A 110,094-nucleotide genomic window follows, 5' to 3' on the forward strand; every position below is an offset into this window, starting at 1 on the left:
AGCCGAAGCGGCCGAAGAAAATGTAATCGGGCCTGGCTTCGCCGAGCTCCAGCGCGTCGTCGCGGGTCTTGGCACCGCCGGTGCCGACCATCATTTTCGCCTGGAAATGCTCGATCGTCTCGGCGAGTTCGGCCTTGGAGACCTCGACATGGATGCCGTCGGCCTGGACCCGGCCGGCGATGCGGGTGTCGCCAGCAATGATGACCGCCACGCCCGCGGCCTGCGCGGCCGGCACGACCTGTTCGGCAAAGGCCTGGAAGGAGGCCTCGTCCATGCCGTTCTCGGGCAGGATCAGCGAGGCGATGTCGCCGCCGTCGAACGCGGCCGCGATGCGGGCGGCCGGCACGCCGGGTGGCGCGATCAGTACGATGCGGCAGCGGTTGGGAGGCGTGGCGTCATTCATGGTTCTTCGATCCCGGGTTTCGCCTATGCCGGGCGAAGATGGTTGGATTGCGGCATAGAGCAAACTGCCCGCTTTGAACAGGCGGACAGCCAGGATCGGATTTTTTGACCGCCGGGTAGCCGGCGTGCCGCCTTACTTGATCGGCTGCGGGCTCGCGGCGGACGGTCTCGATTTCCACAATGTCCAGCCGAGGTTCATGCCGGCGGCTGCGATCAGGATGGCGGCGGCGCCGACGACCTGGCTAAGATGCAGCCGATGGCCGAAAGCGATGACATCGACCAGGATGGCAACGACCGGATAGATGAAGGACAGCGACCCCTGCAGATGCGTCGGCAGCTTCTGGATGGCGCCGTACATCAGGATGTACATCAGGCCGGTGTGGACGATGCCGAGCGTTGCCAGCATGGCCCAGCTCCATGGGTCGGCGGGAAGATGCGAGAGATTGGCGAAGGGCGCCAGCATGACGACGCCGACGCAGACCTGGATGAGCGCGATGAGATGCGGCGGCGTGCCCTTGAGCTTCTTGGTGACGATGGCCGCGACAGCCCAGAAAAAGGCGGCGGCCAGGGCCATCAGGATGCCGGCGAAATAGTTCGTGCCGACATCGCCGGCGTCTGGGGCGGCCCCGACGATCAGCACCATGCCGGCGAAGGCGATTGCCAGCCAGGTCAGCTTGGTCAATGTCAGCCGCTCGGCGAAGAACAGCGCGCCGAAGCCGACCAGCATGAAGGGTTGCGTGTTGTAGACCGCGGTGGCGATCGAGATGGAGGCGCGTGAGAATGCGCTAAACAGGAGCAGCCAGTTGATGACGATCGCCGCGCCCCCAAGTGCTGCGAGGCAGACGATGCGCAACGACAGCCTGTTGCGCAACAATCCAAGCGAAGCGCAGATGATGAGCAGCGTCAGCGCGCCGAACGCGCAGCGCCAGAACACTACATCCATGATCGGCTGGCCGGACATGATGACGAACCATCCGATCGTTCCCAGGATCGCCATTGCGGCCGACATTTCGACCGTGCCACGTACAGTATCGTTCATGATAAGCCTCTGAACCCGTTGAGCCAGCATAATCTCATGCGACGCCGAGGCTTTCCATCTCCTCAGGAAGGCTATATGAGGAGGTGGCCTAATTATATTAGGCAGCCGCTCGAATCTGCGAGAAAAAGAAATGCTGGACGATCTCGACCGAAATCTCCTCGAAATCCTGGTCAGGGATGCGCGGACCTCGCTGAAGGATCTGGCGGCCCAGGTCGGGCTTTCGTCGCCGAGCGTTTCGGAGCGGCTGCGGCGGCTCGAGGAACGCGGCGTCATCCGGGCGTTCACCGTCGAGATCGATCCGCTGGCGCTCGGCTATACGCTGCAGGCGATCGTGCGGATCAAACCTTTGCCGGGCAAGCTGCACATCGTCCAGAAACTGATCGAGGAGATTGAAGAGTTTGGCGAATGCGACAAGGTGACGGGAGATGACTGTTTCGTCGCCCGGCTGTTCGTGCGCTCGATCGGCGACCTCGACGGCATTCTCGACCGGATCGCCGACAAGGCCGAGACCAGCACCGCCATCATCAAGGCACAGCCGATCCGGCGGCGGCCGCCGCCACTGGGGTTGCCGTTGGGCTCATAAGCTTGACATCCCGAGGCCATGGTGGAAAGGCGCGGCCAGTCCACCAAATGTCAGTCTTCCGCCAGATGGCTGTCTGAAGAGCGAGAAAAACATGGCGCAGAACATCTACGATCAACCGGAATTCTTCGCGGGCTACAGCCAGCTCGGCCGCTCGGTCGAGGGCCTGGACGGCGCCGCCGAGTGGCCGGCGCTGCGCGCGATGCTGCCTGATGTCACGGGCCTGAGGATCGTCGACCTCGGCTGCGGCTTTGGCTGGTTTTGCCGCTGGGCGCACGGGCAAGGGGCGAGCAATGTCCTTGGGCTCGACCTGTCGGAGAAGATGCTTGCCCGGGCCAGAGCTGCCGGCCCGGACACGGGCATCACCTATGAAAGAGCCGACCTCGACCAGCTCAGCCTGCCGCGGGCCAGCTTCGACCTCGCCTACAGTTCGCTCGCCTTGCACTATGTCGCGGATGTCGAGCGCCTGTTCGGAACCGTGCATCAGGCCCTGTCGCCAGGCGGCCATTTTGTCTTCTCGACGGAGCATCCGATCTACATGGCGCCGACCAATCCCGGTTGGTCGATCGATGGCGAGGGGAAAAAGACCTGGCCTGTCGACCGGTATCTGGTGGAAGGGCCGCGCACGACCGACTGGTTGGCCAAGGGCGTGGTAAAACATCACCGCACCATCGGCACCACGCTCAACACGCTGATCGGGACGGGTTTCACGATCGAGCATGTCGAGGAATTCCGTCCGACGGACGCGCAGATCGCGGCCATGCCGGGTCTTGCGGAAGAACTCGAGCGGCCGATGTTCCTGCTGGTTTCGGCGCGCCGATAGCTATTCGAAGCCCGCCGGCAAGGCTCGTCGCGGCCAGCCCATATTTGCGGTCGCCGGGCACGCGATTCTGGGCTATTCAGGCGTTGATCCGCTTTCCCTCCAGACCAGTCCCTCCCCATGTCAGGCCTGCTTCTCGATCCGTGGTTCTACGCGGCCGCCGTCCCGGCGGTCATCCTGGTCGGCCTGTCCAAGGGCGGCTTTGGCGGCGCCGTCGGTTTCGTCGGCGTGCCGCTGATGGCGCTGACCATGCCGCCGGTGCAGGCGGCCGCCATCCTGCTGCCGATCCTGTGCCTGATGGACATCGTCTCGGTGTGGACGTGGTGGGGCGTATACGATCGCAAGATGCTGGTCGATATGATGCCGGGCGCCGTCATCGGCATCGGGCTTGGCTGGCTGACGGCGGCACTCGTCACCGAGGAAGCGGTGCGGCTGATCGTCGGCGCCGTCGCCATCGTCTTCGTGCTGCGCTGGCTTTACCTGCAGTTTCGTCACGGCTCCGACCATGCCGCCGCGCCCAATCGCGTGGCGGCGGCCATATGGGGCACGGTTGCCGGGTTTACCAGCTTCGTTGCCCATGTCGGCGGACCGCCCTTCCAGGTCTATGCCTTGCCGATCAGGCTCGACCCCAAGGTGCTGTCGGGCACGGCGGCGATCTTCTTTGCCGCCACCAATGCGCTGAAGCTCATCCCCTATTTCGCGCTCGGCCAGTTCGATACCGCCAATCTGACGGCATCGGCGGTGCTGATGCCGCTGGCGCCGCTGTCGACCATCGCCGGCGCGTGGCTGGTGCGGCGCATGCGGCCGGAGATTTTTTATCCCTTCACCTATGCGACCGTGGCGGTCGTGGCCGTGAAGCTTCTGTGGGACGGGATCGCCGGCATCATGTAGCGCTCCAGCCCGCGTCAGGCGGCGCTGGGCACCATGCGTCTTGGCCGGCTGAGCGCCATGGCGGCGCCGGCGGCAAGAACCATCACCATGCCCGCGAGAATGACGACGTCGTGCAGGGTCGGCTTCAGCACCATGTCGGTGATGATGACGAGCATGACCGCATAGTCGAAGCGCGCCGCCCGCAGGATGCGCTGGCCATAGGCCAGGGCCGCGGGCGTCACGCCGTCCCTGGCGATCATCGCGCCCATGCGGTCGGCAGTCGGCTTGAAAACGAACATTCCGATGCAGAAGGTCGTGGCGTAGCCGGCAAGGCCGATCAGGACCCAGAGATCGGAGAAGCCGACCCAGAACGAGCACATGATCAATCCGAAGGCCAATGTCAGCATCGACATCGGCGCGAAGAAGCGGTTGCCCAGCTCGCCGGTGGCGCGCATCGCCTGCAGCGTTCCCTGGATGTTGCCGGCTCGATCCGCCAGCGTCGCCAGCACCATCAGCGTGAAGCCGCCGCCGACCCAAAGCGTTGCCGAAAGGATGTGCAGCAATTTGACGATGGAATACCAATCCATGGCTTTCTCCCCGATGCCCAATGGTTGCTGGCGAGGGCGGGCCATTGCCCGTCCGCTTCGCCGCCGCCGCGTTTAGCGCCGCGGTTGTTTCGGGACGATGTCGTGGAAAAACCGGCTGTGTTTCAGGCCGCCGGCTAACGAAAGGCGTCGCTAATATGATGAAGGCGCCGCCCGGCTTTCTGCTATTGTCGGCATTGTCGGGGGGGCGTGACATCGTCCGGAAACAATGCCGATGCTAGTGCCGACGGCGGAGGTCCGGCGGCGGCAGCGCTTGCCTGACGATCAACTCATTCCCAACTTGGGAAAAGGCAATTCGGGGGACTAATATATGCAAGGGGTAGCACGGAATTTCTTCACGCTGGCGATCATCTACGCGCTGTGCGGAATGGCACTCGGCATCCACATGGCGATCAGCGAGGATCATGGCCAGATGCCGACCCACGCCCACACGATGGTGGCTGGCTGGCTCATGTCGGCCGTCTTCGCGTTCTTTTACCACCTGTTTCCGGCTGCCGGGCAAAAGACGCTGGCCCTCGTCCATTTCTGGCTGACGGCAATCAGCGGCATCGGGCTCATGATCGGCCTTTATATACTGCTTGCCGGAAATCCGGGGATCGAGCCGTTGCTGGGGATATCTTCGATCGGCTTCTACGCAGGCATGCTGCTGTTCGCCTTCATCGCCCTGCCGGTGGTGTGGAAAAAGGCCTGAGTGAGGCCGAAACCTTGCCTGTGCGGCTGTGCTGTTACGGCACAGGAGTAGTGTGTAGGGTCAAAAAATATCAGGGATGTTAAGGGTCCATTAAGCTTTACAGGCGTTTACTATGTGCATCCAGTGATCTGGATTCTTACCAAGTGGTTGGAGCCACTTTGTTTGACGCCTCCCTGTTAAACTCCTGAGAGCCGCCTTATCCGCGGCTCTTTTTTTGTCCGCATTCCGGTGGCATCCCGCGACGCCGGTCGCTGTTAACCTTCTGTTAAACATGTGCTTGCCTTCACCCCGGACGAAGCGCATTTTCAAGCTTCAGTTTTATAGGGTCACGGGTGTATCGGCAGAGAGCCGAATCGGCCGGTTGCAAGTGCAGGGGCGTTATCAATGAACGAGCCGTCGAAAGGCGTTGTGAAAACCGTCAAGCTGGCGGAACGCCGGGTGTTTTCGCACTCCTTCAAACCGCTTTACCAGGAAGGCATGGGCCTGGTCGAACAGGCGGCGGAGTATCTCGACGGCAAGGGCCGGGCCGAGGCCAAGAAACTGTCGCGGCTGGCAGCCACGCTCTACGCGGCCGAGTCGATGCGGCTGACCACCAGGCTGATGCAGGTTGCCTCGTGGCTGCTTTTGCAGCGCGCGGCGAATTCCGGCGAGATGACCCGCGACCAGGTCGCTTCGGAAAAGTCCAAAGTGCGCCTCGACACCGCTTCCGCCCATGACGAGGCGGCCGGCTGGGCCGAACTGCCGAGCGATTTTCTCGACCTCGTCAACCGGTCGCTGCGCCTTCAGGCATTGGTGCGCCGCATGGACGAAGAGATCTACGGCGCCGGCGGGATGGTCGACATGCAGCCCGTGGCTCGCCGGCCCAATCCGGTCTCCGACCAGATCAGCCTGCTCAACACCGCCTTCGCCCGCAACTGAGAAACTTCGAAGCCTTCCCCAGTTGGCGGGGTGGGCGTTTCCGGTTTGTTCACTTTTCGCTGGCATCGCTGTCCGCCGGAGGTACACTCACGGCATGGGGGACGCGATTCGCATCATCGGTATCGATCCGGGGCTCAGGCGCACCGGCTGGGGCATCGTCGAGAGCCTCGGCAATTCCTTGCGCTTCGTCGCTTCGGGCACCGTGCGCTCCGAGGACAAGGCGGCGCTGGCGACGCGGCTCTGCCAACTGCATGACGGGCTCGCCGAAATCCTGCATCAGGCCATGCCGCATGAGGCCGCGGTCGAACAGACCTTCGTCAACAAGGATGCCGTTGCGACGCTGAAGCTCGGGCAGGCACGCGGCATCGCCATGCTGGTGCCGGCGCGCGCCGGCCTCGTTGTCGCCGAATATGCGCCAAACGCGGTGAAGAAGGCGGTGATCGGCGTCGGCCACGGCGACAAGAAGCAGATCCACATGATGGTGAAGGTGTTATTGCCGAAGGCCGTCTTCGACACCGAACACGCCGCTGACGCGCTGGCCATTGCGATTTGCCACGCGCATCACCGGCAAAGTGCCGCCTATAGGCTGGCGCTCGCCGGTTAGTGATGTTCTTGACTTGTTCACGGCTATGGGGTAGGTAATACCTTTGAGGTATTACCATGCGCGTCACCGTCAAGGGGCAGGTCACGATCCCCAAACCTATAAGGGACCATCTGGGCATAGGCCCAGGCTCCGAGGTGGAGTTCGTGGCCACCAATGGGGACGTTCGGCTGGTTGCCGTCGACGGGGACCTCTCCGAGGAGGAGAAATTGCGCAGGTTCAGCGATGTTCTCGACCAAATGGAGGGGACATTGGATCTGGGAGGCATGACCAGCGACCAGTACATGGAGTGGTTGAGAGGCCCACGTGAAGATCTCGACGTTGATTGACACGAATGTCCTGATCGATGTTTGGGGGCCAACTGGGCCTCTGAAAAAATGGTCAGCGTCTAAAATCACCTTGTGCCGAGGCGACGGCGCATTGGTCGTCAATGCCATCGTCTGGTCCGAGTTGGCGCCGCTGATCGCGACGGAGACGGCGCTTCGAAAAGCAGTCGACATGCTCGAGATGGATCGCGAACTTGTACCTTGGGACGCGGCATTCCTTGCGGGCGTCACGCATTCCCGCTATCGCCGGGCCGGCGGTGTTCGGGAGCGCACTCTGCCTGATTTCTTTATTGGCGCTCATGCGACCGTTGCCGGACATCGTCTTTTGACCCGAGACGCAGCACGGTATCGCAGTTACTTCCCCGATCTCGATATCATCTCTCCGGAAACGCACCCATGAGGGCCTATCTTCCATGAAAGATCTGGCATGATCGGCAAGCTCAAGGGCACGCTCGATGAGATCGACGAAGACCATTGTCTCGTCGATATCCATGGCGTCGGCTATGTCGCTTACTGCTCGACCCGCACGCTTGCCGCGCTGCCTTCGCCCGGCGAAGCGGTGGTGCTGTTCATCGAGACCTATGTGCGCGAGGACATGATCCGGCTCTATGGTTTCCAGTCGCAGCTCGAGCGCGAATGGTTTCGGCTGCTGATGAACAATGTGCCGGGTGTCGGCGCCAAGGTGGCGCTGGCCATACTGTCGACGCTGGCGCCGGCCGACCTCGCCAATGCGATCGCGCTGCGCGACATCGCCATGGTTTCCCGCGCGCCCGGCGTCGGCAAGAAGGTGGCCGAGCGCATCGTCACCGAATTGAAGGCCAAGGCACCGGCCTATGCCGGCGCTGCCTCCGGTACGATCGGGCTGAAGCAGGAGCTCGGCGAAGGCGTGGCGCCGGCGCCGATCACCGACGCCGTCTCGGCCCTGGTCAATCTCGGCTATTCCCGCGACACCGCCGCCAATGCGGTATCGGCGGCGCTGAAGACGGCAGGAGAGGGAGCCGATGCCTCCAAGCTGATCCGTTTCGGGCTGAAGGAACTGGCGCGGTGAGCCTTCGCTTGTCCGGGGCGCTACCCTGTGCGAGGAAGGCCCCATGAGCCTTTCCCCCCGTCTCATTGCTCCGGAAAAACGCGGCGAGGATGCCGAGCAGACCTTGCGGCCGCAGACGCTCGACGATTTCGTCGGCCAGGCGGCGGTTCGGGCAAACCTCAAAGTCTTCATCGAGGCCGCCAAGGGCCGCAAGGAGGCGCTCGACCACGTGCTGTTCGTCGGACCGCCGGGGCTGGGCAAGACGACGCTGGCGCAGATCATGGCGCGCGAACTCGGCGTCAATTTCCGCTCGACCTCCGGGCCGGTCATCGCCAAGGCCGGCGATCTCGCGGCACTGCTGACCAATCTCGAAGAAGGCGATGTGCTGTTCATCGACGAGATCCACAGGCTCAACCCGGCGGTGGAGGAAATCCTCTATCCGGCGATGGAGGATTTCCAGCTCGACCTGATCATCGGCGAGGGACCGGCGGCGCGTTCGGTCAAGATCGACCTTGCCCGTTTCACGCTGGTGGCAGCCACCACGCGGCTCGGCCTGCTCACCAATCCGCTGCGCGACCGGTTCGGCATCCCGGTGCGGCTCAATTTCTACACGGTCGAGGAGTTGGAGCAGATCGTGCGGCGCGGCGCCCGCATCCTGCAGATGCCGCTCGGCGACGACGGTGCACTCGAGATCGCCCGGCGCGCGCGCGGTACGCCGCGCATTGCCGGGCGGCTGTTGCGGCGCGTGCGCGATTTCGCCTCGGTCGCCGGCGACGGCCATGTCGACCGCCTGATCGCCGACGAAGCGTTGACCCGGCTCGAAGTCGATGCGCTCGGCCTCGACGCGCTCGACCGCCGCTATCTCAGCATGATCGCCCGCAATTTCGGCGGCGGGCCGGTGGGAATCGAGACGATCGCGGCGGGCTTGTCCGAGCCGCGCGACGCCATCGAGGACATTATCGAGCCCTATCTGATCCAGCAGGGCTTCATCCAGCGCACGCCGCGTGGCCGCGTGCTGACCGCCAATGCCTGGCGCCATCTCGGCCTTGATGCGCCGAAGGACCTGGCGCAGCAGCAGATCAGCCTGTTCCAGGAAGAATAGCGGGGCAATCGATCAGTCACGGGTTCCCGGACCAGTGATCAAGCATCAGTGAACGGGCCTGCGCAAATTCTCCTCATCTTTGCCGGCTTACCGGCGTATTCCTGGATTGTATCGGGTTCGCTGCCTCCATGCATGTCGTCCGCCCAAATCAGGATCGACACGCACCAGCGCATGCCGAAATGAGGTGCCGGAGCCACTCAATGATAACCAGACGCGGGTTCATGCGCTTTATCGGCGGGTCGCTGCTGTCGGTCGCCTCGTTCAGCGCCTACGCCGTCGGCATCGAGCCGATGCTGCTGACGCATGTGAAGCGCTATGCGCTGACGCCACCGCATTGGCCTGATGGATTGAAGCTGCGCGTCGTCGCCCTTGCCGACATCCACGCCTGCCGGCCTTGGATGACGCCGGAGCGGATTGCCTCGCTTGCCGAAGAGGCGAATGCGTTGCAGCCGGACCTGATCGTTCTGCTCGGCGACTACATCGCCGGCATGCGCCTGGCGTCACGTAGGGTCACGCCGCCGGAATGGGCTGGCGCCCTGTCGGGCCTCAAGGCACCGCTCGGCGTGCTGTCGATCCTCGGCAATCACGACTGGTGGGCCGATGGCTTCGCGCAGCGTGCCGGAGTTGGTCCGACGATCGCGCGCAAGGCATTGGAGAAGGTCGGCATCCCGGTTCTGGAGAACGACGCCGTGCGTCTGGAAAAGGACGGACATGGCGTATGGATCGCCGGCCTCGCCGATCAGTTGGCGCTATTACGGAAAAAGAACACCGAGCGTCCCAGGGGATTGGACGATCTCGACGGCACGCTGGCCAAAATCAGCGACGCCGCGCCTGTCATCCTGCTGGCGCACGAACCGGACATTTTTCCAAAAGTGCCGTCGCGTGTGTCGCTGACGCTAGCGGGACACACCCATGGCGGGCAGGTGCGGCTGTTCGGCTATTCGCCTATCGTGCCGTCGCAGTTCGGCAATCGCTACGCCTATGGCCATGTCATCGAGAACGACCGCAACCTGATCGTCTCGGGCGGGCTCGGCTTCAGCAATTTGCCCATCCGTTTCGGCATGCGTCCGGAAATCCTGCAGATCGACCTCGGCTGACCGGCACTTCAGGGGAGGTTTCGGATTGCGTCCATCACGTCTGGCTCGGCCTTGTCGCCATTGAACGCATCGACGACGCCGAAAGCGCCGCCATAGCTCCACAGCGACCATGAGAAGCCGTGCGCTTCGGCCCGCGCGATCATATCCTTGAGATAGGCGGCCCGATACTCCGCCGGCATCACATAGGCATTGCCATATTCCTGGCGGATCATGCCGAACTCGCCCAGGGTGATGTCTTGCGGCTTGATGCCGTTGGCCTTCGCCCACGCCTCGACGGTCTTGAACGGCGCATCCATCAGGCCAAGCAGCTTGTCGGGGCTGTCCATGCTGGCGACCTGCTCGTCGAGATAGGCAAGCAGGCCGCTCTGCCGTGTCCACGGCGCCTCGGCCTTAATCCGGGCGCGGATGGTGTCGAGCGTGACGTCGAGCTGCGCCTTGGGAACCGCGGTCAACGGATAGGGCAGGCCGGTCACGTAGGGGATAAAGTCGCCGGCCCAGGTCGCGCCCTGATGGGTGAGCAGGAATGGATCGTAGGAGTGGAAGGTCCAGATGATGTTGTCGTCGGGGATGGTCCTCGGGTCGATCCTCCCCAGCGACGAGGCGGCGGAATAGCAGGCTCCGGTCAGGACTAGCGTCAGCTTCGTCGCCGAGGCGCGCGCCGCGGCGAACAGTTCGCGCTGGCGGTCGGGCCACAGGCTGGTGCCGTCGCTGTCGCAATCGACGATCGGCTCGTTCATCGGTTCGAAAGCGACCTTTTCGGGATCTTCGCCCGCCAGCGTGCGCGCCATGCCGCGAACCATCTCGACGTAGCGGTCGAAGGTCGCGGGATCGTCCATCACCTCACCCATGCCGATCTTGCGGCTGCCGCCGGCCGGGATCAGGTGCATGTCGACGATGACCTTCAGCCCGGCTCGGTTGATCATGCGCGCCGAGTCCAGCACGCTGGCATAGAGTTGGTCACGCAGGTCCGTTGTATTGTCCGAGAGGAAAGGCGACGGATCGACCGGCATGCGCAGGAAATCGAAGCCGGCATCCTTCAACGCCTTGAGGTCGTCTTCCCCAAGGAATTTTCGCCATTCCGGGTAGGGCAGGATGGCCTTGGCATCACCCCACCGATCCTCGCCGGGCCAGGTGACCCACTGGTCGAGATTGAGACCGCGCTTCATCGAGAAGGTGGCCGCTTCAGCCGAAAGTGTAGAAGCCGCCAGCGCTAGCACGACTGCCATCAAGGTCTTGATCATCGTCGTCAACAGTGCCATCGGGTTCATGCGCCAAAAATACCTGCCGCGTCGGCATCCAAAAGGGAAGCGCAATGGGCGATCATGGTGAATCCGCGGCATTGCTGGCTGGGCTTTCCGGCGCGCTGACCGAGTTCGGCCACCGGCTGATGGCGCGGGTCTATTACGCCGACACCGATTTTTCGGGCGTCGTCTACCACGCGCGCTATCTCGAATTCCTCGAGCGCGGCCGCTCCGACTATCTCCGGCTCACCGGCGTGCACCACACCGAACTCGCCGAAGGCAAGCATGGCGAGAAGATCGCATGGGTGGTACGCCGCATGGAGATCGACTTCCGCATTCCCGCTCGCATCGACGACATCCTGACCGTCGACACCCGCACCGATGCCATTTCCGGTGCGCGAATCTTCATGGCACAGCAGCTCAAGCGGGGCGACGAGGTGCTGGTCGAGGCCAAGGTCGAGGCGGCGATCATCGGCGAGAACGGCCGGCCGAGGCGCTTTCCCAGGGAATGGGTGGCGGCGTTCATGCCACGGGTCGGCTGATATTCAGGTGATGCCGGCCTGCGATACCCAGGCGCGGCAATGCGCCGCGCCTTATACACTAACCCATCCTTAACCATAACGGTTCATGAAGAGACTGGTGAAGATTGGCGTTATCCAGCGCCTTCCTTTCACCAATATTTGCCCCGAAAAGGCCGCTAACGGCACGGTTTGGGGTGTCCGGTAGCTTCGTGCGAACCGACCACAAGGGATGCCATGGGCCAGCCGCCAGCTTCGCCCGGAAAATCTTAAGGACGTAACGATGGAAAATATCGCACTCGCCGAACCGGGCGCGCAATTGTCGATTTGGGCCTTGTTCATGCAGGCCAGCTGGGTGGTCAAGCTGGTCATGATCGGGCTGCTCTGCGCTTCGGTGTGGACCTGGGCGATCATCGTCGACAAGCTGGTCGCCTATGGCCGCATGCGGCTGGCGCTGAACCGCTTCGAGCAGGTTTTCTGGTCCGGGCAGTCGCTGGAGGAGCTCTACCGCACGCTCGCCGACCGCAAGACGACAGGCATGGGCGCCATTTTCGTCGCCGCCATGCGCGAATGGAAGAAGAGTTTCGAAAAAGGCGCCAAGTCGCCGCTCGGCCTGCAGACCCGCATCGACAAGGCCATGGACCTGGCGCTGACCCGCGAGATGGAGAAGCTGGAGGGGCGCCTCGGCTTCCTCGCCACCACCGGATCCGCGGCACCTTTCATCGGCCTGTTCGGCACCGTCATCGGCATCATGACCTCGTTCCAGGCCATCGCCGGCTCCAAGAACACCAGCCTCGCGGTGGTCGCGCCCGGCATCGCCGAGGCGCTGCTGGCGACGGCCATCGGCCTGCTCGCCGCGATTCCGGCGGTCATCGCCTATAACAAGCTGTCATCGGATGCGAGCAAGATCGCCGTGCGCATGGAGGGGTTCTCGGATGAGTTCTCCGCCATACTCTCGCGCCAAATCGATGAAAAAGTCGCGCCTAAGGCCTGAGGAGTAACGAGATGGGTATGTCCGTAGGCATGGGAGGGCGCGGCGGGCGCGGCCACCGGCGGCGCGGCCGTCACCATGCGCTGATGTCGGAGATCAACGTCACGCCGATGGTCGACGTGATGCTGGTGCTCTTGATCATCTTCATGGTCGCGGCACCGATGCTGACGGTCGGCGTGCCGATCGACCTGCCGGACACCCAGGCCAAGGCGATGAATGCCGACACCCAGCCGATCACCGTCTCGATCGATGCGACCGGGAAGATTTTCCTGCAGGAAACCGAGATTCCGATCGAGGAGCTGGTGGCCAAACTGCAGGCTATCTCGAAGACCGGTTATGAAGAGCGCATCTTCATCCGTGGCGACAAGTCGACCGACTATGGCACGGCCATGAAGGTCATGGCTCGCATCTCGGCCGCTGGCTACAAGAACATCGGCCTGGTTTCACTGCAGGAACAGGATCAATAGACTCACGATGAGGACCGGCCTCACCACATCGGTGATCTTGCATACGGCGGTGCTGGCCTTCGGCCTGTTCACCCTGTCGGCGCCGGCCGCGCTTCCGTCCGCCGACGTGGAGTCGGTCGCGGTCGACATCGTGCCGATGGAAGCCATCGCGCAGACGCTGCAGGGCGACAAGAAGGCCGTGATGCATGAAAAGCCGGCGCCGCTGCCGACGCAGCGTCCCGATATCGTACCCAACGCGCAGAAGGTCGGCGAAAACAGCGTCGACACCGACAAGCCGATAACGCCGGAAGCCAAACCAAAACCCGTCGACACGACCTCGGCGCCGCCACCCGCGCCGACCCCGAAGGAAATCCCGAAGACCGAGGACGTTCCGAAGCCGCAGGAAAAGCCCAAGCCCACTCCGGCGACGGAAGTGGCGCCAGCGCCGACGCCCAAGGAAGAGGTGAAGCCCGAGCCGGTCAAGCAGACCGAGCCCAAGCCGACGCCGGCCAAGCCGGCGCCGACCCCGCCGCCGCAGGACAAGACAGCCGCTATCGATCCGACGCCCGAGGTCAAGCCCGACGCCGTCGCCGAGGCCATAGCGAAGGACCCGCCAACCGAAGAGACGCAATTGCCGAATTCGGCGCCCGCGCCGGAAGCGCGGCCAAAGCCGCAGCCGGCACAGGCCGAAAGCGCCAAGGCGCCGGAACGCAAGGATGCCGACAAGCCGGTCAAGGAAGCCTCGTCCAAGCCGAAGTCCGACGACAAGCAGTTCAACGCCAATGAGATTTCGGCCTTGCTCGACAAGCAGAAGCCGTCCGGCGGTGGTGCCAAGCGCTCGACCCAGCAGGCGTCGCTCGGTGGCGACAAGGATCAGGGCCAGAAGCTGTCGAAGTCGGAGCAGGGCGCCCTGGAAAGCCAGTTGGGCGGTTGCTGGACATTGCCGGCCGGGCTTGAAGGTTCGGAGAATTTCGTCGTCGTGGTCCGCTTCAACCTGGACAATTCGGGCAAGCTCGACGGCCGCCCGTCCGTCGAAAAGTCGAGCGGCAACCGGCAATTTGACGAAAGCGCGGTGCGCGCGGTTCAGAAATGCGACGTGGCCGGCCTGCAGGTTCCCGCCGGCAAACAGGACATCTGGAACGACATCCGGGTCACCTTCGATCCAAGGGAAATGCTTGGCCTCTAGGCCGGGCGTCCACCCAATCAAAGAAGAGAAGCGAGAAGATATGCGATCTTTCCTCAAGCCGCTCCTGACGATTGCAGCGATGGCGCTGGGCATGACGGCCGTCGTTCCGATGCCTGCGTGGGCGCTGGTCGAACTCAACGTCAACAAGGGCAATGTCGAGCCGCTGCCGATCGCCATCACGGATTTCCAGGGTGGCGATGCGCTTGGCGCTCAGATATCACAGATCGTCACCGCCGATTTGAAGCGCTCCGGCCTGTTCGCGCCGATCGACAAGAGCGCCTTCATCGAGAAGATCGCCAATCCGGACGCAACCCCCCGCTTCGACGACTGGAAGGTGATCAACGCGCAAGCGCTGGTCACCGGAAGCGTCAGCAAGGAAGCAGACGGCCGCATCCGCGCCCAGTACCGGCTGTGGGATACATTCGCGGGCCAGCAGATGGCCGGCGAGCAGTTCTTCGCCAACGACGCCAATCAGCGCCGCGTCGCTCATATCATCGCCGATGCCATCTATGAGCGGCTGACCGGCGAGAAGGGCTATTTCGACACGCGCGTCGTCTTCATTGACGAGTCCGGCGCCAAGAACGCGCGCAAGAAGCGTCTCGCCATCATGGACCAGGACGGCGCCAACATCCGCTACCTCTCGGATGGGCGGTCGATCGTGCTGACGCCGCGCTTCTCGCCGAACCGGCAGGAAATCACCTACATGTCCTATGAGAGCGGCCAGCCGCGGGTCTATCTCTTGCAGATCGAGACCGGGCAGCGCGAACTGGTCGGAAATTTTCCCGGCATGACGTTCGCGCCGCGCTTCTCGCCCGACGGCCAGAAGGTGATCATGAGCCTGCTGCGCGACGACGGCAATTCCAACATCTTCGCGATGGACCTGCGCAGCCGCTCGACGACGCGACTGACCAACTCGACCGCCATCGACACTTCGCCCTCCTATTCGCCCGACGGCAGCAAGGTGGTGTTCACCTCCGACCGTGGCGGCCGCGCGCAGATCTACGTCATGGGCGCCGACGGCTCGGGCCAGACCCGCATCTCCTTCGGCGACGGCGTCTATTCGACGCCGGTGTGGTCGCCGCGCGGCGACCTCATCGCCTTCACCAAGCAGAGCGGCGGCGAGTTTCAGATCGGCGTCATGAAGACCGACGGCTCTGGCGAGCGCATCCTGTCGTCCGGCTTCCAGCAGGAAGGCCCGACCTGGGCGCCGAACGGCCGCGTGCTGATGTTCTTCCGCGACTCCAATGGCGGCCCGAAACTGGTTTCCGTCGATCTCACCGGCCGCAACGAGCAGCCGATCCCGACCGCGAATTTTGCTTCTGATCCGGCCTGGTCACCGCTGCTGGAATAATACGGGAATTGGCGAATTGAAGAATTGAAGAGATGGAGAAAGCAGAAGGCTACGTAAAGCGAGCAAAGGATCTGGAGGTCTACAAGCGCGCTTACATGGTCTCTCTTACGGTTCACAAGGCCACGCTCGCTTTCCCCAAAATAGAGCAATACGCGCTGGCCGATCAGCTGCGGCGTTCCAGCAAAGGGATTTGCGCCAATCTGGCCGAGGGGTTTGCCAAACAGACCCACTCCAAAGCCGAATTCGCCCGGTTCGTTTCGATGGCCATGGGATCGTGCAGTGAAGTCGAGACGTGGATTTCATACGCATTCGACCTCGAATACATCTCACAGGCGCAACGGGACGAGTGGCTACAATCGTATGCCCATGTGTACGGAATGCTGGTGAACCTCAGAGAGAAGTTAAGGTGAACATCCTTCTTCAATTCTCCAGTTCTCCAACTCTTCAATTCCCCTTACATTCCCCCTTTTCCATGTCTTCGTCGCGTTTTGGCCGCATTTCCGCCTAGGGTCCGCGCCAACTGTGGCTTACGACAAACGGCTGCGGACGGGCGGCCTAAACCAAATTTTAACCGTGTTTCTTGAATGCCGGTTAACCCAAACGTGGTTACTGGGTGATCAACGAAATCACTCGAAACACGATCACTCGAATACGAAGGAGAGGCGGCATGGGCCGTATCGCAGCACTTACCAGAAACCCGGTCATGATCGCGCTGGTGGCGATGCTCGCCGTCGCCGGTTGCGCCTCGAAGAAGACGCCGAACAACGCGGCCGATCTTGGTCTCAACGGCGCAGGTGCCGCAACGCCCGGCTCGGCGCAGGACTTCACCGTCAACATCGGCGACCGCATCTTCTTCGATACGGACTCGACCTCGATCCGGGCCGACGCGCAGACGACGCTTTCGCGCCAGGCGCAGTGGCTGAACCAGTACAAGCAGTATGCCATCGTCGTCGAAGGCCATGCCGACGAGCGCGGCACGCGCGAATACAATCTGGCGCTCGGTGCCCGCCGTGCCGCCGCCACCCGCGACTTCCTGGTTTCCAAGGGTGTTTCGGCCAGCCGCCTCAAGACGATTTCCTACGGCAAGGAACGTCCGGTCGCCGTGTGCGATGACATCTCCTGCTGGTCGCAGAATCGCCGGGCCGTCACCACGCTCAGCGGCGCTGGTTCCTGATCGGCAAAAATACAACACACTTCTGCGAAAGGCGGCCTCCCGGCCGCCTTTTTCATATCCTGGGGCCCGAAACAAAATTTGGCCGAAGTCTCGCGCCCTGCTATGAGCCGAGGGCGCTTGGCTGGTCTCACATCGATTGGAAGGCGCGAACAAGCTAACGATTGGACGGCGAGAGGCACATGCATTTGAGATCGGTTCTGAGCGGCACGCTTGCGCTGCTGCTCCTATCAGGCGTAACCGCTTTGGCGAGCGGTTCGGGGCAATCAACCGAGAGCGGGTTTTCGTTCCATCTGCCGACACTTGAGTTGCCCAGCCTTTTCGGTGAGAAGAAAAAGCAGGATCAAGTCCAGCTCGCGCAGTCGAGCGGCGCCGGCGTGACCGGGCTCGAGGACCAACTGCGGCAGCTGACCGGCAAGGTCGAGGAACTCAATTTCCAGATCTTGCAGATGCAGGAGCAGATCCGCAAACAGCAGGAAGACAACGAGTTCCGCTTCCAGCAGCTGGAAGGCGGCTCGCAAGGCGGACAACCGCCGGCGCAGAAGAAATCAGATGCCACCACCGGAACCAACACCGACGTGGCCTCGGCCCCGGCAACCCAGGCGCCGGCTGATGCCGGCGCCGCGCCCGGCGGCGATCAATCCACAGGCGGCAAGACGGTCGAGGACGTCATCGTCGAATCGCCCGACGGTGACCCCGGCAAGCTGATCCCCGGCAAGGGAGCGCCCGAAAAGACTTTTGGGTCCATCACCGTCGACAAGAACGGCAATGTGATCGATGCCGGCGGCAGCACGCAGGCAACCGCGCCGGCACAGGACACCGCACCTGCCGCCAGCGCACCTGCCAAGGCTGGCAAGTCCGGCGGCACGCAGGTCGCGGCGCTGCCCGCCACCAACAATCCCGAAGAGCTCTACCGCAACTCCTACCAGTTCATCCTGTCGGGCGACTACGGCACCGCCGAACAGGGTTTCCGCGACCATATCTCCCGCTTCCCCAAAGACGCCAAGACGGCGGACGCGCATTACTGGCTGGGGGAATCGCTGCTTGGCCAGCAGAAATACCGCGATGCGGCGGAAGTCTTCCTCGCTGCCAGCAAGGACTATCCCAAGGCCAAGAAGGCACCCGACATGCTGTTGAAGCTCGGTGTGTCGCTGGTCGGCCTCAAGCAGCATGATGTCGCCTGCGCCACCTTCAGCGAGGTCGGCAAGCGCTATCCCGATATTTCCAGCACACTCAAGGAACGCGTCAAGCAGGAGAAGGCCCTGGCTGCGTGCTGATCTTTCCCGGGGATGTCGCAGTCCCAAACCGGGGACTTTTGGACGAATGCATTGATGCTCGACACCGGGCCTGAGTTTTCGACGAGACTTTTTTCGCATATCGATTTTACCAACGGCGCCGTTGCGGCCGTATCAGGCGGCAGCGACTCGATCGCGCTCCTTCTTCTTCTCAAACAGCATCTCGACAAAACCGCGCCGTCCACGAGGCTGCTCGCGATCACGGTCGATCACGGCTTGCGGCAGGGTTCGGCTGGTGAGGCGCAGGCCGTGGCGCAGCTTTGCGCGGAGCGCGGCATCGCCCACCGCATCCTGGCCTGGTCGGGAGAAAAACCATCGACCGGCCTGCCTGCGGCAGCGCGCGAGGCGCGCTACCGGCTGCTCGCCAGCGCCGCCCGGGCGGAGGGCATCGGCCTGATCGTGACCGGACATACATCGGACGACCAGGCCGAGACGGTGCTGATGCGGCGCGATCGCAACGATGCGGGCCGCGATGAAGGACGGGGCCTTGCCGGCATGGCGCCCGCCACCTTGCATGACTGGCGCGACTGGATCGTGCGACCGCTTCTTGGCGTCCGGCGCTCTGTGCTGCGCGATTTCCTGCACCGCCAACAGGTCGGCTGGGCCGAGGACCCGACCAATGCCGATGAAGCCTTCGAGCGGCCGCGCATGCGCGCGGCCCTTGCCGGGGAGGCCGGCGCACAGCGCATGAACGACGCGCTGGCGTTGGCGGCACAGGCGGCCGGCGCCCGCATGCGGCTTGGCGCCAAGGCCGCCTCTCTGGTCGAGCGCTTTGCCAGCCGGCCGGCGACGGGTCTCGTCCGGCTCGACCCGGCCCTGCTCAGCGCCGGCGACGACCAGGCGGCCGTCTACGCGCTGCGCATTCTCCTGGCGACGACAGGCGGGATTGCCTTCCTGCCGGACCAGGCTCGCAGCGAGGCGTTGTTCGCCAGGCTGAAGGCGGGGTTTCTTTGCGCCACATTGTCGCGGACGGTGATCGACTTCCGGCGCGCCGGCATCTTCCTGCGCCGGGAAATGCGGGGCTTGCCGGCGGCAGCGGCAACGGTCGACGCCACCATCTGGGATGGCCGCCGCCAAATCACATTGCACGACGCCAGCGGCGCATTGTTGATCGCCCCATTCGGGGCGTTGGCGGCGAAGCGGCTCGCTGTAGGCCGGGGCGAAACCCCGCCAAGCCTGATGCGCGCGGCATTGGCGGCTGAACCAGGCCTGCTGCAAGCCGTCGAAAAGGCCGGTTCGGCGCCTGATTGGCCGACATCGCAAGGGTTTGCGGCCTCGCCAGTCGTTGCTCCCTTCGCCCGCTTCCTGCCGTCCTTCGATCTGGTCCCGGCGCGCGCCGTCGCCGGGTTGATCGGCGCGGCGCCGTTTCCCCCCATGCCATTCGCCGGCCACAGTGCCGGTTGATGCTGCGCGAAAGCTTAACCCAGACATGCTGTTCTGCTTGGCAAGGGGGGACGCTCTCCCTATGTTAGGCCCAAGTTTCCTCTCATGATGCTGTCCGCTCGCGGACACCAACGGGACAATTGATGAATCCGAACTATCGCAACCTCGCGCTCTGGGCGATCATAGCGGTCCTGCTCATCGCCCTCTTCAATCTGTTCCAGACGCCGCAGACGCGCGGGGCTTCGAGCGATGTGCCTTATTCGCAGTTCCTGCAGGATGTCGCGGCCGGCCGGGTCAAGACGGTGACCATCGCGGGTGCCCGCATCACCGGCACCTACACCGACAATTCCAGCGGCTTCCAGACCTATTCGCCCGGCGATCCCCAACTGGTCTCGCGGCTGCAGGACAAGAACGTCACCATCAATGCGCGGCCCGAGACCGACGGTTCCAATTCGCTGTTCGGCTACCTGATCTCGTGGCTGCCGATGATCCTCATCCTCGGCGTGTGGATATTCTTCATGCGCCAGATGCAGTCCGGCTCCGGGCGCGCCATGGGCTTCGGCAAGTCGAAGGCCAAGCTCCTGACCGAGGCGCATGGCCGCGTCACCTTCCAGGACGTCGCCGGCGTCGACGAAGCCAAGGAAGATCTTGAAGAGATCGTCGAGTTCCTGCGCGATCCGCAGAAGTTCCAGCGCCTCGGCGGCAAGATTCCGCGCGGCGTGCTGCTGGTCGGTCCTCCCGGCACCGGCAAGACGCTGCTTGCCCGCTCGGTCGCCGGCGAAGCCAACGTGCCGTTCTTCACCATTTCAGGTTCGGATTTCGTCGAGATGTTCGTCGGCGTCGGCGCCAGCCGCGTCCGTGACATGTTCGACCAGGCCAAGAAGAATGCGCCCTGCATCATCTTCATCGACGAAATCGACGCCGTCGGCCGCCATCGCGGTGCCGGTCTCGGCGGCGGCAATGACGAGCGCGAGCAGACGCTGAACCAGTTGCTGGTCGAGATGGACGGCTTCGAATCCAACGAAAGCATCATCCTGATCGCCGCCACGAACCGGCCCGACGTGCTCGATCCGGCGTTGCTGCGTCCCGGCCGTTTCGACCGCCAGGTGGTGGTGCCCAACCCCGACATCGTCGGCCGCGAGAAGATCCTCAAGGTGCATGTGCGCAACGTGCCGCTGGCGCCCAATGTCGATCTCAAGGTCGTCGCTCGTGGTACGCCCGGCTTCTCCGGCGCCGACCTGATGAACCTTGTCAACGAATCCGCGCTGATGGCCGCGCGGCGCAACAAGCGCCTCGTCACCATGGCCGAGTTCGAGGACGCCAAGGACAAGATCATGATGGGCGCCGAGCGCCGCTCGTCGGCCATGACCCAGGCCGAGAAGGAGCTGACCGCCTATCACGAGGCCGGCCACGCCATCCTGGCGCTCAACGTGCCGTCGGCCGATCCGCTGCACAAGGCGACCATCATCCCGCGCGGCCGCGCGCTTGGCATGGTCATGCAGTTGCCGGAAGGCGACCGCTACTCCATGAGCTACAAATACATGGTCTCGCGCCTCGCCATCATGATGGGCGGCCGCGTCGCAGAGGAGTTCAAGTTCGGCAAGGAGAACATCACGTCGGGTGCCTCCTCCGACATCGAGCAGGCGACCAAGCTGGCGCGCGCCATGGTCACGCGCTGGGGCTTCTCCGACAAGCTCGGCCATGTCGCCTATGGCGACAACCAGGAAGAGGTCTTCCTTGGCCATTCGGTGGCGCGCACGCAAAACATCTCGGAAGAGACGGCGCAGATCATCGATGCGGAAGTGCGCCGGCTGATCGACGACGCCTATTCGACGGCGAAGTCGGTGCTGACCAAGAAGAAGAAGGAATGGATCGCGCTGGCGCAAGGCCTGCTCGAATACGAGACACTGTCCGGCGAGGAGATCAAGCAGTTGATCGCAGGGCAGAAGCCCTCGCGCGACCTTGGCGACGACACACCGCCGAGCCGTGGCTCGGCCGTTCCGAAGTCCGGAGGCCGCCGCAAGAAGGGTCCCGAGCCCGAAGGCGGCATGGAGCCGCAGCCGCAGGGCTAGACCGGTTCAGCGTTTGATAGAATCGCTAACCCGCTCTAACTCTTTGTTTTCACGCAATTCCGGACGGAAAACCGCTACGCACTTTTCCTGGAAATTGCTCCAGAACTCAAGGGGCGCGCCGGACGTACGTTGGAGCGTCACCCCTCGGGCTTGTCCCGATGACCTGCAAACGCAGTTGGCGGTTTCCAACTCATACCCGGCGCCCAGATGTCGCCCGACAGCAGATCCTCGGGACAAGCCCGAGGATCACGGCTCAACGTCTGCGTGAAAAACTGTGAACCGCTTTATCCGCCGTATTCGACTTTTATGATTCAGCTTTCAGCCGCGCATTGCAAAGGCTGTAATAACCGCCGCCCTTCTGGATCCAGCGAAGGCCGTTCAACGTACCCGCCTCCTTGTTGCCGTGGTAACCCTGCAGGCAGGTCTTCATCCGCGCCTTCGCGGGCTTTTCGGTCTTGAACTCGGCGGCGAGGGTGGTCGGGAATGTCACGCCCACCGGCGCTACAGTTGGGGCGACCGCCGCGCTGGTTTCCTTTTTCGGCTGCGGCGTGGTTTCGACCGTATCCGCGCTGACACTCTCGGCGGCGGACGTCGCGCATTTCTCTTTGCGGAAAGCGGCCCAGTCCATGCCGTTCAGAGTGCCGCCTTCCTTGGCTGTCCGGTAATTCTCGCCGCATTCCTTCATCGTCAGTGCGCTTGCAGGGGCGACGTTCCAAGCAACAAATGCGGTCGCAGCCAATACCGCCAATTTCAAACTGTGCATAAGACCCTCCTGGTTGACAATAAGCTTGACGTCCTTTTGTATACGTTTTGTTCTTTATATGTTCAACCAGAATCTTTGCGGATTATCGATGAGCCTGGCGGGGGCAGTGTAGGCGAATTGATGATGCCGGCAGCCCCCGCGACATGCGTGCAAAGCCGCAGGCGTCTTCGCTCGCAACAAAAAGGCCCGCGCATCTTGCGATGCGCGGGCCTTTGTTTGGAGACTATGGCTACGCGATCAGCCCTTCAGCTTGGCATTGCAGAGGCTGTAGAAGCCGCCGCCCTTCTGGATCCACTTCAGGCCGCCGAGCGCGTTGGCGTCCTTGAGGACATAGTACTGGTCGAGGCAGGTATGCATGCGACCCTTTCCGGGAGTTTCGCTGGCATACTTCGCCGAGATCGCGGACGGGAAGGTGACGCCCTTGGGCGCAGCCGTCGTCGGCTTTGCCGGCTCCTTGGTGTAACTGGCCTCGCTCGGGGCGGGCACGGTGTCGTCGTCGGACGCGCTGGCGCCGCATTCAGCCTTGCGGAAGTCGTTCCACTTCATGCCCTTCAGGGTGTTCGCCGTCTTGGCGGCCTGGTACTTGGTGCTGCATTCTGCCATGCTCAGACCCTTGCCAGAAGCAGCGGCCGGAGCTGCCGCCGCCTTGGTGGTCGCCGGTTTGGTGTCGGCGGCAGCGGATGCACCAGCGGCACATTCAGCCTTGCGGAAGTCGTTCCACTTCATGCCGTTCAGCGTGCCGGCGGCCTTGGCCGCCTGGTACTTGGTGCTGCATTCCTTGGCGGTCAGGCCCTTGGCCGTGCTGTCGGCAGCCGCGGCCGCAGCCTTGGTGGTCTTGGCCGGCTTGGTTTCAGTCGCCTTGGTGGTGGCAGCCTTGGTATCGGTGGTGGCCGCGGCGTCGGTACCGCATTGCGCCTTGCGGAACTGGTTCCAGGTCGCCCCCGCAAGCGTCCCCGCGTCCTTGGCGGCGTTATACTTCGTGCTGCACTCGGCCATCGTCAGCGCGTTGGCTGGCGCGGCCAGGAACAACGTCGCGACCGCGAGGCCGGTGAGAGTGGCAATTCGGTGGATGAGCATAGCGTTTCTCCGTGGCTGAAGCCCATTATACGTCCCAGCGAATCAATAACGCTCAACGGTCGGTTGCGCCAGATGCCAGGTGGCTTATATATCGCCAGAAATCGCCTTCTAACGACAAGGTGATGAAATCATTTGACCTTACGGCCGCCGAGCTAAGAATTCTCGGGGTGCATCCGCGCTCGATGGCTCGCAAAACTGGTATATTGTGGCGCAACGGTGGCTCGGTAACAGGACGCCACCAGGTTGTGTGCAGTGCACAACAATGATTTTCTAAGGATTGGTAACATATAATCACACAATGTGATCGGGGCACGACGGCCAATTGTGGCATGACGTGCCGGCTAAGGACAATCAGGGATACTGGCTAGCATGGCAGGGAATTACTTCGGCACGGACGGCATTCGCGGGCGCGCCAACAAGTTTCCGATGACCGCGGAAATCGCCATGCGGGTCGGCATGGCCGCTGGCCTTTCGTTCCAGCGCGGCAGCCATCGCCATCGTGTCGTGCTCGGCAAGGACACCAGGCTTTCCGGCTACATGATCGAGAACGCGATGGTGGCCGGCCTTTGCGCCGCCGGCATGGACGTGTTCCTGCTCGGCCCGATCCCGACGCCGGCGGTGGCCATGCTGGTGCGTTCGCTGCGTGCCGATATCGGCGTCATGATCTCGGCTTCGCACAATCCCTATTACGACAACGGCATCAAGCTGTTCGGCCCGGACGGCTACAAGCTCTCCGACGAGATCGAAGAACGCATTGAGAGCATGCTCGACAAGGACATCGAACTGGCGCTCGCCGATTCCGACGGGCTTGGCCGCGCCAAGCGCGTCGATGGCGTGCACGACCGCTACATCGAATTCGCCAAGCGCACCTTGCCGCGCTCGATGTCGCTTTCGGGTCTCAGGATCGTCGTCGACTGCGCCAATGGCGCGGCCTACAAGGTGGCGCCAGAGGCGCTGTGGGAGCTTGGCGCCGAGGTCGTGGCCATCAATGTCGAGCCCAACGGCTTCAACATCAACAGGGAATGCGGTTCGACCCATCCGGCCGGGCTGCAGAAGAAGGTGCATGAAGTGCGCGCCGACATCGGCATCGCGCTCGACGGCGATGCCGACCGCGTCGTCATCGTCGACGAGAACGGGGCCATCGTCGACGGCGACCAGATCATGGCGCTGATTGCCGAATCCTGGCACCAGAGCGGGCGATTGGCCGGCGGTGGCGTCGTTTCGACCGTCATGTCCAATCTCGGCCTTGAACGCTTTCTCGGCGACATGAAGCTGCAATTGCACCGCACCAAGGTCGGCGACCGCTATGTCGTGGAGCATATGCGCGCGCATGGGCTCAATGTTGGCGGCGAGCAGTCGGGTCACATCGTGCTGTCCGACTTTTCGACCACCGGCGACGGTCTGGTCTCGGCGCTGCAGGTGCTGGCCTGCATCAAGCGGCAGGGCCGCCCGGTCAGCGAACTGTCGAAGAAGTTCGAACCGGTGCCGCAACTGTTGAAGAACGTTCGCATCGCCGGCGGCAAGCCGCTGGAGGAAGCCCTGGTCAAGGCCGCGATCGAAGACGCCCGTCACCGTCTCGGCAAGGCCGGGCGGCTGGTCATCCGCCCATCCGGCACCGAGCCGCTGATCCGTGTCATGGCCGAGGGCGACGATCCGCAACTGGTCGAGGCCGTCGTCAACGACATCGTCGGGGTCATCTCGGAAACCCGCAGCGCCGCCTGACATTCGCCCGCCGGAAGGCGCCGCCGCCTTGCTTGCATCGAAGCCCGCCCCGCCGGCGGGCTTTTTGTTGGCCGGAGAACCGGTTCATTCTGTCGAAATCATCGCCAGATCTCCTGGATTTTAGAGATTCGTGGTTAATCGACAAGGTTAAACGCCTTTTAACTTTTGCAATTCATTATCCACGCCTGAAAGCCAATTTCATTCGGACACGATCGCCGTTCCGAGGGTTTCTAGGGGTGACAAGCATGTTCAATACAGCAAGAAAGGCACTGTTCGCGCTGCTGTTCGCGGGCTTGGCCTGGCCGGTACTCGCAGCTGATCTGCCTGAGCCGCAGGTCGAAGAAGCGCCACCGCCGGTCTATGAGCCTGTCGATGTCGGCGGATGGTATATCCGCGGCGACCTCGACTATCACAAGTCGAAGGTGGGTGACATCGACTACATCACCTATGGGGCCGCGCCTTGCCCGTGCGGACCTCCCGTCGGGGTCGCCGGCAGCAAGAGCTTCGACTACGGCAAGCTCAAGGGCGGCTTCTCGCTCGGCGGCGGCGTCGGCTACAAGATCAATGAACACTTCCGCACCGACCTGACCGCCGATTATTGGTTCAAGTCGAACTTCAACGGCGCCACCTCGGATCTCACCACGACCTCGACCGAAGTGTCGAAGATGAGCGCCTTGCTGCTGCTGGCCAATGCGTATGTCGATATCGGCACCTGGCATGGCATCACGCCCTATGTCGGCGCCGGCATCGGCGGTGCGCGCGTCAAGTGGGATACTGTCTACGATCCGAACACGACCGAGTCCAACCCCGGGACATCCAGCTGGCGCTTCGCCTACGCGGTCATGGCCGGCGCCTCCTACTGTCTGACCGACAAAGTCATCCTCGATGCTGGCTACCGTTTCTCCCATATTCAGGGCGGTCGCATGTTCGAGTATGGTCCAAGCGGCGCCACGCCGGGCGCCGGGCCGGGCTTCGATCACGGCTTCAACACCCACGAAGTGCGCGGTGGCTTGCGCTATCAGTTTGGCGGTAACAACGGGTGCAGCGTACCGGTTGCCTATCAGCCCGAGCCCGAGCCGATCTACACCAAGTAATCGTCTGGAAGTTCCAAGAATTCGTCGACCGCCCGGCATCAGCCGGGCGGTTTTCGTTTGAGATGACCGGGGTGAGTCCGTTCGAAATCAATTAGCTAACGCTCTGTTAGCCTTAACCGGCACTTAACCACTATGGTTAACAATGCTCCTTGAAACGATGGCTGCCTGCGTGATCGCAGGTGTCGCCAAATCGGGAGTCGGGGACCATGACACTCATATCGCGTATTGCGTTGGCGCTTGCCGGATTTGGCCTCTTGCCACTGACATCGGCATTCGCCGCCGATTACGATCCTCCGGTCTATGTCGACCAGGCGCCGGACTATGTGCCGGTCGAGGTCGGCTCCGGATGGTATCTGCGCGGCGACGTCTCCTATCTGGTGCAAAAGAGCTTCAAAAACGGGGATTTCACCTTCCCGTCGGCGATCAACAACGAAAACTTTAGCGAGAGCAACAAAGCGGCCTTCGCCAGCATCGGTTTCGGCTATCATTTCACCGACTATCTGCGCGCCGATCTCAACCTCGGCTATTTGCCCGGTAACGACGTCAGCTTCAGCTATGACGATTCAGCGGTCGTCACGCTGCCGACATTGTCGACCCAGGGATCGGGATCGCTGAAGAACTATGCCTTCTCGGGGATACTCAATGGCTATGTCGATCTCGGCACATATGTCGGAATCACGCCCTATCTCGGCGCCGGCATCGGTGTTGTCCGCAGCAGGCACACGCTTTCGGCGACTTACACGGATAACAATGTCCCCGCCAACAGTTTCAACCTGCAGGACAACAAGACACAGTATTCCTTCGCCTATACGTTGAATGCCGGCCTTGCCTATCAGGTTTCCAAGAACGTTTCCGTCGATCTCGGTTATCAGTATTTCTCGGCCCCCGACGCCGAATATGTGACGGCCGAAAGCCTGACCTCCTTCCCGGTCCACAAGGGAATCAGCAATCACCAGGTCAAGCTGGGGCTGCGCTACGATCTCTGGTAGGTCCCGCACAGATCAGCATTTCGGCGGCGGATCCCTGCGGTCCGCCGTCTGCATTTGAAATCACGCGATCCTGATCACGGACATTCTTGTTTGATGCATGTCGTCGACCCAAAACCGCCGGGCACTTTTGGGCGACATGCATTTGGTATCCCGGCAGCGACAAAAACTTTCCTCTTGACGCCCGAGGCCTGAACGCATATCGCCGTCCGTGGGCCACCCCTCCCCAACGAGGGGCCACTATCTGGAAGGATAGACCACGATGACGACGCATACGAAGCCCGGATTCCGTCCGGTAAATCCCAATTTTTCCTCAGGTCCCTGCGCAAAACGTCCCGGCTGGTCGGTCGAGGCGCTGAAATCCGCTGCGCTCGGCCGCTCCCACCGCGCCAAGATCGGCAAGACCAAGCTCGAACAGGCGATCGAGCTGACGCGCGAAATCCTGCAAGTTCCGGCGGACTATCGCATCGGCATCGTGCCGGCATCGGACACTGGTGCCGTCGAGATGGCGCTGTGGTCGCTGCTCGGCGAACGCGGCGTCGACATGGTCGCCTGGGAAAGCTTTGGCTCCGGCTGGGTGACCGACGTGGTCAAGCAGTTGAAGCTCGCCGATGTGCGCAAGATCGAGGCCGGCTACGGCGAATTGCCGGATCTGGCCAAGATCGATTTCGACCGCGACGTTGTCTTCACCTGGAACGGCACCACGTCGGGCGTGCGCGTGCCCAACGGTGATTTCATCCCAGCCGATCGCAAGGGCCTGACCATCTGCGACGCGACGTCGGCCGCCTTCGCGCAAAGGCTGGACTTCGAGAAGCTCGATGTCGTGACCTTCTCCTGGCAGAAGGTGCTGGGCGGCGAGGGCGCGCATGGCATGCTGATCCTGTCGCCACGTGCCGTCGCGCGGCTGGAGAGCTACAAGCCTTCATGGCCGTTGCCGAAAATCTTCCGCCTGACCTCGGGCGGCAAGCTGATCGAAGGCATCTTCAAGGGCGAAACCATCAACACGCCATCGATGCTTTGCGTCGAGGACTATCTCGATGCGTTGAACTGGGCGAAGTCGATCGGTGGCCTCGATGCGCTGATTGCCAGGGCGGATGCCAATGCCGCCGTGCTCGACCGGTTCGTGGAAAGCTCATCCTGGCTCGGTCATCTCGCCGTCGCGCCGGCGACACGCTCGAACACGTCGGTCTGTCTGTCCTTCAGCGATCCGGATATCGCGGCGCTCGACGCTGACGGGCAGGCGGCGTTCGCCAAGGGGCTTGTCTCGACGCTCGACAAGGAAGGCGTCGCCTACGACATCGGTTCCTACCGCGATGCCCCACCGGGATTGCGCATCTGGTGCGGCGCAACCGTCGAGACCTCCGATCTCGAAGCGCTGCTGCCCTGGCTCGACTGGGCCTTTGCCAGCCAGAAGGCGTCGCTGAAAGCGGCTGCCTGAGGTACTCCGCGGCGGCCCGAGGGCCGCCCGTTCCCGGATCAATCCCATTTTCAAGGAGGCCGCCATGGCGCCCCGCGTTCTCGTTTCCGACAAACTCTCTCCTACCGCCTTGCAGATCTTCAAGGATCGCGGCGTCGAGGTCGACTATCTGCCCGACCTCGGCAAGGACAAGGAAAAGCTGCTTGAAGTGATCGGCCAGTACGACGGCCTCGCCATCCGCTCGGCGACCAAGGTCACCGAGAAGCTGATCAACGCCGCCACCAATCTCAAGGTCATCGGCCGCGCCGGCATCGGCGTCGACAATGTCGATATCCCGGCGGCAAGCCGCAAAGGTATCATCGTGATGAATACGCCCTTCGGCAATTCGATCACGACGGCCGAACACGCCGTGGCGATGATCTTCGCGCTCGCCCGCCAGATACCGGAAGCCAACGCTTCGACCCATGCCGGTAGATGGGAGAAGAACCGCTTCATGGGCGTCGAGATCACCGGCAAGACGCTCGGCGTCATCGGCTGCGGCAACATCGGTTCGATCGTCGCCACACGCGGCGTCGGGCTGAAGATGCATGTCGTCGCCTTCGACCCGTTCCTGTCGGACAAGCGGGCCGAGGAACTCGGCGTCGACAAGGTGGAACTGGACGAACTCTTCGCCCGCGCGGACTTCATCACGCTGCACACGCCGCTGACCGACAAGACTCGCAACATCATCGATGCGGCCGCCATCGCCAAGATGAAGAACGGCGTGCGCATCATAAACTGCGCCCGTGGCGGGCTGGTGGTCGAAGCCGACCTCGTCGCGGCGCTGAAGAGCGGCAAAGTGGCGGGCGCCGGTATCGACGTGTTCGAGGTCGAACCGGCGGAGCAGAATACGCTGTTCGGCATGGAGAACGTGGTGGCGACGCCGCATCTCGGCGCCTCGACGGCGGAAGCGCAGGAGAATGTCGCGCTGCAGGTCGCCGAGCAGATGGCCGACTACCTGATCAAGGGTGCAGTCTCCAACGCCATAAACATGCCGTCGATCACGGCGGAAGAGGCGCCACGGCTGAAGCCGTTCGTCAAGCTCGCCGAAGTGCTCGGCGCCTTCGTCGGCCAGGTGACCGAGGATCCGATCACCGAGGTCGAGATCCTGTTCGACGGCTCGACCGCGACGATGAACACGCGCGCGCTGATCAGCGCTGCCCTGGCCGGGCTGATCAGGCCGCAGGTCGCCGACGTCAACATGGTCTCGGCGCCGATCATGGTGAAAGAGCGCGGCATCATCGTCGCCGAGGTCAAGCGCGACAAATCGGGCGTCTTCGACGGCTATATCAAGCTGACGGTCAAGACCGAGCACAGGACCCGCTCGATCGCCGGCACCTGCTTCTCCGACGGCAAGCCGCGCTTCATCCAGATCAAGGGCATCAACCTCGACGCCGAGGTCGGCCAGCACATGCTCTACACGACCAATGCCGACGCGCCCGGCATCATCGGCCTGCTCGGTACTGTCTGTGGCGAGAATGGCGTCAACATCGCCAACTTCCAGCTTGGCCGCAATCGGCCGGGGGGCGACGCCATCGCCCTGCTCTATCTCGACGCGCCGTTCCCGGAAAAGGTGCTGGAGCAGGTGCGGGGCCACAAGTCGATCGACTCGGCAAAGCGCCTCCAGTTCGACGTGGGCGGGTTCTAGTCGATCCCTCCGCACCCTCAGGGTGATAAGCAAAACCATTACGACGCCCCGTTTGCCGGCATGCATGCGGGGCGTTGCCGTGACCGCTGGAGTAGCCTGGCGGGTTGGGCCGTTGCCGGCGGTAGCACGCTTTGGAAACCCGCCTGATGATACGCTCGTTGCTTCAAGCTGCTACAAGGATATCCTCTTTAGCCATCAGTACATTAGCGCATGACGATAAGAAGATGACTGGCCTAATCTAACGATTTTGTGATCTGCTTGACGATCCCGGTTTCTTTCCGCAGGCTGACACCAAGTAATTGGCATGACTTAAACTTAACTGATTTTGTCATGATTTTGCGCGCTCCTTTCGGCGCGCCTCTATTGTTGTCGGGGTGCCTTCGATGGATCGTCACAATACTGTCCGACTGAGCCGCCGTCTTTTTCTGTCTTCGGTTGCGATGTTTACGGCAACGGCAACATCGGCAAGCTTTGCCCGATCCTTGTCGGGCTCGCTGCCTTGGGCGCCGCTGTCGTCCGATCCGCCGATGCAGGTCGTGTCCGGCGGCTGGCAGTTCTTCACGCCGCAGGAAGCCGCGCTCGTCGAGGCCATCGTCGACCGCCTTGTCCCCGCCGACGATCTCTCGATGGGCGGCAAGGAGGCCGGCTGCGCTGTCTATATAGACCGTCAGTTGACGGGCGCGTTCGGAACGTCGAGCCGGCTCTACACAAAAGGACCGTTCCTGCCGGGGTTGCCCACGCAAGGTTACCAGGGCGAAGCCAATCCCGCCCAGCGTTACCGCATCGGCCTTGCCGCCATCGACGCTTTCCTGAAACAGCGCGACGGCAAGACATTCGCCGAGCTCCAGCCGGCGGACCAGGATGCATTCCTGACCGCCATGGAAGCTGGAAAGGTTGACTTGCCAAACGGCGTCAAGGGTCCTGGTTTCTTCGGGCTTCTGCTGCAGAACACGATGGAAGGGTTCTTTGCCGATCCGGTCTATGGCGGCAACAAGGACATGGTCTCGTGGCGCATGCTTGGTTTCCCCGGCGCTCGCTATGACTACCGGGACCACGTCAGCAAGCACAATCAGCCCTATCCGCGGCCGCCCGTCTCCATCGAAGGCAGCCCGGAATGGCTCGTGAAAAGGAGCTGACCATGACGACGATACTGCCTCGCAAGGATGTCGTGATCGTCGGCCTCGGCTGGACAGGGTCCATCCTTGCGCATGAACTCACCGATCAGGGCCTGGACGTTCTGGCCATCGAGCGTGGTCCCTGGCGCGATACGGCAACCGATTTCAACATCGGCTACGCACAGGACGAGTTGCGCTACAGCGTGCGGCGCGACCTGTTCCTGCAGCCTGCCGTTGAAACGCTGACCATGCGCAACGACCCGTCGCAGACGGCGCTGCCGATGCGCGATTTCGGCTCGTTCCTGCCAGGCAACGGTGTCGGTGGCGCCGGGGTGCACTGGAACGGCCACACCTGGCGGTTCTGGGATTCGGATTTTCAGATCAAGACCAACCTGACCAAGAGGTATGGCGCGGCACGGATCGCCGATCTCCAGGTCGAGGACTGGGGCGTGACCGGCGCCGAGATGGAGCCTTATTACGACCAGTTCGAATATCTGGCGGGCATCTCGGGCAAAGCCGGCAACATCAAGGGGCAGCTACAGGAAGGCGGCAATCCGTTCGAGGATCCGAGGTCGCGGGACTATCCGAACCCGCCGATGGAGATGACCTACGCGCCGACCCTGTTCGCCAATGCCGGCCGGTCCATGGGATTGCACCCGTTCCCGACACCGTCCGCCAACATGTCACGGACCTATGTCAATCCGCTCGGCATCACCATGGGGCAGTGCACCTATTGCGGATTCTGCGAGCGGTTCGGCTGCGCCAACTATTCCAAATCCAGCGCCCAGACCACCATCCTTCCCGTCCTGATGAAGAAGGCCAATTTCGAGGTCCGGACCGACAGCGAGGTGCTGCATGTCGATCTTGCCGCCGGCGGCAAGTCGGCGCGCGGCGTAACCTATGTCGATACGTCGGGACAGGAATTCTTCCAGCCGGCCGATCTCGTGCTTCTGTGCGCCTACGGCCTGCACAATGCCCGGCTGATGATGCTGTCGGGCATCGGCAGGATCTATGATCCCGCTACCGGCGAGGGCACGGTCGGCCGCAACTACTGCTACCAGACCAACGCCGGCGTGCAGGTGTTCTTCGATGACAAGAACTTCAATCCGTTCATTGCCGCGGGCGCGCTCGGTCAGACGATCGACGACTATAATGGCGACGCCTTCGACCACGGCGGGCTCGATTTCGTCGGCGGCGCGGGCATAAACTGCATCCCCACCAATGGACGTCCCATTGGGACCCGGCCGACGCTGCCGGGCACGCCGAAGTGGGGCAGCGCCTGGAAGAAGGCGACCGTCGCGGGCTACAAAAGCACGCTCGGCTTCTCCTCGCAGGGCAGCAGCTACGCGATACGCACCAACTACCTCGACCTCGACCCGACCTACAAGGATCGCTTCGGCCGGCCGCTTATGCGCATGACCTTCGATTTTCCCGACAACGATATCAGGATGTCGAATTACCTCTGCGACCGGATGGAGGAAATTGCCAAGACGCTTGGCGGCAAGCAATACAATGTCGGCCGTCGCAAAAAGGGCTGGGACAGCGTCCCATATCAAAGCACCCACAATACTGGCGGCGCCATCATGGGAACCGACCCGAAGAAGAGCGCGGTCAACACCTTCCTGCAAAGCTGGGATGTGCCCAACGTCTTCGTCATCGGCGCGTCGGCCTTTCCGCAGAATGCCGGCAAGAATCCGACCGGAACGGTCGGCGCGCTCGCCTACCGCGCCGCTGACGGCATCCGCAATCATTATCTTCGCAATCCCGGCGCCCCGTTGGTGCAGGCATGAGGACGCTCGCTGCCGGCGCCGGCGCGGCCCTGCTGGCGATCACGCCTGCACTTGCCGCCGATCAGGCGGACCAGATCATCCGCGGCCAATACCAGGCGGTGCTCGGCGATTGCGCGGGCTGTCATACGAGGCCGGGGGGCAAGCCGCTGGCCGGCGGCCTGCCGCTCGAAACGCCCTTCGGCGCACTGGTGCCGCCCAACATCACGCCCGACCACGAGACGGGCATCGGCAATTGGTCGGAGATCGATTTCCGCAACATGATGAAGACGGGCGTCGGCCACGATGGCGTGCGGCTCTATCCCGCCATGCCGTATCCCGCCTATACCAGGATGACCGAGCAGGACATCTCCGACCTGTGGGCCTACATGACCACGGTCGAGCCGGTCGCGAACAAGGTCGAGGCGAACCAGTTGCCGTTCCCGTTGAACATCCGGCTGGCGATGTGGGGCTGGAATCTCCTGAACTTCAGCGAGGCGAGCTTCCAGGCCGATCCCTCCAAGTCGGCGGAGTGGAATCGCGGCGCCTATATCGTCCAGGGGGCCGGGCACTGCGGGACCTGCCATACGCCCAAATCCTTCCTGGGCGCCGATCAGGACTCCAGCTTCCTGCAAGGGGCGTCGCTGCAGGGCTGGTTCGCCCCCGACATCACCAACAATGCTCAATCCGGCCTTGGCAAATGGTCGCAAGAGGATGTGGTCGCTTACCTCAAGACCGGCGTCAACGCGCATTCGATCGCGTCCGGTCCGATGGCCGAGGCGATCGAGAACTCGACCTCCAAAATGACGGATCCCGACCTAAAGGCCGTGGCCGTCTATCTCAAGAACCTGGGGTCGGACACCGGCAGTGCGCAGGCGCCCAAGCCCGACGAAGCGCGGATGGTGGCGGGCGAGGCGATCTACCGTGACAATTGTTCGGCCTGCCATGGCGGCGACGGCGCCGGGGCCGGCGCGTTGTTCCCCACCCTCATCGGCAATTCCATCGTCGCGCAGGGCAATCCCGAGACGCTTGCGCGCGTCGTTCTTGCCGGAAGCCAGGCGGTGCACACGACTGGTGCTCCGACCACGCCTTCGATGCCCTCGCTGGCATGGCGGCTGAAGGACCAGGAAATCGCCGACGTGCTGACCTATGTGCGCGGCAGCTGGGGCAATTCTGCGCCGGCGGTCTCGTCCGACGATATCGCGGCGGTGCGCAAGGAATTGGTGCCGTAGCCTGCATTCCGGGCTGGATTTCGATATCGTTGCGAAAGCCGAACGATTGACTGACGGCGGCTCTATCGGCGGTTCAGCATCGTCTTTCGTCCGCTGTATTCGGCGAGCCAGATGCCGCCCAGAACGAGGACCAGCGCCAGCGCCTGATAGAGCTGGAAAGTCTCGCCGACGATCAGCACCGAAAGCAGCGTGCCGAAGATCGGCACCAGATTGATGAACAGGCCGGCGCGGTTGGCGCCGATCAGCTCGTTGCCCCTGATATAGGTAATCTGCGAGATCACCGAAGCGCCAATCGCCGTATAGACGATGACCGTCCAGCCGCGCGCATCGGGCACGATCACCTTGCCGGCGGCGGCCTCCCACAGGAAAAAGGGCAACGAGGTGATGAGTGCCGCGAACGACATGGCCAGCATCAGGCTTTGCCAGCGCATCGCCGGCTTCAGCCGCAACCCGACCGAATAGCCGCTGTAGAGAACGACCGCGACCAGCATGATGGCGTCGCCGAAATTGAGTTCCAGCGTCAGCAGCCGGCGTGGATCGCCATGGCAGGCCGTCAGGATGACGCCGAAGATGGTCAGCACCACGCCGGCGATCTGCGCCCAGTTCACGCGCAGGCGGAAGAAAACGAAATTGGCTGTCATGATCAGGATCGGCATCGCCGCCTGCTCGATAGAGACATTGATTGCCGTGGTGTAATTGAGCGCGGTGTAGAAAATGGTGTTGAACAGGGTGAAGCCGCTGGCGCCCAGCGCCGCCAGCACGAACCAGTGCCTGCGCACGACAGGCCAATCCTCCTGGATCGTGCGCCAGCCGATCGGCAGCAGGATTGCCACGGCCAGCATCCAGCGCAGGAAGACCAGCGTCATCGGCGAGACGTGGTCGACCGCCAGCTTGCCGGCCACCGAATTGCCGCCCCACAGCAAGGTGGTGAGCAGCAGGAACATGTAGGCGCTTCGATGCATCGCGGGCTTCCGGCCGCGGGATGAGTTGCGGTGTTTGCCGGCCTATTGCCCCCGTCAGTCCAAGTAAATGATGTCAAAGCCGAAAATTGTTGTGCCTCAGGGCATTTTCGGCGGCAAAGAAAGGTCGCACTCGCGAGGTCTTGACGCTATAGAGGCCTGTCGTTTCGAACCATATCCAAGCCGCGCGGCGGCGTCTCAAGGGAAAAGAAACATGGCCAATGTGGTGGTCGTCGGCTCGCAGTGGGGCGACGAAGGCAAGGGCAAGATCGTCGACTGGCTGTCGGAGCGCGCCGATGTCGTCGTGCGTTTCCAGGGCGGCCACAATGCCGGCCACACGCTGGTCGTCGACGGCAAGGTCTACAAGCTGTCGCTGCTGCCTTCCGGCGTCGTGCGGGAAGGCAAGCTGTCCATCATCGGCAATGGCGTGGTCTTCGATCCGCATGCTTTCGTCGCCGAAGTGGAGAAACTGAAGGGCCAAGGCGTGGACGTGACGCCGGATCGCCTGAAAATAGCCGAAAACACGGCGCTTATCCTGTCCGTACACCGGGAGCTGGACGGATTCCGCGAGGATGCCGCTTCGAATTCCGGAACGAAGATTGGCACGACCCGGCGCGGGATCGGCCCCGCCTACGAGGACAAGGTGGGCCGCCGCGCGGTTCGGGTGATGGATCTGGCGGATTTGGAAACTTTGCCTCTGAAGGTCGACAGGCTGCTGACGCACCACAATGCGCTGCGTCGCGGGCTCGGCCATGGCGAAGTCACGCATGACGCGATCATGCAGGAATTGACCTCGGTCGCGAACGACATCCTCCCCTACATGGACCGCGTCTGGAAGGTGCTCGACGACAAGCGCCGCGCCGGCGAGCGCATCCTGTTCGAGGGCGCGCAAGGCACGCTGCTCGACATCGACCACGGCACCTATCCGTTCGTCACCTCGTCCAACACGGTCGCCGGACAGGCGGCCGCCGGCTCCGGCGTCGGTCCGGGCGCCATCGGCTACGTGCTCGGCATCACCAAGGCCTACACCACGCGGGTCGGCGAAGGTCCGTTCCCGACCGAGCAGAAGAACGAGATCGGCGAGTTCCTCGGCACGCGCGGCCATGAATTCGGTGTCGTCACCGGGCGCAAGCGCCGCTGCGGCTGGTTCGACGCGGTGCTGGTGCGCCAGGCGGTTGCCGTCAACGGCATCAAGGGCATCGCGCTGACCAAGCTCGACGTGCTCGACGGGCTGGACGAGATCAAGGTCTGTACCGGCTACAGGCTCGACGGCGAGACGATCGACTATCTGCCGGCAAGCCAGGGCGCGCAGGCCCGCGTGGAACCCATCTACGAAACGCTGGAAGGCTGGAAAGGCACCACCGCCGGCGCGCGCAGCTGGAACGATCTACCGGCCCAGGCGGTCAAATATGTCCGGTACATAGAGGAGTTGATCGGCGCGCCGGTCGCACTCCTCTCCACCAGCCCGGAACGGGACGACACGATACTTGTGACCGATCCGTTTCAAGACTAGTTTCTGAAGCCTTTCCGGGCATCGCGGCTGATTTGCGGGGGCCGGCGCGGAGGCAAACTACAGGTCGACTGAAGCATGGCAGATTTCGTTGCTGTTCTGAAAAACGCGTTCGAGAAGCACGGCGACGAGACGCCCGAGAAGCGTGCGCGCATCTATAACAGCGTTCGCGCCATGCTGGCGAAGAAGCTTGCGGAATATTCGCCGCCGCTGGCTCCCGAGGCCATAGACAAGCAGAAACGCTCGCTGGACGACGCCATTGCCGGCGTCGAGCGGGACTACGTCAAGAGTGTGCCGGAGACGGACCCGCTCGCGGAACTGGAGCACATCTTTTCCTCCATCGACCGCAACAAGAACCAGTCGAGCCACGTCAAGCAGCCGGCCAAGGCCGAATCGATTCCCGCTCCGTCCCCGTATCGGCAGGCGCCTGTCGCGGCCAGCCCGGAGCCGTACAAGCCGGCGCAGCCCGTGGCGAACCCCGAACCCAACCGGCCTGCTCCAGCGGTCAAGGTCGAGCCAGCCTGGCAAAGGTCGACGCCGGTCCAGCCCGCTCCGGACTTTTCGGAGAAGACCTTGCCGGGAATGGACGCGGATCGGGACGACGACCAGGACGATGTCTTTGCCAATGACGAAGCGCCGGCGGGCGCCGACACTTTCGAGCGTTTGCGCCCAGCTGAACGCAGGCGCGGCTATGGCGGACTGATCGCCGCCGTCGTCGCGTTGCTGGTCGTTGCCGGCGGCGGTTACGGCATCTGGCTGAACAAGGATGCCTTCGGCAAGATGCTGGGCCTGGGCGGCAGCAAGGTTTTTGCCAAGACCGAACCGGTGAAAACGGCGCCGGCCAAGCCGGCGACCGATGCCGCGGCCACGCCACCGGCGCCCGCGACCGGTGCCGAAGGCACGAAATTCACGCAGCGGCTGACGCCTGAAGGCGGCGAAACCGATCCCGGCCCGGGCGGTGGACAAAGCGGCATAGGCGAGGGTGAATCCGTCGCCGCGCTGACGACGCCGCCAACGGCGACGAATGCGCCGGCCACGGCCGCGCCGGCGGTTCCCGCACCGGCTGCCAATACGCCCGCTGCCGCCACGCCCGCGGCAGGCGCGCCTGCCGCCACCACGCCTGCGGCGGGCACCCCGCCCACGACACCACCCGCCAACGGAACCGCGCCCGCGGCGCCGGCCGGTGCCGCCGCCACGCCGCCGCCCGCGCCGGCGGGCGCCGCTCCGGCGGCTCCGGCCGCGGCTGCGGCGCAAAGCTCGGTTCCGGTCGGCCAGAAGGCGATCTTCTACGAGGAGCGCACCAGCACCGCGCAGGGTTCGGCCGAGCCCGGCAGCATCGTCTGGTCGCTGGTGCAGGAATCGCCCGGCGGCGACCTGCCGCCAGAGCCTGCGATCCGTGCCGAGGCGACCATTCCCGGCAAGGACATCCAGTTGCGCATGACCATCCGCCGCAACACCGACCAGACCCTGCCGGCGAGCCATATCATCGAGATGATCTTCCTGACGCCCGACGGCTTCGAGGGCGGCGGCGTCGACAACATATTGCGCGTCGCCATGAAGAGCTCGGAACAGGATGCCGGCAGCCCGCTGATCGGCATCCCGGCCAAGATCGCCGACGGCTTCTTCCTGGTCGCGCTCAACGACACCAAGGCCGATGAAGACGCCAACATGACCTTGCTGCGCGGCCAGGACTGGATCGACGTACCGGTCGTCTACAAGACCGGACGGCGGGCATTGCTGACCATGGAAAAGGGCATTCCCGGCGAGAAGGTGTTCGACGAGGCGATCAAGGCCTGGCAAGCGAAAACGGCGGGCTGAGCAGACGGCGTAACGGCGGCCTTCGATCAGAAACCCTGGAACAGCATGTCGAGCGCGGCGACGATCTCGTCGTGATGTTTCGTCAAGTTCAGCCGACTTTCACCCAATTCGCTTGCCGGAACGGTAGCAATCAGGTGTGTCGCCATAACCAGCTTCCGGCCGTTGATGTCGAAGATCGGATGAAGCTTTCGCATCGGCGGCGGCACCGTTGCGAACGGCAGAAGGGGGACGACTACCCGCGTCCTGAAATTGTCGAGCAGATCGGATTGAACGTCGAGCAAATAGTTGCCTTCGACGCGACCGGCGAAGACATCATAGCGGGGCATCAGAACTGCCGGTACTCTTCCAACGGGACGCCATGTTTCTCGATGTAGTCGTTCCACGACTCCATCGTGGCGCGGTTCTCTAGCTTCCATAGCCGCGTTTTTTCGGCCGCCACCGCTTCCGCGATGCCGGCCTCCGCGGCGCGCGAGACATTCACATCAAGCCCTTTGGCTTCCCGCATGAGATTTGAGTCGATCGACAGATTTGCTGGCTGACGGACCGCATTCAAGGCAATCTTACGCATGGTGGGCCTCCGCGACATGCGCATAATATATGCGCATTCCGATATGGAAGGCAATAAAATCAAGCTGCCCCGATCGCGGGCGGAACCTACCCTTCCATCTCTTCCCGCAGCATCTCCAGTTCCAGCCATTCCTCTTCCAATGCGGCCAAGGTGGCGCGCTCCTTGTCGAGGGCGGCGATGGTCTTCTGGAACGAGGCCGGGTCGCGCTCGTAATAGGCCGGGTCGGAGATGTTGTTTTCCAGCCGCGAGATCGACGCTGTCACGGCCTCGATCTTCTTGGGCAAGGAGTCCAGCGCGAACTTCTGCTTGAACGACAGTTTTTTGGCCGGCCCTTTTGCTACGGCAGGTTCTGCCTTGGTGGTCGGCGCGTCGCCGGCGTCGGCCTTGGCGCGCGCCTTGCGGTCGTCGAGCCGGGTGCCGCCGCGCTGCGCCAGCATGTCGGAATAGCCGCCGGCATATTCAATCCAGCGGCCACCACCGTCCGGCGCGATGACGCTGGTGACGGTGCGGTCGAGGAAATCGCGATCGTGGCTGACCAGGATGACGGTGCCGGCGAACCCGGCGACCAGTTCCTGCAGCAGTTCCAGCGTCTCCATGTCGAGATCGTTGGTCGGCTCATCAAGTACCAGCAGGTTCGCCGGGCGCGCCAGCACGCGCGCCAGGATCAGCCGCGCCCGCTCGCCGCCGGACAGCTCGCGCACCGGCGTGCGCGCCTGCTCCGGCTTGAACAGAAAATCCTTCATGTAGGAGACGACATGGCGCTGCTCGCCATTGATGACCAGGTTCTCGCCGCGCCCGTCGGTGAGATATTGCGCCAGCGTCTCCTGCGGGTCGACCGCCTCGCGCTTCTGGTCGAGCGTGGCGATCTCCAGATTCGTGCCGAGCCGTATCGAACCAGCGTCCGGCGCCAATTCGCCGGTCAGCATCTTCAGAAGCGTCGTCTTGCCGGCGCCGTTCGGTCCGACGAGGCCGACGCGGTCACCGCGCTGGATGCGGGTCGAGAACCCCTTGACGACGGTGAGGTCGCCAAAGCTCTTCTCTATGTTTTTCGCCTCGATCACCAGCTTGCCGGATTCGGCCGCGTCGCTGGCCACCATTGTCGCGGTGCCCTCGGCGCCGCGATGGCCGCGAAAGCGCTGGCGCATGGTCTGCAGTTCGCCGAGACGTCGCATGTTGCGCTTGCGCCGTGCCGTCACGCCGTAGCGCAGCCAGTGCTCCTCGCGCACGATCTGGCGGCCGAGCTTGTGCTGCTCGCGCTCTTCCTCCTCCAGCACGAGGTCGCGCCATTCCTCGAAATGGCCAAAGCCCTTGTCCAACCGGCGGGTCTGGCCACGGTCGAGCCAGACGGTGGCACGCGACACACGCTCGAGGAAGCGGCGGTCGTGCGAGATCACGATGAGCGCCGAGGAAGTCCGGACGAGTTCCTCTTCCAGCCATTCGATCACCGACAGATCAAGATGGTTAGTCGGCTCATCAAGAAGCAGGATGTCGGGCTCCGGCGCCATGACGCGGGCAAGGGCGGCGCGCCTGGCCTCGCCGCCGGACAGGTCTGCCGGCCGCTCCTCGCCTGACAGGCCGAGATGCTCCATCAGATAGCTGGCGCGGTAGGGATCGTCGGCCGGGCCGAGTCCGGCCTCGACATAGGCCCGCACATTGGCAAAGCCGTCCATGTCGGGCATCTGGGGCAGGTAACGCACCGTTGCCGAAGGCTGGCGGAACACCTCGCCGTCCTGCGGTTCGATCAGGCCGGCGGCGATCTTGAGCAGCGTCGACTTGCCGGACCCGTTGCGGCCGACCAGCGCGATCTTGTCGCCGGCCGACGCGGTCAGGGTGGCGCCATCGAGCAGCGGCGTGCCGCCAAAAGTCAGTCTTATCCCGTCGAGATTGAGAAGGGGCGGGGCCATGTCAGCTTTCGGGCAATGGATAGGGATGGGCAAGCAGCAGCGCGCGGCCGTGGCCGAGCGCGATGTCGAGGCGGCCCTTGACCTCGTTGGAAATGGTCAGCGACGATCCGAAAGCCACCTCGACCTTGTCGAGCGGCCATTTGGCGCCGGTGACGGTCAGGCCGGAGAGTTCGGAAAAGCCGAGAATAGAAAATAGCGTGCCGTCGGCATAATCGAAGCTGGCCCTGCCGTTGAGCAAGGGGACACCCTCCTGGGCGCCGCTGGTCAAAAGCACATCCGTTCCGGCCTCGGCCAGCCGCAGGCCAAGCGCCAGATGCAGAAAGGCGTGATCGGCGCGCTTGCCGCCGAAGGCGCCCGCCAGCACAAGGCGGGTCGCTCCACGCTCCAGTGCGGCCGCGATTGCCAGTTCGCCGTCGGTCTTGTCCTTTTCCGTCGGGAAGGTTTGCTGGGGCACGGCGGCGAGATGGGCGGGCAGATCGGCCGGAACCGAATCGAAATCACCGACCCACAATTCCGGCACGAGGCCCAGCATCCGCGCATGACCGATGCCGGCGTCGGCGGCGATCACGCGCGAGCCTTCGACCTGGCGGTCGAGCCGGGGCGTGCGGAGGAGATCGCCGCCAAGCAGGATGGTGAATGTGCTCATATCCCGTCGCCTTACCAGCCCGGCACGGGAAACGGAAGGCGGCAAACTCCCACTTGCGTGTCCCACCCGCCGGGCCTATGTGTCGAAACGCTCTAACGGGGTGCCGGACGCGAATTTCGCGGGCCGGCTGAGAGGCAGTCTCGCCAACCCGCTGAACCTGATCCGGTTTGTACCGGCGGAGGGATTAGACGTTTCGGACAGTCCGACGCCTCAATTCCTTTCAACGCAAACGAAGGAGGCGCCGATGCGCACGTTTTTATATTCTCTCATCGCAGCCACGGCGGTGACGCTGTCCGGGCCGGCCTTGGCCAAGGACAAGCTCACGGTCTACACCTATGAGAGCTTCACCGCCGACTGGGGTCCAGGCCCCGTGGTGAAGAAGGAATTCGAGGCCGAATGCGGCTGCGATGTCGAGTTCGTCTCGGTCGCCGACGGCGTGGCGCTGCTCAACCGCGTCAAGCTGGAAGGCGCTTCGACCAAGGCCGACATCGTGCTCGGCCTCGACACCAATCTCACCGCCGATGCCAAGGCCTCCGGCCTGTTCGCGCCGCATGGCGCGGTGAGCGATGTCAACGTGCCGGGCGGCTGGAGCGACGATACTTTTGTTCCCTTCGACTACGGCTATTTCGCCGTCGTCTACGATACGCAAAAGCTGAAGTCGCCGCCGAAAAGCTTGAAGGAGCTGGTCGAGGGCAGCGCCGACGACAAGATCGTCATCCAGGACCCGCGCACCTCGACGCCCGGTCTCGGCCTGCTGCTCTGGGTGAAGTCGGTCTATGGCGATAAGGCGCCGGAGGCCTGGGCCAAGCTCAAGACCAAGGTGCTGACCGTGACGCCGGGCTGGAGCGAGGCCTATGGCCTGTTCACCAAGGGCGAGGCGCCGATGGTGCTTTCCTACACCACCTCCCCGGCCTACCACATGGTCGCCGAGAACACCGAGCGTTACCAGGCGGCGTCTTTCGAAGAGGGCGAGTATCTGCAGATCGAGGTCGCCGGCATCACCACGACCGGAGCCAAGAACCCGCTGGCGGAAAAATTCATGGCCTTCATGACCGGACCGAAATTCCAGGACGCCATCCCCGAGACCAACTGGATGTTCCCGGCCGGCAAGACCGACAAGCCGCTCAACCCGGCCTTCGACAAACTGGTCAAGCCGACCAAGACCCTGCTGTTCAGTCCGGAGGAGGTCGCGGCCAACCGCAAGACCTGGGTGGATGAATGGCTGGCGGTGATGAGCAAGTAGTTGGCTGTATGATCCGAAGATGAATGCTTTACGGCGCCCCCCTCTGTCCTGCCGGACATCTCCCCCGCTTGGGGGGAGATTGGCTGTCATCGGCGATTTCGCCAATCGCCAACATTGCAGGAATGAGCTGGGCGCCGGAGCTGCTAATCTCCCCCCTCGTGGGGGAGATGTCCGGCAGGACAGAGGGGGGCGCGAAGGAACGCGACGCACGTTAAAGGCCTTTCGTGCAACCCGCGTCTGATCCCCGCATTACCGCCGGCAGCGTAGCGCTGGCGGCGATCGCGCTCTTGATCGGCGGCGCGTTTGCCGGGCTGCTTGTCGAAGGCGCACACGATCTCTCCGGCGCCTGGGTGGCCTTCGACCCTTATCTGTTGCGCGTCGTGCGCTTCACACTCTGGCAGGCGGCCCTGTCAACGCTGCTCTCCGTCGGGCCGGCCCTGTTCGTGGCGCGGGCGCTGTCGCGGCATCCACGGTTCTTCGGCCGCGCCTTCATTCTGCAGCTCTTCGCCGTGCCGTTGGCGCTGCCGGCGATCGTCGCGGCGCTCGGCATTCTGGCGCTTTATGGCCGTGCCGGCTATTTCGCCGGCCTGTTCAACTGGGTTGGCGGCCAGGGCTGGCCGGGCATCTACGGCCTCTCCGGCATTCTCGTCGCCCATGTCTTCTTCAACCTGCCGCTGGCCACCCGCCTGTTCCTCGAGGCGCTGCAGACCATCCCCTCCGACCAGTGGCGGCTGGCGAGCCAGCTCGGCATGGCGGCGCGGCCGGCGTTCCGGTTGATCGAATGGCCAACACTGCGCGCCGCCATGCCCGGCGTCGCCGGGCTCGTCTTCATGCTCTGCATCACATCCTTCACCATCGTGCTGACGCTTGGCGGCGGGCCGGCCGCGACGACGCTCGAAGTCGGCATCTATCAGGCCTTGCGCTTCGATTTCGATCCCGCGAGGGCTGTCGCGCTGACATTGCTGCAGATCGCCTTGACCTTCATCGTGGTGCTGGCGCTGACGCGGCTCGGCGCCAATGTCGTCGGCGACACCAACCTGCCGGTCGCGCCGCGCCGCTATCTCTCCGTCAACGGCACCGAAGCCACACTGAATGCCTTGCTCATCGGATTGGCGCTGCTGGTCGTCGCGGGACCGATGGCGGCGACCGTGATCGCCGGATTGAGCGCCGATCTCGACCGGCTGGCCGGCGAGACCGCTGTCCGGCAGGCGACACTCACCAGCGCCGTGCTCGGCTTCCTTTCGGCGCTGCTTTCGGTGATGCTCTCGTTGGCATTGACAATGGCGCGGCGGGCGCTGGCATCGAACCGCCGCTCCGGCCCAATGACACTGCTCGAACACGCCACCGATACCGGCGCCGGCTTTGTGCTGGTCGTGCCGCCGATCGTCGTCGGCGCCGGTTGGTTCCTTCTGTTGCGCCACGTCGGCGACGTCTTTGCCATCGCCCCGCTCATGGTCGTCACCGTCAACGCTGTCATGGCGATGCCTTTCGCGCTGCGCGCCATCCGCCCCGCCTATGATGCGGCAAGCGAGCGCCACGAACGGCTCTGCGCACAGCTCGGCATTTCCGGCTGGGCAAGGCTGAAGCTGGTCGACTGGCCGTCGCTGCGGCGGCCGCTCGCCACCGCCTTCGCGTTCGCCATGGCGCTGTCGCTTGGCGATCTCGGCGTCATCGCCCTGTTCGGCAGTGATTCCGTACAGACCTTGCCCTACCTTCTCCTGGCGCGCATGGGCAGCTACCGCACCCAGGACGCCGCCGGCCTGGCGTTGTTGCTGGGCCTTGTCTGCCTGGTACTGGTGCTGGCAGCGGACCGGCTGGGAAAGGGGATGGCCCGCGATGTCTGACGGTGCGGCTAACGCCAAAGGGGTTCCGGTGCGGCTGGACAAGGTCTCGTTCAGTTATGGCGAGGCATTGTTCGCTTTCGATGTCGAGTTCACCGCGACGCAAATCACTGCCATCATGGGGCCAAGCGGTTCGGGAAAGTCGACGCTGCTCAATCTGGTGGCCGGATTCGAGATGCCGAGATCCGGCCGCGTGCTGATCGGCGGGGGCGATGTCAGTGGTGAGCCGCCGGCCGTGCGTCCGGTGTCGATGGTGTTTCAGGAGAACAATCTTTTCGCGCATCTTTCCGTCGAGCAGAATGTCGGGCTCGGCCGTTCGCCATCGTTGCGGCTGACCGATACCGACCACGCCGATATCGCGGGCGCCCTTGCGCGCACCGGTCTTGCCGGCAAGGAGAAGCGGCTGCCGCGCGAACTTTCGGGCGGTGAGCGCCAGCGCGTCGCCCTGGCTCGCGTGCTGGTGCGTGACCGCCCGGTGCTGCTGCTCGACGAACCCTTCGCCTCGCTTGGGCCCGCCTTGCGCGACGACATGCTCGACCTGGTTGCTGGCCTTCATGCCGAGCGTGGCATGACGGTGCTGTTCGTCACGCACCAGCCGCAGGATGCCCGCCGCATCGGCCAGAAGGTGGTGTTTCTGGACAATGGCGCCGTCGCCGCCACAGGCACGGCGGACGATTTCTTTGCCGGGGCTGGTCCGGAGGCGTTCCGGCGCTATATCGGTGCGGGTGCCGGGGATGCCTTATCACGAGATATTGCCCGGAAGCGGACATAATTTACGCTCAAACCGGCCCGAGGCGATGTGGCGCTTGCTTGCCATGACTGGAGTAGTGTGGCTAGGTCCGCTCGATACCGGTCCGGCACTGGCCGTGATTTGCCTACAGCATCTGCTGCCCGGCCCGAGGGGCGCGTGACGGACGCTGTAGCAGTTTGTTTTGCGCATTGCATGATCATGCGCAAGGACCTGAAAGGAAGCCATTCTGGCGATCGGCGTTGACAGGCTACGAATGAACCCGCTGGCGCGCTTCTTGGCGCTGGCTGGCTTTGCCGTGGCGCTGGCGAGCTGCCAGATGTTCACGCCTCCGGAGGTCCAGGAATCCGGCTTCCAGCCATCCGACAAGCCGATCACGGTGGACAATGTCGCCGCCAACAACAAGCTTGCCGAACTCGCCAAGGCGCAGCATCCGCGCATCCTGGCGACCTATGGTGGCGAATATTCCGATCCCAAGCTCGAGCGCATGGTCGCCAAGGTGGTCGGCAATTTGACCGTGGTATCGGCCAACCCGACCCAGACCTATCGCATCACCATCCTCAATTCGCCCAACGTCAACGCCTTCGCACTGCCGGGCGGCTATCTCTACATAACGCGCGGCCTCCTGGCGCTGGCCAATGATTCGTCCGAGCTCGCCGCTGTCATCGCGCATGAAATGGGACACGTCACCGCCAATCATGGCCTGCAGCGCCAGCAGTTGGAGGCCGAGGAGGGCCTGGCGACCAAGGTCGTCTCGGATGTGCTCGGCGACAGCCCGACCGCCAAGGCAGCACTGATCCGCGGCAAGCTCAGGCTGGCGCAGTTCTCGCGCAACCAGGAACTGGAGGCGGACGCCATCGGCATCAAGTCGATCGGCGAAGCCGGCTACGATCCCTATGCCGCCGGCCGCTTCCTGCAGTCGATGTCGGCCTACACCGATTTCCGCTCGATCAGCGGCGCCACGGACGCCAGCCTCGACTTCCTTGCGACGCACCCCAACACGCCGCAGCGCATCGATCTGGCACAGCGCCACGCCCGCCAGTTCGGCGCGCCAGGCTTCGGCACGCGCGACCGTGATTCCTTCCTCGCCGGCATAGACGGCCTACTCTACGGCGACACGCCGGAAGAAGGCTATGTGCGCGGCGAGACCTTCCTGCATCCGGGCCTCGGCGTGTCGTTCACGGTGCCGGACGGTTTCATCATCGACAATTCGGCGGCAGCGGTGACGGCGACCGGTCCTGGCGACATAGCAATCCGCTTCGACGGCGTTTCGATCGACAAGAACCGCGCCTTGACCGACTATATCAGAAGCGGCTGGGTGGCTGGCCTCGACGACAGCACTGTCAAGCAGGAAACCATCAACGGCAATGAGGCGGCGACCGCGCATGCCGGCGCCGAAGGCTGGCAGTTCGATATCGCGGTGATCCGCGCCGGCGGCCAGGTTTACCGATTGCTGACCGCGGCGCCCTCGGCCAGCACCTCGCTGGAAACGGTGGCGCGCTCGGTCAGCGGCTCCTTCCGCATTCTCAGTCCCGCCGAAAAGGCGGCCCTGAAGCCACTGCATATCCGTGTGCTTACGGTACAGCCGGGACAGACCATGGGCTCGCTTGCCGCGCAGATGGTGGGCGTCGACCGCAAGCTCGACCTGTTCCGCGTGCTCAACGCGTTGTCGCCGGGGGCCGCGGTTTCGGCCGGCGACAAGGTCAAGATCGTCACCGACAAGTAGCGCCCATTGCGCGAATCAGGCGGCGGTCGCCATGAATTCGGGATTCTGCTTCACCAGCGCGACCTTGAGCTTTTCCATCGCGCGGGCCTCGATCTGGCGGACGCGTTCCTTGGAAATGCCGAGCGTCTCGCCGAGTGCCTCGAGCGTGGCGCCCTCGTCGGTCAGCCGGCGTTCCTCGATGATGCGGAGTTCGCGGGCGTTGAGAGCTTGAAGCGCCTCCCTCAGCCAAAGCGAGCGGCGCGCGACGTCGATCTTGTCGCCGACAATCTCGTCGGGCAGGGGATCGTCCGAGACCAGGAAATCCATCCGCTCGGTCGCACCCGCATCATCGGCAAGCGGCACGTTGAGCGAGGAGTCCGGTGCCGAGAGGCGTGAATCCATCAACGCCACATCGGCCTCGGAGACACCAAGCGCAACCGACACCTCGCGGTAGAGGGTTGTGTTGGAGAGCGGTTCGGCGCCGTTCGCGAGGCGCGCACGCAGGCGCCTGAGATTGAAGAACAGGGCCTTTTGCGCCGAACTGGTGCCGCCGCGCACGATCGACCAGTTGCGCAGGATGTAATCCTGCATCGAAGCGCGAATCCACCACGTCGCGTAGGTCGAAAACCGTACCTCGCGCTCAGGCTCGAAGCGGGCCGCGGCCTCGAGCAGGCCGACATGACCTTCCTGGATCAGGTCGCCAAGCGGCAGGCCGTAGTGACGGAATTTCGAGGCCATGGAAATGACCAGCCGCATATGGGCCACGGTGATGCTGTGCAATGCGTTCTGGTCGTTGTCTTCTTTCCAGAGCAATGCAAGCCGATGCTCCTCGTCGCGCTCGAGGTAGGGCGCCCTCATTGCCGCGCGGACCATGACCCGACCTGCCGTGTCTTCCATCATAAGGCGCTCCCTGGCTCAGGCGATGCGGATGACAGGCACCGGCTTGAAATGACGGCGTCATGCCCTAGAACAGCCAAAACTGCCGTGCGCGGGAAAGGTTCCGCTGGCGCGGGCAGGCGAGCGATGAGATCCGGGCAATTTCGGCACGGCTGCCCGGAACTCTGAATGCTGCAGAGAAATTCCTTTTAGAGTATTCGATTTCTGGAATTGGCCCTCTTTGAAATTTCATTCCTTATTTTTTCGACCCGCATCTGTCATTTTCCAGCCCTCACAACATGCCTGACATCAGGCCAAGGACGGGATCACAGAAAAATGAAATGGCTCAAGTCACTCATCATCGCCGGAACGCTGCAGGCCCTGGCGGTCGCATCGGGCCATGCCGGCGCCAATCTCGACCAGATCAAGCAGGCCGGCGTCATCAAGGTCGGTACGGAAGGCACTTACGCGCCTTTTACCTATCATGATGCATCCGGAGCGCTGGTCGGCTTCGACGTCGAAATCGCCAAGGCGATCGCCGACAAGCTTGGCGTCAAGGCGCAGTTCCTCGAGGGCAAGTGGGACGGCCTGATCGCCGGCCTCGATGTCAAGCGCTACGACGCCGTCATCAACGAAGTCGGCATCACCGATGCCCGCAAGGCCAAGTACGATTTCTCCGATCCCTACATCGCCTCCAAGGCGGTGCTAATCGTGCGCGGCGACAACACCGACATCAAGACCTTCGCCGATCTCAAGGGCAAGAAGTCGGCGCAGTCGCTGACCTCCAATTTCGGCAAGCTGGCCGAGTCGAATGGCGCCGAACTGGTCGGCACCGACGGCTTCGACCAGTCGATCCAGCTGCTTTTGACCGGCCGCGCCGACGCCACCATCAATGACAGCCTGTCGTTCCTCGACTTCAAGAAGCACAAGCCCGACGCCAATGTGAAGATCGCCGCCCAGGAAGAGAATGCCGATTATTCCGGCGTCATCGTGCGCAAGGGCGATCCGGAGCTGGTCGCGGCCATCAACAAGGCGCTGGCCGACATCAAGGCCGACGGTACTTATCAGAAGATCGCCGACACCTATTTCGGCCAGGACGTGTCGAAGTAATTCATAAAGCGGGGCCGGTCGTCGCCCCGCGGCCCATCCAGCGGCGAGCCGTTTTTGACGGCTCGCCGCTTTTGTCGTGATATGGCTGACGCATTCGCGCTTCGATGACGCCGCTTGTCCATTCCGGAGGATTTTTCGTGCCGCACTGGCTGCAACTGATGCTGGAGTCGCTGCCCTCGCTGCTGTGGGCAGCGTTGATCTTCACCGTGCCGCTGACGCTGCTGTCCTTCGTGCTCGGCCTGACGGTGGGGTTGGGCGCGGCGCTCGGCCGGCTGTTCGGCCCGAAGCCGCTGGTGGCGCTCGTGCGCTTCTATGTCTGGATCTTCCGCGGCACGCCGCTGCTGGTGCAGCTGTTCCTGATCTTCTACGGCCTGCCTTCGGTCGGCATCCTGCTCGATGCCTTTACCGCGGCGCTGATCGGCTTCACCCTCAACATCGGCGCCTACACGTCGGAAATCATCCGCGCGGCGATAGGCTCGGTGCCGAAAGGCCAGTGGGAGGCCGGCTACTCGATCGGCATGACCTGGAGCCAGGCGATGCGGCGCACCATCCTGCCGCAAGCCGGCCGGGTGGCGGTGCCGCCGCTCTCCAACACTTTCATCTCGCTGGTCAAGGACACGTCGCTGGCCGCCGCCATCACCGTGCCGGAGATGTTCCAGGCAGCGCAGCGTATCGTTGCCACCACCTATGAGCCGCTCATCCTCTATGTCGAGGCTGCGATCCTCTATCTGGCGATGAGTTCGGTGCTGTCGGCCTTGCAGACGCGGCTGGAGGAGCGGCTCAACCGCTATGGCGGCTTCCTGGAGGCACGCTCATGATCGGCCTCACCAACATCGAAAAACGCTTCGGCGAAAATCTCGTGCTGAAAGGGGTGACGGTTGCCATCGCCGAGGGCAGCGTCACAGCCCTTGTCGGTCCTTCGGGTGGGGGAAAAAGCACGCTGCTGCGCTGCATCAACCTCCTGGAGATCCCGACCTCGGGCACGGTGCGGATCGGCGACGAGATGCTCGAGTTCCGCCCGGGCGGAAAGGTGCCGGCGGCGGACATAAGGCGTCTGCGCCTGCAGACCGGCATGGTGTTCCAGAATTTCCAGCTGTTTCCGCATCGCACCGCCATCGAAAATGTCATGGAAGGTTTGGTCACGGTGCTCAAATGGTCGCCCCAGAGGGCACATGAACGGGCGCTCGCGCTGCTGGAGAAGGTCGGCATGGCCCACAAGGCGGATGCCTGGCCGGCGACGCTGTCGGGTGGCCAGCAACAGCGCGTGGCGATCGCCCGGGCGCTGGCGCCGTCGCCCAAGGTGCTGCTGTGCGACGAACCGACTTCGGCACTCGACCCGGAATTGGCGCAGGAGGTGGTCGATGTGCTTAGTCAGCTCGCCAGCGAGGGAACGACCATGGTGATAGCGACGCATGATTTGCGCCTGGCTTCCAAGATCGCCCAGGAAGCGGTGTTCCTCGATGCCGGCGTCATTGTCGAGCAGGGGCCATCCGCCACGCTATTCGGCAATCCGGAGCGCGAAAGGACAAAGCGGTTCATCGCCACGCTGAAGCAGGAGGCGGCGGAGAAGGAGGCCGGCGTATAGACGCGGCAATCTCCGGCAATCTTAAAGACAAAAAACCCGGCACGAGGCCGGGTTTTTCGTTAACTCGAAAGCGAAAAGCTCAGGCAGCCTCTTCCTGCTCGGCTTCCTCATTGTCGGCCTTGGCGCCACGCTTGGGGCCCTTGTTGAGATTGACCTCGATCAGGCGCACGGCTTCGGTTTCCGACATGCGGTTGACAGCCGCGATCTCGCGGGCCATGCGGTCGAGCGCCGCTTCATAGAGCTGGCGTTCGGAATAGGACTGCTCCGGCTGGTTGTCGGCGCGGTAGAGGTCGCGCACGACTTCCGAGATCGAGATCAAGTCGCCCGAATTGATCTTGGCATCATATTCCTGGGCACGGCGCGACCACATGGTGCGCTTGACGCGGGCGCGACCCTGCACGACCTTCAGCGCGCGCTCGACATAATCCTCTTCCGACAGCTTGCGCATGCCGATGGAGGTCGCCTTGGCGACCGGCACCTTGAGCCGCATCTTGTCCTTCTGGAAGTCGATGACGAACAGTTCCAGCTTGTGGCCAGCCACTTCCTGCTCATCGATCGAGACGATCTGGCCGACGCCATGCGCCGGATAGACGATGTACTCGCCGGTCTTGAAACCGTGACGCGCGGCCGTGGACTTCTTCTGCGGGGTGATCGTTGCCATTACGCCCTGAACTCCTTGTTGTGGGCCGGCGGCGGTGCCGGCTGAACTCACGTGATCGGGGTCACCGATCATTAGCCGCACAACAGATGAACCCACCGGAAAAAGCCGGGACCGGCAAACCGCACGAATTGCGACCGCCTGGCCCAGATCGCTCTGGTCCGGAATGGGATTTTCACCTTTCAGTGATTTGGGGCGTCTGCGCCATAAATCGACGTTGTGTCACCGGCATGTTTCGCTGATGTAACACAAAAAGTCGGAAGAATCAAGGTTTTGCTGCGTAAGCGAAGGCCACAACCAATCGCCGCCTGTCAAGGCGGTTAATCCGACGTGCTTGTTACGCTACGTCATACAAGCCTTTACGGCGGTGTTGTCAATCGCCTTCGCCGGGCTCGGCGGAGAAGTATTTCTCGAACTTGCCGGCCTCACCGTCGAAGCTCTTGGCGTCGGCCGGCGGCTCCTTCTTGGCGGTGATGTTCGGCCATTTCTCGGCATATTCGGTGTTGATCTGCAGCCATTTGTCGAGGCCGGACTCGGTGTCGGGCTTGATCGCGTCGGCCGGGCATTCCGGTTCGCAGACGCCGCAGTCGATGCACTCGTCGGGATGGATGACGAGCATGTTCTCGCCTTCGTAGAAACAGTCGACCGGACAGACCTCGATGCAGTCCATATATTTGCATTTGATGCAGTTGTCGGTCACGACATAGGTCATCGGTCGGCTCCGGGATGTCCCGTTTTTGTTGGCTTTTTTTGTGAGGTAACGCCTTTATCGGCTGCTTGCAAGGGTGGCCGTTCCCAGGGGCATCAGGGTTTGGGAATGGAATTCCAAGTGGGCGGCGCCGCGAAGGCCCGGCATGCCCCACCGGCCGTCCTGTTTGCCGCTCCCGGTTCTGCTTTTTGTTTGTCGTTGCCCTCGGGAAACGCCCCTCCGCGGTCGGTCGAACGGCTCAATCTTCGTCGAGCAATCGGTCGGTCTGGCGGCGCTCTTTTTTGGTCGGGCGGCCGCTGCCTGCCTCCCGCAACGCCGGGATGGCATCGGGAAGGGCGTCAGCCTTGGGTGCGGGCGGCGGCGACATGTCTTCATAAAGAGTGCGGGCTTCCTCGGCCGGGCCGCGCCGCACTCCGGCGCCGAGCACCTTCCAGACGAAGATACGCCGGTCGAGCGTGATGGTCAGCACGTCGCCCGGCTTGACCAGATCGGATGCCTGCGCTGCTTTGTCGCGATTGATGCGCACGCGGCCGGCGACCACCAATTTAGCCGCCAGCGAGCGCGATTTCACCGCACGCGAAAAGAACAGCCATTTGTCGATGCGCTGGCGGCCTTCAGCAACCATCGAAGCGCCGAGCCTACTTCTTTAGTTGGTCGCGCAAGGCGGCGAGCTTGGCGAAGGGGGAATCCGGATCGAAGCGCACCGGGCGCTCCTCGCGCGGCTTGGGTTGGAAGGCGGGCTTTCCGCCCCCCTTGCCTTCCGGCCTGCCGCCCTTCCAGTCCGGGCGGCCTTCACGGCGCTCGGGACGATCGCCTTGCGGGCGGCCATCGCGGCGCTGCTCGCCGTCACCTTGCGGCTTGGGCTTGAACTTCGAGCGGTCGAAGCGCGGCTTGCCGGCGCCGTCGCGGCGTCCTTCATGGGCGGGACGGTCCGTGGGCGTGCCTGTTGCCGGTGCGCCGCCGGCATCGGCCGACGCGTTGCCTCGGCCGCGCGCTTGTCCGTTTTGCGGGCGGTTGTTGCGGCCGTCGCGATGACGCGGACGCTGGTCAAAGCGGCCTTGGCGCCACAACAGGATCGGCTTTGGCGCTTCGGCTTCCGGCACCGTTTCGCCGACGGCTTGCGCCACCGCAACGGGTTCGGCGGCTTCCGTCGGCGCGGAGGCCCCGACGGCCGGCTCCGCCGCCGCGGCGCCCTCTTCTGGGGGCGCGGCGTCAATCTCGGCAGTCTCAGCTTCGGCCCGCGACTCAACCGGCGCCGGCTCGACGGGTTCAACGGCGGCTTCGGCCACAGGCGCCTCTTCGCCCCCTGCAACGTCAGCCGTGGCTTCCGCCTGCTCTTGCACGGCAGCTTCCGTCGGCGCGTCTGCCGCGATTTCGGCCGCAACCTCCATCGCCGCGGCGGCTGCCGCATCCGGCACCGGTTCCGATCCTTCGGCGGCTGGCGCTGCCGCCTCTTCCGCCGCCTTGGCCTGTTCCGCGCGGGCTGCCTCCGCGGCTGCCTGCTTGGCCGCGGCGGCTTCCCGCGCGGCAGTATCCTGCGCTTCCAGCCGCGCCTTGACGTCCGCCGCCGGCTTCGGCTCGGCGCGATAGCCGAGACCCTTGAGAATCTCTTCCATGTCGTCGGCGGTGGCGCCGAGGATCGACATCATTGGCGGCGTCACCATGAAGGACTGGCCGTCATAGGCGCCGTCCGGTCGCTGGCCGAGGCCGGGCTTCCAGTTGGTCGCCGGGCGGATCAGGTCAGCCAGCCGCTCCAGAATGTCGATGCGAACGGCGCGGCGGCCGAGATTGCGGTAGCCGGCAAGCTTGTAGAACGCCTTGTCGAAGGCCGGATCGATCACCACCGAGGTGCGGCCCGATGCCAGCGCATGGACGACGTCGCCGAAGCCGGGCTTGTCCTTGCCGTCGTTCTTCAGCGCCCACAGCAAGGTCACCAGTCCGGCGGGCGCCGGTTTGATCAGCGCCGGCACGAAGACGTGGTAGGCACCGAAGCGCACGCCGAGCCGGCGAAGCGCCGCGCGGCCTTCCTGGTCGAGCGACTTCATCTCCTCGGCGATGTCGCGGCGATTGATGAGGCCGAAATTCTCGACCAGCTGGAAGGCGATGCCGCGGCCGATACCGGAAATCTGATCGGCATTTTTCAAGTCGACCAGCGGCTTCAGCAGGGATTCGATCTGGAAATTGACGAAGCGCTCGGCGCGCGCGGCGACCTTGTCGCGCGCCGGGCCGGTGAGCTGTTCGTCGGCCAGCAGCACCAGGCGCGGCTTCAGCGCGTCCTCGCCCGAAACCAGTGTGCCGATCGGCGCGCCGATCCAGCGCAGCGTGCCGTCCGAACCGAGCGCTAGATCGCCATTGGCGCAGGCACCGAAGCGCTCCGCGCGTGCATCGAATTCGGCGGCCAGCGCCTTTTGCGCGGCCGTGCGCACGGCCTTGGCGTCTTCGCCGCCGGCGGTCTGGTCGGCGGTGAAGCGGAACCCTTGTAACTCGCCGACGTGATGGCCTTCGACAAGGACGGTTCCGGTAGGACTGATTTCGGCTTCAGGCATGGTATTTTCTCTAAGGCGCCGCATGAGGACGGAAGTCCTGCGGTCTACGAAGCGTTTCGTCAACCGCTCATGCAGCGCATCCGACAATCTGTCTTCGATTTCGCGCGTCTTTTCCTGCCAGTGTGCCTGATCGGCCAGCCAGCCGGGCCGGTTCGACACGAATGTCCAGGTGCGGATCTGGGCGATGCGGTGCGACAGCGTGTCGATATCGCCCTCGGTGGTGTCGGCGCGGCGCACCTGCTCGGCCATATAGTTCTCGTCGACATGACCATGCCGGGCGAGGTCCATGTAGATCGAGGCGATGAGGTCGGCATGCTGGGCGGGCGCGATCTTGCGATAATCCGGCAGCGCGCAGGCTTCCCACAGCAACGCCACGCGCTTGGCATTGGTTGCGAGCGCGCGGATGCCTTCGTCGCGGGAGAGATGTTCGAGCGCCTGGGCATCGACGGCCGGCAGTGCGCGTGTCAGGCCCTCGACCGGGGCGTTGGTCTCAATGGAACGCTTCAGCGCATCGAGGCTGGCGAAATCGAATTGGGCGGTGCGCCACTGCAGCACCTTCACCGGGTCGAAGTCATGGCCCTCGATCTTCTGGACCAGGTCCTCGTCCAGCGGATCGACCTGGCCGGTGACGCCGAACGTGCCGTCGCGCAGATGCCGGCCGGCGCGGCCGGCGATCTGGCCGAGTTCGGCCGCCGTCAAATTGCGGTACTGGTAGCCGTCGAACTTGCGGTTCTGGGCAAAGGCGACATGGTCGAGGTCGAGGTTGAGACCCATGCCGATCGCGTCGGTGGCAATGAGATAGTCGACATCGCCCGACTGGAACAGCGCCACCTGGGCATTGCGGGTGCGAGGCGACAGCGCGCCCAGAACCACCGCCGCACCGCCCTGCTGGCGCCGGATCAGCTCGGCGATGGCGTAGACCTCGTCGGCGGAGAAGGCGACGATCGCGGTGCGCCGTGGCAGGCGCGTCAGTTTCTTGGAACCGGCATAAGCCAGATGCGACAGGCGCGGCCGCGTCACCACCGAGACGCCTTTCAGCAGCCGCTGGAGGATGCCGTGCATGGTGGCCGCGCCGAGCAGCAGCGTTTCCTGGCGACCGCGCAGATGCAGGATGCGGTCAGTGAAGATATGGCCGCGCTCGAGGTCGCCGGCCAGTTGCACCTCGTCGATGGCGACGAAGGCGGCGTCGGTCTCGCGCGGCATGGCTTCGACGGTGCAGACCGAATATTTGGCGCCCGGCGGCTGGATCTTCTCCTCGCCGGTGATGAGCGCCACCTTGTGGGCGCCAACTTTCTCGCAGACGCGCGTGTAGACCTCCCGGGCCAGCAGCCTCAGCGGCAGGCCGATGACGCCGGTTTCGTGCGCCACCATGCGCTCGATGGCGAGATGGGTCTTGCCCGTGTTGGTCGGCCCAAGCACGGCGGTCACGTCGCGGCCCGACAGGATCAGCGGCTCGGTATGTTTCTGCTGGATGTTCATCGGCTCGGAAATAAGGCTTTCTGGCCTCTCGTTGTCGGGAGCGTGCCTGGACGGCGCGTATGACAGCCGACACATAGGGATTTCGGGCGCGAAGCGAAAGCGGAATGTTCCGCCCGGGTTCCGAAGACGCCCGTGTCAGCCCGCAAATCAGTTCCTGCTTAACAGTTGGAACGAGTCTGGAACGAATCAGCGACGAATCGGTGACTCCGTCAGATTCAGCTTTTGTTCACGGCTAGATATGGATTTTGCGACCATGAGTCTCACCACATGCTGAATCAGAAAACTGGCCCGTTTTATGCTAGGCGAACCTCTCTGTTAACTTTCGCCTGTGAACGAGGTCGGGGGCTCGATGCGCACTGCTCAAGATTATGAAATTGTTAATCTTTCTGAATTGTGGGTTAAGAAACTATGGGTGATCTCGGCCTATTAATGTTAACTTCCGCTCAAAGCCGGAACGAATCGGCGACAAAACAGCGTCAGCGCTATTTTCCCTTTTTGTTCCCCCAATATCTTGTGTTGTGAACAGCTTATCCACCGAGAATCCACAGGCTTGCCCACAGGTTTCGCGCAGGCGCGCTGCCGCCATTAACCTTTGCGTGCCGGATTGGGGCAGCCGCTCGTAGCGAGGGGTTTTAGGCCCAGAGCATCACTTGAAAACGGACCGGTTTCCCGGTCCGTTTTCGCCCGTCAAGGCCGCTGGTTGGTGGGCAGGCGAAAATCAATGCCTAGACGAAGTACTGGCCGCCATTGGCGGTGAGGGTCGAGCCGGTGATGAAACCGGCATCCTCGGAAGCGAGGAAGACGACGCAGCGCGCGATCTCTTCCGGCTCGCCGAGGCGGCCGACCGGGATTTGCGGGATGATGCGCTCGTTGAGCACTTTCTCGTCGATCGCCTTGACCATCTCGGTGGCGATGTAGCCCGGGCAGATGACGTTGACGGTGATGCCCGCGCGGGCGCCTTCCTGGGCGAGCGCTTTCGAGAAGCCGATGTCGCCGGCCTTGGCAGCGGAGTAATTGACCTGGCCGGCCTGGCCCTTCTGGCCGTTGATCGAGGAGATGGTGATGACGCGGCCGAACTTGCGGTCGCGCATGCCGCTCCACAGCGGATGGGTCATGTTGAAGACACCGGACAGATTGGTGTCGATCACCTCTTTCCACTGCTCGCGCGTTATCTTGTGGAACATGGCGTCGCGGGTGATGCCGGCGTTGTTGACCAGTACCGAGACAGGGCCGAGGTCGGCCTCGATCTGCTTGATGCCGGCGGCGCAAGCGTCATAATCGGCGACGGACCATTTGTAGACCGGAATGCCGGTCTCGGCCTTGAATTTCGCCGCCGCATCGTCATTGCCGGCATAGTTCGCGGCAACCGAATAGCCGGCAGTCTTCAAAGCGATCGAGATGGCAGCGCCGATACCGCGCGATCCACCCGTGACGATTGCAACCTTGGTCATGTGTTCTCCTCCCGTTGGTCGGAGGAGCGAATAGGGAGTAGCCAATAGCGAATAGGGTTTGATGTCCCGCCGCGCTGAGGCCGTTCTTCCTTATTCGCTACTCCTGTTCGCTATTGGCTTGTTCAGATGGCTTCGACGCACATGGCGACGCCCATGCCGCCGCCGATGCATAGGGTGGCCAACCCCTTCCTGGCGCCGCGGCGACGCATCTCGAAGACCAGCGTGTTGAAGACGCGGGCGCCCGAGGCGCCGATCGGATGGCCGATGGCGATGGCGCCGCCATTGACGTTGACGATCGAGGGGTCCCAGCCCATGCCCTTGTTGACGGCGCAGGCCTGCGCGGCGAAAGCCTCGTTAGCCTCGACCAGGTCCAGATCGCCGACCGACCAGCCTGCCTTTTCCAGAGCGCGCTTCGAAGCGGGAATAGGTCCGGTGCCCATGATCGCCGGATCGACGCCGGCGGTTGCCCAGGACACGATGCGCGCGAGCGGGGTGACGCCGCGCCGAGCGGCCTCCGCTTCGCTCATCAGCAGCGCGCCGGCGGCGCCGTCATTGATGCCGGAGGCGTTGGCGGCGGTCACCGTACCGTCCTTGTCGAAGGCCGGCCTCAGCTTGGTCATAGCATCGATCGTGGCGCCGTGGCGGATGTACTCGTCCTGATCGACAACCGTGTCGCCCTTCTTGCCCTTGATGGTGAAGGCGACGATCTCGTCCTTGAACTTGCCGGCTTTCTGCGCGGCCTCGGCCTTGTTCTGCGAGCCCAGCGCGAACTGGTCCTGGTCGTCGCGGGTGATCTGGAACTGGCGGGCGACGTTCTCGGCGGTGTTGCCCATGTGGTAGCCGTTGAAGGCGTCCCACAGCCCGTCCTTGATCATGGTGTCGATCATCTTGTAGTCGCCCATCTTGACGCCGGCGCGCAGATGCTCGGCGTGCGGCGACAGCGACATCGATTCCTGGCCGCCGGCGATGATCACCTTGGCGTCGCCGGTGGCGATCTGCTGCATGCCGAGCGCGATGGCGCGCAGACCCGAGCCGCAAACCTGGTTGAGGCCCCAGGCGGTGGTTTCCTTGGGCAGGCCGGCAAGGATCGAGGCCTGGCGGGCTGGGTTTTGGCCTTGCGCCGCGGTCAGCACCTGGCCGAGGATGACCTCGTCCACCTCGGCCGCCTCGACGCCCGTACGTGACAAAAGCTCCTTGATGACGACAGCACCGAGTTCATGCGCCGGCGTGGCCGCGAAAGCACCGTTGAAGGAGCCGACGGCCGTGCGTGCGGCACTGGCGACAACGATGGAATTGGCAGAGGACATATTCTTCTCCAGACTTCGAGCTGTCATGTTTTCAGGCATTGTTGGCAACTTTTCTTGCCCTTTCCATGACCCAAGTCAAACCGGAAATCGGCATGGCGCCCATGCGCCGCAAGCAGGTCGCGCATCGCCGTGCCGGCGGACCGGGCGCTGCTGCGCAGCATATTTTGCCCGCTATGCAGCATAATATGATCCCGCAGTGCACAAACTGCTTGGAATTGTGGGGCTTTTGCGCATATCCTCAAAAAGGGCGCAATCGTTACCGGCTGCTTACTCAGGCGTGCCGGTGTCCGGGGAGGATGCAGATGGCCGCAAAAGACGACCCGATCATTATCAAGAAATACGCCAACCGCCGCCTCTATAATACGGGGACGAGCACCTATGTGACGCTCGAGGATCTGGCCGAGATGGTCAAGAAGGGCGAGGAATTCACCGTCCAGGACGCCAAGACCGGGGACGACATCACCCATCCGGTGCTGACGCAGATCATCTTCGAGCTGGAGAACAAGGACGGGCAGAACATGCTGCCGATCCCGTTCCTGCGCCAGCTGATCGCCTTCTATGGCGACCAGATGCAGATGATCGTGCCGAGTTTCCTCGAACAATCGATGATCGCCTTCTCCAAGGAACAGGAGCGGTTCCGCGAGCAGATGAAGGGGGCCATCGGCAAGTCGCCGCTGGACGTGATGAAGATGGCGACGCCGATGAAGGCGCTGGAAGAACAGACACGGCGCAACATGGAAATGTTCCAGAATGCGATGCGGCTGTTCACGCCATTTCCGCCGGCGGGTTCCGCACCCGCCGCGGCCCCTGCCGAATCGGCCAGGAAGGAAGCGCCGGAGAAACCCGACGATCTGCAGCAGCTGAAGGACCAGATCGCTGCCATGCAGCGCAAGCTCGACACAATGTCGTAAGGGGCGGGGTCCAGGCCAAAATCCGCCGGTGTCTTATCGGTCGATGGTCGACTGCCACAGGTCGCGGATTTCGTCGGGTAGCCCGTCCAATGGGCATCATGGGCGCAGGACACCAGGCTCCTTGCCCGAAGCGAAGGGCAGGTCCTCATCCTGCCAGCCTGAAATGCCACCGATCATGATCTTGACCGGAAGACTAAGGCTGGCCAGTTTGAAGGCCGCCCGATCCGCGCCATTGCAGTGCGGGCCGGCGCAATAAACCACGAACAGCGTGCCTGACGGCCATTTTCCCATCCGCTCGGCCGATATCTCGCGGTGCGGCAGATGCAGCGCGCCCGGTACATGGCGGCGTTCATAGGCTTGCGGCGATCCGACGACGTGCAGAAGCACGAAGTCCGGCTCTCCGCCGCGCAGCGTCGCGGCGACATCGGAACAGTCGGTTTCCACGGAAAGCCGGCGCAGGAAATGGTCCCGGGCAATCTCCGGCGATGCCGCCGGTATGTCTGTCACATAGCTCATCAAATTTCTCCATCTCTGATGGAGCTGTTCTCCATCGCTGATAGGTCAGAGGTAGCGCAGCGAGCCGGGCGATTGCAGCTGGCAGCTTTGCCATATATCGTCAAGATCATGCCAAACATGTCGCTTGCCAGTCCGCCCCCTGCCAACCCGCTTGTCGTCGCAATCGCCTATGACGGGCTGTGCACGTTCGAATTTGGCGTGGCGGCCGAGGTGTTCGCCTTGCCCAGGCCTGAGATGGGCCCGGATTGGTACCGTTTTGCCGTTGCCGGCATAGACGCCGGTGAAATGCGTGCGATGGGCGGCGTGCGCATCCTCGCCGATGGCGGACCTGACTTGATCAGCGAGGCCGGCACGGTCATCGTGCCGGGATGGCGCGGTGTGGATTGTCCTGTGCCGCCTTTGCTGATCGACGCACTTCGCAAGGCGAGCGAGCGGGGTGCGCGGGTTCTTTCCATCTGCTCGGGCGTCTTCGTGCTTGCCGCGGCCGGCCTGCTCAAGGGCAAGAAGGCAACCACGCATTGGCGCTACGGCGAAAGGCTGAAGGAGCGGTACCCCGACATCACGGTGGTACCCGATGTCTTGTACATCGACGAGGGAAATGTGCTGACATCGGCCGGCAGCGCGGCCGGCATCGACCTGTGCCTGCATCTGGTTCGGCGCGATTTCGGCACCAAGGCGGCCAACATGGTGGCGCGCCGCCTGGTCGTGCCGCCGCACCGCGACGGCGGCCAGGCGCAATATGTCGAGAGCTCGGTGCCCGAACCTCACGAGCGCAGTCGGCTTGGACCGTTGATAGACAGGATGCGCGCCGACATTTCCGCCGACTATCCGGTCGCCACCCTGGCCGGCCTGGCCGGGATGAGCGAGCGGACATTTCTACGCCGGTTCGCTGCCGCAACCGGCGTCACGCCGGCAAGCTGGCTCCTGTCCGAACGGCTTTCGCGGGCGCGTACGCTGCTCGAAGATACAAGCTTGCCGATCGACCGCGTTGCCGAGACGGCCGGATTTGGCGCGGCGGCGACGTTGCGGCATCATTTCCGCCGGCGGTTCGCCACGACCCCCGCCGCATACCGGGCGCGGTTCGGGGCCAACGCCAACTCCGGCTGACAACGTCTCAGGCCGTCACGTCAACAATCCCTCATAGCGGCCGCGCGGCCTGATGATGCTGCCGCTCACGATCTGTTCGACCATGTGCGCGGCCCAGCCGACGCTGCGTCCAAGCGCGAAGAGCTGGAACGGCGCATCGCGCGGCAGGCCGAGGCCGCGCGTCAGCCCGGCAAGGGCAAAGTCGATATTCGCTGGAGCGCCGGTCGCGGCGATGGCGGCGGTTTCCAACGACCGCAATGTCTCGTCATTGTTGTCGATGGCCGCCAGAAGCGCCGTGGCGCGGGGATCGCCCTCGGGATAGAGTTGGTGGCCGAAACCCGGCAGCGGCCGGTCGTGGCCGAGCCAGCGCCGGATCGCGGCATCGGATCCATGACTTGCGGCGTCCTCCGCCAGTTGCATAACCGCCTCGCCGGCGCCGCCGTGGCGCGGGCCGGACAGCGTCGCCAGGCCCGCGAGCAGGCACGCGGCGGGCGAGGCGCCGGTCGAGGCCGCGACGCGGGCCGCGAAGGTCGATGCGTTGAGTTCGTGATCGGCGAGCAGGACAAGGGCACGGCGGATTGCTTCCGCGCCATCATCGTCCACCGACCAGCCCCGTGCCAATCGCCGATGCACTGGTTCCGGTCCCGCCACGGCACCGAGGGCGCCGGCCAGCACGCCGATCGCGTGCGCCGCGTCGGCGCATAGCGAGGCGGCACTTCGTCCCAGCGAAGGCCGCGCCTGGCCGGCAAGCAAGGCGAGTTGCGCAAAGGCCGGGGCGCGGCCGATCTGGCGCGCCGCATCCGGCGACGGCGTTTCGAAACGGACGGGGCGAGGCAGAGCCCAGAGCAGCCCAGCGGTTTCTTCCAGCGTGGCATGGTCGGACAGCGCTGCGGCGTCCCGGCCTCGATAGATGAGGTGGCCGTGCCAGACGGTCGAAACCGAAGTGACAATCGACGGCTCGCCCCAGGCGATCGCGCTCTCGGCGATGGCCGAGGGGCTGCGCCCGCGCGCCCTTCGCGTTGCCAGCGCCGCGATGTCGTCGGCGCGGTACTGGCTGCGGCGCGGATCGTCCCGATCCGGGCGCATGCCGATGCGTCCGCGGCTGACATAGGCATAGAGCGTCTGCGGCCTCACGCGCAGCCGTTCCAGCGCCTTTTCCCGCGACAACCATTCGGACATTTGGGTCTCTGATATTGATTCTATTGATCAAGATTGATGTAGATGGTGCCCACCCTTATCTCCCATCGGGAAAAGCTTCAAGGAGACAAGGCTATGGCGAATGGGCTCGATGATGTGGTGGCGGCCGAAACCGTGCTGTCCGATGTGGATGGTCTAGGCGGTCGCCTGACGATCCGTGGCCATTCGCTTGGGGAATTGGCAGGGCGATGGAGCTACGCCCAGGTCGTCCACCTGCTGCTGGACGGGTTCTTCGACGATCTGCCTGGCGATGCCGAACTGGCGGCAAAACTGGGTGAGGCTCGCGTCGAGGTGTTTGACCGGCTCGCGCCCGCGCTGCCCTTGCTGGCACCGCTCGACATCTACAGCGCCATGCGTGCGGGCATGGCACTGCTGCCGGATGGCGAGACGCTGACGGACGCCTTGCGGCTGATCGCGGCGCCGGCGGTGCTGTCGCCGGCCCTGCTGCGCCTGCAGCGCGGCGAGCAGCCGATCGCACCCGACGGCAAGGCGGATCATGCCGCCGACATGTTGAGGATGCTCAGGGGATCGGTTCCGTCGCCGGCCTTGGCCAAGGCGCTCGACACCTATCTGGTGACCGTGTGTGATCACGGGCTCAATGCGTCGACCTTCGCCACCCGCGTCGTCGCCTCGACCTTGGCCGGCCTGACATCGTCGGTACTGGCGGGCCTCGGCGCGCTCAAGGGACCGCTGCATGGCGGCGCGCCCGGCCCGGTCATCGATATGCTCGACGCGATCGCCGCGCATGGCGATGCGGCCGGCTGGCTGCGCAATGAGATCGCGCAGGGCAGGCGCATCATGGGCTTCGGACATCGCATCTACCGTGTGCGCGATCCGCGCGCTGATGTGCTGAAAGCGGTGGTGCGCAAGCTGGGCGGCGAGGGCGGCACCGGCCGCCGGCTGGCTTTCGCCGAGACGGTCGAGCAGACGGCGCTCGAGGTGCTTCGGATCGCAAAGCCGCAGCGCTCGCTGCAGACCAACGTCGAATTCTACACAGCGCTTGTCCTGGAAGCGGCGGGCTTTCCGCCGCAAGCTTTCAGCAATGTCTTCGCCGCCGGGCGCGTTTCCGGCTGGATCGCGCATGCCCGCGAACAGCAGACCACCGGACGGCTGATCCGTCCGCAGTCACGCTATGTCGGGCCGGTGCCGGATCTCGTCGCCTAGCTCCAGTCTGCCAGGGTTCATGCCTGTTTCGAAAGCTACGGCCTCTCCGCTTTGCAGCGGAGGGGCTTTTTCGACATGACCGAAATTTCATGTGATCACGCGACCGTGTTCGTGTTCTTGCCTTGGTCCGTCCTTATATGCTGCACTGCAACATAAGCCGGCGACAGCTGCTTCCTTCCAATGACGTAGGGGCAGGCCGGCGCATCAGGATGACAGGAACGCCATGACGAAGAACGGCAAGGCGGAGGAAAAGAAGAAGATCAACATCGCGCTTCAGGGCGGCGGCTCGCACGGCGCCTTCTCCTGGGGCGTGCTCGACCGGCTGCTGGAGGACGGCAGGCTGGAGATATCGGCCGTTTCCGGCACCAGCGCCGGCGCCATGAACGCGGTGGCGCTGGCTGACGGCTTTGTCCGCGGCGGAGTCGAGGGCGCGCGCAAGAAGCTGGACGATTTCTGGCATGCGGTGGCGGCGAAAGGCCGGTTCAGCCCGGTGCAGCGCATGCCGTGGGATGTTGCCTGGGGCAACTGGTCGATCGAGAACACGCCGGGCTATGTCTTCTTCGACACCATGTCGCGGGTGTTCTCGCCCTATGTCGCCAATCCGCTCGGCCTCAATCCGCTGCGCGACGTCGTCGCGCGGGAGATCGACTTCAAGAATGTCCGCGCCTGCAAGTCGATGGAACTGTTCATCTCCGCCACCAATGTCGAGACAGGGCAATTGCGGGTGTTTTCCGATGGCGAGATCGACCTCGATACGGTGATGGCCTCGGCCTGCCTGCCGCAATTGTTCCGTGCCGTCGAGATCAAGGGCGTGCCCTACTGGGATGGCGGTTATGGCGGCAATCCGGCGCTCTACCCGTTCTTCAAGACGGCGGCGACCGAGGACGTGCTTCTGGTGCAGATCAATCCGGTGGTGCGCGAGGGGACACCTAGAAGCGCCAACGAGATCCAGAACCGCATCGACGAGATCACCTTCAATGCCGGGCTGCTGCGCGAATTCCGCTCGATCGCCTTCGTCAAGGAACTGATCGCCGCCGGGCGTCTGCCGCATGGCGAATACCGCGACATCCGCATGCATCGCATCGATGCCGATGAGGCGTTCAAGGATCTGTCGGCATCCTCGAAGGTCAATGCCGAGTGGGCCTTCCTGACCTATCTGCGCGACCTCGGCCGCACCGCCGCCAGCGATTGGCTGGAGGAGAATTACGATGCGGTCGGCAAGCATGCAACGCTCGATCTTTCGGGCGAACTCGATGACGGGTTCAAGCCGATGCGCGGTCCCGCACCGGGCCGTCGGGTGAAGGAATTTCTCGCCGTTCGCAAGAACCCGGAGGCGGAGCGCCGTCGGGCCTGAACCTGACGGAACTGGCTTCAAGAGGGGGCAGCGTTTGCCGGCACTCGTGGCGAAGCTTCCGGAGCAGCGCCTGGTTCAGCGTTGGTGTGACAGCAACCTTGGCGTGCGGGAGAGCCGTCATCATGCTGACGTCTGTTGCCACTGACGATCGGATGGCGCCGGCCCCGGGGGCGTTCTGAGGCATCGGGCGCAACGCTCGATCCAGAATTGCGAATGGGACGAAACACACCCGGCGTTCTCGCGCCAGTCTCGCGCCGACCCCGTCGTCGCGCGTATCAGGACACGATGGGCGGGACGTAATACTGTCAGCGCATTGGTGTTTTCAGCATCTGGTTCGACCTCGGCGCATCGGGATCGGCACGCCTGATCCGAAGCAGCTGCCGCGCCTTTTCCCGAGCGATTCCAGGATCTTGGCCCGGCGTTGTGGCGCCGCAGCCCCTAGTCCCTCGCCGATAGCGGCGACGCGGATTGTCGGTTCGTGCCTGCACTTCAATCAGCGAAGCGAAGCGGATCGCGGCTCTATGCCGGAGACGGCCATGGCGATCAGGGCTGGTCGCCCGTCGCCTGCGTTTCAGGCCGGATCGTGAGCCGGCGGGCCGCTTCGGCAAGTAGACTGGCAAGTCACGAAGAACCGTTTCATGGCGGCCACAGCTTGTGCGGCTACGCAATGCTGCTGCAACTTTCGGACTATATTGCGGTGCAACTTTGATGTAGAAGCGCGCTCGCCGATCACGGCAATTTGAACCCGGTCAGGCGCGCACCCATATCGGCGACGCGCCCGCATCATAAGACGCGGTGCTGGCCGAACCCGCAGTGGAAAAATGACGATGCCTAAAATCAGGTTTCACAAGCTTGCAGCCATTGTTGTGCTCATCGGTTTCGCGGCGTGGATGGCGACAGGCGAGTTCTCATCGGTTGGCAGCGTAGCGGCCAACAAGGCCAAGGCAGCCGAGGTCGAGGGCAAGGCGCCGGACGCGAGCAAGCCGAAGACGGCGGAAGCCGAACCCAAGGCCACGCTGCGCACCGTCGCGGTGGTGACACCACCGCGCAAGACCTATGCGCGCGCCATCCGCATTTCCGGGCTGACCGAGGCCGACAAGCGCGCGGTACTGGCAACCCGCGTTGCCGGCGTCATCGACAAGCTGCCTGTCAAGCAAGGCGATCACGTCAAGACCGGCGATCTGGTGCTGATGCTCGCCGCCGAGGAAAAGATCTCGATGGTCGACAATGCCAAGCAGCTCGTGGCGCAGCGCAGGGCCGAGCTCGATGCGGCCGAGCGGCTGGCCAAGACAGGTAATTTGCCGAAGCTGCAGCTCGACACCGCCCGCTCCAATTTGACCCAGGCGCAATCCCAGCTGGACACCGCGCAGGCCGAGCTCGACCGCAACGAAGTGAAGGCTCCGTTTGACGGCGTCATCGACCGGGTGCCGGTGGAACTGGGCAGCTCCGTCATGCAGGGCGGCGAGGTGGCCACCATCCTCAAGCTCGATCCAGTGATCGCGCGCGGCGAGATCAGCGAGCGCGACCTCGGCTATCTCAAGATCGGTGACAAGGCCAGCGTTCGGCTGGTCAGCGGCCAGACCGTCGAAGGCACCGTGCGCTATATCAGCCGCGACGCCTCGTCGGCGACCCGCACCTTCCGCGTCGAGATCGCCATCCCCAATGCCGATGGCTCGGTGCCGGCCGGCATGACGGCGGAAATCCAGCTCAGCGCGTTGCCGACCGACGCCGTGCTTTTGCCGCGCTCGGTGGTGACGCTGGGCGACAAGGGCGATCTCGGCATCCGCGCCGTGGGCAAGGACAACAAGGTGGCGTTCTTCCCGATCGACCTGGTCGACGACACGCCGACCGGTCTCGTGCTTGGCGGCATCCCGGCGGATGCGCGCATCATCGTCGCCGGCCAGGAACTGGTGAAGGAAGGCGATGAGGTTAAGCCCGTCGAGGCCGACCAGGCGACCATCAACAAGCTGATCGGCGAAGCTACCGCCGGGACGCAGTAGCGCCGGCGCCGGCGCCGGGCCTTGCCCGGCGACAGCGTGTCCGTTCGCCACTCCCGAAGCCAACAGCAGGCATAAGTCATGGATATCGTCAGACTCGCAATCAACAATGCCCGCCTGACCATCTCGGTCCTGGTCTTCCTGCTGATTGCAGGCTGGGTCGCCTATCAGTCGACGCCGAAGGAAGCGGAGCCCGACGTTCCGATTCCGATGATGTATGTCAGCCTGATCTATCAAGGCATTTCGCCTGAAGATTCCGAGCGCCTTCTGCTGCGGCCGATGGAAAGCAAGCTGAAGAGCCTGAAAGGCCTCAAGGAGATGCGCTCGGCCGCTTTCCAGGGCGGCGGCTATGTGCTGGTCGAGTTCCAGCCGCAGACCAACCTGGCGACGGCGCTGCAGGATACGCGCTCCAAGGTTCAGGACGGCAAGGCCGACCTGCCGCAGGCGGCCGAGGAGCCCGTCGTCACCGAGGTCAACATTTCCGAATTCCCTGTGCTCGTCGTAACGCTGTCGGGCGAATTGCCCGAGCGCGTGCTGGCGGCCGCGGCGCGCGAGCTGCGTGACCGCATCGAGGAAGTGCCTGGCGTCCTCGAAGGCTCGCTGCAAGGCTCCCGCGACGATCTGGTCGAAGTCGTCATCGATCCGATGAAGCTGTCTTCCTACGGCTTGCAGCTCGAACAATTGATCGGCGCTGTCGGCGCGTCCAACAGCCTGGTCGCCGCCGGCAACATCGAGGGCTCGCAGGGTAAATACGCCGTCAAGGTGCCGTCGCTGATCGAGACGCCCGAGGATGTGGCGGCACTTCCCGTGGTCGCCGGTCCCAATGCCGTGGTTCAGGCCAAGGACATCGCGACCATCCGCTCGACCTTCGCCGATGCCACGACGATCACGCGCCTCAACGGCAAGCCGGCCATTGCCATCGAGGTCAAGAAGCGCATCGGCGCCAATCTGATCGACACGCTGACCAAAGTCAGGGAGGTGTCCGACACCTTCGTCAAGACCATGCCCGAAGGCATGCACGTCACCTACACGCAGGACAAGTCGGTCTTCGTCAACCAGTTGCTCGGCGATCTGCAGAACCACGTGATGATCGCGGTGATCCTGGTGTTCATCGTCATCCTCTACGCGCTGTCCGGTCGAGCCTCGCTGCTCATTGGCCTCGCCATCCCGTCATCGTTCCTGATCGGCATCCTGCTGCTCGCCATGATGGGCTACACGATCAACATGATCGTGCTGTTCAGCCTGATCCTGGCGGTCGGCATGCTGGTCGATGATGCCATCATCGTCACCGAGTTCGCCGAGCGACGGATGAGCGAGGGCATGCCGAAGCAGGAAGCCTTCGCGCTCGCCGCCAAGCGCATGGCCGGTCCGGTCATCGCGGCAACGATGACCCGCATCGCCGCCTTCTCGCCGCTGCTGTTCTGGCCGGGGATCATTGGCGATTTCATGAAGTACATGCCGATCACGCTGATCGTCACGCTGTCGGCATCGATGCTCTATGCACTGGTCTTCGCGCCGACGCTGGGTGCGATCTTCGCCAAGGCGCCGCAGCATCACGAGGATGGCAATCGCGATGGCTGGTACATGGCTGTCGTCAAGCAGGCGGTGCGCTTCCCCATCACCGTGATGGTGCTCACCGTCGTCTTGCTGGCCGGCATCTTCGTCGGTTATTCGAAGTACGGTGCCGGCGTCGAGTTCTTCCCGAGCGTCGAACCCGATTACGGCCTGCTCTATGTGCATGCCCGCGGCAACCTTTCGCTGGCCGAAATGGATACCGCGACCAAGATTGCCGAAAACCGGCTGCTCGGCTGGCCGGGCGTGAAGTCGGTCTATACACGCGTCGGCAAATCCGACGGCGGTGGCCAGGACGTGCCCGAAGACGTCGTCGGCGTCATCCAGTACGAATTCATCGATTGGCGCGAGCGCAAATCGGCCAACGATATTCTGAACGACCTGCGTGGCGTCATGGCCGGCATTCCCGGCGTCGATGTCGAGGTTCGGGTGCCGGAAGCAGGCCCGCCGACCGGCAAGCCGATCCAGATCAGGCTCTCGGCCATCGATCCCAAGGGGCTCGACGAGAAGGCGCGCGCTGTCGCCGCGCGCATCGCCAAGGTGCCCGGTGTCATCGACATTTCCGATGGCTTGCCGCCGCCTGGCGTCGACTGGGCACTCGATGTCGACCGGGCCAAGGCAGCCCAGTATGGCATCAGCCCGACCTCGGTCGGGACGGTGGTGCAGCTCGTCACCAACGGCCTGAAGCTTTCGGAATACCGGCCCGCCGGCGCCGACAAGGCTGTCGACATCCGCCTGCGCTTGCCGGAGGACCGGCGCACGCTGTCGACGCTCGACGAGCTCAGGGTGCAAACCTCTCAAGGGTCGGTGCCGATCTCGAACTTCGTCGTCCGCAAGGCAAAGCCGAGCGTCGGCATCCTCAACCGCATCGACGGCGCCCGCACCGTGGTGGTGCAAGCCAACGTTGCCGCCGGCGCTCAGGTCGCCGCCGTGCAGCAGGAGGTCACCCAGGCCGTCACCGACATGAATCTTGGCAGCGGCATACGCTGGAAGCTGGCCGGCTCCAACGAGGACAGCGCGGAGGCCAGCGCCTTCCTCAGCAAGGCCTTCGGTGCCGCGATCTTCCTGATCTTCCTGGTGCTGCTGGCGCAGTTCAACAAGTTCACCAGCGTCTGGCTGGTGCTGTCCTGCGTGGTCATGGCGACGATCGGCGTGTTCCTCGGACTGCTGATAACAGGCGAGACGTTCGGCATCGTCATGTCGGGCATCGGCGTCATCGCGCTGGCCGGCGTGGTGGTGAACAACAACATCGTGCTGATCGACACCTATGACCGGCTGCGCGAGGAAGGCTGGGACAAGATGGACGCGGTGCTGCAGACCTGCCGCGAGCGTGCCCGCCCGGTGGTGCTGACGGCGGTGTCGGCCATTCTCGGCGTGCTGCCGATCGCCTTCGGGCTTGGGCTCGAAATCTTCCATCACGAGACGACGATCAACGCGCCGTCGACGCAATGGTGGATTTCGCTGTCCTCGGCGATCGTCTTCGGCCTGTCCTTCGCCACCATCCTGACCCTGGTGGTGACGCCGTCGATGCTGATGGTGTTCACGCGTGCCAAGATCAAGCCCGGCGAGCGGCGCGGTTGGTTCGGCCGCCTGTTCCGGCGTGGCAAGGGCGAGATCTCGTCGGACACGCCGGCAGCAGACGACGTGCCGGCGATCGCCTTCCCGAAAGCTGCGGAGTAGGCAGACTTCCCAATGAACGGCAAAGGCCGCCTGGAACAACCGGGCGGCCTTTTGCATTTTCCCCCAAGGGTCAATGCCAAGCATTGTCTTGGAAGCACAACGCAGAGCGGGGAATTTGCCATGCCGATCAGCACCATCCTCATCATCGTCCTGATCCTTGTCCTGATCGGTGCGGTTCCGGCCTGGCCCCACTCGCGCTCCTGGGGATATGGCCCGTCGGGCGTTCTCGGCGTGGTGCTTGTGGTCGTCCTTGTGTTGCTGTTGGTGGGGCGGATCTGAGCGGCCGCTTCGTCCATCGACAGCCGCTGGCGGCTTGGCCGCGACGAGCCTCAGGCAGCTTCCGCGGCGCTATTCACCGTAGCGATCCCGATATCCTCAAGGGCCTCGGCGACCGCTTGATCGAGCGGTGTATGCGGGACCTCGCCGATGATGCTTTCCAGCCGCGTCGAGACCAATTGGTGGGGTTCGAAGCGCAGATAGGACATCGAGACGATCTCACGCCACATCGCCACGAACGGACTGCCGGCGCGCAGCACCCACCAGGGCATCGCCGTCATCTTCAACTGGCGGCCAATGGCTTTCTCGGCGGCGGCTTTGATCTCGAGATCGGTGATGGCGTGGCCTGGAAAATTCAGCGCCTCATAGAAGCCGAGCTTGTCGAGATTGCTGGCCAGCGCGACGAAGCCGACCGCGAAGTCCGGCAGATAGGCCCATTCATGCACAAGGTCGGCCGGACCGGGCGCTGTGTAGATGCCCTTGTTGATCTTGGCGGCAACGACCAGGTCGAACCAGGAGCCGCTGCCGGTACCGCCGAAAAAATCGCCGGCGCGCAGAAGGATGGTGCGCACGCGGCCCGCCTCGGCCTCACGACGGAACAAATCCTCCATGGCGCAGCGAATGCGGCCTTTTTCAGTGGTCGGGTGGAAGGGGGTGTCTTCCGTGATCACCGCCGGCATGGGCGAGCCGTAATTGTAGACCGTGCCGGGGAAGAGATGCACCGTGCCATTCGCATGGCAGGCGGCCATGACATTTTCGGCCATCGGCAGGCACTTGCCCCAGTCGGTGTAGATCGGGTTCAGGCCGTTGAAGATGATGTCGACGCCCTCGGTGGCCCGGATCAGCGATTGACGGTCCAGCGCATCGCCAGCAACCGCGGTGGCGCCTGCGAGCTCTGCCGGCACCTTGCCGGTGCGAGTGACGGTGCGGACGTCGAAGCCGGCGTCGATGAAGGCTTTGGCAACGACGCGGCCGAGCCGGCCATTGGCACCGAGGATTGCGATCTTGGTCATTTCAGGTCTCCGTGTTGGTGTTTGCAGCTGGAATATGATTGCCTCATCTGCGAATGAAAATTGACTAGGAACGGAGTTTTGATATTCATAAATGAATGGATGATATCGATTGGAACCTGATCAAGAGTTTCGTTACCGTGGCGGAAACCGGCAGCCTGTCGGCTGCGGCGCGCAAGCTCTCGGCCAGCCAGCCGACGCTCGGCCGTCATATCGGCGAACTCGAGCAGGCGCTGGGCGTCACCTTGTTCCGGCGCGGACGACGCGGCTATGAACTGACGGAAGCCGGCAGCACCCTGTTCGAACGTGGCAAGGCCGTAAGCGAACAGGCAAGCGCCTTCTCATTACTGGCGCTGGGTTCGGTCGAAGCGATCGAAGGCACGGTGCGGATTGCCGCCAGCGAAGTGGTGGCCGCCTATGTGCTGCCCGGCATGATGGCACGGCTCGGCATCGAGGAACCCGGCATCGAGGTCGAGATCGTTGCCTCGAACCAGGTCGAGAACCTGCTGCGCCGGGATGCCGACATCGCCATTCGCATGGTCAAGCCGGCGCAGAACGAACTGGTGGCACGCAAGGTCTGCGATATCGCGCTCTGCGCCTGCGCGGCCATCTGCTATCTGGAGAGGCACGGGCGCCCGCTGGAGCCTGCCGATCTCGTCGATCACGCGCTGATCGGCTTCGATCGCAGCGACGAGATGATCCGAGCCTTTTCCCAGTATGGCGCCCCGGTCACCCGAAACAGTTTTCGTTTCAGGGCGGACAATCAGGTCGTGCTCTGGGAAGCCGTGCGGGCGGGAAACGGCATTGGCCTTGGCCAGGAGCCGTTGGCAGACCGCGATCCGCTGGTGGAAAAGCTGTTGCCAGGCCTGCCATTGCCTGCCCTGCCGGTATGGCTGGCCATGCATCGCGACGTGCGCGGCAGCGTGCGTATCCGCCGCGTGGCGGATTTTCTCCACGAGGAACTGAAACGCTATTCGGCGGGCGCGGCATCCGGAGCGAATTCGGCGCGGTGAGCCAATCCGGCCATCAGAAGAACGACGATCAGCAGAACCGACATGGCGATGAAGATCGGGCCGAAGCTGGAATGTTCGGCGACGAAGCCGATCGCCGACGGCGCCACCAGAATGCCGGAATACCCCATGGTGGTGACGACGCTCATGCCGGTGCCCGACGACATGCCCTCCTGGTTGCCGCCGGCCGAAAAGATGATCGGCACCATGTTGGCGATGCCGAAGCCGCACAGCGCGAAAGCTGATATGGCGAGCCAGGGCGAGGGTGACAGGCCGGCGATCAGCATGCCGGCGGCCGCGACGATGGCCGAGCCGCGCAGTGTCATCACCGCGCCGAAGCGGTTGCGGACGCCATCGCCGAAAAAGCGCATGATCGCCATGACGCCGGAGAAGGCGGCGTAGGCAAGGCCGGCGACGGCGAGGTCGGCGCCGAGTTCCTGCCGCAGATACAGGGCCGCCCAGTCGAGCACCGCGCCCTCGGAAATCATCGTCAGTAGGGCCATCAGGCCGATCAGGTAGACCAATGGGTTTGCCGGCAAAGCGAATTTATGATGCTCGGTCGCCTGCGGTCTGTTTTCGGCCACGATATGGGGCACCGCCGCCGCGATTGCCGCGAAGGCAAGCGCGGTCACCACCGAAGCATGGGCGAGGTGGCCATAAGTCTGGATGGCAAAGCCGCCAAGGGCGCCGCCGGCGAAACCGCCGAGGCTCCAGAAGCCGTGCGAGGAGGACATGATGGCGCGCCCCAGCCGCCGTTCCACCACCACAGCATTGGCATTCATGGCCACATCCATGCCGCCGATCGAGCCGCCGAAGATGAACATGGCGACGGCCGCCAGCGGCACGTCGGGCGCCAGTGCCACGATCAGAAGGCCGAGGCTGCCGCAGAGACCGAACCAGCGCAGCACGGTGCGCGAGCCATGTTTGGAGATCAGGTGGCCGCACCATGTCATGGCGGTGACCGCGCCGGCGCCGAACAAAAGGATCAGCAGGCCGAGCGTGAATTTCGAGATATCCAGCCGCGTCAGGAACACCGGAATCTGCGGCGCCCAGCTGCCGGTCAGGAAGCCATTGGCGAGGAAAATGGCCGCCACGGCCCAGCGGCCGCGAATGGCAGTCTGCATGGCGTTCGGCGCGTTCATACGACGATTCCGGTCAGAAAATGGCTTTGCGCGGCAAATTAGATCGATTCAATTTTCAGTCAAGCGCACTTTCGAGAAAGCATTTGGGCCAAACGGCCTCAGTGATCCTTGGGACGCCGGGCTTCGAATTCGGCCTTCTTGGCGTCCGAAGCCTCTGTCTGGTTGAGCGCTTGCCACTCGGCATAGGGCATGCCGTAGACGATCTCGCGCGACTGATCCTTGCCGAGGTTGACGCCCTTGGCTTCCGCTGCCTCGCGATACCAATTCGACAGGCAGTTGCGGCAGAAGCCGGCGAGGTTCATCAGGTCGATGTTTTGCACGTCGCTGCGTTCGCGCAAATGCCTCACCAGCCGGCGAAAGGCGGCGGCCTCGAAGTCGCGCTTCTGCTCGTCGCTGAGTTCGGTCATCGAAACCTCCGTCATAGCGGCCCGGTGCGCGAGCCGAACATCTTTACCGCATGTATATCGGGACGGTGGTCGATGGCGTCAACGATCGGCGCCAGCCGTTGGGCCCAGGCGAGGGCGCCCTGCTGGTCCGCTATCAGGTCCTGGCGGATTTCGAGCAGCGCGTGGGCATATCCATTGACGATGGCATGCTTGAACATGGTGTCGCCGCGCAGAGCGCCGTCATACGGTTCGTTGTCGCCAACGATGAGGTTTTTGTCCTCGGCCAGCATGTCGATCAGCGGCCGCGCCACCCGGTCGTCCTTGTCCCACAGGATGCCGACATGCCAGGGGCGTTTGATGCCCTGCATGACCGGTGTGAAGGAATGCAACGAAAAGATGAAGGGCGCCTGCCCCGAAGCCTGAACGACCGAAGCGATCATGGCGCCGACCGCGTCGTGGTAGGGCCGGTAGAAGCGGTCGAGACGCCTCTCGCGTTCTTCCGGCGCCATCGGATAGTTTCCCGGCACGATCGTGCCGTCGTAAAGCTGGCGAATGAGCGTCGGGTCGTCCTCACCGCGATTGGGATCGATCAAGAGCCGCGAGAAATTGGCGATAAGTGCCGGCACGCCAAGCAAGGCGGCCAGTTCGCGCGTCACCGCTTCGACGCCGATGTCATAAGCGATATGGCGGTCGAATTCGGCCGACGGCAGCCCCAGGCTGCCATACTCCTCGGGCAGGTCGCGGCGGGCATGATCAGCCAGCAGCACGATGCCTCGCTTGCGGTCGCCCTCGACGATGTCGAAGGGCGCGAAAACTGTGGATCGGGTCATTGGCGGAAAATGGTCGTTCGCTGGCTTTTGGGGAGGATGCTATCGTCATTCCACGAAGACGACGCGTGCGCAATGCCGTTGTTTGGCCAAGGTTTCCCGGGAAATCTGGCAAGGGGCGACGGATCGTGCGCCGGGAGCCTTCCTAAATCGATTGGAATTGGACAAAACGGCGCGTTGACATGCGCCCGGACTTTTCCGAAAAGGGGCGCAGAGAGATGCTGATGTGGTTCTTGAGGGGTTTTGGAATGGGTTCCGCCGGCAGGCAGCGCATGCGCTCCGGCTTTGCGATGCCGCTCCTGATCCTGACCGGTGGCGTGTCGGCAATGGTCATGGCCTCGCCGGCGCACGCCGATTTCCGCGTCTGCAACGCCACGCAGAACCTGGTCGGTGTCGGCATCGGCTATCGTGCCAAGGCCGGCTGGATCACCGAGGGCTGGTGGCACATCGAAGGATCGAGCTGCAAGACGTTGATCGAAGGGCCGCTGTCATCAAGGTTTTATTATCTTTATGCAGAAGACGCCGAGCGCGGTGGACGCTGGGACGGCCCGATCAACATGTGCGTGGCTGAAAAAGAGTTCAAGATCGCGGGCGTAAGCGACTGCGTCGCCCGAGGCTTCCAGCGCGCTGGATTCCAGGAATATGACACGGGCGAGCAGGCAAGCTGGATGGTCCAGCTCACCGATGAGCCCGCAACGGGAGGCGCCCCAGCCGCCCCGGGAACGAACAGTCAATGAGACGTAGCCGCAAGGTCAAGATCCTAGCCACAATCGGTCCGGCCTCCTCGTCCGAGGAGATGCTGCAGAAGCTGTTCGAAGCCGGTGCGGATGTTTTCCGCATCAATATGAGCCATACCGATCATGAGCTGATGCGCACGCTGGTCGCACGCATCCGGTCCGTCGAGGAAAAAGTCGGCCGGCCGATCGGTATCCTGGCCGACCTGCAAGGTCCGAAGCTGCGCGTCGGCAAGTTCGCCAACGGCAAGGAAGTGCTGACGCTGGGCCAGACCTTCACGCTCGACGACAATCCCGAGCCCGGTACCTCGACCAGGGTTTACCTGCCGCATCCCGAAATCCTGAGTTCGGTCGAGGCTGGCCATCGACTCCTGATCGACGACGGCAAGCTCGAGCTGAAAGCGGTGAAGAGCGACGGCAAGTCGATCGTGTGCACCGTCATTGCCGGCACCACGATTTCCGACAAGAAGGGCGTCAGCCTGCCCGACACCGACCTGCCGGTGGGCGCGCTGACCGAGAAGGACCGCAAGGACCTCGACGCGGTGCTGGCGACCGGCGTCGACTGGGTCGCGCTGTCCTTCGTGCAGCGGCCGGAGGATCTGGCCGAAGCGCGCAAGATCGCGCGCGGCCGGGCGCTGATCATGGCCAAGATCGAAAAGCCGCAGGCTGTCGCCCGACTGGCCGAGATCATCGAACTGTCGGATGCGCTGATGGTTGCCCGCGGCGATCTCGGTGTCGAAATGCCGTTGGAAGCGGTGCCCGGCATCCAGAAGCAGATCACGCGCGCCGCGCGCCGTGCCGGCAAGCCGGTGGTGATCGCCACGCAGATGCTGGAATCGATGATCACCGCCCCGGTGCCGACCCGCGCCGAGGTCTCCGACGTTTCGATCGCCGTCTTCGAAGGCGCCGACGCCATCATGCTGTCGGCGGAATCGGCGGCGGGCGCTTATCCGGTCGAGGCGGTTGCCATGATGAACCGCATCGCCGCCAAGGTCGAAACCGACCCGACCTATGCCGGCATCATCAACGCGCAGCGCTCCGAGCCGGAAGCGACCGGCGCCGACGCCATTTCGCTGGCCGCCCGCGAAATCGCCGAAACGCTGAAACTGTCGGCGATCGTCACCTACACGGCATCAGGCACCACCGGCCTGCGCGCCGCGCGCGAGCGCCCGCAAGTGCCGATCATCGCGCTGTCGCCGATCCTCAATACGGCGCGGCGCCTGTCACTTTTATGGGGCACGCATTGCGTGGTCTCGCCAGACGCCACCGATCTCGACGACATGGTCAACCGCGCCTGCCGCATTGCACTGGAAGAGGAATTCGGCAAGCCGGGCGACCGCGTCATCATCACCGCTGGGGTGCCGCTCAGGACGCCGGGATCGACCAACATGCTGCGCATCGCCTATGTCGGATCGGAAACAGCCGGACGGTAAGCCTTCTCGAGGGAACACCGCGCGAACCGAGGTCACTTTTGGGCGACATGCATTGGCGCAGAGCCCACTGCGGCCGCAGTGCTACAAAAGTCTGGACAATCATCGCCGCCCTTGTCTCGACACAGGGCCGCCGCGATCCACTCTACAAGACGCGGTGAGGCGGCGTTAACAGCCGCTTCGCAACCGCCTGAATTTCCCTTCGCTTGAAAGTATATTGAATGTCATTTGCCGTTTCACGCCGGTCCCTTCTGACCGGGCTTTCGCTTATTGGCGTTTCGACCGTCTCCGCCTGTGCCCAACTGCCCAGGCAATCGATCAGCTTGGCGAGCACGCCTACCCCGGTTCCGCTCGAACCGGCACCGGAAAAGGCGCCCATCGAAGCTGCCGCGCCTGAAACCGTAAGCCCGGCGTCGCCCGACTATGCGGGCATGTACAGCGCGGTCGAAGACGGCGGCCATGCGCTGCCGGCAATCCCGTTCGCCAAGGTCGACGGGCGGTTCCTGAGGCAGAGCGTCGACGATCCGACAGGCGAAAAACCCGGCACGATCGTGGTCAATACGACCGACAAGCACCTTTACTGGGTGCTCGAGGACGGCAAGGCCATGCGCTACGGCGTCGGACTGGGGCGCCAGGGCTATTCCTGGAAGGGCCGCGCGATCGTCCAGCGGAAACGAAAATGGCCGACCTGGACGCCGCCTTCGGCGATGATCCGCAGGGATCCGAAGCTGGAAAAATGGCGCCAGGGCATGCAGCCCGGCATCAGCAACCCGCTCGGGTCGCGTGCGCTCTACATCTTCAAGGACGGCGTCGATACGCTCTACCGGATCCATGGATCGCCGGATTGGAAATCGATCGGCAAATCCGCGTCATCCGGCTGCGTGCGCATGTTCAATCAGGACGTCATGGACCTCTACGATCGGGTTCCCGGCAAGACGCCGCTGCTTGTTATCTAGCGGCTGGCGACGCCTGCCTAACACCTGATGGCCTCATACCGTCGCGGCTCCGAGCGCCCTTGCCGCGGCTTCCGCGTGATTTCTTGCCTGGAGAAACCGGCGCGCGCGAGGAATAGGATCGTACAGATACTGATCCGGGCCCAGTATCTTTCGCCGGTTGAGTTCGGTCGTATCGAGCAGATCGAAATCGACCCGCGCGATGGTGCAATGCCATCCGGTGTGGCGCGAAGCCCAGCCTCTCGCATGGTGTTCGAGCAACCGCTCTCGAGCGCAATAGCCGTGGTAGTCGAAAGCGATCACGCCGTTCGTCACGTAGATATGGCTTCCGGAAAAGCCTTCGCCGGGAATGATACGTTCGCCGTAAAATCCCTCCAGAGGCGGATGCTTGAGAAAGGTGCCGGCGAGAATGGCGCACGCGCCGTGACCGAAGAAGATGCGATCCGGCAGTGCCCATCGCTTTTCGGGATTTTTCTTTATGCCGTGTTTCAGGACATACATGCCGCTCTGTTCCCAATAGCGTCTTGCGATAGCTTCGGATTGTCAGGTCGGGGCGAGCTCGGCCCGTGGCTCCTTGATGTCGGCGCATTTGCCCACGCCATAGGCATCGTCGGCAATCCGGGCTTCCACCGTCGTGGCGATTGCTTCCAGGTCGATAGCCTTGCCGGCAACCTTCTCGATGGCGCCGACGACGAGGTCGGAGGCGATCCAGTCCGGCTTGTGGCCAAGATTTTGCACCCAGACCAGCTCGGCGCCTGATATGTCGCGCACTAGGCCGACGGAGTGAATGCGGGCATAGACCACCTTGTCGCGATCGCCGGAGATGACCACGGTCGGCGCCGTTATCACTTTGTAATGCGGTGCCGCGCCAAGCGCATACCGATAGAGCCCGGCGACGTCGGTGGCATTGGCGCGGAAGGCCGACGGCCGCAGCACCAGCGGGATCGCGGCTGAGGCGAGGTAATTTTCCGGCACTTTGTTGGGCGAGAAGACGCAGGTCGTGGCGTCCGCCATCTGCAGCGTTCCCGCAGGATAGCTCAGGGTCTCGGAGAACAGCCGGCCGATCACCGGAATGATGGTCAGGTCGTAGTACCAGGACGTCGCGCCGCCCGGCCAGGGATGGCTCGCCGGCGCCAGGAAGACAAGGCCGAGCGTCTTGTCGGCATGCTCGCGGCCGAAGGCCGCCGTCACCACGCCGCCGAAGGAATGGCCGACAATGATGGCCCGCTTGATGCCGAGACGGTCCATCAGCGCGGCGATGGTGTTGGCCTGTGCCGACGGATTTTCATTGTTGCCGGGGCCGCGTCCCGACCAGCCGGCTCCCGGCCGGTCGAAAAACAGCATTTCGGCACGGCCTTCGAGCAGCGGCCTGAGCGGCAGCATCTGGTCTTTCAAATTGGCGCTGGCGCCGTGAATGAAGACGATCGGTGGCAGATCCGCACCAACTGACGCGGGAACGTGGACATAGTGGATACGGGCACCGCCAATGTCGACGAACGCGCCGACCGGCGGACCGCGGCGCTCGATCAGCCATGAGCCGACGCGAGTGACGCCGACAAGGGCAAGGACGAGTGCGAAAAGGAAGGCGAGCGCGGCGTAGATCAGGTTCATGGGGGATATACGGGAAGGGAGGTTGATAAGTTGTAGGGCGGCAGTAGGGAAGCTCAAGCGCCTAATGCCTATTGCCTAGTCTATCAAATTCCCTCGCCGGCAAGCTCTTCCGACAGGGTCGCGACCTGGTTCTGGGCGCTGCGCATCATGGGATAGATGGCCAGCACCTTCTGCCAGGCCTCGAGCGCCGATTGCTTGTGACCGGTCTCCGCCATGATCTGGGCCAGGCCCGACAGCGCGCCGAAATGGCGTGGCTCGAGCTGCAGCGTGCGGTCGATATCGGCCATCGACTTGCCGTAGTTCTTCATCATGAAATGCACGGTGGCGCGGCGGTTCCAGCCTTCGGCATAGCTCGGCTGCAAGGTCACCACCTGGTCCAGGAAATCGAGCGCGACGTCGAACTTCTGATCGTTCATCGCATTTTGCGACCACTGCATCATCAGGTCGATCGAGGCGCTGCCGGACTGGAACCATTCGTTCCAGATGTTGCCGGCAATGCGCTCGGCGGCCTTTTCGTTGCGCTCGCGCTTCAGGTCGGAGAACAGCCTGTCGAGCCGGGCCTGTTTCGTCATCGGCGGGGCCGGAGTGTCCGGGGCCGCCGGCTGGGCCGCCTGATCGTTCGCTGCCCTGGCCGCTATGCTAACGGCACCGGAAAGAGGGAAAGCGATCAAAAATGCAAAAAGAATCCGCATCGCCCGACTCTAGTCCCGGGCGGCGGAACATCAAAGTGAATTCAACGTGGGAAGGTCGGCTCGCCGACAAGCATCAATGGGCGGAGGCAAAAAGCCTCCGGCCGAAAACTCAACCCTGGCGCGCCTTATAGCGCGGGGCGGTCTTGTTGATGATGTAGATGCGGCCCTTGCGGCGAACCAACTGGTTGTCGCGGTGACGCGCCTTCAGCGCCTTGAGCGAATTCTTGATCTTCATGGTCTTGCCTGTCGGTGTGGACCCGGTTCCGGGTCGAAATTATAAGGCGCGCCAGAAGACGCGCCTTTTGAACGGTGGGTGGCTCATAAACGAGGAGCCTTGCCCATGTCAACCGTAAGTCAACGGCAAGCGTGCTCCGCGTCCTGATATCATCAAATATCCGCCATGTCGGCACCCGTGGCATTGCGCGACCACGAGTCGGCTGGGATGATGCCGCGACAAGCAAGTGATTTGGGGACAAAGATGCGTCGAATTTTCCTGTTCGCCTGCCTCGCCGTCCTGGCGGCAGGCGCGGTCGCCCGCGCTCAGGAATGCGACCGTTCCGACGACAGCCAGCAAATGATGAACATCTGCGCCGGCGAGGATTATCAGGCCGCCGACGCCAGACTCAACGCAGCCTATCAGGCGCTGATCGGCTCTGATGATGCGGGTGGCAAGCGATTGCTTCAGGTGGCGCAGCGCGCCTGGATCAGCTTCCGGGATGCCGAATGCGCGCATAACACCGCGGCCAGCGCGGGTGGCTCCATCCACGCGATGGAAGTTTCGCAGTGCCTGACCAGGCTGACCAATGATCGCATCAAGCAACTCGCCGCCTCCGCCAATTGCGAGGAAGGCGATGCAAGCTGCGCCGGCCCCGGCGAGGACAGCGGCGAGGTGCAATAGGCTCGTGTCCCGCGAACTAAGTACGTGAACTGATGCGGGTGAAGTGGCCCATCTTGCGGCCAGGCCGCGCCTCCGCCTTGCCGTAGAGGTGCAGCATCAGGTCGGGCTCGGCGAGCAGGGCTGGAACGCGCAGCACGTCGTCGCCGATCAGGTTCTCCATCACGCAATCGGAGTGGCGATTGGGGCTGCCCAGCGGCAGGCCGGCAATGGCGCGGATGTGTTGCTCGAACTGCGAAACGATGCAGGCGGCTTCGGTCCAATGGCCTGAATTGTGGACGCGGGGCGCGATCTCGTTGGCCAGCAGCGAACCATCGGCCAGCACGAAGAACTCGACACCGATGACGCCGACATAGTCGAGCGCGGACAATATCTTCGACGCGGCGACCTGCGCGGCTACCGCCGTTTCGGGTTTGATGCCGGCCGGCAAGGTCGATGTGTGCAGAATGCCGTCGCGGTGCACGTTTTCGGCCGGATCATAGGCGGCGACCGCCCCATCGATCCCGCGCGCGGCGATGACGGAAACCTCCCGCTCGAAGGGCACGAAGCTCTCCAGGATAAGCGGCACATTGCCCATCGCCTCGCAGGTGCCGGCAAAGCCACCCGTCTCCATGTTGCGGAAGACGCGCTGGCCCTTGCCGTCATAGCCCATGCGCCGCGTCTTCAGGATGCCGCTGCCGCCGAATGCCTTCAGCGCCGCCGTCAACTCGTCGTCCGTGTCGACCGGACGGAAATCGGCGGTGGCGATGCCGATGCTGTTGAGGAATGTCTTTTCGCTCACCCGGTCCTGCGCCACGTCAAGCGCACGCGCTGGCGGATAGACCGCCACCTTGGCGGCAAGCGCGGTTGCAGCGGCCACCGGCACGTTCTCGAACTCGTAGGTGACGACGGCGCTGGCCGCCGCCAGTTCGGCAAGCGCGGCCGGGTCGTCATAGGGGGCCGTAATCTGCTTGTTGGCGACCTGGGCGGCCGGGCAATCCGGTTGCGGCTCCAGCACGGCGGTGCGGTAGCCGAGGCGGGCAGCGGCCATTGCAAGCATGCGGCCGAGCTGGCCGCCGCCAATGATGCCGATCGTCGATCCCGCGGGCAGGCTCACGGCGTGTCCGTCGGTTCGGCCGCGACCTTGGCGGTCTGCGAGGCGCGCCAGGCGTCGAGCCGCTGGGCAAGCTTGTCGTCGTTCAGCGCCAATACGGCGGCGGCCAGGAGGGCGGCGTTGGCCGCGCCTGCCTTGCCGATCGCCAGTGTCCCGACCGGAATGCCGGCCGGCATCTGGACGATGGAGAGCAGAGAATCCTGGCCCGACAGCGCTTTCGATTCCACCGGCACGCCGAACACCGGCAATGGCGTCATTGCCGCCGTCATGCCGGGCAGATGCGCCGCACCCCCGGCTCCGGCGATGATCACCTTGTAGCCGGCCGCCTTGGCGCCCTTGGCGAATTCATAGAGCCGGTCGGGCGTGCGGTGCGCCGAAATGATCAGCCTTTTATGGGGAACGCCAAGCGCCTCCAGCGTTTCGGCCGCCTGGCGCATCGTCGCCCAGTCGGATTGGCTGCCCATGATGATGGCGACGTCGGCGCGTTGATGGTTCAAGCTTCTGCTCCCCGGCGACAAAGGCGCGCCTTAGCGGAATTCGCGCGGGGCCGCAAGGATATGCGGCCATCGGCGAGATGCCGACGGCCACATCCGGCTCATACCGCGGCCTTGCGGAAGCGGGCGACGAAGTCGTCGAGCTCGGGGCGTTCCATGTCGGAGATCGCCCAGTAGGAGAAGGCGCCGTCGCTCCAGTGCACCATCGAGAAGCCGCCCGAGGAAAGATCGTCCGGCTGGGTGGCCTTGCCGCCCTGCTGCGGTTCGGCGACCAGCGTGATCAGGTGCTCGCGATGGCGGTAGACCAGTGCCGGTACCGGCCGGCCTGATATCACCTCGACCCGGCCGCCGATCAGCGCGAAGCCGTCCTGGGCAAGGTCGGGCGCCGGCGGCGAGACACCGATGCGGGCGTCGAGCCACGGCTTGACCGTATGGCGGTCGGAGGAAACGATGTCGATCGGACTCGCGGCGAGCAGGCTGCGGCGATGGCCGCTGGCGACAGCGGCGGCAAAGCCGTCCTCCGCGCCGTTGAACATCACCCATTGCGTCGCGCCGCTGGCCAGCACCGCGCTGATCATGATCGACGCCGCCATGGCGCGCCAGTCGAACGAGCCGAAGCGGCGTGCCCTTGGCGATGTGCGCGCCTGCGAAGGACGCGTCCCGGCTTCCCGTCTCTGGCCTGCGCCGGCGCCCGTGATCAATCCCGGCAGCGCCGACGGCGTGCCGCGCTGCGGCTCGGTCGCCTCTGCGTCGCCTTGCCGTTCGGTATCCGCCATGCCGATTGCCGCGATGCGGGCCAGAAACGCGTCGCTGACTTCGGGGCGGGGCAGGCGGCTGACCGCGCCTCGCAAGGCGACAATGCGGGCATGTTCGGCGGCAAGCCGGGGGTCGGCGGCGATGCGGCGCTCCACGGCAAGGGCGGCCGCGGCATCGAGTTCGCCATCTACAAGGGCGTGGATCATCAGTCTGATACCTTCGGGATCATCGGGCAGTCCGTCGTCGTGCGTCATGACGCTCTCCCCAAATCAGACGTCAGCAGGCCGCGGGCGCGGGCAAGCCTGGACATCACCGTGCCCATCGGCACGTCGAGCATGGCCGCTATTTCACGATAGCTGAGGCCGTTTATGTCGCGCAGCACCAGCGTCTCGCGAAACGGCTGCGGCAGGGCAGCGATCGCAGCCTCTAGTGCCGCCGTATCGGCCCTGGCGATCAGGCTCGCCTCCGGCCCGTCCTCGTCGGGCAGGCTGGTGCCATGGGCCGCCGCCATGTCGTCGAGATCGCAGAGATCGCCGACAGCCATCATGCCGCGCGGCCGGTTGCGCGCCATCCAGGTGTAGGAGGTGTTGCGCACGATGGTCAGCAGCCAGGCACGGGCATTGCCGCCGGCATAGCCTGATATGCCGGCATGCGCCTTGATGCAGGCGTCCTGCACGACATCCTCGGCGTCGGCGGCATTGCCGGTCAGCCAACGGGCCAGCGCCAGCGCATCGCCGAGATGCGGCAGCACCACCTGATTGAAGCGCTCTGCCAAGGCCCTCTCGCTCAAAGCAGCACCATGATCCGATACTCCGGGACGGACTGGGCGCGCCGCCTCAAGATGCGACAGCGATTTTGCCTTGCTTGCGGGAGGAAAGCCGCCGGAAACGGACAAAGTCGCCTGCCGTGCTGAAAGTGAATTCATCTGCATCACCGGTGTCAAGCGCCACAAGGGAGAGCCTGACGACCATCATGCTTGCCAGCGCACGGCGACGGCCGACGCCGCAACCATGGTCGCTGGCCTGGCAATGATGCGGCATGCCGATCTCCTCAACGCCGGAAGTGGCGTATGTCGAGAAGACTTGTCGAGGAGACGATTTATTCCCGCGTGGGCAAATCCGGCTGTTCACAGTCATGTGATCAGCCGGTGCTTTCGGCATTGTTGGTTCGGTTTGGCGATCAATCCGGCCAGCGCGAGACGCCTAGCGAATCCTTGCGGGCGACCTTCATCGCGTCGGCCGGGCGCTCCTTCGCGGTCAGTACGGCGCGCAGGCGCTCGGCGACGATCTCCGCTTCGCCGGGGTGAAGGTTGCAGGGGTCGAGGAAGAAATGGCCGCGCTCGACCTCGTGGTTGCGCACGATGATCGGCGGCGCGCCCGCGGCAAGTGCCGAGGCGAGACCGGCGGCGGTGAAGCGGCTCTCGGGCGAGACGAATATCTGCAGCCGGTCGAGCGGATTGGCGGTGGGATCGGGAATGATGATGGCGGCGATGCCGGGCAGTCCCTGCAACGCATCCTTCCACAGGTTCAGGGCTGCCTCCTCGCGCCGGCGGATGCCGGCATGGTCACGCTTCTCCCAGGCTTCGAGCGCGGCCATGGTGCCGGCGATGCTTTCCTTGCCGACCTTCATGGCGCGCGCGACGCCGCGATTCTGAAGATAGGCGGCCCGTATCAGATCCTTGCGGCCGGTGACGATTCCGCTGGTCGGTCCGCTCAGAAATTTGTGGCCGCTGTAGATGACGACGTCGGCGCCGCGCGCCAGAAAACCGCGCAGATCGTATTCGGACGCGGCATCGACAATCACCGGTACGCCCTTGGCGTGGCAGATCTCCGAGAACTCTTCCAGCGACAGCATGCCGTACTGCACCGTGTGGTGGGCGACGACATAGAGGCCCGCCGCCGTGCGTTCGTTGATCGCTTCGCGCACATGATAGTCTTGGGTGACGCTGACCGTGCCGGCGGGCACCACCTTGGCGCCGGCGACGCGGACCGACTGGTCGATCGGCGCGCCGTAATTGACGATATGGCCGAGCTGGATGACGACTTCCGACTTCAGCCCTTCGGTATCATCGGGCAGGCGCTCGATGGCGAGCAGGTTGGTCCCCGTCATCGCACCGGCGATCGCCATGGTGATGCCGCTGGCGCAGCAGGCGGTGATGAAGCCGGCCTCGCCGCCGGTGAGGCGCGCGACAATGGTGCTCGCGGCGCGCTGCAGATCGTCCATCTCCACCCATTGCGAGGCCATTTCGGCCATGGCGCTGATCGCCTCGGGAACGATGATCGAGGCGCCGAGCGCGGTCATGGTGCCGGAGACGTTGATGATCGGCCGCAAGCCCAGCCGTTCGCGAATGGTGGTGTTGGAGCCGGTGTCGGAATAGGTTTTCATGTGAGCAAATCCCGTTGGTGGCAGGTCAGGCGGCGATCTCGACGACCGCTTCGATTTCGACGGTGATATTTCCAGGCAGCGAGCCGACGCCGATCGCCGAACGGGCATGGCCGCCGATTTTGTCGAAGACATCGGCGAACAGGTCCGAACAGCCATTGACCACCCGTGGGTGGTCGCTGAAGGTCGGCGTCGCGTTGACGAAGCCGAGCAGCTTGACGACGCGCACGATGCGGCCGAGATCGCCGGCTGCCGCATGCATGACGGCAAGCAGATTGAGCCCGGTCAGGCGCGCATGCTCATAGGCCTGTTCGACCGTCACATCCTCCCCCACCTTGCCGGTGCAAAGCGTGCCGTCGGCGCGCAGCGGCCCCTGGCCGGAGAGGAAGATCAATCGCCCGCTCTCGGCATGGGTGACGAAGTTGGCGATGGGCGTCGGCGGCTCGGGCAGCGTCAGGCCGAGTTGGGCGAGCCTGGTATAAGGCGTCATTGATGAAGGCTCCTTGGGGCAGCTTTGGCCGCCTGATGTCAGAAATGCGAGGCGCGGAAGCGCGCCAGGAAGGTGCGGAGGCGTTCGTTGGTGGTCTCCGCCGCGAGGATCTCCTTCGGCGGCCCGACGGCGCTGACGCCGCCATCGGCCATGAAGACGATGCGGCTCGAAGCGTCACGGGCAAAGGCCATTTCGTGGGTGACCATCAGCATGGTCATGCCGTCCTCGGCGAGGCTGCGCACGACGGCCAGCACCTCGCCGACCAGTTCGGGATCGAGGGCGGAGGTGATCTCGTCGAGCAGCAGGATCTTCGGCTCCATGGCCACGGCGCGGGCGATGCCGACGCGCTGCTGCTGGCCGCCGGAGAGCTCGGCGGGCAGGCTGTCGGCCTTGTGGGCAAGGCCGACGCGGCCGAGCCAGTGCTCGGCGATCGAGCGTGCCTCGGCCTCGTTCTTACCCCGCACCTTGGTCAAGCCCAGCATGATGTTGCCGGCTGCCGTCAGGTGCGGGAACAGGTTGAAGCTCTGGAACACCATGCCGGTCTCGGCGCGCATGCTGGCCAAATCGCGTTCGCTGCGGCGCTGGCGCGTTCCGGCCTCGCGATAGCCGACCTCCTTGCCGTCGATGCGGATCGAGCCGCTGTCGTAGCTCTCCAGGAAGTTGACGCAGCGCAGCAGCGTGGTCTTGCCGCTGCCGGAAGGGCCGATGACGGTCACCACCTCGCCGCGCTTCACCTGAAGGCTGACGGAGCGCAACACCTCGACGGCGCCGAAGGCCTTGGAGACATCGCGTACGTCGAGCAATGCGGGATTGGCGTTCGAGGCTTCGGACATCGTGCTATTCCCGGATGAAGGAGAAACGCCGCTCCAGCCGCCGGCTGGCGAGCGAGAGCGCGTAGTTGACCGCGAAATAGATGAGCGCGCCCAGTATATAGAGCGGCATCGCCTCATAGGTGCGGCCGATGACCTGGTTGATGGCCTGCATCAAATCGGTGATGCCAAGCAGCGACACCAGCGCGCTGCCCTTGACCGCGTCGGTGACGCCATTGATCCAGGGCGGCAGGAAGCGCCTGAAGGCCTGCGGAAAGATGACGTAGGTGAGCCGTTGGCGAAAGGTCAGCCCGATCGCCATCGCGGCTTCGGACTGTCCCTTCGGGATGGAGCCGACCGCGCCCCTGAGATACTCGATGACCTGTGCCGTCTTGAACAGGGTCAGCGCCGACACCGCGGCCCAGAACGACGGCAGATGCAGCCCGATCGCCGGCAGGCCGTAATAGACGAAGAACATCAGCACCAGGATCGGAATGCCGCGAATGGTGTCCGAGAAGATGCGCACCGCCCAGCGCAGCGGCGCCGGTCCATAGACCAGGCCGACGCCCAGCAGGACGCCGGCGATGAGCGACAGCACCACGACCAGCAGCGATACCCACAAGGTCACGGCGAACCCTTGGGCGAGGAACGGCAGCGCGTAGAGGATCTGGCCAAGCATGTCAGCGTGCCGCCCTGAACCGGCGCTCGACGAGCCGCAGCCCAAAAAGCATGATGTAGCCGGTCACCAGATACATCGCTGTGGTGACCAGGTAGACCTCGACGATGCGGAAGGTGTTGAAGTTGATCCACTGGGCGCCGAAGGTGAGTTCGGGCACCGAGATGACGGAGGCGATCGAGGTGTCCTTGAACAGCGAGATGAAGGTGTTGGACAGCGCCGGCAGCGTGATGCGCAGCATGGTCGGCAGGCGCACGTGGAGCAGCCTTTGCCAGGGCGTGAGGCCGATCGCCTTGCCGGCGTCGAGCTGGCCGCGCGGGACAGCCTCGAGGCCTGAGCGAAACACTTCGACCAGATAGGCGCCGCTATAGACCGACAGGGTCAGGACAAACGAGGTCGGTGCGCTGTAGGCCAGGTCGACCACGGTCGGCAGGCCGTAGAAGACGAGATAGACGAGCAGGATCAATGGCACGTTGCGGATGAATTCGACATAGGCGGCGATCACCGCCCGCACCGCGCGTCCTGCGGAGACGTACCAGACCGCGAGCACCAGCCCGATGACGACGCCGATGGCGATCGAGATCACGGCAAGCTCCAGGCTGAGCAGCAGGCCGCCCCACAGCTTGTCGAAATGCCGCCAGATCAGATTGAAATTGAGGGCATAGCCCATGCGTCCGCCTCGGTGTGAAGGGCGTCGAGTCGATTACGGAAGGGCTGGAATGCCGCCCTTCCGTAATCCGGGATCAGATGACCGGGAAGCCGGGATGACGCGCCGGCGGTTCCTGGCCGAAATAGTCCTTGAAGGCAGCGTCGTAGAGCGCCGATTCATGGCCGAACATGGCGATGGTGAAGGTCTGGTCGACGAAGGTCAGCCAGTCGAGATCGCCCTGCCGAAGTGCCGCGCCATAAAGCATCGAATACCAGCTCTTGCCGGCATCGAAATATTTGTCGGGATTGCGCGAGGCGAGCCAGCGCACGGTGGACAGATCGACCGCGGCGGCGTCGGCGCGTTTCGATTCCAGCGCCTGCAGCACGTTGGCCTGGGTATCGATCTGCAGCACCTGGGCCTGCGGCAAAGCGTAGTGGACCGAGCTTTCGGCGTCGACATTCTGCAGGATCGAAATGCGGGTTGCCGAACCACCGGCGAGCAGTTTGTCGAAGGTCTTGTTCTCGGCGGTCGGCAGCGTCAGCAAGGCAACGCCTTCGACATAGTAAGGCCGGGAGAAATTGATCAGCTGCGAGCGTTGCGCCGTCATCGTCATGAACTGGATCGTGATGTCGACCTTGTTGGTGGTCACGTTGGGAATGCGCTGCGCCGGGTCCTGCATGACGAACTCGACCTTGGTCGGGTCGTCGAAAAGGCCCTTGGCGAGGATGCGGCCCATGGTGATGTCCATGCCCACCAGTTCGCCGGCATCGTTCTCGAAGTGCCAGGGCGCGTTGGTGCTGCCGGTGCCGACAATCAGCTTGCCTCTGTCGAGCACGGTGCGCAGAAGACTGTCGGATGCGGCTTGCGCGGCGGCCTTCTGGGCATCGACGGTTGCCAGCACCCCGGCGGTGGCCAGTCCCGCCATTCCCAATTTCAGAAAATCACGTCTTCCGGATGTGTCGTTCACGGCGACCTCCTTTCGTGTTGTGTTCCCCTATGCACAGGTCATACACGCGATGGCGATTATCAAAATTGTCTCTTACAAGAGACGCATGTATCCTGTACAAGACAGATACTAACACCGGGAATCGACAATGCAAGATGGCAATGCCCCAGCAATTTCGGCGGACGAGAAGACGACCGCCTCCCGCGAGAAAGGCCTCAACCGGGTCTTGGAGATCCTGGAGTTTCTTCACACCACGCAGCGGGCGATCGGCATTGGCGATCTTGCCAAAGGGGTGAACGCGCCGCGTTCGACCACCTACACGCTGGTGCGGTCGCTGGTCGATGCCGGCCTGCTGGAAATGGCCGGCGACGGCAACCGCGTCTATTTCGGCAAGAAACTCTATCTCTACGGAATGGACTATGTGCGGGGCAACGATTTGTTGCGGCGCGGGCGCCAGGAGGTCGATCATCTGTCGCGCGAGACCGGCGAGACCTCGGAACTGTGCATGCTGCAGAGCGGCCGCTACACGATCGTCCATTCCAGCCCTGGCACCAGGCCGTTCCGCATCAGCTCCGCCACAGGCCTGCAGATACCGCTGCCCTGGACTGCCTCGGGACGGCTGCTTCTTGCGGGGCTGGATAGAGCCGCGATCGAGGCCATGGTGTCCGACGACGACCTCGTGCTGCCCGATGGCCGCAAGCTGCGGCTCGACGATTTCATCGCCGACATCGCAAAGGCCGGGGTGACCGGTTACTGCGTCACTTCGGGCCTGGTCGACGCCTATACGAAATGCCTCGCCGTGCCGGTCTTTTCAGCGCCAGGCAAGGTCGAGGCGACGATGTGCCTGGTGGTTCCGATCGACACGTCGGAGGAGCGGACCGCGGATCTCATCGGCCTGCTGCGCGGCCGCGCCGCCGGGCTCTCGATCGGCGGATAGGCGGAAAAGCGTTCGCGTCTCAGGCGATGATGTCTGGAATGATCTTGTCTTCCAGCTTCATCAGCCGGTCCTTGAGGACAAGCTTCTTCTTCTTCATGCGCTGGATCTGCAGCGGGTCGCAATTCATGGCGATCATCGCGTTGATCGCGGCATCGAAATCGGCGTGTTCCTGCTTCAGCCGGGAAAATTCGAGGCGAGTATCGGCCTGTTCCTGATCGGACATTCTCTACCGTCTGCACGTCTGCGGCGCCCAAAACTGGGCCTGGTTGGGCGGGGGCGGCAATTTCTGCCACCGGCGCGCAGCCCATATCACATTTCATGTTGTCGTGGAATGCTACCACGCAGCATTCGACATCGCCGTCTGATGGTGGCACACTGTCATTGTGCCGTCACAGATACGACCTGCGGTGGACGTGCCTTGGCGGCTGCAATCGAGGAAACCATGAAAGGGAGAACCAATCATGTCTCTTGCATCCCATCTTGATGAGTTGCAGCGGAAACACGGCGACATTGAACGCGAAATCGATGACGCGATGAACCACCCGTCGGTGGACGACCTCGAAATCGTGAATCTCAAGCGACGCAAGCTGGCACTCAAGGATGCGATTGAGAAATTGAGGGCGCAACCAACCACGCATTGATCCTCACGTGATATAGCCGCTCACCACTGGCGGTTTTCCTTGCCGGCGGCGCCAGCCGCCGGTGCAGTGGTTTTAATTTCAGCGATTCCACAAGCCGAAGCTAATATTCGTCAGGGCCGTTTATGCCGGGCCGCCGTAAGGTCGTGCGCTGTTTCAGGGTCCTGGCCGGCACCAATTGCTGCCAGTGGCGACCTGTCGCCATTGACAAGCCATCTTTGCTCCTCCACCTCATGCCCGGACTTCAGCGCATCGGACCCGGCTTGTGCGTCCAAGCGGACGCACGGGCTTCAGAGAGACGCATAGCGCTCCAGAGAGACGCATGGCGCTCCAGAGACAAAAGGCTGCCGGCATGACCGGGTATTTTTCCTTTCCCTTCCCCCGCCGCACCTCGGTCGGCGTCGATGTCGGCGGCGTGGTCGTCGGCGGCGGCGCGCCCGTGGTCGTGCAATCGATGACCAATACCGATACCGCCGATGTCGATCAGACGGTCGCGCAAGTCGCGGCGCTGCACCGCGCCGGCTCCGAGATCGTGCGCATCACCGTTGACCGCGACGAGAGTGCCGCCGCCGTGCCGCGCATCCACGAGCGACTGTTGCGGCTCGGCATCAACGTGCCGCTGGTCGGCGATTTCCACTATATCGGCCACAAGCTGCTGGCCGATCACCCGGACTGCGCCGAGGCGCTTGCCAAGTACCGCATCAATCCCGGCAATGTCGGCTTCAAGGACAAGAAGGACCGGCAGTTCACCGATATCGTCGAGATGGCGATCAAGCACGACAAGCCGGTGCGCATCGGCGTCAACTGGGGCTCGCTCGACCAGGAGCTGTTGACGCGGCTGATGGACGACAACCAGGACAAGGGTTTTCCCCTGACCGCGCAGGAAGTCACGCGCGAGGCGATCGTGCAGTCGGCGATCCTGTCGGCCGAGATGGCCGAAGAGATCGGTCTTGGCCGCGAAAAAATCATCCTGTCGGCCAAGGTCAGCGGCGTGCAGGATCTGATCGCCGTCTACACCGAACTCGCCACCCGTTCCAACCACGCGCTGCATCTCGGCCTCACTGAAGCCGGCATGGGGTCGAAAGGCATCGTTGCTTCTTCCGCCGCCATGGGCATCCTCTTGCAGCAAGGCATCGGCGACACCATCCGAATCTCGCTGACGCCGGAGCCGAATGGCGACCGCACCCGCGAGGTGCAGGTGTCGCAGGAACTGCTGCAGACCATGGGTTTCCGGCAGTTCGTGCCGATCGTCGCGGCCTGCCCCGGCTGCGGCCGCACCACCTCCACCGTGTTTCAGGAACTGGCGCAGAACATCCAGGCGGACCTGCGCAAGAACATGCCGGTGTGGCGTGAGAAATACCCAGGCGTCGAGAACCTCAAGGTCGCGGTGATGGGTTGCATCGTCAACGGCCCGGGTGAGTCCAAGCACGCCGATATCGGCATTTCGCTGCCCGGCACTGGCGAGACGCCGACAGCGCCCGTCTTCGTCGACGGCAAGAAAGCAGCGACCCTGCGCGGGCCGTCGATCGCGGCGGATTTCGAGAAGATGGTCGCCGACTATATCGAACAGAGGTTCGGTCAGGGCGGCAAGGCCGCGGCAGAGTAGGTCAAATGCGGCGTTTCCTGTGGGCGACGCTGATTTTCCTGTGCGGCATGGCCTGGTCGACGCTTGCCCAGGCCGATCCGCCGCAATCGGCCAAGCAGCGGCTGATCGACAAGGTCTGCAACCTGATCCAGGCGCATGCCGACCAGAACGCTCTGCCCCGGGACTTCTTCGCCCGCCTTATCTGGAAGGAAAGCCGTTTCGATCCCAATGCCGTGAGCCCCGTCGGCGCCGAGGGCATTGCCCAGTTCATGCCGGGCACCGCCAAGATGCGGGGGCTTGCCGATTCCTTCGACATCAACCAGGCGATCCCGGCGTCGGCTAGATATCTCGCCGAAATGAAGACCAGTTATGGCAATCTTGGCCTAGCGGCGGCCGCCTACAATGCCGGCGAGAGCCGGGTGTCGCGCTGGCTGAATTCCGGCGGCTTCCTGCCGATGGAGACGGAAAGCTATGTGTTCGACGTCATGGGCGAGCCGGTCGACAAGTTCACGGACCCGGCCTATGCCGGCAAAGTCGAGCCGCTCGATGCCAAGCTGGATTTCGCCGTCGCCTGCCGCAAGCTGCCGGTGATCATGTCGCGGACGGTCGCAATGGCCTCGATCAACATCAAGCCATGGGGCATCCAGGTGGCGGGCAATTTTCGCCGCAGCACGGCGATCGGCCAGTGGCTCAGGGTGCGGGGCCGCTTTCCGGCCCTGCTTGCCGGGCATGATCCTGTGGTGAGCCGGGTGCGCACGCCGATCGGCCGGCGCGGCATCTACGCCGTCAGGATCGGGATCGACGACCGCGCCGCCGCCAATGTCATCTGCCAGAAGCTGCAAAGCGTCGGCGGCGCCTGCGTGGTGGTGCGCAACCGGTAAGGGCCGAGGGCGCGAAGCGCTGCGCCGACAGGTTGGCGGGGCTGGCGCGCTGGCAATATGAGCGTCCACAACCGGATACGCTACGATCTCGAAGTCGAGACGAACGCCCAAACGCCGCTGCAATGTGCCCGTCGCATCGAGCAACGGTTTCAGCTATAGCGGCGGCCACCATCTCTCCTTGGGCAGCAGCCCTGTCATGCGAGCGCCCATGTTCGACGGATACATCATCTGCGGCACGCCCAGAACCGGCAGCACCTTGCTGTGCAAGCTGTTGGCGGCCACCGGAACGACCGGTGATCCCCACTCATTCTACCGGCGGCAGGATGTGTCGGAGTGGGCGCAGGATTGGGGATTGCCCGATCGCGACACGATGGGCGAGCGTGAATTCCAGCTTGCCTATCTCAATGCGGCGATCGGTGCCGGCAAGGGCGATACTGAAATTTTCGGCTTGCGCCTGATGCGGGAGAACCTGGATGAGCTGTCGGCGATCCTCGATCAGGTCTATCCTGGGCTTGAGTCAGACACAGCGCGTTTCGAACGAGCCTTTGGCCGAGTCCTCTACATACACCTGTCGCGCGAAAACAAACTCGCGCAGGCCGTCTCCCTGGTCAAAGCCCGGCAAACCGGTCTTTGGCATATCGCCCCCGACGGAACCGAAATCGAAAGGGTGGGACCTGCCAGGGAACCTCACTATGATTTCGAGCGCATCAAGGGCGAGGTCGAAGAACTGGAAGCCTATGATACGGCCTGGAACATCTGGTTCGCACAACAGGGCATAGCACCATTGCGGATCGGCTATGAGCACCTTGCCGCCGAGCCGGCCGTGGCATTGCTGCGCATCTGCGAAGCCCTGGGCGTCCCGGCGCCGGATGCCGGGCATGTCAGGCCCGGCGTCGCGAAGCTCGCCGACGAGACAAGCCTGGACTGGATGCGCCGGTTTCATCTGGACGCGGCCGTCTGAGGCGTTGGTGGTGGTCAGGCGGTCTTGGCCACCACCGTCTCGCTGAGCCAGGTGCCGATCTTGGCGCCGAGGCGATCGGGCGAAACGGGCTTGGGCAGATAGTCGTCCATGCCGGCCTCGATGCACTTGTCGCGGTCGCCCTTCAGCGCATGCGCGGTGACGCCGATGATCGGGATGTGGCCGCCCGACGCCGCTTCGATCGCCCGGATGGCGCGTGTTGCCTCGTAGCCGTTCATTTCCGGCATCGAGACGTCCATCAGAACCAGCCTCGGATGCAGCGACCGGTACATCTCGACCGCGGTGCGGCCATTGCCGGCGATGCGGTAGCTCAGGCCGAGTCCATTGAGGATCTGGCCGAACACCATCTGGTTCACGTCATTGTCCTCGGCGATGAGGATGTCGATCGGGCTGTTCGGCGCGGCATTCGATTCCGGCACTGTCGCGACCGGTACCGCGGGGCCACGGATAACCGTGAAGGCCGGAGTCGCCTGCATCGGTTGGACCGGTTCGCGAATGAACTGCGCCTTGCCGACCTGCGAGCGCGCCTTCTGGATGACCGAGATGACGGTGCCGAGCAGGACCGCCGACCGCGCCGGCTTGGTCAGGTGCGCCGATATGCCGAAGTCGATGATCATCTTGCCGAAATCGACCTGGTCGACGGAGGTCAGGATCACGACCGGGATGGCGGACAGCCGGCTGTCGGCGGCGATAGCCCGGGCGACATCGGCGCCGTTCATGCCGGGCATCTGATAGTCGAGGATGATGCAGTCGACGCTGGCACCGAGTTGGCAGGCGCGATCGAGGAAGGCGAGGCCCATTGCGCCGCTTTCGGCGGCGGCGCAGTCGAAGCTCCAGCTTCTGAGCTGTTCGAGCAGGATCTCGCGGTTGACCGGATTGTCGTCGATGACCAGCACGCGCGCGCCGGTGACGTCCACCGGGACGACAGCGTCGCGCGCCTCGGCACGGTGGACCGGCAGCGGCACGGCGAACCAGAAGACGGAACCGCGGCCGATCTCGCTCTCGACGCCGATCTTGCCGGCCATCAGGTCGACGAGACGGGCGGCGATGGCAAGCCCGAGGCCGGTGCCTTCATGACGGCGGGTCGAAGACCCGTCGACCTGGGCGAACTTCTCGAACACGTTTTGCAATTTCTCGGCCGGGATGCCGATGCCGGTGTCCTCGACGCGCAGCTTCAGCTGGACGACGTCGTTGATGGTTTCGCCGCCGACATCGATCAGCACATGGCCCTTCTCGGTGAATTTCACCGCATTGCCGACCAGGTTGGTGACGATCTGCCGAAAGCGACCGGCGTCGCCGACGACATAGGCCGGCAGCCGAGGATCGACACGCACGATGAGTTCCAGGTTCTTCTCGGCAACGCGTGCCGAGACCAGTGTCGCCACATCCTCCACCGCTTCCGAGAGACGGAAGGGGGCAGGATCGAGCGTCAGCTGCCCGGCATTGATCTTCGAGAAATCGAGGATGTCGTTGATGATGGTGAGAAGCGCGTTGCCCGATTTGACGATGACGTCGGTGAAGGTCTTCTGACGCGGGTTCAGTTCGGTCTTGGCCAGCAATTCGGCCATGCCGAGCACGCCGTTCATCGGGGTGCGGATCTCGTGGCTCATATTGGCGAGGAATTCCGACTTGGCACGGTCGGCCGCCTCGGCCTTGAACAAGGATTCGGCCGACTGGGCAAAGGCGCGGCGGATCGCCTGTTCCATCGGCCGGAAGATCCAGAAGGCAACGATGGCGAGCACGGCAAACAACAGGCCGCTCGCCCACAAAAGCAGCCGGTCGCCGGAGGCGTCCGCCAGATGGCGTTCGTCGTCCATCGCGGTGCGGACACGCACCAGCATGGGCTGAACGAACAGGTCGTTCTGGTTGCGGATTTCGCGAGAACTCCATTCATCGGTCTTTTGCGCCACCGACATCAGGTTGAAGTTGCGAACCATGTCACGCGGCGACCAGAACAGATCGCCATTGACGGAAGCGGCCGCCAGCTCGTTGACGGTCTTGACCGACAGGCGCGGGCGGATCGCGGCGAGCTGGGCGCTCAGCGTCTCGATCTCGCCGGTCAGTCGCTCGGAATGGTCGCGCGCCGAAGCCGTCAGCGCATCGCGCGTCTCGATCCGCCAGGCGGAACTGGTTGTCTCGGCGAAGCTGGTGGCGTTGCGCAGGTCGCGGGTGAAAACGACGAGATTGCTGCTCAGCGCATCGATTTCATGGCGCAAGGAATTGACGCGATTGAGCGCAACCATGATGGCGGCCGAAGCCAGCGCGAAAACCAACAGTCCCGAAAGATAACGTATCCGGACGGACCGGATGAAGGAAGAATATTCCGGCATGCGCAACCCCAACACATACGCATTATTTTAATGGTCGGGATTACGCTTCATTTACATTAAGATTTCGTTGGCGCACCGCAGGTCAATGCATGCGCTGCGGGGACGCGGCGGATCGGATCGATGCGGTGACGCCGAGCCGTCGACCATGCGCAACCCGATATGGGGCCTGCCGTCAGCTGTTGCGGGTTGCCACGAAAGTCGCGGCGGCCTTGAGCAGGGCCGCCTTTTCGCCATAGGGTTCGAGCAACGCGTGCGCCTGGCCGACGAGACCGTCGAGCTGCTTGCGAGCCCAATCCGCGCCGTGCAAGGCCACCAGCGTACCCTTGCCCGCGGCGGCATCCTTGCCGGTCGCCTTGCCCATCTGCCTGGCGTCGGCCGTCAGATCCAGCAGGTCGTCGGCGAGCTGGAAGGCAAGGCCGATCGCCGAACCGAACTCGGCCAGCCTTTCCATGTCATCCGATCGTGCACCGGCCAAGATCGCACCCGCCTCGCAGGCGAAACGGATCAGTGCACCGGTCTTCATCGCCTGCAGCCGGATGATGCCGGCCTCGTCCGGTCGCACCTGCTCGGCTTCGAGATCGAGCTTCTGGCCGCCGACCATCCCGCCGGCCCCGGCGGCGCGGGCGAGCGCCAGCACAAGGGCTGCGCGCCGCTCGGCCGGCAGCGCGGTCGCCTCGCCGGCGAGGATGTCGAAGGCGAGCGTCAGCAGTGCGTCGCCGGCAAGTATCGCGGTTGCCTCGTCGAAGGCCTTGTGCACGGTCGGCTGGCCGCGGCGCAGGTCGTCGTCGTCCATCGCCGGCAAGTCATCATGGATCAGCGAATAGCAATGCACGCATTCAAGTGCGGCCGCGACGCGCAGCGCCGCTTCGCCATCGGCGGAAAACAAGGCAGCACTTTCCATGACCAGGAAGGGGCGCAGGCGTTTGCCGCCGTTCAGCACGCCATGGCGCATCGCCGCCATCAGGCGATCGGGCCTCGCGATCTCGCCCGAAAGCGGGCGGTCGTCGAGCAACCGACGCAGCATCACCTCGACGGCGGCCGCGCGTCTGATGAGCGCCATTTCGAACGCTATTTCGTCGTCATTCGTCATGGCCGGGACCGGTAGCCGACACTCAGACGTTGCGCAAGAAGGCAAGCGCCATTATGCCGGAGCGGTAAGAGCCCGTTTGGAAACTCACCTCCTGCGGTCATCTGAAGGCATTTTCCGCGCTTCCGGTGCTCACGTACTCGAATGTACGCTCCGCTCCGGTGCTCGAAAACACCGTCTTATGACCCTCGGGAGCGCGTTTCGAGACGAGCTTCGTGGCACGGGTTGGGCGGCTTGGCGGAACCGATCGTCGATCATGAGACCGAAAAGCTGGACATGGCGACGAGATCGCGAGGCGTGAACCGCCGCAATCTCAGGCGCTGGGTCCGGCGCGGCATCGTCGTGGCCGCGGTGCTGGCGCTTGTCCCGGTGGTGCTGACCTTTCTCTACCTGCCGTCCTTCGTGCATCCGGTGTCGACACTGATGCTGAAGGACCTGGCGACCTTCTCCGGCTACGACCGGCGCTGGGTGTCCATCGATGACGTGGCGCCCGTGCTCGCCCATTCGGTCATCATGTCGGAAGATGGGCAGTTCTGTTTCCACCGCGGCGTCGATCTCGGCGAGCTCAGGGGCGTCGTCGACGATGCGCTGGCCGGCGAGGCGACGCGCGGTGCATCGACCATCACCATGCAGACGGTGAAGAACCTCTTCCTCTGGTCGCGGCCGCTGGGCTCGGTGCGCAAGGTCGTAGAGCTGCCGCTGGCCGTCTATTTCGACGCGGTGATGTCGAAACGACGCATCATGGAAATCTATCTCAACATTGCCGAATGGGGGCCGGGCATCTATGGCATCGAGGCGGCGGCGCAGCACCATTTCGGCATTCCGGCAAAACAATTGTCCAGACGGCAGGCGGCCCTTCTCGCCGTCACGCTGCCCAATCCGATCGCCCGCAATCCCGCAAAGCCCGGGCCGGGCCTCAGGCGGCTGGCCAACCTGATCGAGCGGCGCGCCGGCCGCTCGGGCGCCTATGTCGGCTGCCTGGACTAGCCGGCACAAAAAAGATTCACCGCAGCGCTGGCCAAAACGGTGTCAGGCGTGTATAGGCACCCGACTTTCTCAGATTTAGGCCCCGACATGGCCCTTTCACGAGGGCGGGCGGGGCTTTTGACCATGTAGTGGAGCATATCCATGGCCGTTCCGAAACGCAAAACCTCTCCGTCCAAGCGCGGCATGCGCCGCTCGGCCGACGCCCTCAAGGCCCCGACCTATGTCGAGGACAAGAATTCCGGCGAAATGCGCCGCCCGCACCACATCGACCTGAAGACCGGCATGTATCGCGGTCGCCAGGTGCTGACTCCCAAGGAAAGCTGAGCCCAGCTTTTCCCTGGGTTTGAGTAACAAAGGACCGGCCTCTGGCCGGTCTTTTTGCGTTTGGCGGCCCATGCTCCGACCGCCGAGCCTCGAGCGGCGCAGTTCATCTCGTTGCCTGCTCCCTTTCCACGTGACTTCGGCGTGCATCCTCAGGGGATGGTCGGCCCCTGCGTGAACGCACCGTGGCCCAGTACCGGCCACTGCCAAGTTCCCAAAATCGAACAAACGCTCGCCGAGGCAGCCGAGGCAGGTGGCCACCGCCCCCCTGCTGCTCGATGTTTTTCGATCGATATGGGATTGCTCTGTACGGTTTCTTATGCAATTTTCTGAATAATAGTCGGAAATCGACACAAATGGGGAAATGAATGTGGATTTCGTCAGCACGAGTGACCTCGACGACACCGAACAGGCGGTGCTTTCCCAGCTCAAGGTCGACGGGCGGATGTCGAGTGTCGATATCGCCAAGCGCATCGGCGTCACTGAAGCGACCGTGCGGCGCAAGATGGCCCGCGTGCTCGAGGATCCGGATATCTCGATCCAGGCGGTCGTCCGGCCTTTGCGCAGCGATGTCGGCATCGCGGCCATCGTCGGGCTCGACGTCGACCGCGAGCACATCATCAGCGTTGCCCGCAAACTGTCGGAATACTCGTTCGTCGACAGCGTCTACGCCATGACCGGGCCGTTCGACATCATCATCCAGCTTACATTGCCGTCGACGACCAGCCTGCACGACTTCCTGGTCAGCGAACTGGCGAACGTTCCCGGGATCAAGGATTCCGAGAGCTACATGATCGGCCGCGTGTTCAAGCACTCAGGCCGGGCCTACCAGCGCAGTAAAACAGAAGAAAAAAGAGGGTAACAACAATGGGTGAGTTCTTTTTCGCATCGCGCCGCCGCGTCCTGTCCCTGTTTGCCGCCGCGCCGCTCGTCCTGTCATTCGCGTCCGCCTCCCATGCCGATGGTCTAGTCGACCAGATCAAGCAGCGCGGCACCATCGTCGTCGGCACGGAGGCCGCGTTCGAACCGTTCGAGTTCGTGCGCGACGGCCAGATCGTCGGCTACAACAAGGACATTCTGGACTATGCAGTCAGCCAGCTCGGCGTGAAGCTCGACCAGCTCAACCTGCCGTTCCAGGGGCTGCTGCCGGGACTGCTCGCCAAGAAGTTCGATCTCATGGCCACCTCGACCGGCATCAATCCCGAGCGGGCGGCGAAATATGCCTATACGCGGCCGACGGGCTCGTTCGAGAACGTCATCGTCGTGCGCGCGGACGAGGAACGCATCAAGAAGCCGGAGGACATCAACGGCATGGTCGTGGCGACGCAGCTTGCCTCTTCAGTGCAGCCCATCATCGAGGCCTATGACAAGGAGCTCAAGGACAAGGGCGGCAAGGGGGTCGGCGAGCTGAAGCTCTTCACGTCCTTCCCCGAGACCCACGTCGCGCTCGCCTCGGGCCAGGTCGACGCCATCGTCATCGCCTCGCCTTCGGCGGCCGTGCTGATGAAGAACGTCCCAGACACCTACAAGGTCGTCGGCTCGATCGGTGAATTCTCCTATCTCTCCTGGGTGGTGCGGCCTGAGGACAAGGATCTGCGCGAATTCATCAACGCCAAGATCGGCGAGCTGAAGGACAGCGGCAAGCTCAAGGAGCTGCAGTTGAAATGGTTCGGCTTCGAGATGAAGACGCCGGACCAGGGCTATCTGCCGCCCGGCGCACTCTGAGCCCCGAACATGTCTGGCGCGGCGCGGACGATGCGCTGCCGCTGATAGCGCCCGCGCCGACGCCAGACGATGCTTTTCCGTTCGAGCTGAAAAATGTTCCATTTTTCAAAGACGCTGACCTTTCTGCCGCAATTCCTGACCGGTGCCGCCATCACGCTCGGGGTCTCGGCGCTGGGGTTCCTGGTCGGCACGCTGATCGGCTTCGGCCTGCTTGCCTGCGGCCGGTCGCGGTGGCGCGTGGTCCGCTGGATAGGCGCGCTCTACACCAGCTTCATCCGCGGCACGCCGCTGATCGTGCAGATCTTCGTGGTCTATTACGTGCTGCCCGGCCTGGTCGGCATCGACCTGCCGCCGCTTCTGGCGGGTGTGCTGGCGCTCAGCTTCAACAGCGCGGCCTTCGTCGCCGAGATCCTGCGCGCCGGGCTGACGCGCATTCCCGCAGGCCAGTATGAGGCGGCCAAGGCGCTTGGCCTGAAGCCTGTCGTGACCTGGTTCAAGATCATCCTGCCGCAACTCTTGCGCGCCGTCATTCCGCCGATGGTCAACGAGTTCACCATGCTGGTGAAGGCGTCGTCCATCCTGTCGGTGATAGCGGTGGTGGAACTCACGCGCACGGCGCAGAACATCATGAACGTCACCTACCGGCCGGTCGAGGCGTTCTGCGTGGCGGCGGTGCTGTACTTCATCGTGTTGTTCTCCTGCAGCCTGCTGACCAGGCACCTGGAGCGCAAGGCGGACGGGGCGCGGGCATGAGCTTCGACGTCTCCGTCATCGCCGACAATTGGCAGATTCTCGCCAAGGGCTTCGGCAACACCGTGCTGATGTGCGCCGTCTCCCTGCCGCTGGGCTTCGCTCTCGGCATCTTGCTGGCGCTGGTCAGGCTGCGCGGCGGGCGGCTGCCGGCGGCGATCGTCTCGGCCTATGTCGAGCTGTTCCGCAACATCCCGTTCCTGATCCAGATATTCCTGTTGTTCTACGCCTTGCCGATGTTCGGCATCAGGCTTTCGCCGGTCGTGGTCTCGGTCGGCGCGCTGTCGGCCTATGCCAGCGCCTATTCCGCCGAAATCATCAGGGGCGCGATCCAGTCCATATCGCGGGGCCAGGTCGAGGCCGGCTACGCGCTGGGGCTGCGCTACCTCACCATCTTCCGCAAGATCCTGGTGCCGCAAGTGCTCGGCTATATCTTGCCGGCCGCCACCAACCTCACCATCACGCTGATCAAGGAATCGGCGATCCTGTCGGCGATCACCGTCCCCGAACTCACCTACATGGCTCAGAACGTCATCGGCCGAACCTTCTCGCCGGTGGAGATCTTCACCGCCATCGCATTGCTGTACTGGGGCCTGACCGCCCTTGTCGCGGCGATCTCGCGCAGCCTGGAGCACAGGCTGCAGCCCCATCTCGCGGCCCGCCGTGGCGCCTGATCCCAAAAAGCCTTCAACACAGAGGAGACCCCATGTCCAAGCTCACCACCGCGCCGCGCGATGTCTTCCAGACATTCATGAACTTCCCGCTGGTCGAGGATCTCGATACGCTCAAGGCCGATGTGGCCATCATCGGCATGCCCTATGGCGATCCCTATACGATCGACGAGCTGATCAACGACCAGACCAATGCGCCGACGGCGGTGCGGCGGGCATCCAAGCGCATCAGCCAGGCGCTCGACCGTTATGATTTCGACATTGGCGGGCCGGTCTTCGCCGGCCAGGATATCAAGGTGGTCGATGTCGGTGACGTGCCCGGCAATGCCGCCGACCATGTCGGGCATTACGGCAGGGCCGAAGCGGCGATCCGCAAGATCCGCGCCGCCGGCGCCCTGCCGATCACAATCGGCGGCGACCATGGCATTCCGATCCCGATCTTCAGGGCGCTTGATGGTGAAGGCCCGATCACCCTGGTGCAGCTCGACGCGCATCTCGACTGGCGCGACAATGTCAACGGCGTCAAGGAAGGCTATTCAAGCACCATCCGCCGGGCCTCGGAGATGGCGCATATCAAGGATATCTTCCAGGTCGGCGTCCGTGGCCAGGGCAGCGCGCGCACCGAGGAGGTGGAGGCGGCGCGCGCCTATGGCGCCAACATCATCACCACCAACGAGTGGCAGGATATGGGCACCGCCGCCTTGCTCAAGCGCATTCCGGATGGCGGCCGCTATTACCTCACGATCGACGCCGACGGGCTGGATCCAGCCGTCATGCCGGCGGTGGAAGGGCCGCAGCCGGGCGGTGTCAGCTACCGCCAGACGATCGAGCTGATCCAGGGGCTGGTCGGCAAGGGGCGCCTCATCGGCATGGACATCGTCGAGATCGCGCCGGCGCGCGACGTCAACGAGATCACCTCGATGACGGCGGGCCACATCATCCTCAACGTCATCGGCGCCGCCGTGCGCGCGGGCTACTTCAAGCGCTGAGCTTGCAGTTCCCGTTTGTTCCATGTCGGCCGGGCAATCGGCTGACATGGTTGTTGCATCCGGTCTTCGACCGTGTTTGCGGCCGCGCACGAAAAATCTTGACGCCGTGCCTGTGGAGCATTCTACAGAAGGTGCCCCCATATGGAGACGCCAGATGTTCGGTGCCGTCCCGCTTTTGATCGTGCCTTTCGTGCTCTACAATCTCGGCCTGCTCGGAATATTCGGCGGCGGCGACGATCCGTGGGCGAGTGAGATCTTCTCGTTCCGCATGATGTCGGGCGGGGTGTTCTCGATGACGCTCGGCGACCTGATTGTGCTGATCGGGCTGATCTTCCTGTTCCTCGAAATGGTGAAGTCGGCGCGCACGACCACGGCCTCGATCATGGACCATCTTCTGTCGATGCTGGTCTTCGTCGCTTTCCTGGTCGAGTTCCTGCTGGTGAAGGGTGCCGCGCACTCCATCTTCTTCACGCTGATGATCATCGCGCTGTTCGACGTGCTGGCCGGGTTCGCGGTGTCGATGCGGTCGGCCAGCCGCGACATCAATTTGAATTGAGGCTCAGCCCGGATCGGCGGTGAAGCCGGCGGCTTCGATGCCGGCAATCGCGGCTGCCTCGTCATTGTCGGATGTATCGCCGGAAATACCGACGGCGCCGATGATGCTCCCTGCCTTGTCGCGGATCAGCACGCCGCCGGCGACCGGCAGCACGCGTCCTCCCGACACGTCGGAAATGCCGGCAACCAGATGCGGACGTTCCTTGGCGAAGGCCTCGACCTTGCGCGAGCCCATGCCGATGGCCAGCGCGCCATAGGCCTTGCCGGCCGACATTTGCGGGCGCAGGAACGAAGCGCCGTCCTGGCGCTGGAAGGCGACCAGATGCCCGCCGGCGTCGAGCACCGAGACGCCGAGCGGCTTGAGCTTGAGATCGGTGCCCCTGGCGAAGGCGGCATCGATGATCTCGACGGCTTTTTCGAGCGGCAGCGCGGTCATGGCAATCTCCTGTTGAACAGCCCGATCATCGGCGGTCAGCCGGGCGAGGCAATCCCGGTTTCGGTTGAAATTGCTTCCTGTGAAGCAGCGGGATGAAGGCGCCTGACCGGTGGCGTCACCACAGCTCGATTCAGGGCGAGGAATTGGCGGAGGGGGAGACGTTACTTTTTCTTGGCGCGGGCCGGCTTCTTGGCAGGTGCGGCAGGCGTGTTGGCCAGATCTTCGGCTTCCTTGGCGAGCCGCAGCGCCCGCAGCTTGTCGGTCTTGGCCTTGCGGGCATCGCTCTCGGCGACATACTCGGCCATGGCTTTCTGCCGGACCGTCGCCGCCTCTTCCTGCTTCTTGAAGCGCAGATCGGCACGCGCGCGGGCAGTGTCCCTAGAGTTCTCAACCAAGAGTCTATCCAATCCCATCACGTGTGATTTTCGTCCCTTGTAGCAGAGCCGGCCTTTCAACGGGGAAAATAGTTGGTCAGCCGGCCGGGCTGGCGTTGAGGGCCTTTTCGGCAACCACCGCTTCATAGGCGGCCCGCAGCGTTGCACGGACAGAGGGGCCGGGCGCTGTATCGAGAGGGGTGCCGAGATGCTCATGGCGCAACTCGGCCATGAATTTCTCCCACATTGGCGGCCCGCCCTTTTCAAGGAGTTCGGCGCGGATCGACAGCTCCTCGCTGGTCGGCAGCCAGACGCGGCCCCAGGCGCCGAGATGGGCAAGGATGGGCACCAGTGTGATGGCCATCTCGGTCAGGCTGTAGATCGCCTTCTGCTTGTGACTGGGGTCGTCCGCCTTGGTCAACATGCCGAGTTCCATCAGCCGCTTCAGCCGGTCGGCGAGGATGTTGGAAGCAATGCCTTCCATCGACCCGTTGAGCAACTCACGAAAATGCCGCCTGCCGCCAAAAATCATGTCGCGCAGGATGATCAGGCTCCAGCGGTCGCCGAACACCTCGAGCGAGAGGTTGATCGGGCAGCCTGACCGGCGATCGAGGGTCATTCGATGTTCTCCACGCAAAACCAGTTGCATTATCGTATCGGTTTTATTATCGTGCAACCGATTGCAAAATGCAATCAGATGAGGAGGGCCAGCAAATGACAACCAAGGACCGTCCCGAGATCATATCCGAAACCTTTGGCGATCCGGCGGACCCCGCGCTGCTGTTGATCATGGGCGCTATGGCCTCGATGCTTTGGTGGCCCGAGGCGTTTTGCCGGAAACTCGCGGATGCCGGCCTCTACGTGATCCGCTACGACAATCGCGACACCGGCCGGTCGACCAAATACCCGGTGGGACAGCCGCCCTACACTTTCGACGACATGGCCGACGACGCGATTGCCGCTCTCGACAGCCGCGGCATCGGCAAGGCGCATGTCGTGGGAATGTCGATGGGCGGCATGATTGCCCAGTTCGTGGCGCTCAGGCACCCCTTGCGCGTCGCTTCGCTGACCGTGATCAGCAGTTCGCCCGTGGGGACCGACACTTCGCATCTGCCGAAAACGACCGACGCCTATCTGGAGCATTCGGCCGATGGAGCCAAAGTCGACTGGACGGATCGCCGCCAGGTCATCGACTTCATGGTCAGGGATGCGCGGGCGATCGCCAGCACCGCCCATCCGTTCGACGAGGCGGGGATGAGAGCGTTCATCGAACGGGATTACAGCAGGTCCGGCGGCTTCCTGAGCGCCACCAATCATTTCATGCTCAAGGGCGGTAACCAGTGGAAGGGCCGCCTGCCCGAAATAGCGGCGCCGCTTCTGGTCATCCACGGCACGTCGGATCCGATCTTTCCGGTCGAGCATGGCGAGGCCCTGGCCCAAGCTGTTGCCGGCGCGAAACTGCTTCGCATCGAAGGCGGCGGTCACGAACTGCATCCGGATGACTGGCCTGACATAGAGGCCGCCATCGTCGCGCACGTCCGATCCAGCTGAGACTTCGCGGGTGGGCCTTGACGAGCGAGGTTCACCGCAATAGTTAAGCAAATGCTTCAGTGTTGCCACAGAAACAGACGAGCACAAGAATGTCCCTGACGCTGCATTTCCATCCGCTGGCTTCCTTCTGCTGGAAGCCGCTGATCGCGCTTTACGAGAACGCCACGCCTTTTGCGCCGGTCATTGTCGATCTCGGCGACGAGCAATCACGCGCGGCCTTCCTGAAGATTTCGCCGACCGGCAAGATGCCGGCGCTGCGCGACGACGCGCGAGACCGCACTGTGCTGGAATCGACCATTGTCGTGGAATATCTGGCCGCGCACTATCCGGGACCGGTCGAACTCGTTCCCGCCGACATCGACCTGGCGCTGGCGGTCCGTCAGGCCGACCGCTTCTATGATTTCTATGTGCAGGAGCCGATGCAGAAGATCGTCGGCGACAGGTTGCGGCCGCTCGACAAGACCGATCCATTCGGTGTCGAACAGGCGCGCGGCCAGTTGCGCAATTCCTATGCCATCATCGAACAGGAAATGCAGTCCAGGGAATGGGCTGTAGGCGATGCCTTCACCATGGCCGATTGCGCGGCGTCTCCGGCGCTCTTCTACGCCAACAAGGTCGAGCCGTTCGGCGACAAATATCCCGCCGTGCAGCGCTATCACGACCGCTTGCTGCAACGCGCCGCCTTCATCAGGGTGATCGAGGAGGCGCAGCCCTACTTCAAGTTCTTCCCCTACAACAACGGCTGATCGCGATGCTGCACGATCCCGCCCAACTCGACCTGATGTTCCAGGCGCTCGCCGATCCGGCGCGGCGGCAGATGGTCGACCGGCTGTCACGCGGCCCCGCCTCGGTGAGCCAGCTGGCCGAGCCGTTGGCGATGTCGCTGTCGGCGGTCGTCCAGCACCTCAATCTGCTGGAAGCGAGCGGCCTCGTGCGCACGCAGAAGGTCGGGCGGGTGCGCACTTGCCAGATCGATCCAAGGGCGTTGCGAGCGGCCGAGCACTGGATCAATGAGCGGCGCCTCTCGTGGGAGCGCCGGCTGGATCGGCTCGGCGATTTCCTGGCCGAAAGCTAGAGAGGAAAATGTCATGTCGAAGACCAAATCCGAACTGGTGCGCGGCTATTTCGCCGCCTTTCAGGCCGGAGACCGCGCCGTGATGGGTTCAAGCATGCTCCCGAAGACCGGCCTCCGGTTTTCAGGGTCACGTTCCGGGCAATTCAATCCACCAAGGAAGGTTTCATGACTGAGCGATCCGTTGTCCATTCCACCTTTGTCGTCGAGCGGAGCTATCCGGTGGCACCGGCGAAAGTCTTCTCCGCATTCAGCAGCCCGGATGCCAAGCGGCGCTGGTTCGTCGATCCCCATGACCCGGTGCCCACCCGGCACGAAATGGACTTCCGCGTCGGCGGCAAGGAGGTCAATGCCGGCTGCCCGAACGACGGGCAAATGCATTTCTTCAACGCGGTCTATCAGGACATCGTGCCGGACGAGCGCATCGTTTACAGCTATGAGCTGCTGTTCGGCGAAACCCGCGTTTCGGTGTCGCTGGCGACGATCGAATTTGTGGCGGAAAGCGGCGGCACGCGGCTTGTGATGACGGAGCAGGGCGCATTCTTCGACGGCCACGACACCTCAGCCACGCGCGAGCATGGAACGGGCGAACTGCTCGACGCGCTCGGCGCCTTCGTGAGTTCGCAATCCTGACCGGGTAGCTCAAGTGCCGCAGGCAGAAACGATCAGGCTTCCCAGAATTGATCGAGCCAGATGTTGAGTCTCAGGAAGCCGGCATTGCTCACCGTATAGACACGCCGCGTGCCTTCAGCCTTGGCGTTGACCAGCCCGGCGTCGAGCAACACTTTCAGATGCTGTGATACGGCCGGGCGGGAGACTGGCAGTCCGGACGCCAATTCGTTGACGGTCTTCGGACCGCGTCGAAGTTCTTCCAGAAGATGGCGCCGATTGGGGTCGGCGATCGCCATGAAGGCGTCGGAAAACATCATGCCTCATTTGTGAGGCAAAGTTTTTCAAATCTCAACTGTTTGCTTCTGCTTTTCTTCTCGGATCGAGCCGCAATGCTTCGGGGGTCACCGAACGGTCAGCCGGCTGCGTCTTGAAGGCGTCGCGATCCTCGATCGGCACCGGAGCGCGGCGGCTGATGCGCAGCAGCGTGTAACCCGCCAGGGACAGATGCGCCAATGCGGTCGCCAGGAACAGGCCCTCCGGGCGCATCCAGCCCATCAGGGCGGCGGCCAGCAACGGCCCGATCATGGTGCCGAAGCCGTAAAGCAGCAGCAGGCCACCCGATACCTTGACGAAATCCTCGGAGCGGGCGTGGTCGTTGGCATGCGCCACGGCAATCGAATAGAGCGTGTAGGCGAAAGCGCCGTAGGCGGCGGTGAAGACGAGGACGAAGACTGCTGAGCGCGGCTCGAACAGGAAGATGAGAAGCGCAAACAGCGCCGCGCCGAAGGCAGCACCGGCCAGCACGAAACGGCGGTCGGTCTTGTCGGAGAGACGCCCGGCCGGAAGCTGCATGGCGGCACCGGCGACGACCACCAGGCTCATCATCAAGGCGATCTCGGCGGTGGAGATGCCGACGCGGGCACCGTAGACCGCGCCGAGCGTGCCCCAGGCGCCGTTGGCGATGCCGATCAAGAGGCAGGCGATCGCCGACACCGGCGAGTTGGCGTAGAGCCCCCTGACGTCGAGCTTGACGTCCTGCAGCGGCTTCGGGAGGGAAGCGCTCGAAACCGCTGTCGGCAGAAGCGACAAGCAGAACAGGATGCCGGTGATCATGAACAGCGACGCCGATTTCACGTCGCCGCCGGCGACGATCATCTGTCCGCCCATGATCGAGGCATAGGTGACCATCATATAGAGGCCGAAGACGGTGCCACGGTTCTCGTTGGTCGCCTTCTCGTTCAGCCAGCTCTCGATGACCATGAAGGCGCCGGCCATGGTGAAACCGGTGAAGGCACGCAGCAGGATCCAGACATATTCGTCGATGACCAGGCCCGTCAGCAGCGCCACGATGGCGCCGGACGCGGCAAAGGCGCCGAAGGCGCGCACATGCCCGGCACGGCGCACGATGCGCGGCGCAAAGAAGCAGCCGGTGACGAAGCCGCCGGCCCAGGCCGTGCCCATCAGGCCGAGCGAAGCGGTCGAGAACCCTTCCAACTGGCCGCGCAGGGGCAACAGCAGCCCGTGCAGTCCCGATGCCGCCAGAAGGAAGGCGGTGCCGCGGAGCAGGGAAAGGATCGGTCTGTAGGCTGCGAGCATTTTTTGATCCGGCTGAGGGCTGGGAG

General features: G+C 63.6%; 117 protein-coding genes and 1 riboswitch (1 of these 118 only partly in view). Of the genes, 69 read left to right on the forward strand and 48 right to left on the reverse strand.

Annotation, left to right across the window (positions count from 1 at the left end; translation table 11 throughout):
* Together EN824_RS20100 and EN824_RS20105 are read right to left on the reverse strand one after the other, a co-directional pair.
* On the reverse strand, positions 1-403 hold the 5' portion of the coding sequence (locus EN824_RS20100; RefSeq protein ID WP_127872139.1) for a thiamine phosphate synthase. Its footprint begins 245 nt before the window's first position; only the first 403 of its 648 coding nucleotides appear in the window; it begins with the start codon at positions 401-403; its stop codon lies off the left edge, out of view.
* Positions 404-535: 132 nt separating this feature from the next.
* A complete protein-coding gene (locus EN824_RS20105) occupies positions 536-1,441 on the reverse strand; it encodes a DMT family transporter (RefSeq protein WP_135932624.1) in 906 nt (301 codons plus the stop codon).
* Positions 1,442-1,571: 130 nt separating this feature from the next.
* On the opposite strand from EN824_RS20105, the gene EN824_RS20110 reads away from it, so the two are divergent.
* The 3 genes from EN824_RS20110 to EN824_RS20120 all read left to right on the forward strand — a co-directional run bounded on the left by EN824_RS20110 (position 1,572) and on the right by EN824_RS20120 (position 3,732).
* Positions 1,572-2,024, forward strand: coding sequence for an Lrp/AsnC family transcriptional regulator (locus EN824_RS20110; protein WP_127280921.1), 453 nt, complete (start codon positions 1,572-1,574; stop codon positions 2,022-2,024).
* Between the two features lie 91 nt (positions 2,025-2,115).
* Positions 2,116-2,844 (forward strand): class I SAM-dependent methyltransferase, encoded by a 729-nt coding sequence (locus tag EN824_RS20115; protein ID WP_127280920.1) that lies wholly within the window; start codon positions 2,116-2,118, stop codon positions 2,842-2,844.
* 117 nt (positions 2,845-2,961) lie between these two features.
* Complete coding sequence (locus tag EN824_RS20120; protein ID WP_127281288.1) at positions 2,962-3,732, forward strand: sulfite exporter TauE/SafE family protein; 771 nt, start codon at positions 2,962-2,964, stop codon at positions 3,730-3,732.
* 14 nt (positions 3,733-3,746) lie between these two features.
* On the opposite strand, the gene EN824_RS20125 is transcribed toward EN824_RS20120, so the two are convergent.
* On the reverse strand, positions 3,747-4,298 hold the full coding sequence (locus tag EN824_RS20125; RefSeq protein WP_135882197.1) for a DUF2269 family protein: 552 nt from the start codon (positions 4,296-4,298) through the stop codon (positions 3,747-3,749).
* 328 nt (positions 4,299-4,626) lie between these two features.
* Between EN824_RS20125 and EN824_RS20130 the strand changes: the two genes are divergently transcribed.
* From EN824_RS20130 to EN824_RS20165, 8 genes are all read left to right on the forward strand, one after another.
* A complete protein-coding gene (locus tag EN824_RS20130; RefSeq protein WP_023771684.1) occupies positions 4,627-5,007 on the forward strand; it encodes a hypothetical protein in 381 nt (126 codons plus the stop codon).
* 384 nt (positions 5,008-5,391) lie between these two features.
* Entirely contained in the window at positions 5,392-5,925 is a 534-nt protein-coding gene (locus EN824_RS20135; protein ID WP_135932625.1) for a DUF1465 family protein, read from the forward strand.
* A gap of 94 nt (positions 5,926-6,019) precedes the next feature.
* Positions 6,020-6,529, forward strand: a complete 510-nt coding sequence (gene ruvC, locus EN824_RS20140; RefSeq protein ID WP_135932626.1) for a crossover junction endodeoxyribonuclease RuvC — start codon at positions 6,020-6,022, stop codon at positions 6,527-6,529.
* A 56-nt stretch (positions 6,530-6,585) separates the two neighbouring features.
* Positions 6,586-6,855: an AbrB/MazE/SpoVT family DNA-binding domain-containing protein gene (locus tag EN824_RS20145; protein ID WP_127280066.1), complete on the forward strand. Its 270-nt coding sequence runs from the start codon at positions 6,586-6,588 to the stop codon at positions 6,853-6,855.
* Positions 6,833-7,252 carry a type II toxin-antitoxin system VapC family toxin gene (locus tag EN824_RS20150; RefSeq protein WP_127280067.1) on the forward strand — a complete coding sequence of 140 codons (420 nt, stop codon included), beginning with the start codon at positions 6,833-6,835 and terminating at the stop codon, positions 7,250-7,252. The genes EN824_RS20145 and EN824_RS20150 overlap by 23 nt, the downstream gene beginning before the upstream one ends.
* Before the next feature lie 27 nt (positions 7,253-7,279).
* On the forward strand, positions 7,280-7,900 hold the full coding sequence (gene ruvA / locus EN824_RS20155; RefSeq protein ID WP_127280068.1) for a Holliday junction branch migration protein RuvA: 621 nt from the start codon (positions 7,280-7,282) through the stop codon (positions 7,898-7,900).
* A gap of 43 nt (positions 7,901-7,943) precedes the next feature.
* Complete coding sequence (gene ruvB, locus EN824_RS20160; protein ID WP_135882188.1) at positions 7,944-8,981, forward strand: Holliday junction branch migration DNA helicase RuvB; 1,038 nt, start codon at positions 7,944-7,946, stop codon at positions 8,979-8,981.
* A 200-nt stretch (positions 8,982-9,181) separates the two neighbouring features.
* Positions 9,182-10,078: a metallophosphoesterase gene (locus EN824_RS20165; RefSeq protein ID WP_127872131.1), complete on the forward strand. Its 897-nt coding sequence runs from the start codon at positions 9,182-9,184 to the stop codon at positions 10,076-10,078.
* An 8-nt stretch (positions 10,079-10,086) separates the two neighbouring features.
* Here EN824_RS20165 and EN824_RS20170 read toward each other — a convergent pair whose 3' ends face one another.
* Positions 10,087-11,337, reverse strand: coding sequence for a cellulase family glycosylhydrolase (locus EN824_RS20170; protein ID WP_135932653.1), 1,251 nt, complete (start codon positions 11,335-11,337; stop codon positions 10,087-10,089).
* A 53-nt stretch (positions 11,338-11,390) separates the two neighbouring features.
* On the opposite strand from EN824_RS20170, the gene ybgC reads away from it, so the two are divergent.
* The 10 genes from ybgC to ftsH all read left to right on the forward strand — a co-directional run bounded on the left by ybgC (position 11,391) and on the right by ftsH (position 21,732).
* Positions 11,391-11,861, forward strand: coding sequence for a tol-pal system-associated acyl-CoA thioesterase (ybgC, locus tag EN824_RS20175; RefSeq protein WP_127280352.1), 471 nt, complete (start codon positions 11,391-11,393; stop codon positions 11,859-11,861).
* A 259-nt stretch (positions 11,862-12,120) separates the two neighbouring features.
* Positions 12,121-12,831, forward strand: coding sequence for a protein TolQ (gene tolQ / locus EN824_RS20180; protein WP_015315267.1), 711 nt, complete (start codon positions 12,121-12,123; stop codon positions 12,829-12,831).
* A gap of 11 nt (positions 12,832-12,842) precedes the next feature.
* Positions 12,843-13,295: a protein TolR gene (gene tolR, locus EN824_RS20185; protein WP_027141797.1), complete on the forward strand. Its 453-nt coding sequence runs from the start codon at positions 12,843-12,845 to the stop codon at positions 13,293-13,295.
* A 7-nt stretch (positions 13,296-13,302) separates the two neighbouring features.
* Positions 13,303-14,460 (forward strand): TonB family protein, encoded by a 1,158-nt coding sequence (locus tag EN824_RS20190; RefSeq protein WP_127872130.1) that lies wholly within the window; start codon positions 13,303-13,305, stop codon positions 14,458-14,460.
* 40 nt (positions 14,461-14,500) lie between these two features.
* Positions 14,501-15,811, forward strand: coding sequence for a Tol-Pal system beta propeller repeat protein TolB (gene tolB, locus EN824_RS20195; protein ID WP_127872129.1), 1,311 nt, complete (start codon positions 14,501-14,503; stop codon positions 15,809-15,811).
* Positions 15,812-15,843: 32 nt separating this feature from the next.
* Positions 15,844-16,221, forward strand: coding sequence for a four helix bundle protein (locus tag EN824_RS20200; protein ID WP_127872128.1), 378 nt, complete (start codon positions 15,844-15,846; stop codon positions 16,219-16,221).
* A gap of 257 nt (positions 16,222-16,478) precedes the next feature.
* Positions 16,479-16,985 carry a peptidoglycan-associated lipoprotein Pal gene (pal, locus tag EN824_RS20205; protein ID WP_127279987.1) on the forward strand — a complete coding sequence of 169 codons (507 nt, stop codon included), beginning with the start codon at positions 16,479-16,481 and terminating at the stop codon, positions 16,983-16,985.
* Between the two features lie 179 nt (positions 16,986-17,164).
* A complete protein-coding gene (ybgF, locus tag EN824_RS20210; RefSeq protein WP_135919924.1) occupies positions 17,165-18,259 on the forward strand; it encodes a tol-pal system protein YbgF in 1,095 nt (364 codons plus the stop codon).
* A 54-nt stretch (positions 18,260-18,313) separates the two neighbouring features.
* The gene (tilS, locus tag EN824_RS20215) at positions 18,314-19,681 is read left to right on the forward strand and encodes a tRNA lysidine(34) synthetase TilS (RefSeq protein ID WP_135932654.1); all 1,368 of its coding nucleotides are present in this window, start codon (positions 18,314-18,316) and stop codon (positions 19,679-19,681) included.
* 122 nt (positions 19,682-19,803) lie between these two features.
* Positions 19,804-21,732 (forward strand): ATP-dependent zinc metalloprotease FtsH, encoded by a 1,929-nt coding sequence (gene ftsH / locus EN824_RS20220; RefSeq protein ID WP_127279662.1) that lies wholly within the window; start codon positions 19,804-19,806, stop codon positions 21,730-21,732.
* Between the two features lie 304 nt (positions 21,733-22,036).
* Here the strand turns inward: ftsH and EN824_RS20225 are convergent, their stop codons facing one another.
* Positions 22,037-22,495 carry a hypothetical protein gene (locus EN824_RS20225; RefSeq protein WP_127279663.1) on the reverse strand — a complete coding sequence of 153 codons (459 nt, stop codon included), beginning with the start codon at positions 22,493-22,495 and terminating at the stop codon, positions 22,037-22,039.
* Between the two features lie 237 nt (positions 22,496-22,732).
* Positions 22,733-23,572 (reverse strand): hypothetical protein, encoded by an 840-nt coding sequence (locus EN824_RS20230; RefSeq protein WP_135932627.1) that lies wholly within the window; start codon positions 23,570-23,572, stop codon positions 22,733-22,735.
* A 369-nt stretch (positions 23,573-23,941) separates the two neighbouring features.
* Between EN824_RS20230 and glmM the strand changes: the two genes are divergently transcribed.
* From glmM to EN824_RS20270, 8 genes are all read left to right on the forward strand, one after another.
* Positions 23,942-25,294: a phosphoglucosamine mutase gene (gene glmM / locus EN824_RS20235; RefSeq protein WP_127279665.1), complete on the forward strand. Its 1,353-nt coding sequence runs from the start codon at positions 23,942-23,944 to the stop codon at positions 25,292-25,294.
* A gap of 245 nt (positions 25,295-25,539) precedes the next feature.
* Positions 25,540-26,388 (forward strand): outer membrane protein, encoded by an 849-nt coding sequence (locus EN824_RS20240; protein ID WP_135863188.1) that lies wholly within the window; start codon positions 25,540-25,542, stop codon positions 26,386-26,388.
* Positions 26,389-26,594: 206 nt separating this feature from the next.
* The gene (locus EN824_RS20245) at positions 26,595-27,377 is read left to right on the forward strand and encodes an outer membrane protein (RefSeq protein WP_135917138.1); all 783 of its coding nucleotides are present in this window, start codon (positions 26,595-26,597) and stop codon (positions 27,375-27,377) included.
* A gap of 259 nt (positions 27,378-27,636) precedes the next feature.
* Positions 27,637-28,812, forward strand: a complete 1,176-nt coding sequence (locus EN824_RS20250; protein WP_127279678.1) for a phosphoserine transaminase — start codon at positions 27,637-27,639, stop codon at positions 28,810-28,812.
* 64 nt (positions 28,813-28,876) lie between these two features.
* Entirely contained in the window at positions 28,877-30,478 is a 1,602-nt protein-coding gene (serA, locus tag EN824_RS20255) for a phosphoglycerate dehydrogenase (RefSeq protein WP_135932628.1), read from the forward strand.
* 527 nt (positions 30,479-31,005) lie between these two features.
* Complete coding sequence (locus EN824_RS20260; RefSeq protein WP_245464451.1) at positions 31,006-31,614, forward strand: gluconate 2-dehydrogenase subunit 3 family protein; 609 nt, start codon at positions 31,006-31,008, stop codon at positions 31,612-31,614.
* Positions 31,615-31,616: 2 nt separating this feature from the next.
* Complete coding sequence (locus tag EN824_RS20265) at positions 31,617-33,383, forward strand: GMC family oxidoreductase (RefSeq protein WP_127279676.1); 1,767 nt, start codon at positions 31,617-31,619, stop codon at positions 33,381-33,383.
* Entirely contained in the window at positions 33,380-34,591 is a 1,212-nt protein-coding gene (locus EN824_RS20270; RefSeq protein ID WP_135929540.1) for a cytochrome c, read from the forward strand. Before EN824_RS20265 ends, EN824_RS20270 begins: the two co-directional genes overlap by 4 nt.
* Positions 34,592-34,653: 62 nt before the next feature.
* Here EN824_RS20270 and EN824_RS20275 read toward each other — a convergent pair whose 3' ends face one another.
* Complete coding sequence (locus EN824_RS20275) at positions 34,654-35,553, reverse strand: DMT family transporter (RefSeq protein WP_127279498.1); 900 nt, start codon at positions 35,551-35,553, stop codon at positions 34,654-34,656.
* 211 nt (positions 35,554-35,764) lie between these two features.
* On the opposite strand from EN824_RS20275, the gene EN824_RS20280 reads away from it, so the two are divergent.
* Positions 35,765-37,063 carry an adenylosuccinate synthase gene (locus EN824_RS20280; protein ID WP_127279499.1) on the forward strand — a complete coding sequence of 433 codons (1,299 nt, stop codon included), beginning with the start codon at positions 35,765-35,767 and terminating at the stop codon, positions 37,061-37,063.
* A gap of 75 nt (positions 37,064-37,138) precedes the next feature.
* Positions 37,139-38,878 (forward strand): hypothetical protein, encoded by a 1,740-nt coding sequence (locus tag EN824_RS20285; RefSeq protein WP_135932629.1) that lies wholly within the window; start codon positions 37,139-37,141, stop codon positions 38,876-38,878.
* Positions 38,879-38,904: 26 nt separating this feature from the next.
* Here EN824_RS20285 and EN824_RS20290 read toward each other — a convergent pair whose 3' ends face one another.
* The 4 genes from EN824_RS20290 to EN824_RS20305 all read right to left on the reverse strand — a co-directional run bounded on the left by EN824_RS20290 (position 38,905) and on the right by EN824_RS20305 (position 41,996).
* Entirely contained in the window at positions 38,905-39,204 is a 300-nt protein-coding gene (locus EN824_RS20290; protein WP_127279501.1) for a CcdB family protein, read from the reverse strand.
* Positions 39,204-39,446 carry a type II toxin-antitoxin system CcdA family antitoxin gene (locus tag EN824_RS20295; protein WP_127279502.1) on the reverse strand — a complete coding sequence of 81 codons (243 nt, stop codon included), beginning with the start codon at positions 39,444-39,446 and terminating at the stop codon, positions 39,204-39,206. Before EN824_RS20295 ends, EN824_RS20290 begins: the two co-directional genes overlap by 1 nt.
* A gap of 86 nt (positions 39,447-39,532) precedes the next feature.
* Complete coding sequence (locus EN824_RS20300; protein ID WP_135932630.1) at positions 39,533-41,350, reverse strand: ABC-F family ATP-binding cassette domain-containing protein; 1,818 nt, start codon at positions 41,348-41,350, stop codon at positions 39,533-39,535.
* Between the two features lies 1 nt (position 41,351).
* Positions 41,352-41,996 carry a thiamine diphosphokinase gene (locus tag EN824_RS20305; protein WP_127279533.1) on the reverse strand — a complete coding sequence of 215 codons (645 nt, stop codon included), beginning with the start codon at positions 41,994-41,996 and terminating at the stop codon, positions 41,352-41,354.
* A gap of 86 nt (positions 41,997-42,082) precedes the next feature.
* Positions 42,083-42,197, forward strand: a riboswitch (TPP riboswitch).
* A 43-nt stretch (positions 42,198-42,240) separates the two neighbouring features.
* Here EN824_RS20305 and thiB point away from each other — a divergent pair.
* The 4 genes from thiB (at position 42,241) to EN824_RS20330 (ending at position 47,554) form a co-directional block, all read left to right on the forward strand.
* Positions 42,241-43,239 (forward strand): thiamine ABC transporter substrate binding subunit, encoded by a 999-nt coding sequence (gene thiB, locus EN824_RS20310; protein WP_127279532.1) that lies wholly within the window; start codon positions 42,241-42,243, stop codon positions 43,237-43,239.
* 224 nt (positions 43,240-43,463) lie between these two features.
* Positions 43,464-45,083: a thiamine/thiamine pyrophosphate ABC transporter permease gene (thiP, locus tag EN824_RS20320; RefSeq protein ID WP_135863180.1), complete on the forward strand. Its 1,620-nt coding sequence runs from the start codon at positions 43,464-43,466 to the stop codon at positions 45,081-45,083.
* Positions 45,076-45,852: a thiamine ABC transporter ATP-binding protein gene (gene thiQ, locus EN824_RS20325; RefSeq protein ID WP_135932631.1), complete on the forward strand. Its 777-nt coding sequence runs from the start codon at positions 45,076-45,078 to the stop codon at positions 45,850-45,852. The genes thiP and thiQ overlap by 8 nt, the downstream gene beginning before the upstream one ends.
* Positions 45,853-46,084: 232 nt before the next feature.
* Positions 46,085-47,554, forward strand: a complete 1,470-nt coding sequence (locus EN824_RS20330; RefSeq protein ID WP_023784820.1) for a M48 family metalloprotease — start codon at positions 46,085-46,087, stop codon at positions 47,552-47,554.
* Between the two features lie 15 nt (positions 47,555-47,569).
* Here the strand turns inward: EN824_RS20330 and EN824_RS20335 are convergent, their stop codons facing one another.
* The gene (locus EN824_RS20335; protein ID WP_127279395.1) at positions 47,570-48,433 is read right to left on the reverse strand and encodes an RNA polymerase factor sigma-32; all 864 of its coding nucleotides are present in this window, start codon (positions 48,431-48,433) and stop codon (positions 47,570-47,572) included.
* 312 nt (positions 48,434-48,745) lie between these two features.
* Between EN824_RS20335 and EN824_RS20340 the strand changes: the two genes are divergently transcribed.
* The 3 genes from EN824_RS20340 to EN824_RS20350 all read left to right on the forward strand — a co-directional run bounded on the left by EN824_RS20340 (position 48,746) and on the right by EN824_RS20350 (position 51,104).
* Positions 48,746-49,519 (forward strand): amino acid ABC transporter substrate-binding protein, encoded by a 774-nt coding sequence (locus EN824_RS20340; RefSeq protein WP_127279396.1) that lies wholly within the window; start codon positions 48,746-48,748, stop codon positions 49,517-49,519.
* A gap of 137 nt (positions 49,520-49,656) precedes the next feature.
* Complete coding sequence (locus tag EN824_RS20345) at positions 49,657-50,337, forward strand: amino acid ABC transporter permease (RefSeq protein WP_127279397.1); 681 nt, start codon at positions 49,657-49,659, stop codon at positions 50,335-50,337.
* The gene (locus EN824_RS20350; protein ID WP_127279398.1) at positions 50,334-51,104 is read left to right on the forward strand and encodes an amino acid ABC transporter ATP-binding protein; all 771 of its coding nucleotides are present in this window, start codon (positions 50,334-50,336) and stop codon (positions 51,102-51,104) included. The genes EN824_RS20345 and EN824_RS20350 overlap by 4 nt, the downstream gene beginning before the upstream one ends.
* A 79-nt stretch (positions 51,105-51,183) precedes the next feature.
* Here the strand turns inward: EN824_RS20350 and EN824_RS20355 are convergent, their stop codons facing one another.
* From EN824_RS20355 to EN824_RS35310, 7 genes are all read right to left on the reverse strand, one after another.
* A complete protein-coding gene (locus EN824_RS20355) occupies positions 51,184-51,765 on the reverse strand; it encodes a CarD family transcriptional regulator (RefSeq protein ID WP_006327799.1) in 582 nt (193 codons plus the stop codon).
* Positions 51,766-52,135: 370 nt separating this feature from the next.
* Entirely contained in the window at positions 52,136-52,474 is a 339-nt protein-coding gene (gene fdxA, locus EN824_RS20360; protein WP_095089463.1) for a ferredoxin FdxA, read from the reverse strand.
* A 235-nt stretch (positions 52,475-52,709) separates the two neighbouring features.
* Positions 52,710-53,096: an RNA-binding S4 domain-containing protein gene (locus EN824_RS20365; RefSeq protein WP_127279399.1), complete on the reverse strand. Its 387-nt coding sequence runs from the start codon at positions 53,094-53,096 to the stop codon at positions 52,710-52,712.
* 13 nt (positions 53,097-53,109) lie between these two features.
* Positions 53,110-56,496, reverse strand: coding sequence for a helicase-related protein (locus tag EN824_RS20370; protein WP_135932632.1), 3,387 nt, complete (start codon positions 56,494-56,496; stop codon positions 53,110-53,112).
* 725 nt (positions 56,497-57,221) lie between these two features.
* Positions 57,222-57,947: an acetoacetyl-CoA reductase gene (gene phbB / locus EN824_RS20375; protein WP_127277284.1), complete on the reverse strand. Its 726-nt coding sequence runs from the start codon at positions 57,945-57,947 to the stop codon at positions 57,222-57,224.
* A 122-nt stretch (positions 57,948-58,069) separates the two neighbouring features.
* Positions 58,070-59,254, reverse strand: a complete 1,185-nt coding sequence (locus EN824_RS20380) for an acetyl-CoA C-acetyltransferase (RefSeq protein ID WP_127277282.1) — start codon at positions 59,252-59,254, stop codon at positions 58,070-58,072.
* A 23-nt stretch (positions 59,255-59,277) separates the two neighbouring features.
* Positions 59,278-59,436, reverse strand: a complete 159-nt coding sequence (locus EN824_RS35310) for a hypothetical protein (RefSeq protein ID WP_167531411.1) — start codon at positions 59,434-59,436, stop codon at positions 59,278-59,280.
* Between the two features lie 120 nt (positions 59,437-59,556).
* On the opposite strand from EN824_RS35310, the gene phaR reads away from it, so the two are divergent.
* Positions 59,557-60,165: a polyhydroxyalkanoate synthesis repressor PhaR gene (gene phaR, locus EN824_RS20385; RefSeq protein WP_127277280.1), complete on the forward strand. Its 609-nt coding sequence runs from the start codon at positions 59,557-59,559 to the stop codon at positions 60,163-60,165.
* A 96-nt stretch (positions 60,166-60,261) separates the two neighbouring features.
* On the opposite strand, the gene EN824_RS20390 is transcribed toward phaR, so the two are convergent.
* Positions 60,262-60,681, reverse strand: coding sequence for a rhodanese-like domain-containing protein (locus tag EN824_RS20390; protein ID WP_127872113.1), 420 nt, complete (start codon positions 60,679-60,681; stop codon positions 60,262-60,264).
* Between the two features lie 108 nt (positions 60,682-60,789).
* Here EN824_RS20390 and ftrA point away from each other — a divergent pair, with 108 nt between their 5' ends.
* A complete protein-coding gene (gene ftrA / locus EN824_RS20395) occupies positions 60,790-61,788 on the forward strand; it encodes a transcriptional regulator FtrA (protein ID WP_135882262.1) in 999 nt (332 codons plus the stop codon).
* A gap of 15 nt (positions 61,789-61,803) precedes the next feature.
* On the opposite strand, the gene EN824_RS20400 is transcribed toward ftrA, so the two are convergent.
* Entirely contained in the window at positions 61,804-62,946 is a 1,143-nt protein-coding gene (locus tag EN824_RS20400; protein WP_135882170.1) for a citrate synthase, read from the reverse strand.
* 93 nt (positions 62,947-63,039) lie between these two features.
* Between EN824_RS20400 and EN824_RS20405 the strand changes: the two genes are divergently transcribed.
* The 5 genes from EN824_RS20405 to EN824_RS20425 all read left to right on the forward strand — a co-directional run bounded on the left by EN824_RS20405 (position 63,040) and on the right by EN824_RS20425 (position 71,010).
* Positions 63,040-64,128, forward strand: coding sequence for a citrate synthase/methylcitrate synthase (locus tag EN824_RS20405; RefSeq protein WP_135882169.1), 1,089 nt, complete (start codon positions 63,040-63,042; stop codon positions 64,126-64,128).
* 223 nt (positions 64,129-64,351) lie between these two features.
* On the forward strand, positions 64,352-65,482 hold the full coding sequence (locus EN824_RS20410) for a patatin-like phospholipase family protein (RefSeq protein WP_127277270.1): 1,131 nt from the start codon (positions 64,352-64,354) through the stop codon (positions 65,480-65,482).
* Positions 65,483-66,309: 827 nt separating this feature from the next.
* On the forward strand, positions 66,310-67,482 hold the full coding sequence (locus tag EN824_RS20415; RefSeq protein WP_135932633.1) for an efflux RND transporter periplasmic adaptor subunit: 1,173 nt from the start codon (positions 66,310-66,312) through the stop codon (positions 67,480-67,482).
* A gap of 78 nt (positions 67,483-67,560) precedes the next feature.
* Positions 67,561-70,731 carry an efflux RND transporter permease subunit gene (locus EN824_RS20420; protein ID WP_127872110.1) on the forward strand — a complete coding sequence of 1,057 codons (3,171 nt, stop codon included), beginning with the start codon at positions 67,561-67,563 and terminating at the stop codon, positions 70,729-70,731.
* A 120-nt stretch (positions 70,732-70,851) separates the two neighbouring features.
* The gene (locus EN824_RS20425) at positions 70,852-71,010 is read left to right on the forward strand and encodes a DUF3309 family protein (RefSeq protein WP_127278628.1); all 159 of its coding nucleotides are present in this window, start codon (positions 70,852-70,854) and stop codon (positions 71,008-71,010) included.
* 50 nt (positions 71,011-71,060) lie between these two features.
* Here EN824_RS20425 and EN824_RS20430 read toward each other — a convergent pair whose 3' ends face one another.
* Positions 71,061-72,020: an SDR family oxidoreductase gene (locus EN824_RS20430; protein ID WP_127872109.1), complete on the reverse strand. Its 960-nt coding sequence runs from the start codon at positions 72,018-72,020 to the stop codon at positions 71,061-71,063.
* 95 nt (positions 72,021-72,115) lie between these two features.
* On the opposite strand from EN824_RS20430, the gene EN824_RS20435 reads away from it, so the two are divergent.
* Positions 72,116-73,030, forward strand: coding sequence for a LysR family transcriptional regulator (locus EN824_RS20435; RefSeq protein WP_127872108.1), 915 nt, complete (start codon positions 72,116-72,118; stop codon positions 73,028-73,030).
* On the opposite strand, the gene EN824_RS20440 is transcribed toward EN824_RS20435, so the two are convergent.
* The 3 genes from EN824_RS20440 to EN824_RS20450 all read right to left on the reverse strand — a co-directional run bounded on the left by EN824_RS20440 (position 72,988) and on the right by EN824_RS20450 (position 75,385).
* Complete coding sequence (locus EN824_RS20440) at positions 72,988-74,169, reverse strand: MFS transporter (RefSeq protein ID WP_135932634.1); 1,182 nt, start codon at positions 74,167-74,169, stop codon at positions 72,988-72,990. The genes EN824_RS20435 and EN824_RS20440 overlap by 43 nt on opposite strands.
* Positions 74,170-74,267: 98 nt before the next feature.
* Positions 74,268-74,576: a DUF1244 domain-containing protein gene (locus tag EN824_RS20445; RefSeq protein ID WP_127278624.1), complete on the reverse strand. Its 309-nt coding sequence runs from the start codon at positions 74,574-74,576 to the stop codon at positions 74,268-74,270.
* An 11-nt stretch (positions 74,577-74,587) separates the two neighbouring features.
* A complete protein-coding gene (locus tag EN824_RS20450; RefSeq protein WP_135932635.1) occupies positions 74,588-75,385 on the reverse strand; it encodes an N-formylglutamate amidohydrolase in 798 nt (265 codons plus the stop codon).
* A 287-nt stretch (positions 75,386-75,672) separates the two neighbouring features.
* Here EN824_RS20450 and EN824_RS20455 point away from each other — a divergent pair, with 287 nt between their 5' ends.
* From EN824_RS20455 to EN824_RS20465, 3 genes are all read left to right on the forward strand, one after another.
* Positions 75,673-76,119, forward strand: a complete 447-nt coding sequence (locus tag EN824_RS20455) for a DUF1036 domain-containing protein (RefSeq protein ID WP_245464385.1) — start codon at positions 75,673-75,675, stop codon at positions 76,117-76,119.
* The gene (pyk, locus tag EN824_RS20460; protein WP_135882164.1) at positions 76,116-77,549 is read left to right on the forward strand and encodes a pyruvate kinase; all 1,434 of its coding nucleotides are present in this window, start codon (positions 76,116-76,118) and stop codon (positions 77,547-77,549) included. The genes EN824_RS20455 and pyk overlap by 4 nt, the downstream gene beginning before the upstream one ends.
* A 320-nt stretch (positions 77,550-77,869) precedes the next feature.
* On the forward strand, positions 77,870-78,502 hold the full coding sequence (locus EN824_RS20465) for a L,D-transpeptidase (RefSeq protein WP_335930841.1): 633 nt from the start codon (positions 77,870-77,872) through the stop codon (positions 78,500-78,502).
* Between the two features lie 33 nt (positions 78,503-78,535).
* Here the strand turns inward: EN824_RS20465 and EN824_RS20470 are convergent, their stop codons facing one another.
* The 4 genes from EN824_RS20470 to ykgO form a co-directional block, all read right to left on the reverse strand.
* Positions 78,536-79,000 (reverse strand): hypothetical protein, encoded by a 465-nt coding sequence (locus EN824_RS20470; RefSeq protein ID WP_135932636.1) that lies wholly within the window; start codon positions 78,998-79,000, stop codon positions 78,536-78,538.
* Positions 79,001-79,042: 42 nt separating this feature from the next.
* Positions 79,043-80,110: an alpha/beta hydrolase gene (locus EN824_RS20475; RefSeq protein ID WP_127278618.1), complete on the reverse strand. Its 1,068-nt coding sequence runs from the start codon at positions 80,108-80,110 to the stop codon at positions 79,043-79,045.
* An 83-nt stretch (positions 80,111-80,193) separates the two neighbouring features.
* Complete coding sequence (locus EN824_RS20480; RefSeq protein WP_135863162.1) at positions 80,194-80,802, reverse strand: hypothetical protein; 609 nt, start codon at positions 80,800-80,802, stop codon at positions 80,194-80,196.
* A gap of 109 nt (positions 80,803-80,911) precedes the next feature.
* Positions 80,912-81,037, reverse strand: coding sequence for a type B 50S ribosomal protein L36 (gene ykgO / locus EN824_RS20485; protein WP_006203764.1), 126 nt, complete (start codon positions 81,035-81,037; stop codon positions 80,912-80,914).
* Positions 81,038-81,280: 243 nt separating this feature from the next.
* Between ykgO and EN824_RS20490 the strand changes: the two genes are divergently transcribed.
* Positions 81,281-81,700 carry a lysozyme inhibitor LprI family protein gene (locus EN824_RS20490; RefSeq protein ID WP_127281106.1) on the forward strand — a complete coding sequence of 140 codons (420 nt, stop codon included), beginning with the start codon at positions 81,281-81,283 and terminating at the stop codon, positions 81,698-81,700.
* Positions 81,701-81,716: 16 nt separating this feature from the next.
* On the opposite strand, the gene EN824_RS20495 is transcribed toward EN824_RS20490, so the two are convergent.
* The 11 genes from EN824_RS20495 to EN824_RS20545 form a co-directional block, all read right to left on the reverse strand.
* Positions 81,717-82,793 (reverse strand): 5-(carboxyamino)imidazole ribonucleotide synthase, encoded by a 1,077-nt coding sequence (locus EN824_RS20495; protein WP_135863159.1) that lies wholly within the window; start codon positions 82,791-82,793, stop codon positions 81,717-81,719.
* Positions 82,790-83,287: a 5-(carboxyamino)imidazole ribonucleotide mutase gene (gene purE, locus EN824_RS20500; RefSeq protein ID WP_135863157.1), complete on the reverse strand. Its 498-nt coding sequence runs from the start codon at positions 83,285-83,287 to the stop codon at positions 82,790-82,792. The genes EN824_RS20495 and purE overlap by 4 nt, the downstream gene beginning before the upstream one ends.
* 98 nt (positions 83,288-83,385) lie before the next feature.
* Positions 83,386-84,294, reverse strand: a complete 909-nt coding sequence (locus tag EN824_RS20505; protein WP_127278471.1) for an anti-sigma factor — start codon at positions 84,292-84,294, stop codon at positions 83,386-83,388.
* The gene (locus tag EN824_RS20510; RefSeq protein ID WP_127278470.1) at positions 84,291-84,830 is read right to left on the reverse strand and encodes a sigma-70 family RNA polymerase sigma factor; all 540 of its coding nucleotides are present in this window, start codon (positions 84,828-84,830) and stop codon (positions 84,291-84,293) included. Before EN824_RS20510 ends, EN824_RS20505 begins: the two co-directional genes overlap by 4 nt.
* Positions 84,831-84,876: 46 nt before the next feature.
* Entirely contained in the window at positions 84,877-85,200 is a 324-nt protein-coding gene (locus EN824_RS20515; RefSeq protein WP_127278469.1) for a hypothetical protein, read from the reverse strand.
* Between the two features lie 19 nt (positions 85,201-85,219).
* Positions 85,220-86,425 carry an aminotransferase class V-fold PLP-dependent enzyme gene (locus EN824_RS20520; protein WP_127278468.1) on the reverse strand — a complete coding sequence of 402 codons (1,206 nt, stop codon included), beginning with the start codon at positions 86,423-86,425 and terminating at the stop codon, positions 85,220-85,222.
* A 25-nt stretch (positions 86,426-86,450) separates the two neighbouring features.
* Complete coding sequence (locus EN824_RS20525) at positions 86,451-86,912, reverse strand: RidA family protein (RefSeq protein WP_127278467.1); 462 nt, start codon at positions 86,910-86,912, stop codon at positions 86,451-86,453.
* Between the two features lie 38 nt (positions 86,913-86,950).
* Positions 86,951-87,745 (reverse strand): amino acid ABC transporter ATP-binding protein, encoded by a 795-nt coding sequence (locus EN824_RS20530; RefSeq protein WP_127278466.1) that lies wholly within the window; start codon positions 87,743-87,745, stop codon positions 86,951-86,953.
* 4 nt (positions 87,746-87,749) lie between these two features.
* Entirely contained in the window at positions 87,750-88,400 is a 651-nt protein-coding gene (locus EN824_RS20535) for an amino acid ABC transporter permease (RefSeq protein ID WP_127278465.1), read from the reverse strand.
* A 1-nt stretch (position 88,401) separates the two neighbouring features.
* Complete coding sequence (locus EN824_RS20540) at positions 88,402-89,067, reverse strand: amino acid ABC transporter permease (RefSeq protein WP_135863155.1); 666 nt, start codon at positions 89,065-89,067, stop codon at positions 88,402-88,404.
* A gap of 73 nt (positions 89,068-89,140) precedes the next feature.
* A complete protein-coding gene (locus tag EN824_RS20545) occupies positions 89,141-89,971 on the reverse strand; it encodes a transporter substrate-binding domain-containing protein (protein ID WP_171892286.1) in 831 nt (276 codons plus the stop codon).
* 169 nt (positions 89,972-90,140) lie between these two features.
* Between EN824_RS20545 and EN824_RS20550 the strand changes: the two genes are divergently transcribed.
* A complete protein-coding gene (locus EN824_RS20550) occupies positions 90,141-90,929 on the forward strand; it encodes an IclR family transcriptional regulator (protein WP_127278463.1) in 789 nt (262 codons plus the stop codon).
* Positions 90,930-90,948: 19 nt separating this feature from the next.
* On the opposite strand, the gene EN824_RS20555 is transcribed toward EN824_RS20550, so the two are convergent.
* Positions 90,949-91,152, reverse strand: a complete 204-nt coding sequence (locus tag EN824_RS20555) for a YdcH family protein (protein WP_127278462.1) — start codon at positions 91,150-91,152, stop codon at positions 90,949-90,951.
* Between the two features lie 238 nt (positions 91,153-91,390).
* Between EN824_RS20555 and EN824_RS20560 the strand changes: the two genes are divergently transcribed.
* The 5 genes from EN824_RS20560 to EN824_RS20580 all read left to right on the forward strand — a co-directional run bounded on the left by EN824_RS20560 (position 91,391) and on the right by EN824_RS20580 (position 94,994).
* A complete protein-coding gene (locus tag EN824_RS20560; protein WP_127278461.1) occupies positions 91,391-91,570 on the forward strand; it encodes a YdcH family protein in 180 nt (59 codons plus the stop codon).
* A gap of 349 nt (positions 91,571-91,919) precedes the next feature.
* Positions 91,920-93,173 (forward strand): flavodoxin-dependent (E)-4-hydroxy-3-methylbut-2-enyl-diphosphate synthase, encoded by a 1,254-nt coding sequence (ispG, locus tag EN824_RS20565; RefSeq protein WP_127872170.1) that lies wholly within the window; start codon positions 91,920-91,922, stop codon positions 93,171-93,173.
* Between the two features lie 5 nt (positions 93,174-93,178).
* A complete protein-coding gene (locus tag EN824_RS20570) occupies positions 93,179-94,033 on the forward strand; it encodes a lytic transglycosylase domain-containing protein (RefSeq protein WP_135932638.1) in 855 nt (284 codons plus the stop codon).
* A 57-nt stretch (positions 94,034-94,090) separates the two neighbouring features.
* Entirely contained in the window at positions 94,091-94,192 is a 102-nt protein-coding gene (locus EN824_RS36095; RefSeq protein ID WP_245491608.1) for a hypothetical protein, read from the forward strand.
* A 49-nt stretch (positions 94,193-94,241) separates the two neighbouring features.
* Entirely contained in the window at positions 94,242-94,994 is a 753-nt protein-coding gene (locus tag EN824_RS20580) for a Stf0 family sulfotransferase (protein ID WP_189343597.1), read from the forward strand.
* A 14-nt stretch (positions 94,995-95,008) separates the two neighbouring features.
* On the opposite strand, the gene EN824_RS20585 is transcribed toward EN824_RS20580, so the two are convergent.
* Together EN824_RS20585 and EN824_RS20590 are read right to left on the reverse strand one after the other, a co-directional pair.
* Positions 95,009-97,342 (reverse strand): response regulator, encoded by a 2,334-nt coding sequence (locus EN824_RS20585; protein ID WP_135863150.1) that lies wholly within the window; start codon positions 97,340-97,342, stop codon positions 95,009-95,011.
* Between the two features lie 172 nt (positions 97,343-97,514).
* A complete protein-coding gene (locus EN824_RS20590; protein WP_135863148.1) occupies positions 97,515-98,432 on the reverse strand; it encodes a polyprenyl synthetase family protein in 918 nt (305 codons plus the stop codon).
* 222 nt (positions 98,433-98,654) lie between these two features.
* Here EN824_RS20590 and EN824_RS20595 point away from each other — a divergent pair, with 222 nt between their 5' ends.
* The 8 genes from EN824_RS20595 to EN824_RS20630 all read left to right on the forward strand — a co-directional run bounded on the left by EN824_RS20595 (position 98,655) and on the right by EN824_RS20630 (position 104,428).
* Complete coding sequence (locus EN824_RS20595) at positions 98,655-99,416, forward strand: transglycosylase domain-containing protein (protein ID WP_135863146.1); 762 nt, start codon at positions 98,655-98,657, stop codon at positions 99,414-99,416.
* 141 nt (positions 99,417-99,557) lie between these two features.
* Positions 99,558-99,740, forward strand: coding sequence for a 50S ribosomal protein L32 (gene rpmF, locus EN824_RS20600; protein ID WP_008834724.1), 183 nt, complete (start codon positions 99,558-99,560; stop codon positions 99,738-99,740).
* Positions 99,741-100,107: 367 nt separating this feature from the next.
* Positions 100,108-100,599, forward strand: coding sequence for an Lrp/AsnC family transcriptional regulator (locus EN824_RS20605; RefSeq protein ID WP_189343579.1), 492 nt, complete (start codon positions 100,108-100,110; stop codon positions 100,597-100,599).
* A gap of 5 nt (positions 100,600-100,604) precedes the next feature.
* Complete coding sequence (locus EN824_RS20610; RefSeq protein ID WP_135863142.1) at positions 100,605-101,462, forward strand: transporter substrate-binding domain-containing protein; 858 nt, start codon at positions 100,605-100,607, stop codon at positions 101,460-101,462.
* Between the two features lie 93 nt (positions 101,463-101,555).
* Entirely contained in the window at positions 101,556-102,215 is a 660-nt protein-coding gene (locus tag EN824_RS20615) for an amino acid ABC transporter permease (RefSeq protein WP_135863140.1), read from the forward strand.
* A complete protein-coding gene (locus EN824_RS20620; protein WP_135863138.1) occupies positions 102,212-102,886 on the forward strand; it encodes an amino acid ABC transporter permease in 675 nt (224 codons plus the stop codon). Before EN824_RS20615 ends, EN824_RS20620 begins: the two co-directional genes overlap by 4 nt.
* Before the next feature lie 32 nt (positions 102,887-102,918).
* Positions 102,919-103,872, forward strand: a complete 954-nt coding sequence (locus tag EN824_RS20625) for an agmatinase (RefSeq protein ID WP_135863136.1) — start codon at positions 102,919-102,921, stop codon at positions 103,870-103,872.
* A gap of 154 nt (positions 103,873-104,026) precedes the next feature.
* Positions 104,027-104,428: a hypothetical protein gene (locus EN824_RS20630; RefSeq protein WP_127278211.1), complete on the forward strand. Its 402-nt coding sequence runs from the start codon at positions 104,027-104,029 to the stop codon at positions 104,426-104,428.
* A 3-nt stretch (positions 104,429-104,431) separates the two neighbouring features.
* On the opposite strand, the gene EN824_RS20635 is transcribed toward EN824_RS20630, so the two are convergent.
* From EN824_RS20635 to EN824_RS20645, 3 genes are all read right to left on the reverse strand, one after another.
* Entirely contained in the window at positions 104,432-104,863 is a 432-nt protein-coding gene (locus EN824_RS20635) for a heme-binding protein (RefSeq protein WP_127278212.1), read from the reverse strand.
* Positions 104,864-105,024: 161 nt separating this feature from the next.
* On the reverse strand, positions 105,025-105,258 hold the full coding sequence (locus EN824_RS20640; protein WP_135863133.1) for a hypothetical protein: 234 nt from the start codon (positions 105,256-105,258) through the stop codon (positions 105,025-105,027).
* A gap of 76 nt (positions 105,259-105,334) precedes the next feature.
* The gene (locus EN824_RS20645; RefSeq protein WP_027141872.1) at positions 105,335-105,856 is read right to left on the reverse strand and encodes a helix-turn-helix domain-containing protein; all 522 of its coding nucleotides are present in this window, start codon (positions 105,854-105,856) and stop codon (positions 105,335-105,337) included.
* 95 nt (positions 105,857-105,951) lie between these two features.
* Between EN824_RS20645 and EN824_RS20650 the strand changes: the two genes are divergently transcribed.
* The 5 genes from EN824_RS20650 to EN824_RS20670 all read left to right on the forward strand — a co-directional run bounded on the left by EN824_RS20650 (position 105,952) and on the right by EN824_RS20670 (position 108,493).
* Complete coding sequence (locus EN824_RS20650; protein WP_135863131.1) at positions 105,952-106,788, forward strand: alpha/beta hydrolase; 837 nt, start codon at positions 105,952-105,954, stop codon at positions 106,786-106,788.
* 89 nt (positions 106,789-106,877) lie between these two features.
* Positions 106,878-107,534: a glutathione S-transferase family protein gene (locus EN824_RS20655; protein ID WP_127278216.1), complete on the forward strand. Its 657-nt coding sequence runs from the start codon at positions 106,878-106,880 to the stop codon at positions 107,532-107,534.
* Positions 107,535-107,539: 5 nt separating this feature from the next.
* The gene (locus EN824_RS20660; protein ID WP_127278217.1) at positions 107,540-107,863 is read left to right on the forward strand and encodes a metalloregulator ArsR/SmtB family transcription factor; all 324 of its coding nucleotides are present in this window, start codon (positions 107,540-107,542) and stop codon (positions 107,861-107,863) included.
* A gap of 13 nt (positions 107,864-107,876) precedes the next feature.
* Complete coding sequence (locus tag EN824_RS35315; RefSeq protein ID WP_189521848.1) at positions 107,877-108,032, forward strand: hypothetical protein; 156 nt, start codon at positions 107,877-107,879, stop codon at positions 108,030-108,032.
* A gap of 50 nt (positions 108,033-108,082) precedes the next feature.
* Positions 108,083-108,493, forward strand: coding sequence for an SRPBCC family protein (locus EN824_RS20670; protein ID WP_245464356.1), 411 nt, complete (start codon positions 108,083-108,085; stop codon positions 108,491-108,493).
* A 32-nt stretch (positions 108,494-108,525) separates the two neighbouring features.
* Here EN824_RS20670 and EN824_RS20675 read toward each other — a convergent pair whose 3' ends face one another.
* Positions 108,526-108,789, reverse strand: coding sequence for a metalloregulator ArsR/SmtB family transcription factor (locus EN824_RS20675; RefSeq protein ID WP_019861642.1), 264 nt, complete (start codon positions 108,787-108,789; stop codon positions 108,526-108,528).
* A 31-nt stretch (positions 108,790-108,820) separates the two neighbouring features.
* On the reverse strand, positions 108,821-110,068 hold the full coding sequence (locus EN824_RS20680; protein WP_127278219.1) for an MFS transporter: 1,248 nt from the start codon (positions 110,066-110,068) through the stop codon (positions 108,821-108,823).
* Between the last annotated feature and the right edge of the window lie 26 nt (positions 110,069-110,094).

It is taken from the genome of Mesorhizobium sp. M8A.F.Ca.ET.181.01.1.1 (assembly GCF_004792025.1).
Classification (GTDB): Bacteria; Pseudomonadota; Alphaproteobacteria; order Rhizobiales; family Rhizobiaceae; genus Mesorhizobium.

What these genes read in the sequence shown, in the direction of transcription:
- EN824_RS20105 (WP_135932624.1), bottom strand. Translation starts at nt 1,441, where the DNA reads ATGAACGATACTGTACGTGGCACGGTCGAAATGTCGGCCGCAATGGCG.
- EN824_RS20110 (WP_127280921.1), top strand. Translation starts at nt 1,572, where the DNA reads ATGCTGGACGATCTCGACCGAAATCTCCTCGAAATCCTGGTCAGGGAT.
- EN824_RS20115 (WP_127280920.1), top strand. Translation starts at nt 2,116, where the DNA reads ATGGCGCAGAACATCTACGATCAACCGGAATTCTTCGCGGGCTACAGC.
- EN824_RS20120 (WP_127281288.1), top strand. Translation starts at nt 2,962, where the DNA reads ATGTCAGGCCTGCTTCTCGATCCGTGGTTCTACGCGGCCGCCGTCCCG.
- EN824_RS20125 (WP_135882197.1), bottom strand. Translation starts at nt 4,298, where the DNA reads ATGGATTGGTATTCCATCGTCAAATTGCTGCACATCCTTTCGGCAACG.
- EN824_RS20130 (WP_023771684.1), top strand. Translation starts at nt 4,627, where the DNA reads ATGCAAGGGGTAGCACGGAATTTCTTCACGCTGGCGATCATCTACGCG.
- EN824_RS20135 (WP_135932625.1), top strand. Translation starts at nt 5,392, where the DNA reads ATGAACGAGCCGTCGAAAGGCGTTGTGAAAACCGTCAAGCTGGCGGAA.
- ruvC (WP_135932626.1), top strand. Translation starts at nt 6,020, where the DNA reads ATGGGGGACGCGATTCGCATCATCGGTATCGATCCGGGGCTCAGGCGC.
- EN824_RS20145 (WP_127280066.1), top strand. Translation starts at nt 6,586, where the DNA reads ATGCGCGTCACCGTCAAGGGGCAGGTCACGATCCCCAAACCTATAAGG.
- ruvA (WP_127280068.1), top strand. Translation starts at nt 7,280, where the DNA reads ATGATCGGCAAGCTCAAGGGCACGCTCGATGAGATCGACGAAGACCAT.
- ruvB (WP_135882188.1), top strand. Translation starts at nt 7,944, where the DNA reads ATGAGCCTTTCCCCCCGTCTCATTGCTCCGGAAAAACGCGGCGAGGAT.
- EN824_RS20165 (WP_127872131.1), top strand. Translation starts at nt 9,182, where the DNA reads ATGATAACCAGACGCGGGTTCATGCGCTTTATCGGCGGGTCGCTGCTG.
- EN824_RS20170 (WP_135932653.1), bottom strand. Translation starts at nt 11,337, where the DNA reads ATGGCACTGTTGACGACGATGATCAAGACCTTGATGGCAGTCGTGCTA.
- ybgC (WP_127280352.1), top strand. Translation starts at nt 11,391, where the DNA reads ATGGGCGATCATGGTGAATCCGCGGCATTGCTGGCTGGGCTTTCCGGC.
- tolQ (WP_015315267.1), top strand. Translation starts at nt 12,121, where the DNA reads ATGGAAAATATCGCACTCGCCGAACCGGGCGCGCAATTGTCGATTTGG.
- tolR (WP_027141797.1), top strand. Translation starts at nt 12,843, where the DNA reads ATGGGTATGTCCGTAGGCATGGGAGGGCGCGGCGGGCGCGGCCACCGG.
- EN824_RS20190 (WP_127872130.1), top strand. Translation starts at nt 13,303, where the DNA reads ATGAGGACCGGCCTCACCACATCGGTGATCTTGCATACGGCGGTGCTG.
- tolB (WP_127872129.1), top strand. Translation starts at nt 14,501, where the DNA reads ATGCGATCTTTCCTCAAGCCGCTCCTGACGATTGCAGCGATGGCGCTG.
- EN824_RS20200 (WP_127872128.1), top strand. Translation starts at nt 15,844, where the DNA reads ATGGAGAAAGCAGAAGGCTACGTAAAGCGAGCAAAGGATCTGGAGGTC.
- pal (WP_127279987.1), top strand. Translation starts at nt 16,479, where the DNA reads ATGGGCCGTATCGCAGCACTTACCAGAAACCCGGTCATGATCGCGCTG.
- ybgF (WP_135919924.1), top strand. Translation starts at nt 17,165, where the DNA reads ATGCATTTGAGATCGGTTCTGAGCGGCACGCTTGCGCTGCTGCTCCTA.
- tilS (WP_135932654.1), top strand. Translation starts at nt 18,314, where the DNA reads ATGCTCGACACCGGGCCTGAGTTTTCGACGAGACTTTTTTCGCATATC.
- ftsH (WP_127279662.1), top strand. Translation starts at nt 19,804, where the DNA reads ATGAATCCGAACTATCGCAACCTCGCGCTCTGGGCGATCATAGCGGTC.
- EN824_RS20225 (WP_127279663.1), bottom strand. Translation starts at nt 22,495, where the DNA reads ATGCACAGTTTGAAATTGGCGGTATTGGCTGCGACCGCATTTGTTGCT.
- EN824_RS20230 (WP_135932627.1), bottom strand. Translation starts at nt 23,572, where the DNA reads ATGCTCATCCACCGAATTGCCACTCTCACCGGCCTCGCGGTCGCGACG.
- glmM (WP_127279665.1), top strand. Translation starts at nt 23,942, where the DNA reads ATGGCAGGGAATTACTTCGGCACGGACGGCATTCGCGGGCGCGCCAAC.
- EN824_RS20240 (WP_135863188.1), top strand. Translation starts at nt 25,540, where the DNA reads ATGTTCAATACAGCAAGAAAGGCACTGTTCGCGCTGCTGTTCGCGGGC.
- EN824_RS20245 (WP_135917138.1), top strand. Translation starts at nt 26,595, where the DNA reads ATGACACTCATATCGCGTATTGCGTTGGCGCTTGCCGGATTTGGCCTC.
- EN824_RS20250 (WP_127279678.1), top strand. Translation starts at nt 27,637, where the DNA reads ATGACGACGCATACGAAGCCCGGATTCCGTCCGGTAAATCCCAATTTT.
- serA (WP_135932628.1), top strand. Translation starts at nt 28,877, where the DNA reads ATGGCGCCCCGCGTTCTCGTTTCCGACAAACTCTCTCCTACCGCCTTG.
- EN824_RS20260 (WP_245464451.1), top strand. Translation starts at nt 31,006, where the DNA reads ATGCAGGTCGTGTCCGGCGGCTGGCAGTTCTTCACGCCGCAGGAAGCC.
- EN824_RS20265 (WP_127279676.1), top strand. Translation starts at nt 31,617, where the DNA reads ATGACGACGATACTGCCTCGCAAGGATGTCGTGATCGTCGGCCTCGGC.
- EN824_RS20270 (WP_135929540.1), top strand. Translation starts at nt 33,380, where the DNA reads ATGAGGACGCTCGCTGCCGGCGCCGGCGCGGCCCTGCTGGCGATCACG.
- EN824_RS20275 (WP_127279498.1), bottom strand. Translation starts at nt 35,553, where the DNA reads ATGCATCGAAGCGCCTACATGTTCCTGCTGCTCACCACCTTGCTGTGG.
- EN824_RS20280 (WP_127279499.1), top strand. Translation starts at nt 35,765, where the DNA reads ATGGCCAATGTGGTGGTCGTCGGCTCGCAGTGGGGCGACGAAGGCAAG.
- EN824_RS20285 (WP_135932629.1), top strand. Translation starts at nt 37,139, where the DNA reads ATGGCAGATTTCGTTGCTGTTCTGAAAAACGCGTTCGAGAAGCACGGC.
- EN824_RS20290 (WP_127279501.1), bottom strand. Translation starts at nt 39,204, where the DNA reads ATGCCCCGCTATGATGTCTTCGCCGGTCGCGTCGAAGGCAACTATTTG.
- EN824_RS20295 (WP_127279502.1), bottom strand. Translation starts at nt 39,446, where the DNA reads ATGCGTAAGATTGCCTTGAATGCGGTCCGTCAGCCAGCAAATCTGTCG.
- EN824_RS20300 (WP_135932630.1), bottom strand. Translation starts at nt 41,350, where the DNA reads ATGGCCCCGCCCCTTCTCAATCTCGACGGGATAAGACTGACTTTTGGC.
- EN824_RS20305 (WP_127279533.1), bottom strand. Translation starts at nt 41,996, where the DNA reads ATGAGCACATTCACCATCCTGCTTGGCGGCGATCTCCTCCGCACGCCC.
- thiB (WP_127279532.1), top strand. Translation starts at nt 42,241, where the DNA reads ATGCGCACGTTTTTATATTCTCTCATCGCAGCCACGGCGGTGACGCTG.
- thiQ (WP_135932631.1), top strand. Translation starts at nt 45,076, where the DNA reads ATGTCTGACGGTGCGGCTAACGCCAAAGGGGTTCCGGTGCGGCTGGAC.
- EN824_RS20330 (WP_023784820.1), top strand. Translation starts at nt 46,085, where the DNA reads ATGAACCCGCTGGCGCGCTTCTTGGCGCTGGCTGGCTTTGCCGTGGCG.
- EN824_RS20335 (WP_127279395.1), bottom strand. Translation starts at nt 48,433, where the DNA reads ATGATGGAAGACACGGCAGGTCGGGTCATGGTCCGCGCGGCAATGAGG.
- EN824_RS20340 (WP_127279396.1), top strand. Translation starts at nt 48,746, where the DNA reads ATGAAATGGCTCAAGTCACTCATCATCGCCGGAACGCTGCAGGCCCTG.
- EN824_RS20350 (WP_127279398.1), top strand. Translation starts at nt 50,334, where the DNA reads ATGATCGGCCTCACCAACATCGAAAAACGCTTCGGCGAAAATCTCGTG.
- EN824_RS20355 (WP_006327799.1), bottom strand. Translation starts at nt 51,765, where the DNA reads ATGGCAACGATCACCCCGCAGAAGAAGTCCACGGCCGCGCGTCACGGT.
- fdxA (WP_095089463.1), bottom strand. Translation starts at nt 52,474, where the DNA reads ATGACCTATGTCGTGACCGACAACTGCATCAAATGCAAATATATGGAC.
- EN824_RS20365 (WP_127279399.1), bottom strand. Translation starts at nt 53,096, where the DNA reads ATGGTTGCTGAAGGCCGCCAGCGCATCGACAAATGGCTGTTCTTTTCG.
- EN824_RS20370 (WP_135932632.1), bottom strand. Translation starts at nt 56,496, where the DNA reads ATGAACATCCAGCAGAAACATACCGAGCCGCTGATCCTGTCGGGCCGC.
- phbB (WP_127277284.1), bottom strand. Translation starts at nt 57,947, where the DNA reads ATGACCAAGGTTGCAATCGTCACGGGTGGATCGCGCGGTATCGGCGCT.
- EN824_RS20380 (WP_127277282.1), bottom strand. Translation starts at nt 59,254, where the DNA reads ATGTCCTCTGCCAATTCCATCGTTGTCGCCAGTGCCGCACGCACGGCC.
- EN824_RS35310 (WP_167531411.1), bottom strand. Translation starts at nt 59,436, where the DNA reads ATGCTGCATAGCGGGCAAAATATGCTGCGCAGCAGCGCCCGGTCCGCC.
- phaR (WP_127277280.1), top strand. Translation starts at nt 59,557, where the DNA reads ATGGCCGCAAAAGACGACCCGATCATTATCAAGAAATACGCCAACCGC.
- EN824_RS20390 (WP_127872113.1), bottom strand. Translation starts at nt 60,681, where the DNA reads ATGAGCTATGTGACAGACATACCGGCGGCATCGCCGGAGATTGCCCGG.
- ftrA (WP_135882262.1), top strand. Translation starts at nt 60,790, where the DNA reads ATGCCAAACATGTCGCTTGCCAGTCCGCCCCCTGCCAACCCGCTTGTC.
- EN824_RS20400 (WP_135882170.1), bottom strand. Translation starts at nt 62,946, where the DNA reads ATGTCCGAATGGTTGTCGCGGGAAAAGGCGCTGGAACGGCTGCGCGTG.
- EN824_RS20405 (WP_135882169.1), top strand. Translation starts at nt 63,040, where the DNA reads ATGGCGAATGGGCTCGATGATGTGGTGGCGGCCGAAACCGTGCTGTCC.
- EN824_RS20410 (WP_127277270.1), top strand. Translation starts at nt 64,352, where the DNA reads ATGACGAAGAACGGCAAGGCGGAGGAAAAGAAGAAGATCAACATCGCG.
- EN824_RS20415 (WP_135932633.1), top strand. Translation starts at nt 66,310, where the DNA reads ATGCCTAAAATCAGGTTTCACAAGCTTGCAGCCATTGTTGTGCTCATC.
- EN824_RS20420 (WP_127872110.1), top strand. Translation starts at nt 67,561, where the DNA reads ATGGATATCGTCAGACTCGCAATCAACAATGCCCGCCTGACCATCTCG.
- EN824_RS20425 (WP_127278628.1), top strand. Translation starts at nt 70,852, where the DNA reads ATGCCGATCAGCACCATCCTCATCATCGTCCTGATCCTTGTCCTGATC.
- EN824_RS20430 (WP_127872109.1), bottom strand. Translation starts at nt 72,020, where the DNA reads ATGACCAAGATCGCAATCCTCGGTGCCAATGGCCGGCTCGGCCGCGTC.
- EN824_RS20435 (WP_127872108.1), top strand. Translation starts at nt 72,116, where the DNA reads ATGGATGATATCGATTGGAACCTGATCAAGAGTTTCGTTACCGTGGCG.
- EN824_RS20440 (WP_135932634.1), bottom strand. Translation starts at nt 74,169, where the DNA reads ATGAACGCGCCGAACGCCATGCAGACTGCCATTCGCGGCCGCTGGGCC.
- EN824_RS20445 (WP_127278624.1), bottom strand. Translation starts at nt 74,576, where the DNA reads ATGACCGAACTCAGCGACGAGCAGAAGCGCGACTTCGAGGCCGCCGCC.
- EN824_RS20450 (WP_135932635.1), bottom strand. Translation starts at nt 75,385, where the DNA reads ATGACCCGATCCACAGTTTTCGCGCCCTTCGACATCGTCGAGGGCGAC.
- EN824_RS20455 (WP_245464385.1), top strand. Translation starts at nt 75,673, where the DNA reads ATGCCGCTCCTGATCCTGACCGGTGGCGTGTCGGCAATGGTCATGGCC.
- pyk (WP_135882164.1), top strand. Translation starts at nt 76,116, where the DNA reads ATGAGACGTAGCCGCAAGGTCAAGATCCTAGCCACAATCGGTCCGGCC.
- EN824_RS20470 (WP_135932636.1), bottom strand. Translation starts at nt 79,000, where the DNA reads ATGTATGTCCTGAAACACGGCATAAAGAAAAATCCCGAAAAGCGATGG.
- EN824_RS20475 (WP_127278618.1), bottom strand. Translation starts at nt 80,110, where the DNA reads ATGAACCTGATCTACGCCGCGCTCGCCTTCCTTTTCGCACTCGTCCTT.
- EN824_RS20480 (WP_135863162.1), bottom strand. Translation starts at nt 80,802, where the DNA reads ATGCGGATTCTTTTTGCATTTTTGATCGCTTTCCCTCTTTCCGGTGCC.
- ykgO (WP_006203764.1), bottom strand. Translation starts at nt 81,037, where the DNA reads ATGAAGATCAAGAATTCGCTCAAGGCGCTGAAGGCGCGTCACCGCGAC.
- EN824_RS20490 (WP_127281106.1), top strand. Translation starts at nt 81,281, where the DNA reads ATGCGTCGAATTTTCCTGTTCGCCTGCCTCGCCGTCCTGGCGGCAGGC.
- EN824_RS20505 (WP_127278471.1), bottom strand. Translation starts at nt 84,294, where the DNA reads ATGACGCACGACGACGGACTGCCCGATGATCCCGAAGGTATCAGACTG.
- EN824_RS20515 (WP_127278469.1), bottom strand. Translation starts at nt 85,200, where the DNA reads ATGCCGAAAGCACCGGCTGATCACATGACTGTGAACAGCCGGATTTGC.
- EN824_RS20520 (WP_127278468.1), bottom strand. Translation starts at nt 86,425, where the DNA reads ATGAAAACCTATTCCGACACCGGCTCCAACACCACCATTCGCGAACGG.
- EN824_RS20525 (WP_127278467.1), bottom strand. Translation starts at nt 86,912, where the DNA reads ATGACGCCTTATACCAGGCTCGCCCAACTCGGCCTGACGCTGCCCGAG.
- EN824_RS20530 (WP_127278466.1), bottom strand. Translation starts at nt 87,745, where the DNA reads ATGTCCGAAGCCTCGAACGCCAATCCCGCATTGCTCGACGTACGCGAT.
- EN824_RS20535 (WP_127278465.1), bottom strand. Translation starts at nt 88,400, where the DNA reads ATGCTTGGCCAGATCCTCTACGCGCTGCCGTTCCTCGCCCAAGGGTTC.
- EN824_RS20540 (WP_135863155.1), bottom strand. Translation starts at nt 89,067, where the DNA reads ATGGGCTATGCCCTCAATTTCAATCTGATCTGGCGGCATTTCGACAAG.
- EN824_RS20545 (WP_171892286.1), bottom strand. Translation starts at nt 89,971, where the DNA reads ATGGCGGGACTGGCCACCGCCGGGGTGCTGGCAACCGTCGATGCCCAG.
- EN824_RS20550 (WP_127278463.1), top strand. Translation starts at nt 90,141, where the DNA reads ATGCAAGATGGCAATGCCCCAGCAATTTCGGCGGACGAGAAGACGACC.
- EN824_RS20555 (WP_127278462.1), bottom strand. Translation starts at nt 91,152, where the DNA reads ATGTCCGATCAGGAACAGGCCGATACTCGCCTCGAATTTTCCCGGCTG.
- EN824_RS20560 (WP_127278461.1), top strand. Translation starts at nt 91,391, where the DNA reads ATGTCTCTTGCATCCCATCTTGATGAGTTGCAGCGGAAACACGGCGAC.
- ispG (WP_127872170.1), top strand. Translation starts at nt 91,920, where the DNA reads ATGACCGGGTATTTTTCCTTTCCCTTCCCCCGCCGCACCTCGGTCGGC.
- EN824_RS20570 (WP_135932638.1), top strand. Translation starts at nt 93,179, where the DNA reads ATGCGGCGTTTCCTGTGGGCGACGCTGATTTTCCTGTGCGGCATGGCC.
- EN824_RS36095 (WP_245491608.1), top strand. Translation starts at nt 94,091, where the DNA reads ATGAGCGTCCACAACCGGATACGCTACGATCTCGAAGTCGAGACGAAC.
- EN824_RS20580 (WP_189343597.1), top strand. Translation starts at nt 94,242, where the DNA reads ATGTTCGACGGATACATCATCTGCGGCACGCCCAGAACCGGCAGCACC.
- EN824_RS20585 (WP_135863150.1), bottom strand. Translation starts at nt 97,342, where the DNA reads ATGCCGGAATATTCTTCCTTCATCCGGTCCGTCCGGATACGTTATCTT.
- EN824_RS20590 (WP_135863148.1), bottom strand. Translation starts at nt 98,432, where the DNA reads ATGACGAATGACGACGAAATAGCGTTCGAAATGGCGCTCATCAGACGC.
- rpmF (WP_008834724.1), top strand. Translation starts at nt 99,558, where the DNA reads ATGGCCGTTCCGAAACGCAAAACCTCTCCGTCCAAGCGCGGCATGCGC.
- EN824_RS20610 (WP_135863142.1), top strand. Translation starts at nt 100,605, where the DNA reads ATGGGTGAGTTCTTTTTCGCATCGCGCCGCCGCGTCCTGTCCCTGTTT.
- EN824_RS20615 (WP_135863140.1), top strand. Translation starts at nt 101,556, where the DNA reads ATGTTCCATTTTTCAAAGACGCTGACCTTTCTGCCGCAATTCCTGACC.
- EN824_RS20620 (WP_135863138.1), top strand. Translation starts at nt 102,212, where the DNA reads ATGAGCTTCGACGTCTCCGTCATCGCCGACAATTGGCAGATTCTCGCC.
- EN824_RS20625 (WP_135863136.1), top strand. Translation starts at nt 102,919, where the DNA reads ATGTCCAAGCTCACCACCGCGCCGCGCGATGTCTTCCAGACATTCATG.
- EN824_RS20630 (WP_127278211.1), top strand. Translation starts at nt 104,027, where the DNA reads ATGTTCGGTGCCGTCCCGCTTTTGATCGTGCCTTTCGTGCTCTACAAT.
- EN824_RS20635 (WP_127278212.1), bottom strand. Translation starts at nt 104,863, where the DNA reads ATGACCGCGCTGCCGCTCGAAAAAGCCGTCGAGATCATCGATGCCGCC.
- EN824_RS20645 (WP_027141872.1), bottom strand. Translation starts at nt 105,856, where the DNA reads ATGACCCTCGATCGCCGGTCAGGCTGCCCGATCAACCTCTCGCTCGAG.
- EN824_RS20650 (WP_135863131.1), top strand. Translation starts at nt 105,952, where the DNA reads ATGACAACCAAGGACCGTCCCGAGATCATATCCGAAACCTTTGGCGAT.
- EN824_RS20655 (WP_127278216.1), top strand. Translation starts at nt 106,878, where the DNA reads ATGTCCCTGACGCTGCATTTCCATCCGCTGGCTTCCTTCTGCTGGAAG.
- EN824_RS20660 (WP_127278217.1), top strand. Translation starts at nt 107,540, where the DNA reads ATGCTGCACGATCCCGCCCAACTCGACCTGATGTTCCAGGCGCTCGCC.
- EN824_RS35315 (WP_189521848.1), top strand. Translation starts at nt 107,877, where the DNA reads ATGTCGAAGACCAAATCCGAACTGGTGCGCGGCTATTTCGCCGCCTTT.
- EN824_RS20675 (WP_019861642.1), bottom strand. Translation starts at nt 108,789, where the DNA reads ATGATGTTTTCCGACGCCTTCATGGCGATCGCCGACCCCAATCGGCGC.
- EN824_RS20680 (WP_127278219.1), bottom strand. Translation starts at nt 110,068, where the DNA reads ATGCTCGCAGCCTACAGACCGATCCTTTCCCTGCTCCGCGGCACCGCC.